Source organism: Enterobacter sp. Li2LvB3 (assembly GCF_056156645.1).
In genome coordinates this window covers 1-115,343 of the sequence record NZ_JBSICG010000012.1, presented here as the reverse complement: position 1 = coordinate 115,343, position 115,343 = coordinate 1, and the positions used below count along the sequence as shown (strand labels likewise).

General features: G+C 53.5%; 104 protein-coding genes and 2 pseudogenes (1 of these 106 running past the window's edge). 40 read left to right on the top strand and 66 right to left on the bottom strand.

All coding sequences use genetic code 11. The features are described 5' to 3' along the window. Nucleotides 1–1,052, bottom strand: the 5' portion of a protein-coding gene (locus ACS603_RS11980; RefSeq protein WP_182061227.1) for an NAD-dependent malic enzyme. It extends 634 nt beyond the left edge of the window; only the first 1,052 of its 1,686 coding nucleotides appear in the window; it begins with the start codon at nt 1,050–1,052; its stop codon lies beyond the left edge, outside the window. 34 nt (nt 1,053–1,086) lie between these two features. Beyond that, a complete protein-coding gene (locus ACS603_RS11975; RefSeq protein WP_182061226.1) occupies nt 1,087–2,034 on the bottom strand; it encodes an AEC family transporter in 948 nt (315 codons plus the stop codon). 452 nt (nt 2,035–2,486) lie between these two features. On the opposite strand from ACS603_RS11975, the gene ACS603_RS11970 reads away from it, so the two are divergent. Next, on the top strand, nt 2,487–3,812 hold the full coding sequence (locus ACS603_RS11970) for a 2-hydroxycarboxylate transporter family protein (RefSeq protein WP_182061225.1): 1,326 nt from the start codon (nt 2,487–2,489) through the stop codon (nt 3,810–3,812). 92 nt (nt 3,813–3,904) lie between these two features. Here the strand turns inward: ACS603_RS11970 and ACS603_RS11965 are convergent, their stop codons facing one another. The 7 genes from ACS603_RS11965 to ACS603_RS11935 form a co-directional block, all read right to left on the bottom strand. Continuing rightward, complete coding sequence (locus tag ACS603_RS11965; protein ID WP_474944340.1) at nt 3,905–4,147, bottom strand: hypothetical protein; 243 nt, start codon at nt 4,145–4,147, stop codon at nt 3,905–3,907. 49 nt (nt 4,148–4,196) lie between these two features. Further along, on the bottom strand, nt 4,197–4,475 hold the full coding sequence (locus tag ACS603_RS11960) for a hypothetical protein (RefSeq protein ID WP_474944339.1): 279 nt from the start codon (nt 4,473–4,475) through the stop codon (nt 4,197–4,199). Between the two features lie 614 nt (nt 4,476–5,089). Continuing rightward, nucleotides 5,090–6,094 (bottom strand): LacI family DNA-binding transcriptional regulator, encoded by a 1,005-nt coding sequence (locus ACS603_RS11955; RefSeq protein WP_474944338.1) that lies wholly within the window; start codon nt 6,092–6,094, stop codon nt 5,090–5,092. 30 nt (nt 6,095–6,124) lie between these two features. After that, a complete protein-coding gene (locus ACS603_RS11950; RefSeq protein WP_182061222.1) occupies nt 6,125–7,525 on the bottom strand; it encodes a sucrose-6-phosphate hydrolase in 1,401 nt (466 codons plus the stop codon). Then, the gene (locus tag ACS603_RS11945; RefSeq protein WP_474944337.1) at nt 7,525–8,895 is read right to left on the bottom strand and encodes a sucrose-specific PTS transporter subunit IIBC; all 1,371 of its coding nucleotides are present in this window, start codon (nt 8,893–8,895) and stop codon (nt 7,525–7,527) included. Before ACS603_RS11945 ends, ACS603_RS11950 begins: the two co-directional genes overlap by 1 nt. A 137-nt stretch (nt 8,896–9,032) precedes the next feature. Next, complete coding sequence (locus ACS603_RS11940; RefSeq protein ID WP_474944336.1) at nt 9,033–10,550, bottom strand: carbohydrate porin; 1,518 nt, start codon at nt 10,548–10,550, stop codon at nt 9,033–9,035. Between the two features lie 171 nt (nt 10,551–10,721). Next, a complete protein-coding gene (locus ACS603_RS11935; RefSeq protein WP_315685870.1) occupies nt 10,722–11,639 on the bottom strand; it encodes an aminoimidazole riboside kinase in 918 nt (305 codons plus the stop codon). Between the two features lie 250 nt (nt 11,640–11,889). Here ACS603_RS11935 and ACS603_RS11930 point away from each other — a divergent pair, with 250 nt between their 5' ends. Continuing rightward, nucleotides 11,890–12,471, top strand: a complete 582-nt coding sequence (locus ACS603_RS11930; RefSeq protein ID WP_182063583.1) for a cytochrome b/b6 domain-containing protein — start codon at nt 11,890–11,892, stop codon at nt 12,469–12,471. A 148-nt stretch (nt 12,472–12,619) separates the two neighbouring features. Here the strand turns inward: ACS603_RS11930 and ACS603_RS11925 are convergent, their stop codons facing one another. Beyond that, nucleotides 12,620–13,528, bottom strand: coding sequence for a cation diffusion facilitator family transporter (locus ACS603_RS11925; protein WP_315685869.1), 909 nt, complete (start codon nt 13,526–13,528; stop codon nt 12,620–12,622). Between the two features lie 157 nt (nt 13,529–13,685). Here ACS603_RS11925 and ACS603_RS11920 point away from each other — a divergent pair, with 157 nt between their 5' ends. Beyond that, nucleotides 13,686–14,375: a VIT1/CCC1 transporter family protein gene (locus tag ACS603_RS11920; RefSeq protein ID WP_182061217.1), complete on the top strand. Its 690-nt coding sequence runs from the start codon at nt 13,686–13,688 to the stop codon at nt 14,373–14,375. A 119-nt stretch (nt 14,376–14,494) separates the two neighbouring features. On the opposite strand, the gene ACS603_RS11915 is transcribed toward ACS603_RS11920, so the two are convergent. Next, nucleotides 14,495–14,704 (bottom strand): YdgH/BhsA/McbA-like domain containing protein, encoded by a 210-nt coding sequence (locus ACS603_RS11915; RefSeq protein WP_315685867.1) that lies wholly within the window; start codon nt 14,702–14,704, stop codon nt 14,495–14,497. A gap of 254 nt (nt 14,705–14,958) precedes the next feature. Between ACS603_RS11915 and ACS603_RS11910 the strand changes: the two genes are divergently transcribed. Then, entirely contained in the window at nt 14,959–15,852 is an 894-nt protein-coding gene (locus ACS603_RS11910; protein WP_474944335.1) for a PhzF family phenazine biosynthesis protein, read from the top strand. A gap of 10 nt (nt 15,853–15,862) precedes the next feature. On the opposite strand, the gene ACS603_RS11905 is transcribed toward ACS603_RS11910, so the two are convergent. After that, the gene (locus ACS603_RS11905; RefSeq protein ID WP_474944334.1) at nt 15,863–16,756 is read right to left on the bottom strand and encodes a dihydrodipicolinate synthase family protein; all 894 of its coding nucleotides are present in this window, start codon (nt 16,754–16,756) and stop codon (nt 15,863–15,865) included. A 27-nt stretch (nt 16,757–16,783) separates the two neighbouring features. Further along, nucleotides 16,784–17,470, bottom strand: a complete 687-nt coding sequence (locus ACS603_RS11900; protein ID WP_182061213.1) for a B3/B4 domain-containing protein — start codon at nt 17,468–17,470, stop codon at nt 16,784–16,786. Nucleotides 17,471–17,513: 43 nt separating this feature from the next. On the opposite strand from ACS603_RS11900, the gene ACS603_RS11895 reads away from it, so the two are divergent. Beyond that, nucleotides 17,514–18,116 carry a helix-turn-helix domain-containing protein gene (locus tag ACS603_RS11895; RefSeq protein WP_474944333.1) on the top strand — a complete coding sequence of 201 codons (603 nt, stop codon included), beginning with the start codon at nt 17,514–17,516 and terminating at the stop codon, nt 18,114–18,116. A gap of 13 nt (nt 18,117–18,129) precedes the next feature. Here ACS603_RS11895 and ACS603_RS11890 read toward each other — a convergent pair. Then, nucleotides 18,130–18,498 (bottom strand): annotated as a pseudogene (locus ACS603_RS11890) (GNAT family N-acetyltransferase); the annotation flags it as partial. Nucleotides 18,499–18,533: 35 nt separating this feature from the next. Beyond that, complete coding sequence (locus tag ACS603_RS11885; protein ID WP_014070388.1) at nt 18,534–18,833, bottom strand: ArsR/SmtB family transcription factor; 300 nt, start codon at nt 18,831–18,833, stop codon at nt 18,534–18,536. Nucleotides 18,834–18,994: 161 nt separating this feature from the next. Here ACS603_RS11885 and fusA point away from each other — a divergent pair, with 161 nt between their 5' ends. Continuing rightward, entirely contained in the window at nt 18,995–21,094 is a 2,100-nt protein-coding gene (fusA, locus tag ACS603_RS11880; protein ID WP_182061211.1) for an elongation factor G, read from the top strand. 44 nt (nt 21,095–21,138) lie between these two features. Here fusA and ACS603_RS11875 read toward each other — a convergent pair whose 3' ends face one another. Further along, nucleotides 21,139–21,711: a flavin reductase family protein gene (locus ACS603_RS11875; protein WP_474944332.1), complete on the bottom strand. Its 573-nt coding sequence runs from the start codon at nt 21,709–21,711 to the stop codon at nt 21,139–21,141. Between the two features lie 136 nt (nt 21,712–21,847). Here ACS603_RS11875 and ACS603_RS11870 point away from each other — a divergent pair, with 136 nt between their 5' ends. From ACS603_RS11870 to nhoA, 4 genes are all read left to right on the top strand, one after another. Beyond that, a complete protein-coding gene (locus tag ACS603_RS11870) occupies nt 21,848–22,540 on the top strand; it encodes an ABC transporter ATP-binding protein (RefSeq protein WP_474944331.1) in 693 nt (230 codons plus the stop codon). Next, a complete protein-coding gene (locus ACS603_RS11865; protein WP_182061206.1) occupies nt 22,537–23,505 on the top strand; it encodes an ABC transporter substrate-binding protein in 969 nt (322 codons plus the stop codon). Before ACS603_RS11870 ends, ACS603_RS11865 begins: the two co-directional genes overlap by 4 nt. A 39-nt stretch (nt 23,506–23,544) precedes the next feature. Next, nucleotides 23,545–25,200 carry an ABC transporter permease gene (locus ACS603_RS11860; protein WP_474944330.1) on the top strand — a complete coding sequence of 552 codons (1,656 nt, stop codon included), beginning with the start codon at nt 23,545–23,547 and terminating at the stop codon, nt 25,198–25,200. Between the two features lie 73 nt (nt 25,201–25,273). Continuing rightward, nucleotides 25,274–26,110: an N-hydroxyarylamine O-acetyltransferase gene (nhoA, locus tag ACS603_RS11855; RefSeq protein WP_315685860.1), complete on the top strand. Its 837-nt coding sequence runs from the start codon at nt 25,274–25,276 to the stop codon at nt 26,108–26,110. A gap of 24 nt (nt 26,111–26,134) precedes the next feature. On the opposite strand, the gene ACS603_RS11850 is transcribed toward nhoA, so the two are convergent. Next, nucleotides 26,135–27,064, bottom strand: coding sequence for a LysR family transcriptional regulator (locus ACS603_RS11850; protein ID WP_315685859.1), 930 nt, complete (start codon nt 27,062–27,064; stop codon nt 26,135–26,137). A gap of 157 nt (nt 27,065–27,221) precedes the next feature. On the opposite strand from ACS603_RS11850, the gene ACS603_RS11845 reads away from it, so the two are divergent. From ACS603_RS11845 to ACS603_RS11790, 12 genes are all read left to right on the top strand, one after another. Further along, nucleotides 27,222–28,310: a 4-oxalomesaconate tautomerase gene (locus ACS603_RS11845; RefSeq protein ID WP_474944329.1), complete on the top strand. Its 1,089-nt coding sequence runs from the start codon at nt 27,222–27,224 to the stop codon at nt 28,308–28,310. 75 nt (nt 28,311–28,385) lie between these two features. Continuing rightward, entirely contained in the window at nt 28,386–29,630 is a 1,245-nt protein-coding gene (locus tag ACS603_RS11840; protein ID WP_315685857.1) for an MFS transporter, read from the top strand. 71 nt (nt 29,631–29,701) lie between these two features. Then, entirely contained in the window at nt 29,702–30,565 is an 864-nt protein-coding gene (locus ACS603_RS11835) for a fumarylacetoacetate hydrolase family protein (RefSeq protein ID WP_474944328.1), read from the top strand. 23 nt (nt 30,566–30,588) lie between these two features. After that, complete coding sequence (gene citC / locus ACS603_RS11830) at nt 30,589–31,656, top strand: [citrate (pro-3S)-lyase] ligase (protein ID WP_315685855.1); 1,068 nt, start codon at nt 30,589–30,591, stop codon at nt 31,654–31,656. Nucleotides 31,657–31,680: 24 nt separating this feature from the next. Then, nucleotides 31,681–31,971, top strand: coding sequence for a citrate lyase acyl carrier protein (citD, locus tag ACS603_RS11825; RefSeq protein ID WP_315685854.1), 291 nt, complete (start codon nt 31,681–31,683; stop codon nt 31,969–31,971). After that, the gene (citE, locus tag ACS603_RS11820) at nt 31,971–32,846 is read left to right on the top strand and encodes a citrate (pro-3S)-lyase subunit beta (protein ID WP_315685853.1); all 876 of its coding nucleotides are present in this window, start codon (nt 31,971–31,973) and stop codon (nt 32,844–32,846) included. The genes citD and citE overlap by 1 nt, the downstream gene beginning before the upstream one ends. 21 nt (nt 32,847–32,867) lie before the next feature. Beyond that, nucleotides 32,868–34,388, top strand: a complete 1,521-nt coding sequence (citF, locus tag ACS603_RS11815; RefSeq protein ID WP_474944327.1) for a citrate lyase subunit alpha — start codon at nt 32,868–32,870, stop codon at nt 34,386–34,388. Between the two features lie 5 nt (nt 34,389–34,393). After that, nucleotides 34,394–34,936, top strand: coding sequence for a citrate lyase holo-[acyl-carrier protein] synthase (gene citX, locus ACS603_RS11810; protein ID WP_315685851.1), 543 nt, complete (start codon nt 34,394–34,396; stop codon nt 34,934–34,936). Continuing rightward, entirely contained in the window at nt 34,908–35,783 is an 876-nt protein-coding gene (gene citG / locus ACS603_RS11805; RefSeq protein ID WP_474944326.1) for a triphosphoribosyl-dephospho-CoA synthase CitG, read from the top strand. The genes citX and citG overlap by 29 nt, the downstream gene beginning before the upstream one ends. Nucleotides 35,784–35,804: 21 nt before the next feature. Continuing rightward, nucleotides 35,805–36,353 (top strand): RBBP9/YdeN family alpha/beta hydrolase, encoded by a 549-nt coding sequence (locus ACS603_RS11800; protein ID WP_474944325.1) that lies wholly within the window; start codon nt 35,805–35,807, stop codon nt 36,351–36,353. Between the two features lie 59 nt (nt 36,354–36,412). Beyond that, entirely contained in the window at nt 36,413–39,007 is a 2,595-nt protein-coding gene (gene acnB, locus ACS603_RS11795; protein ID WP_474944324.1) for a bifunctional aconitate hydratase 2/2-methylisocitrate dehydratase, read from the top strand. 95 nt (nt 39,008–39,102) lie between these two features. After that, entirely contained in the window at nt 39,103–40,536 is a 1,434-nt protein-coding gene (locus tag ACS603_RS11790; protein WP_315685847.1) for an anion permease, read from the top strand. 61 nt (nt 40,537–40,597) lie between these two features. Here ACS603_RS11790 and narI read toward each other — a convergent pair whose 3' ends face one another. The 6 genes from narI to ACS603_RS11760 all read right to left on the bottom strand — a co-directional run bounded on the left by narI (nt 40,598) and on the right by ACS603_RS11760 (nt 49,492). Next, a complete protein-coding gene (gene narI, locus ACS603_RS11785) occupies nt 40,598–41,278 on the bottom strand; it encodes a respiratory nitrate reductase subunit gamma (protein WP_259829394.1) in 681 nt (226 codons plus the stop codon). Further along, complete coding sequence (narW, locus tag ACS603_RS11780) at nt 41,275–41,970, bottom strand: nitrate reductase molybdenum cofactor assembly chaperone (RefSeq protein ID WP_474944323.1); 696 nt, start codon at nt 41,968–41,970, stop codon at nt 41,275–41,277. The genes narI and narW overlap by 4 nt, the downstream gene beginning before the upstream one ends. After that, a complete protein-coding gene (narH, locus tag ACS603_RS11775) occupies nt 41,970–43,514 on the bottom strand; it encodes a nitrate reductase subunit beta (protein WP_182061202.1) in 1,545 nt (514 codons plus the stop codon). Before narH ends, narW begins: the two co-directional genes overlap by 1 nt. Then, nucleotides 43,511–47,251, bottom strand: coding sequence for a nitrate reductase subunit alpha (locus ACS603_RS11770; protein ID WP_474944322.1), 3,741 nt, complete (start codon nt 47,249–47,251; stop codon nt 43,511–43,513). Before ACS603_RS11770 ends, narH begins: the two co-directional genes overlap by 4 nt. A gap of 67 nt (nt 47,252–47,318) precedes the next feature. Continuing rightward, nucleotides 47,319–48,704 (bottom strand): NarK family nitrate/nitrite MFS transporter, encoded by a 1,386-nt coding sequence (locus ACS603_RS11765; RefSeq protein WP_182061200.1) that lies wholly within the window; start codon nt 48,702–48,704, stop codon nt 47,319–47,321. Between the two features lie 212 nt (nt 48,705–48,916). Next, nucleotides 48,917–49,492 (bottom strand): TetR family transcriptional regulator, encoded by a 576-nt coding sequence (locus tag ACS603_RS11760; RefSeq protein ID WP_315685843.1) that lies wholly within the window; start codon nt 49,490–49,492, stop codon nt 48,917–48,919. A 117-nt stretch (nt 49,493–49,609) separates the two neighbouring features. Between ACS603_RS11760 and ACS603_RS11755 the strand changes: the two genes are divergently transcribed. Together ACS603_RS11755 and ACS603_RS11750 are read left to right on the top strand one after the other, a co-directional pair. Next, the gene (locus ACS603_RS11755; RefSeq protein WP_474944358.1) at nt 49,610–51,097 is read left to right on the top strand and encodes a SmvA family efflux MFS transporter; all 1,488 of its coding nucleotides are present in this window, start codon (nt 49,610–49,612) and stop codon (nt 51,095–51,097) included. Between the two features lie 70 nt (nt 51,098–51,167). After that, the gene (locus ACS603_RS11750) at nt 51,168–53,051 is read left to right on the top strand and encodes a potassium transporter Kup (RefSeq protein WP_446493190.1); all 1,884 of its coding nucleotides are present in this window, start codon (nt 51,168–51,170) and stop codon (nt 53,049–53,051) included. Nucleotides 53,052–53,090: 39 nt separating this feature from the next. Here the strand turns inward: ACS603_RS11750 and ACS603_RS11745 are convergent, their stop codons facing one another. Genes ACS603_RS11745 through ACS603_RS11715 form a run of 7 tightly spaced genes read right to left on the bottom strand, consistent with a single transcriptional unit; the run spans nt 53,091 to nt 59,540 of the window. Further along, nucleotides 53,091–54,317, bottom strand: coding sequence for a Zn-dependent hydrolase (locus ACS603_RS11745; protein ID WP_474944321.1), 1,227 nt, complete (start codon nt 54,315–54,317; stop codon nt 53,091–53,093). Then, entirely contained in the window at nt 54,314–54,796 is a 483-nt protein-coding gene (locus ACS603_RS11740; protein ID WP_182061195.1) for an L-2-amino-thiazoline-4-carboxylic acid hydrolase, read from the bottom strand. The genes ACS603_RS11745 and ACS603_RS11740 overlap by 4 nt, the downstream gene beginning before the upstream one ends. A 17-nt stretch (nt 54,797–54,813) precedes the next feature. After that, a complete protein-coding gene (locus ACS603_RS11735; protein WP_474944320.1) occupies nt 54,814–55,971 on the bottom strand; it encodes a branched-chain amino acid ABC transporter substrate-binding protein in 1,158 nt (385 codons plus the stop codon). Between the two features lie 27 nt (nt 55,972–55,998). Continuing rightward, the gene (locus ACS603_RS11730) at nt 55,999–56,718 is read right to left on the bottom strand and encodes an ABC transporter ATP-binding protein (RefSeq protein WP_474944319.1); all 720 of its coding nucleotides are present in this window, start codon (nt 56,716–56,718) and stop codon (nt 55,999–56,001) included. Further along, nucleotides 56,711–57,478: an ABC transporter ATP-binding protein gene (locus tag ACS603_RS11725; protein ID WP_474944318.1), complete on the bottom strand. Its 768-nt coding sequence runs from the start codon at nt 57,476–57,478 to the stop codon at nt 56,711–56,713. Before ACS603_RS11725 ends, ACS603_RS11730 begins: the two co-directional genes overlap by 8 nt. Further along, nucleotides 57,475–58,581, bottom strand: a complete 1,107-nt coding sequence (locus tag ACS603_RS11720; protein ID WP_315685839.1) for a branched-chain amino acid ABC transporter permease — start codon at nt 58,579–58,581, stop codon at nt 57,475–57,477. Before ACS603_RS11720 ends, ACS603_RS11725 begins: the two co-directional genes overlap by 4 nt. Nucleotides 58,582–58,589: 8 nt before the next feature. After that, the gene (locus ACS603_RS11715) at nt 58,590–59,540 is read right to left on the bottom strand and encodes a branched-chain amino acid ABC transporter permease (protein WP_182061190.1); all 951 of its coding nucleotides are present in this window, start codon (nt 59,538–59,540) and stop codon (nt 58,590–58,592) included. Nucleotides 59,541–59,711: 171 nt separating this feature from the next. On the opposite strand from ACS603_RS11715, the gene ACS603_RS11710 reads away from it, so the two are divergent. Next, nucleotides 59,712–60,656 carry a LysR substrate-binding domain-containing protein gene (locus ACS603_RS11710; protein WP_182061189.1) on the top strand — a complete coding sequence of 315 codons (945 nt, stop codon included), beginning with the start codon at nt 59,712–59,714 and terminating at the stop codon, nt 60,654–60,656. Here ACS603_RS11710 and ACS603_RS11705 read toward each other — a convergent pair. From ACS603_RS11705 to yddG, 3 genes are all read right to left on the bottom strand, one after another. Then, nucleotides 60,646–61,086, bottom strand: coding sequence for a GFA family protein (locus ACS603_RS11705; protein WP_182061188.1), 441 nt, complete (start codon nt 61,084–61,086; stop codon nt 60,646–60,648). The genes ACS603_RS11710 and ACS603_RS11705 overlap by 11 nt on opposite strands. Before the next feature lie 79 nt (nt 61,087–61,165). Further along, on the bottom strand, nt 61,166–62,248 hold the full coding sequence (gene ompC, locus ACS603_RS11700) for a porin OmpC (protein WP_182061187.1): 1,083 nt from the start codon (nt 62,246–62,248) through the stop codon (nt 61,166–61,168). A 627-nt stretch (nt 62,249–62,875) separates the two neighbouring features. Then, a complete protein-coding gene (gene yddG / locus ACS603_RS11695; RefSeq protein ID WP_474944317.1) occupies nt 62,876–63,760 on the bottom strand; it encodes an aromatic amino acid DMT transporter YddG in 885 nt (294 codons plus the stop codon). Nucleotides 63,761–64,004: 244 nt separating this feature from the next. Here yddG and fdnG point away from each other — a divergent pair, with 244 nt between their 5' ends. From fdnG to fdnI, 3 genes are read left to right on the top strand one after another with little or no spacing between them, the layout of a single operon-like run. Then, a complete protein-coding gene (gene fdnG, locus ACS603_RS11690; protein ID WP_315685837.1) occupies nt 64,005–67,052 on the top strand; it encodes a formate dehydrogenase-N subunit alpha in 3,048 nt (1,015 codons plus the stop codon). 11 nt (nt 67,053–67,063) lie between these two features. Further along, nucleotides 67,064–67,948 (top strand): formate dehydrogenase subunit beta, encoded by an 885-nt coding sequence (gene fdxH, locus ACS603_RS11685; RefSeq protein WP_474944316.1) that lies wholly within the window; start codon nt 67,064–67,066, stop codon nt 67,946–67,948. Next, nucleotides 67,941–68,597, top strand: a complete 657-nt coding sequence (gene fdnI, locus ACS603_RS11680; RefSeq protein ID WP_315685835.1) for a formate dehydrogenase-N subunit gamma — start codon at nt 67,941–67,943, stop codon at nt 68,595–68,597. Before fdxH ends, fdnI begins: the two co-directional genes overlap by 8 nt. Nucleotides 68,598–68,689: 92 nt before the next feature. Here the strand turns inward: fdnI and ACS603_RS11675 are convergent, their stop codons facing one another. The 3 genes from ACS603_RS11675 to ppk2 form a co-directional block, all read right to left on the bottom strand. Next, entirely contained in the window at nt 68,690–69,013 is a 324-nt protein-coding gene (locus ACS603_RS11675; protein WP_182061186.1) for a CcdB family protein, read from the bottom strand. Further along, nucleotides 69,013–69,201 (bottom strand): hypothetical protein, encoded by a 189-nt coding sequence (locus ACS603_RS11670; protein ID WP_474944315.1) that lies wholly within the window; start codon nt 69,199–69,201, stop codon nt 69,013–69,015. Before ACS603_RS11670 ends, ACS603_RS11675 begins: the two co-directional genes overlap by 1 nt. A gap of 149 nt (nt 69,202–69,350) precedes the next feature. After that, nucleotides 69,351–70,172: a polyphosphate kinase 2 gene (gene ppk2, locus ACS603_RS11665; RefSeq protein WP_182063582.1), complete on the bottom strand. Its 822-nt coding sequence runs from the start codon at nt 70,170–70,172 to the stop codon at nt 69,351–69,353. A 164-nt stretch (nt 70,173–70,336) separates the two neighbouring features. Between ppk2 and araJ the strand changes: the two genes are divergently transcribed. Next, nucleotides 70,337–71,512, top strand: coding sequence for an MFS transporter AraJ (gene araJ / locus ACS603_RS11660; protein ID WP_182061184.1), 1,176 nt, complete (start codon nt 70,337–70,339; stop codon nt 71,510–71,512). Between the two features lie 6 nt (nt 71,513–71,518). Here the strand turns inward: araJ and ACS603_RS11655 are convergent, their stop codons facing one another. The 7 genes and pseudogenes from ACS603_RS11655 to ACS603_RS11625 form a co-directional block, all read right to left on the bottom strand. Continuing rightward, complete coding sequence (locus ACS603_RS11655) at nt 71,519–72,610, bottom strand: alkylhydroperoxidase domain protein (RefSeq protein ID WP_474944314.1); 1,092 nt, start codon at nt 72,608–72,610, stop codon at nt 71,519–71,521. 10 nt (nt 72,611–72,620) lie between these two features. Next, complete coding sequence (locus tag ACS603_RS11650; RefSeq protein WP_474944313.1) at nt 72,621–73,610, bottom strand: putative FMN-dependent luciferase-like monooxygenase; 990 nt, start codon at nt 73,608–73,610, stop codon at nt 72,621–72,623. After that, the gene (locus tag ACS603_RS11645; RefSeq protein ID WP_474944312.1) at nt 73,607–75,214 is read right to left on the bottom strand and encodes a dipeptide ABC transporter ATP-binding protein; all 1,608 of its coding nucleotides are present in this window, start codon (nt 75,212–75,214) and stop codon (nt 73,607–73,609) included. Before ACS603_RS11645 ends, ACS603_RS11650 begins: the two co-directional genes overlap by 4 nt. Continuing rightward, nucleotides 75,211–76,062 (bottom strand): ABC transporter permease, encoded by an 852-nt coding sequence (locus tag ACS603_RS11640; protein WP_474944311.1) that lies wholly within the window; start codon nt 76,060–76,062, stop codon nt 75,211–75,213. Before ACS603_RS11640 ends, ACS603_RS11645 begins: the two co-directional genes overlap by 4 nt. Beyond that, on the bottom strand, nt 76,059–77,003 hold the full coding sequence (locus ACS603_RS11635) for an ABC transporter permease (protein WP_182061179.1): 945 nt from the start codon (nt 77,001–77,003) through the stop codon (nt 76,059–76,061). Before ACS603_RS11635 ends, ACS603_RS11640 begins: the two co-directional genes overlap by 4 nt. Nucleotides 77,004–77,013: 10 nt before the next feature. Further along, nucleotides 77,014–78,633 carry a TIGR04028 family ABC transporter substrate-binding protein gene (locus ACS603_RS11630; RefSeq protein WP_474944310.1) on the bottom strand — a complete coding sequence of 540 codons (1,620 nt, stop codon included), beginning with the start codon at nt 78,631–78,633 and terminating at the stop codon, nt 77,014–77,016. A gap of 192 nt (nt 78,634–78,825) precedes the next feature. Beyond that, a pseudogene (locus ACS603_RS11625) lies at nt 78,826–79,311 on the bottom strand (zinc-binding dehydrogenase); the annotation flags it as partial. A 222-nt stretch (nt 79,312–79,533) separates the two neighbouring features. Here ACS603_RS11625 and ACS603_RS11620 point away from each other — a divergent pair. Next, nucleotides 79,534–80,133: an inorganic diphosphatase gene (locus ACS603_RS11620; RefSeq protein WP_182061176.1), complete on the top strand. Its 600-nt coding sequence runs from the start codon at nt 79,534–79,536 to the stop codon at nt 80,131–80,133. 37 nt (nt 80,134–80,170) lie between these two features. Here the strand turns inward: ACS603_RS11620 and ACS603_RS11615 are convergent, their stop codons facing one another. Next, a complete protein-coding gene (locus tag ACS603_RS11615) occupies nt 80,171–81,880 on the bottom strand; it encodes an ABC-F family ATP-binding cassette domain-containing protein (RefSeq protein ID WP_474944309.1) in 1,710 nt (569 codons plus the stop codon). Between the two features lie 331 nt (nt 81,881–82,211). On the opposite strand from ACS603_RS11615, the gene ACS603_RS11610 reads away from it, so the two are divergent. Then, nucleotides 82,212–83,039: an HNH endonuclease gene (locus tag ACS603_RS11610; RefSeq protein WP_474944308.1), complete on the top strand. Its 828-nt coding sequence runs from the start codon at nt 82,212–82,214 to the stop codon at nt 83,037–83,039. 25 nt (nt 83,040–83,064) lie between these two features. Here the strand turns inward: ACS603_RS11610 and ACS603_RS11605 are convergent, their stop codons facing one another. The 3 genes from ACS603_RS11605 to ACS603_RS11595 form a co-directional block, all read right to left on the bottom strand. Continuing rightward, on the bottom strand, nt 83,065–84,762 hold the full coding sequence (locus tag ACS603_RS11605) for an NAD-dependent malic enzyme (protein ID WP_315688672.1): 1,698 nt from the start codon (nt 84,760–84,762) through the stop codon (nt 83,065–83,067). 174 nt (nt 84,763–84,936) lie between these two features. Next, nucleotides 84,937–85,074: a stationary-phase-induced ribosome-associated protein gene (gene sra / locus ACS603_RS11600; protein ID WP_315688671.1), complete on the bottom strand. Its 138-nt coding sequence runs from the start codon at nt 85,072–85,074 to the stop codon at nt 84,937–84,939. A 100-nt stretch (nt 85,075–85,174) separates the two neighbouring features. Continuing rightward, nucleotides 85,175–86,026, bottom strand: coding sequence for a Vmh family MBL fold metallo-hydrolase (locus ACS603_RS11595; RefSeq protein ID WP_315688703.1), 852 nt, complete (start codon nt 86,024–86,026; stop codon nt 85,175–85,177). A gap of 111 nt (nt 86,027–86,137) precedes the next feature. Between ACS603_RS11595 and ACS603_RS11590 the strand changes: the two genes are divergently transcribed. Continuing rightward, nucleotides 86,138–87,013, top strand: coding sequence for a LysR family transcriptional regulator (locus ACS603_RS11590; protein ID WP_474944307.1), 876 nt, complete (start codon nt 86,138–86,140; stop codon nt 87,011–87,013). Nucleotides 87,014–87,176: 163 nt separating this feature from the next. On the opposite strand, the gene ACS603_RS11585 is transcribed toward ACS603_RS11590, so the two are convergent. The 8 genes from ACS603_RS11585 to ACS603_RS11550 are packed head-to-tail and all read right to left on the bottom strand — an operon-like array spanning nt 87,177 to nt 94,988. Beyond that, a complete protein-coding gene (locus ACS603_RS11585) occupies nt 87,177–88,154 on the bottom strand; it encodes a mannuronate-specific alginate lyase (RefSeq protein WP_474944306.1) in 978 nt (325 codons plus the stop codon). Further along, the gene (locus ACS603_RS11580; protein ID WP_474944305.1) at nt 88,154–89,083 is read right to left on the bottom strand and encodes an oligopeptide/dipeptide ABC transporter ATP-binding protein; all 930 of its coding nucleotides are present in this window, start codon (nt 89,081–89,083) and stop codon (nt 88,154–88,156) included. Before ACS603_RS11580 ends, ACS603_RS11585 begins: the two co-directional genes overlap by 1 nt. Then, nucleotides 89,076–90,062 (bottom strand): ABC transporter ATP-binding protein, encoded by a 987-nt coding sequence (locus ACS603_RS11575; protein ID WP_014070331.1) that lies wholly within the window; start codon nt 90,060–90,062, stop codon nt 89,076–89,078. The genes ACS603_RS11580 and ACS603_RS11575 overlap by 8 nt, the downstream gene beginning before the upstream one ends. Continuing rightward, the gene (gene ddpC, locus ACS603_RS11570) at nt 90,062–90,955 is read right to left on the bottom strand and encodes a D,D-dipeptide ABC transporter permease (protein WP_182061163.1); all 894 of its coding nucleotides are present in this window, start codon (nt 90,953–90,955) and stop codon (nt 90,062–90,064) included. The genes ACS603_RS11575 and ddpC overlap by 1 nt, the downstream gene beginning before the upstream one ends. Then, entirely contained in the window at nt 90,952–91,974 is a 1,023-nt protein-coding gene (locus tag ACS603_RS11565) for an ABC transporter permease (RefSeq protein ID WP_474944304.1), read from the bottom strand. Before ACS603_RS11565 ends, ddpC begins: the two co-directional genes overlap by 4 nt. A 23-nt stretch (nt 91,975–91,997) precedes the next feature. Beyond that, the gene (locus ACS603_RS11560; RefSeq protein WP_474944303.1) at nt 91,998–93,530 is read right to left on the bottom strand and encodes an ABC transporter substrate-binding protein; all 1,533 of its coding nucleotides are present in this window, start codon (nt 93,528–93,530) and stop codon (nt 91,998–92,000) included. Nucleotides 93,531–93,545: 15 nt separating this feature from the next. Continuing rightward, on the bottom strand, nt 93,546–94,121 hold the full coding sequence (ddpX, locus tag ACS603_RS11555) for a D-alanyl-D-alanine dipeptidase (RefSeq protein ID WP_182061160.1): 576 nt from the start codon (nt 94,119–94,121) through the stop codon (nt 93,546–93,548). 12 nt (nt 94,122–94,133) lie between these two features. After that, nucleotides 94,134–94,988 carry a MurR/RpiR family transcriptional regulator gene (locus tag ACS603_RS11550; protein ID WP_182061159.1) on the bottom strand — a complete coding sequence of 285 codons (855 nt, stop codon included), beginning with the start codon at nt 94,986–94,988 and terminating at the stop codon, nt 94,134–94,136. A 267-nt stretch (nt 94,989–95,255) separates the two neighbouring features. Here ACS603_RS11550 and ACS603_RS11545 point away from each other — a divergent pair, with 267 nt between their 5' ends. The 7 genes from ACS603_RS11545 to dsbG all read left to right on the top strand — a co-directional run bounded on the left by ACS603_RS11545 (nt 95,256) and on the right by dsbG (nt 102,613). Further along, nucleotides 95,256–96,740, top strand: coding sequence for an alpha/beta hydrolase (locus ACS603_RS11545; protein WP_474944302.1), 1,485 nt, complete (start codon nt 95,256–95,258; stop codon nt 96,738–96,740). Between the two features lie 166 nt (nt 96,741–96,906). Continuing rightward, complete coding sequence (locus tag ACS603_RS11540; RefSeq protein ID WP_182061157.1) at nt 96,907–98,121, top strand: diguanylate phosphodiesterase; 1,215 nt, start codon at nt 96,907–96,909, stop codon at nt 98,119–98,121. A 194-nt stretch (nt 98,122–98,315) separates the two neighbouring features. Continuing rightward, nucleotides 98,316–99,866 (top strand): methyl-accepting chemotaxis protein, encoded by a 1,551-nt coding sequence (locus tag ACS603_RS11535; RefSeq protein WP_182061156.1) that lies wholly within the window; start codon nt 98,316–98,318, stop codon nt 99,864–99,866. A gap of 132 nt (nt 99,867–99,998) precedes the next feature. Next, the gene (locus tag ACS603_RS11530) at nt 99,999–100,412 is read left to right on the top strand and encodes a hypothetical protein (RefSeq protein WP_182061155.1); all 414 of its coding nucleotides are present in this window, start codon (nt 99,999–100,001) and stop codon (nt 100,410–100,412) included. 5 nt (nt 100,413–100,417) lie between these two features. Beyond that, nucleotides 100,418–100,978 carry an RNA polymerase sigma factor gene (locus ACS603_RS11525; protein ID WP_315688702.1) on the top strand — a complete coding sequence of 187 codons (561 nt, stop codon included), beginning with the start codon at nt 100,418–100,420 and terminating at the stop codon, nt 100,976–100,978. A 146-nt stretch (nt 100,979–101,124) separates the two neighbouring features. Continuing rightward, nucleotides 101,125–101,706: a cytochrome b/b6 domain-containing protein gene (locus tag ACS603_RS11520; RefSeq protein ID WP_315688701.1), complete on the top strand. Its 582-nt coding sequence runs from the start codon at nt 101,125–101,127 to the stop codon at nt 101,704–101,706. Nucleotides 101,707–101,851: 145 nt separating this feature from the next. Then, complete coding sequence (dsbG, locus tag ACS603_RS11515) at nt 101,852–102,613, top strand: thiol:disulfide interchange protein DsbG (protein WP_182061154.1); 762 nt, start codon at nt 101,852–101,854, stop codon at nt 102,611–102,613. A gap of 90 nt (nt 102,614–102,703) precedes the next feature. On the opposite strand, the gene ACS603_RS11510 is transcribed toward dsbG, so the two are convergent. Both ACS603_RS11510 and ACS603_RS11505 read right to left on the bottom strand, forming a co-directional pair. Further along, a complete protein-coding gene (locus tag ACS603_RS11510) occupies nt 102,704–103,996 on the bottom strand; it encodes a glycoside hydrolase family 10-like protein (RefSeq protein WP_182061153.1) in 1,293 nt (430 codons plus the stop codon). A 7-nt stretch (nt 103,997–104,003) separates the two neighbouring features. After that, complete coding sequence (locus ACS603_RS11505; protein WP_474944301.1) at nt 104,004–104,291, bottom strand: VF530 family protein; 288 nt, start codon at nt 104,289–104,291, stop codon at nt 104,004–104,006. 374 nt (nt 104,292–104,665) lie between these two features. Between ACS603_RS11505 and ACS603_RS11500 the strand changes: the two genes are divergently transcribed. Next, a complete protein-coding gene (locus ACS603_RS11500; RefSeq protein ID WP_474944300.1) occupies nt 104,666–105,187 on the top strand; it encodes an OmpH/Skp family outer membrane protein in 522 nt (173 codons plus the stop codon). 51 nt (nt 105,188–105,238) lie between these two features. Here the strand turns inward: ACS603_RS11500 and ACS603_RS11495 are convergent, their stop codons facing one another. The 9 genes from ACS603_RS11495 to ACS603_RS11455 all read right to left on the bottom strand — a co-directional run bounded on the left by ACS603_RS11495 (nt 105,239) and on the right by ACS603_RS11455 (nt 115,054). Beyond that, the gene (locus ACS603_RS11495; protein ID WP_474944299.1) at nt 105,239–106,240 is read right to left on the bottom strand and encodes an HAD family hydrolase; all 1,002 of its coding nucleotides are present in this window, start codon (nt 106,238–106,240) and stop codon (nt 105,239–105,241) included. A gap of 2 nt (nt 106,241–106,242) precedes the next feature. Further along, entirely contained in the window at nt 106,243–107,250 is a 1,008-nt protein-coding gene (locus ACS603_RS11490; protein ID WP_474944298.1) for an oxygen tolerance domain protein, read from the bottom strand. Further along, a complete protein-coding gene (locus ACS603_RS11485; RefSeq protein WP_474944297.1) occupies nt 107,247–108,761 on the bottom strand; it encodes a tetratricopeptide repeat protein in 1,515 nt (504 codons plus the stop codon). The genes ACS603_RS11490 and ACS603_RS11485 overlap by 4 nt, the downstream gene beginning before the upstream one ends. Next, nucleotides 108,758–109,735, bottom strand: a complete 978-nt coding sequence (locus ACS603_RS11480) for a VWA domain-containing protein (RefSeq protein ID WP_474944296.1) — start codon at nt 109,733–109,735, stop codon at nt 108,758–108,760. The genes ACS603_RS11485 and ACS603_RS11480 overlap by 4 nt, the downstream gene beginning before the upstream one ends. After that, nucleotides 109,728–110,168: a DUF4381 domain-containing protein gene (locus ACS603_RS11475; RefSeq protein WP_474944295.1), complete on the bottom strand. Its 441-nt coding sequence runs from the start codon at nt 110,166–110,168 to the stop codon at nt 109,728–109,730. Before ACS603_RS11475 ends, ACS603_RS11480 begins: the two co-directional genes overlap by 8 nt. After that, nucleotides 110,169–111,074 (bottom strand): DUF58 domain-containing protein, encoded by a 906-nt coding sequence (locus ACS603_RS11470; protein WP_474944294.1) that lies wholly within the window; start codon nt 111,072–111,074, stop codon nt 110,169–110,171. After that, nucleotides 111,074–112,078: an AAA family ATPase gene (locus ACS603_RS11465; protein WP_474944293.1), complete on the bottom strand. Its 1,005-nt coding sequence runs from the start codon at nt 112,076–112,078 to the stop codon at nt 111,074–111,076. The genes ACS603_RS11470 and ACS603_RS11465 overlap by 1 nt, the downstream gene beginning before the upstream one ends. Continuing rightward, the gene (locus ACS603_RS11460) at nt 112,075–113,370 is read right to left on the bottom strand and encodes an anaerobic sulfatase maturase (protein WP_474944292.1); all 1,296 of its coding nucleotides are present in this window, start codon (nt 113,368–113,370) and stop codon (nt 112,075–112,077) included. The genes ACS603_RS11465 and ACS603_RS11460 overlap by 4 nt, the downstream gene beginning before the upstream one ends. A 91-nt stretch (nt 113,371–113,461) precedes the next feature. After that, nucleotides 113,462–115,054, bottom strand: a complete 1,593-nt coding sequence (locus tag ACS603_RS11455) for an arylsulfatase (RefSeq protein ID WP_474944291.1) — start codon at nt 115,052–115,054, stop codon at nt 113,462–113,464. Nucleotides 115,055–115,343: the final 289 nt, after the last annotated feature.

Below are 115,343 nucleotides of genomic sequence, written 5' to 3'. Positions count from 1 at the left end.
AGGTTTTTCTGGAAGTCGAGCAGGTTGGTCATGTCATCCGTCAACAGACCAAAGCGATCGACCATGAAGATCCTGCTGCGGGCTTCCGCCTCGGTCAGTCCGTCTTCCACCATCAGCGCCACGATTTTTTCCGCGATGCCACATCCCGCCGAGCCGCTGCCTAAAAAGACGACGCGCTGGTCGCGAATGCGAGTTCCCGCAGCGTGAGCGGCGGCAATCAGCGTGCCGGAGGTGACTGCCGCCGTGCCCTGAATGTCGTCATTGAAACAGCAAAGCTGGTCACGATAGCGCTGGAGCAGTTTGGTCGCGTTCTTTTGCGCAAAATCTTCGAACTGGAGCAGAACATCCGGCCAGCGCGCTTTAACGGTGTTGATAAACATGTCCATAAACTCGGCGTATTGGTCATCGCTGATACGCGGGTGACGCCAGCCCATATACATCGGGTCGTCCAGGTGCTGCTGATTGTTGGTACCAACATCCAGCATAATCGGCAACGTAGAGGCCGGGTGCACACCGCCACAGGCGGTATACAACGACAGCTTACCAATCGGGATCCCCATACCGCCGATCCCCTGATCCCCAAGCCCCAGGATACGTTCGCCATCGGTGACCACAATGACGCGGATATCATTGCGGGAAAAACTCTGGAGCATCTCGTCAATACGGTGGCGGTTAGGCCATGAAATAAATAAACCACGCGCACGGCGATAAATGGTAGAGAAGTGTTCGCACGCTTCACCTACGGTTGGCGTATAGATAATGGGTAAGGTTTCTTTAAGGTGCGAGCGTAACAGGTTGTAAAATAATGTCTCGTTAGTGTCCTGGATATTTCTCAGATACACGTGGCGGGAAATATCACTCTTGAAATGACAGAATTGCACCCAGGCGCGTTCGGTCTGTTCTTCGATAGTTTCTACATTGTGAGGTAATAAGCCGTGCAAATTAAAATTGTCACGTTCTTCTTTAATAAATGCCAGCCCCTTGTTTAACAGTGGGTTTTCCAGCAAAACAGCTCCGTTATACGGTGTATAAAGCACTTCTTTGCGAGACATGGGTAACTCCTGAGCGAATTTGAATTAAAACAGATTAAGAAATTAAATAAATCATAATGCCTTCAGTCAGCACACCCACGGCAGTACCAATCAAAATCGATGATGAGGCCGTATCAATATAGGTGTCGCTGCGCAGCGCAAACATTCCTGCGGCAATGGCGGAAGGGGTTGCGCCAATAATAACAACCTGCTGCAATAACGTATGGCTGAGCCCAAATGCCAGGCCGGCGGCTGCCATCATTGCTGGCTGAATAAGATTTTTAATGCTGATGTTGGTAAATGTCTGCACGTTAAGTCTTGGACGTTCACCGTAGAAAAGCAGCCCAAGGGCAAACAGAGAAAGCCCGCCAGACACTTTGCCAACCATTTCAATCGGCATACTGAGAATATGCGGAATTTGCACACCGGCCAGGCTTAACAACACGCCCGAAACTGGGATCCAGACGATGGGGTTGCGGGCTGCTTTGATCAGGTTTTGCAGCACCATCGCACCCGGATGCAGCGCGTTGAGGCTCTCATCACCACTCTTATCTCCCATGCGAATCAATACGATAGTCAATGGAATCATAATGACGCTGGTAATGATGTTACCGATCAGGACGCCGATAAATCCTTCCGGGCCAATCAATACCGCCAGAACTGGGGCACCAAAATAGGCCATATCCGGGAAGGCGCACACCAGTGACTGAATGGCGCTGGTTTTAATATCATGACGGAAAACAAAGCGTGAAATAAATAGCGTCAGTAAATAAGATCCCATCAGGCCAACAACCAGTACGGCCATAAATGTCAGGTTCTTAATTTTATTGGGGTCAGTATTTAATGCACCAATAAAAAGATGAAAAGGAAGGGCGAAGCGGATGACTACCGTTGCCAGAACGTTTGCATCTTCACGCCGGGTATAACCGAGTTTTCCGCTTAACCACCCTAATAGCATAATAAAGACGAGTGGAAACAGGGACTGTAATAATAATGAGGGCATAAGATATCCTGTCGAGTACATTTTATGGGTTTTGTTGATGCGCTAATCTAGCGGTTAGCAAACAGGGCAGGAGTGATAACGGTCACACTCTATCTGGTTTTATTAATTTCAAAATGGTTGTTTTAGTTTGATAAGGCTTCATGTATTCATATATTGATGAATGACAAGAAAAATGCAGTAATTTATAAAAAACAGAATTGCCAGTAACTTTAGTTACATAATGATGATTTAAGTTATTTAAAATGGAATTATCGTGCTGCTCACATTTCCATCAACCATGTTGATGAGTGGTCTGTCTTACTGAATTTGACCATGATATTTTCACCCTAAGCCAGTTTTACAAATGGCCTTATTGAATTTTATTTTTCTTTTTAGAACGTTTTAAATCTCATGAATAACACCAAGTTATTCTTTTTTCTCTGTTTACCCGAACTGACTAATCAGGTGATTATATGAAAGATAATCCTGTACATCCTTCTCCAGCGGCATCACCCCGTTTTACCTTCAGCCTGAACAATGCCGAGGTTGGGGCTGTGCCGTTGATCTTGTTTGTGGGCATTGCCTCTATCGTGGCCATTTCCGCGTGGGCGGGTCTGCTGCCGAAAAATATGATTGGCGGGCTGGCGGTGATCATGACGCTCGGTTTTGCGTTTGCCAAAATTGGCCGACAAATCCCGGTGCTGAAAGATATCGGTGGCCCGGCGATCCTGTGCCTGATGGTGCCATCGATACTGGTTTATTTCGGGGTGTTCCAGAAACATACGCTTGATACCGTTCACCTGCTGATGAAAGAGGCGAACCTGCTCTATTTTGTTATCGCCTGTCTGGTGGTGGGTAGCATTCTGGGGATGAACCGCATTCTGCTGATCCAGGGGATGATCCGCATGTTTGTTCCGCTGGTGGTCGGCACGCTGATGGCCGTGCTGAGCGGGTTAATCGTCGGTTCACTGTTCGGCTTTACGCCGTATCACACGTTCTTTTTCATTATCGTTCCGATTATCGGGGGCGGGATTGGCGAGGGGATTTTACCGCTGTCGCTGGCGTATTCAGCAATACTGGGGCAAACACCGGACGTCTATGTGGCGCAGCTGGCACCGGCCGCGGTGGTGGGGAATATCTTCGCGATTATCTGCGCTGGCGTCTTTGCGCGCCTGGGGGCGAAACGGCCCTCACTTTCAGGGAATGGCATGTTAACCCGTGGCAAAAGCGAGGATAACCTGTTCGCTGGCGCACAGCATGTGCAGCCGACCGATTTTCACCTGATGGGCGGCGGCCTGCTGATGGTGTGCGCGTTCTTTATTGTGGGGGGATTGTTTGAAAAGCTGGTGCATATCCCAGGCCCGGTGCTGATGATCCTGATTGCCGTGCTGTGCAAGTACTTCCGGCTGATCCCGGACTCAATGGAGCAGGGGGCGCACAGTTGCTATAAGTTTGTGTCCGCAGCGCTGGTGTGGCCGCTGATGATTGGCCTGGGCATGTTGTATGTACCACTGGAAAGTGTGGTGTCGGTCTTTTCTGTGGGATACGTGGTCGTTTGCGGCTCGATTGTGATTACGATGGCGTTAAGCGGGTATTTTATTGCTTCGCGGCTGAACATGTACCCGGTTGAGGCGGCAATTGTGACCTGCTGCCACAGCGGCCTGGGCGGAACAGGGGATGTGGCGATTTTGTCCGCCTCTAACCGTATGTCGCTTATGCCGTTCGCGCAGATTGCCACCCGTATTGGCGGCGCATCGACGGTGATTTTCGCCACACTGCTGCTGGGATGGATAATGTAGTGCTGACGAAGGTAAGCCGGGTATACGCCCGGCTTGCTGAATGGCAATCAACGCTTTCGAATAGACTGGAGACTGTGAAATAAGCAGACATGCTATCGCTTGCACAGAATATGCAACTCTTTACGGTTAAATCCGCCGTCTTTAGATAAGTCCTGGTATCCGCCAGGGCAAACCTCATTGGCTTTTGAGTAGCAAATATCCCAGCCGGTTGCCGCTCCGCACTGAATATCGTATTCACTGGAGCCGTCAGGACGTTTGATTTCCTGCGAAGTTGAACAGGCCGCAAGCAGCAGTGTACCTGCTAGTGCCAGCAGTTTATTTGGTGCATTCATCATTAATTTCTCAGACAGTTTTGTTGGTATCGTTATTCAAGCGTGACTTGCTTTATTCGCTCTCTTTGTTGAGGGCGTTGAACGCATATTTCACACCCAGATACGAAACAACGCCCAGACCGCCGACAACGGCTACTCCAGCCAGCATCGAGCCACAACCCAGGGCGGCGAGTCCAGTAGTCATCCCCACAGCAGATACGCCCGTTTCACCCGCGAGGGCTACCGCCGCTACAGGTACCCCAGCACTGGCTGCGCCTGCCATAACGTCTTCTGCCAGCTCTGCGGCTGTTTCGGTGGTTTTGTTCCAAATCTCTTCAATGCAATACATCATCACTTTATCTCGCGGTTGAGCACTTTCGGTTAAATGAGTAAGACCGGGCTATTACCCGTTCAGGAGTCGAAACATCGTAGGCTTTCTGGTCTGCATTTGCAGTTTGTATACATTTAAAATGGGGAGGATCTGCCTGGATATTGTTCTGTGTCAATTTCGTCAGTTCAGCAAGAGAGGAGTAAAGCTAATTAATTACATTATAATCACTATTATAAGACTATTGGTTAGCATCAATTTAAACTTGAGCACCACTCCGCGGAATCGAAGGAGACTTCTGAAATTACCATGGAGATCAGTGCCAGCTTACTCTGCTTGCCGGGCCGCTTTCTGAATAGTTGATTTCATTGCGGTTAAAATCGGCGACTAGCCCTATATCCCTGCTTGATAACTTTGTATACGCAGGAAAACTGAAGGCAGGTGACCAAAGCCAAAATGACTCTGAGGTGTCTGTTAAACCCGTGGCGATTCAGAGCCTTTAATGGGCAATTGGTAAATGCCTGACTCGAGATAACCTTTGAATAACGACTGCTTCACCCGCCAGGGTTACCGCTTGACTGGCCGCATTTTTATTTTATGAATCTCAACAGAACCCTTGATTTAAAAACGTTTGGCAATCACCGATGGCGGATTTGCAGTGTCGCAGGCAGGTAGCGCTGAAGCGGCTCGGGCGTATTGCCATCAATCAGCTGGCTTATCAGGTCGTAGCAGTGCCAGGCCAACTGACGGTTGTCCTGCTGCACGGTATCAATACGCAGCGACAGCGAATCGTAGAGATAGTGATCGTCAAAGCTCGCCAGATGGATATCGGAATCGAGCAAATTGTGCTGACTCATATAGCGCAGCACCCCTTCCAGTAGTCCGCAGGCAGCGGTAAACAGCGCCTTTGGCGGCCGACCGAGACGGGCGCAAAGAGCGGCGAACATCTCGTAGCCGGAGCTGGGATGATAGTTGCCGTTGATCACCCATTCCGGGCGCAGTTCGATACCCGCCTGGGCCAGACCCTGCGTAAAGCCCGCCAGTCGGTCGCGTGACGGCGATAGCCGCGGCTGGCCGCCTAAAAACCAGAATTCATCACTATGCTGAGGTGCGATACGGGAAATTAGATCTGCTGTCGGGGTAATCGAATCGGTCATGATCAGTGGCAGGGCGCTTTCATTGGGGCAGCGGTCAAACAGAACCACCGGCAGCTGGTTGCTGAGCTTCAGATAATCGGCGTCATTATGCATGCAGGAGGCGACGATCAGCCCGTCAACCTGACGGGCAATCATATTGTTCACCACCATGCTCTCCTGAGCGGGATTTTCATCAGTACAGGAGATAAGCAGCTGAACGCCTGCCTCGCGGCACAGCGTCTCAAGCTCGTGGGAAAAGACCGCAAAACCGTAGTTGGTGATCTCCGGTACCACCAGCCCGATGGTGTGGCTGCGGTTATCACGTAAGGAGCGGGCATGAATGCTCGGCTGATAATGATGCTCGCGGGCAATCGCCTGCACACGCTCGCGAGTTTCCTGCGCCACGCGCAGCTCCTTGCCACGCCCGCTCATCACCAGGCTGGCGGTTGCTTTGGAAACGCCAGCCAGTTCGGCGATATCTTTAATGGTTACGCGTTTGGTTTTCATTACGACGCCATGAGCCTGAAAGCAAAACGCTTATTCTACCATGCATCGTCGCAGCGGCCAGTAGCAGAATGCTTCAGGTGTGATGCCGGAGAACATTAGCTGCGCCGGATAGTCCGGGAAATACCGGCTGCTCATGACGCCTTCACCGTCGTTGATGAAGATTTCTACGCTCGACTGGTCGATAAAAATCCGCAGCGAGCGAACTTCACCGCGCCAGTAGCGATAGTGGGTTTCATCACTGGCGAGGCTGCGTCGCGCCAGACGGATACCGCTGGCATCGCGCTCGAGGGTTAACGCACCACCAAAATCGATGTGTAACGCATCGTCACGGGCGGTTTCCAGGGATATTTCCATCGGCTCCAGCGGCAGGGCGCTGTCCTGCCAGCCGCGTGCTTCGCCACGCAGGGCAGTGAGTTCGCGCAGCGGGCGCTGACAGAGCTGACCGTCGATAAACTCCAGCTCGCGCAGGCAGGTCATCTGATGGATCCAACCGTTAGCCAGCGTCGGCTGAAGCATTTCTTCGCCGTCGGGGACACCCATCCAGCCGACTAACAGACGGCGGCCATCGCTGGCCTGCATGGTTTGTGGGGCGTAGAACTCGAACCCGGCGTCCAGCTCGTGCAGTTCGCCGTGTTTGAAAGCAGCGCGGTCGTAGTCGAAATCGCCGCTCATCCACACTGCCGGGTAGGTGTTGAGATAGCGCTCTTTCTCGCGGGTAATCCCTTGCGGGCAGCAAATCAGGACATGCTGGTCGCCAAGCGCAAACAGGTCCGGGCACTCCCACATATAGCCTGCGTCGTCCAGGCCATTGATAGCGTAACCGGCGATTTCGCCTTCATTATTCCACTGATGCAGGTTCGCGGAGCTGAACAACAGCACCTTGCCGCGCTTTTGCAGATCCTGTGCGCCCAGCACCATGTACCAGCGACCTTCATGCTGCCAGACTTTTGGGTCGCGCACATGGCCGGTATAGCCCTCCGGTAGCGGTAATGCCGGGCCGAGCTTAGTAAACGTGCCGTTGGCATTTTCCGTCGCCAGACACTGCCACGCGGTTCGGCTGCCGTCGTCAAATTTGACGTTGCCGGTATAGCACAGGGTGAGGGTACCCAGGTTTACCACTGCGCTGCCGGAGTAGCAGCCGTTACGGTCATACTCTTCATCGGGCATTAGTGCGATTGGCTCATGTTGCCAGTGCAGCAGATCGGCAGAGCTCCAGTGCCCCCAGCACTTGAACTTATGATCGCAGGCGAGCGGGTTCCACTGATAGAACAGGTGATAACGTCCGGCAAATTCAACAAAGCCGTTGGGATCGTTCATCAGCCCGGTCACCGGCGCATGGTGCCAGCGGGGATAGTGGCTGTCGGCCAGCGCGCGCGGCTGGCCCTGCATAACAGCCTGCAAAATCGCAGGCTGGCGTGATGGAAGTGACATTATTCAGCGTCCGTTTTGTATTTCAGTACCAGGGAGACGACAAAGGCGACGCCAAAGGCGATAACCATCCCGATAATGTAGTTCAGCAGTGAGCTGGCCTGCACGATAGCCATGCCAGGGATAGCCGTCAGGCCTACCGCGGTCATGTAAACATGCATGGATACCACCCACGCGCCGCCCACCGCGCCGCCGATCAGGGCTGCGATAAACGGTTTTACAAAGCGTAAGTTAATACCAAAAATCGCCGCTTCGGTGATGCCGAGCATGGCAGAAAACGCCGAGGGCAGGGTAATGGCTTTGATTTTTGCATCTTTAGTTTTAAACCATACCGCCAGACAAGCTCCGCCCTGAGCGACGTTGGCCATCGCCCAAATCGGCAGCAGGAAGTTGACGCCAATGGACGGGTTGCCCAGCAGCCCGGCTTCGATGGCATGGAAGCTGTGGTGAATACCGGTAATAACAATAACCGAATAGAGACCGCCAAACAGCAGTCCGGCCAGCCACCCTGCATGGATAATCAGGGTGCTGAGGACTAACGAAATACCGTCGCCGAGCGCGCGACCGGCCGGGCCAATAATCAGCAGAGCGATAAAACCGGAAATGATCACCGTCAGGAACGGCGTCAGGATCAGATCCAGTGCATCCGGGATAACGCGACGCAGCTGTTTCTCAACCATGCTCATAAACCACACTGCCAGCAGCACCGGGAACACCGTTCCCTGATAGCCAATCATGGCAATCTCAAGGCCGAAGAAGTTCATGGTGTGGAAACCCGCGGCCACACCCCAGGCGTTGGTGAGCGCCGGGTGAGTCAGAATGCCGCCAAGCGTCGCACCAAGATAGGGGTTACCGCCGAATTCGCGGGCGGCGGTGAAGCCAATCAGGATCGGCAGAATAATAAACGCCGCCGAGCTGCACATATCCAGCATGATGTAGATGGCGTTGCCCGGGTCGACCCAGCCGTAAGTTTTGACCATCCCCAGAAGGCCCATCAACAGACCGGAGGCGACGATAGCCGGGATGATCGGCACAAAGATATTCGACAGCAGGCGGGCGATGCGCTGGAAAGGATTCAGTTTTTTCGCCGCAATGTCAGCTGCTTCCGATTTGCTGGACTCGCCAATCCCTGCCGCCTGGATAAAGGCGGCGTAGACTTTATTCACCACCCCGGTGCCGAAGATAATCTGCATCTGTCCGGCGTTACGGAAACAGCCCTTAACACCATCAATTTTGCCAATGGCCTGCTGATCTGCCAGTGAATCATCGGCCAGCACCAGGCGCAGGCGTGTGGCGCAGTGCGCGGCGCTGGCAATATTGTCCTTGCCTCCCAGAAGCGGAAGCAGCGAGTGGGAAATCTGTTCAAAATCCATAGTACCCTCTGAATGCGTATTGATTTTCGAGTTGTCGCCTCGTGATAGCCGGGGCGCATTCTCTTCGTTGTTATTGTGTCCGGGGCGACGAAACATACTTTGTCGCCCCGGCGGTTACTGTTATCAGGTGTTAACCGTTAAAACCAGGTTTCCATCTGCATCCCGAACGACCATTCGCCGCCCGATTTAAAACCACTGCTGCCCAGTGCGTCATCGCTGGCGTAATTATTGAGTTTTTTGCTCCAGTCCATCCATGAGGTGTAAAGGCGGATTTCAGGACGACTGAAGAAATCACCGATGTCGCCAACCTTAAAGGTCGGGGCGAAGGTGAGCTTGTAGAAGCTACCGTTTACCGCATGGCGATCGTTATAACCTTCAGGCTTGAGGTCCATATACTGGTAGCTGCCTTCATAAGCGAGGGCGAAGTTCTGATTGATCTCCTGGATCAGGCGCATGTTGAGGGTTGCCCACTGGTAGCTGTCGCCATCGACATAACGATCTTTACTGGTTTGTGCCAGTATCGCCGGGGCGATAAACCAGTTCTTGCTAATTGGCGTGGTGCCGTAGCTGGCGAAGCGCCAGGTGTTGGCCCCCGAGCGTAACGCACCATCGGAGCCGACACCTTTAACTTCTGCACCCAGGCCGTGACCGTAGAGCAGGGCGGTTTTGCTGGCGCCTTCACGCAGGCCGTAAAAACTGTCGTTGTGCAACCCGAGCAGCGTATGTACCCCGGTATTTGCCGCATCGCCTTTGACCGGATTACCGTTGGTATCCTGGCGTTCGTCGTTGTCTTTGGCCCGCATCCCGCTGACCATCACCTGCACAGGACCAATGAAATTGTTCATGCTGACGATGTAGTTCTGCACACTGTTGCTCGAATCAGCAATATCACCGAAGTTACGTCCGTACAGAGAGAAGTTGCTTCGAATGCTGTCGTTCCACCTGACATCGTAAATACCGCCGCCGGTACCGGCGAGGAACACGACATCCGAGTCGATCCAGTGAATATCAAAGTTGTCGCGGTCAAAGCGTTTCCCGGCCCACAGGGTGGAGCCTTTAAACGGCCCGTCGAAGGTCGGTAAGTTACCCAGCTCGACAAAGGCCTGACGAACGTTCAAATCACTGGTGCTCGCCGTCCAGTCGTTATAAGTAGTTTGACCGTCCGCGACCATGACTTTGAAGCGGGTCGTCGCCCCATTATCCAGGGTCTGCTTATGTTCAAGATTCATTTCGACATAGGTATCGGCCTGGTTTCCCAGACGACCGATAGCCCCGCCGGTTTCCCCTGCTGGCGTCATGTAGGCCCCGGATTTGGTGCTGGCACCGGAGTCATTCATTATCACGCCAGAGCGGGCGTAGCCGTGGAACTCAAACCCGCTTTTCTCATCGGCTTTTTTCTCCAGTTTGGCAGTACGCTGAGCCACTTCCTGAGTACTGTCCTGGGTTTTTTGCTGCTGAGTGGTGAGCTGCTGAACTTTTTTCTCTGCAGAATCGGCGCGGGTTTCTGCCGTTTGCGCTCTGTTTTCTGCATCCTGCAGGCGTTTTTCCAGCGCAATTAAACGGGCTTCGATACTGCTGAGATCCGTTTGTGCATGGGCTGAGGCTGCGCCGGTTAGCAAAGCGATGAGAACCGCGAGTGTGCTTTTTCTGAACATATAGATTGCATCCCAAAAGAAAAATTTAAAATTGTGTGTTTTTGCTAAACCGGTTTAGTTGCTATGTTAAGCATGACATTTAACATTTTGAAATTGATTTTGCTAAACCGGTTTAATAAGTGTGATGGATGCAACAAAGTGGACCGCGCGTGGCGGCCTTTAGGATCAAAACTAGCGATGTAGATCGCGCTGGTATGGCAGGGCAGTCATCGCGCCTTTCGCCATTGTTGCCAGGGCGCCGCAGGTTTGCGCGAGAGTAAGTGTTGGTTCCAGCGCATTGATATTCGTCGGCATTCCGTTGGCAGCAAGGCTTGCGAGCAGGCCGGCTACAAAAGCATCGCCCGCGCCGGTGGTATCCACGCTGACAACCGGCTTAGCGCTGAGATGGGTAAACTGTTGCTGGAATGCGGCGATGACGCCCGCTTTGCCCTGGGTCACCAGCAGTAATTCAGGCTGATAGCGCTCGGTAATGCTGGCGATCCCCAGTGCGATATCATCACTGCCACTGATGAATATCAGCTCTTCTTCAGACAGTTTCACCACGTTTGCCAGACGCAGTGCGCGATCGAGACAGCTGTGCAGCAGGTCCTGATCCTGCCAGAGATCCAGGCGGATATTAGGGTCAAAACTCACCCGGCCACCGGCACGTTTGATTTTTTCCATCGCGGTAAAAGTGGTGCTGCGGCTGGGTTCTGCGCTAAGGGCAATAGAGCAGACGTGCAGCCACTGGTTGGCGCTAAACTCCGGCAGGTCTTCTTCTGCCAGGAACAGATCCGCGCTGGGACGCACCATAAAGGTAAAATTTCGTTCTCCCTGTTCGTCAAGGTCGACAACCACAGTGGAGGTGCGATGCTGACCGTCAAGGCGCATATGGCTGACATCAACCTGCTCCTGTTGCAGGGTGTTGCGCATAAAACGACCAAACGGATCGTCGCCCACGCGTCCGATAAACCCGCTGTTACCGCCAAGGCGAGCAACGCCTACCGCTACGTTAGCCGGTGCACCGCCGGGACACTGTAGCAGGCGGCCCTCACTTTCCGGCAACAGGTCTACCACCGCGTCGCCCAGAACCCAGATTTTTGCATTCATGTTGGTATTTCCCCTCTCATTGCTAAACTAAATTAAACCGGTTTAGCTTATTAAAGCACAGGGATAAAGTAAGTGAAATGCCATGAGCCGAAAAGTGCGAGTCAGGGCAAAAGAGGGAACTGACAGGGAGACGCTGTTGGCGATTGTTCCAATGTTTAAAGCAGAATACATCTCTGTGAGACGTTAAGGTTTCGTTAATTAATAGACATGATACTAATAAGGTCAAATCCACTAACCGAATGGTCAAATGATGAACGAACAATTACGAAATGCACTTCCTCACAAAGACACTCCCTTTCTCCGTGTGCTGCATATTATCGTAGCTGTACTGGTTTTATTGCAGATCATCAATTCTAATCTTACAGAAAGCGAGGCGCTTAGCGATTTATCACTGACCGGTTTCGTCACCTGGTTCCATGTTATCTCCGGATTAGCACTGATTGTTCTTGGTCTTGTCATGCTTGGATGGATGCTGAAGCAACGAGGATTTCGTTACTATTTTGCCTGGCTGACCCTTGATTTTCGGGGGGTGATTGAAGACGTTAAAATGCTATTTTCATTCCGTCTACCTGAAGCCCATGCTGGTGGAATAGCGGCATTGATCCAGGGGCTTGGCGTGCTGGCATTGTTGGGCGTTGCAGCGTGCGGTGGGGCGTGGTTCGCACTAAATACCCTTTACGGGCCATCATCTGCGCTGGCAGAAAGTGTGCTGCATTTACATAAGTTTCTGACGGTATTTATTGAGACTTATTTCTGGGCTCATGGGGCGATGGGTTTGCTTCATATATTCCTCACCGCCCGCAGCCAAAGGAAAAATCCCGTTACCGAGTAAAGCGGTTGAGATGATTATGGAAAAGGTACGCTGTAGTGGCGGGCTAAACTGACTTCTACAGCGTTATTATTGGGTGCCAGAATGTATCAATCGGCCGCGTTGTTCCAACGGAGGGAAGAATAACCCTCCATTAACTACGGCCAGTATCCTAAATACCAAAATCCGGTTCTTTTACGGAAAATGGATCGATATGCACCATAACATTCAGGACATCGTTATTTTTTAACACCCGTTCCCGTGCAGCAATCGCAATATCATGTCCATCCCTGACGGATAAGTTTTCCGGAACTTCCAGATGAACGTCGACCAGGATCAGATCTCCCGCCTTACGCGTTTTAAGGTCATGGAGCCCGGCAACACCAGGCGTTGAGAGAAGAATAGCTTTTATTTCATGCTCTTTTTCCTGATCGGCAGAGCGGTCCATCAGGTCGTGCAATGCATCAGAAGCAAATGAGTAACCCATACGTAATATCAGGACTCCGACCACAAACGCAGCAACAGGATCAAACCAGGGATATCCAGCCAGAGTCCCGATAATGCCAATCGCTACAACGACCGATGATGCTGCGTCAGAACGGGCATGCCATGCATTTGCCACAAGGAGTGAGGACTGAACACGGTTGGCAACACTGAGCATGTACCTGAAAAGCGATTCTTTTACGATGAGCGCTGTTAGTGCCACCCAGAGCGCGGCCGAATGAACTTCAGAAAGCTGCTCAGGATGCATCAATTTCCCGATTGCAGACCACAACATTCCGGCACCCACGGCCACCAGCAGCATTCCCAGAATCATCGACGCGCCGTTTTCGTAGCGCCAGTGCCCATAATGGTGATCATTGTCTGAAGGTTTACGGCTTTTTTTATTGGCAAACAATACAACAAAATCAGCTATTAAATCGGAAAGAGAATGAATCCCATCAGCAATTAACCCTTGTGAACCTGAAAATAAACCCGTCAGGATCTGTGTAAAGGATAAGAAGAAATTTACAACGACGCTAATTAACGTGCTTTTTTTCGCAGCAACTGAACGTTCATGATATTTATTATCATTTCGCATAAAATATTCCAAATAAACAAAAAGCCAAATTATGGGCTAAACTTATTCAATATTAATGCAATGGAAAGAACAAATAAATACAATATCTGTTAATGCAGTTTTTATATATCCGCAATGCCAGTGATATTCATTATCTAATTCACAGGAAAACAGAAACATGCATCTTGAACGACACAGTATTGAAAGCGTTGGATGGCTAAGGGCCGCCGTGCTGGGGGCAAATGACGGTATTGTGTCGACAGCAAGCCTTGTCCTTGGCGTCGCGTCGGCAAATACAGGTCCCTCTGGCGTTTTACTGGCGGGGGTTGCTGGCCTGGTTGCGGGAGCGATGTCGATGGCGACAGGGGAGTATGTTTCTGTTTCATCACAGGCGGATACAGAAAACGCCGCTCTGGCGCAGGAACAAAAGGAACTGGAAACAGATTATCAGGGCGAGGTGCGGGAGCTTACGACACTGTATATACAACGTGGGGTAGAGCCGGCACTCGCTCACCAGGTTGCAGAGCAATTAATGGTGAAGGATGCACTGGATGCTCATGCCCGGGAAGAGCTCGGGCTAACAGGCACGAATTCTGCGCGGCCGCTACAGGCAGCCCTCTTTTCAGCACTGAGTTTTTCTGCCGGTGCGGTGTTACCTTTATTGGTTGCCTGGCTAGCACCCGCAACGCGGGTTTCTGTGTTTATTATCCTGTCTACCCTTTGTTCGCTGGCTGCGCTGGGGTATATCTCTTCGGTTGTCAGCAAAGCGTCTCCTGTCAGGGCGATCATCAGAATTACTTTCTGGAGCACTATGGCAATGGTTTTGTCGATGGGGGTTGGGCATCTCGCCGGACGCGCGTTGCTTTAAAAACCCGTTTAATTCTCAGGAGAGAACCTGATAATAAACGCAAAAAAGCCCCCGAGGGGGCTAAAGGGTTTTGCTACAAAGAGATGAAAGGGGCGATATTTCGGCAACCCCTGATCCTCTTATTTGGTCAGTTCAGCTGTCATATGAACGCGGTTATTAAACTGAGCGCTGGTAATTTTGTATGACGCACCCTGTTCAGCTGCTTGTGCGGCAATTTTGGCTTCTGCACGATCCAGGGTGGATGCATTGGCGCTGATGCTCTGCGCGAAAGCACCGAAAGACATCAGAGAAAGAGCGGTAACTACAACTAAAGTTTTGATGGTTTTCATGGTCGTATTCCTAAGTTATTTTGTTCTGTATGGGGCTGTATTGCCCTGATGTGATAAATAATAGGACGAACATGAAGTGATTAAAATCGAAACAATTTGCTTACATCGTTCAAAAAAATAGAATGATTTTAATGATTCGTAAATCCACCACATATCGGAATTCCGTAACTGCCTGCTTTGAGTAAAAAATACCTTTCTGGGGTTTGACTGTGTAATGATGAAGTGGCGCTGCCTCATTGACTTCAGGACCAATAATGAAAAGACGTTATGCCATTGCTGATGTTTTTACCGATACCCCTTTTCTCGGCAATCCCGTTGCCGTTGTTTTAGATGCTGAAGGTATGAGCACCGAACAGATGCAACGGATTGCGGTTGAGTTCGGCTACAGCGAAACAACGTTCGTTCTGCCTCCTGATAAGGAGGTAAACACTGCGCGAGTCAGGATTTTTACCCCCTCGCGTGAAATTCCTTTCGCCGGGCATCCCAATATAGGCACTGCCTATGTACTGGCGCAGTATGCCGCTCAGGGAGGTGACGTGGTGCCTGAAACCCTGCGGTTCGAAGAAATTGCCGGACTGGTCCCGATTACGATCCTGAAAGAAGACGGCAAGATTGCGGGTGCCCAACTGCTTGTACCCGAAGCATTATCCTGCCGCTCTGAGGTGAGTCCTGCAAAAGTCGCCGCCTGCCTGTCTCTGGGCGTAGAGGAGATCAGCACCAAAACGCATAAGCCGCTTGTCGCCTCGGTGGGGCTGCCATTCCTGGTGGTGGAGCTGGCATCACGCGATGCGTTGCGTAAGTGTGTGCCAAATTTACAGGGATTCCGGGATCTCCTGCCGCTTGATGGGGCGGTCTCTGTTTATGCCTGGGCCGCAGAAACCGATCCCGACGCGCCATGCGATCTTCACGCGCGGATGTTTACGCCGCGTATGACCGAAGACCCGGCAACGGGCAGCGCAACCGCCGCCGTTACGGCCCTGCTGGCAACGCTTTGGGATAAAACGACGCTTGCTCTGCACATCCGTCAGGGCGTGGATATGGGGCGCGCAAGCTCGCTATATACCCACTACGATGCGACGTCCGGTGAGCCGCTGGTCAGCGTGGGGGGCAAGAGCGTTATTACCATGGAAGGCACATTTAGCCTCTGACCCAAAAAGGTTATTTCAGATCTAACAACGTGATTACGCTGGCAATCTCTGCAATATCGCCCGCGGATAATGGCTGAAGCGGGTGAGGCAGGCAGTCAATGTCAGCCAGCCCCAGAACACCCGCCGCAGCGGCTACCACGCGGATACTGCCGCCATGTTTGCGATAAAGCGCCCACAAGGGCTCCAGGCGCGCAACCAGGGCGGTAACCCGGGCATGATCTTTCATCGCCGCCGCCTGGGTTATTTGTTTTGCGGTTTCCGGGAATAGTCCACCGCAGACGGAATACCAAATCTCACACCCCGCATTAAGCCCCAGGCCAGCAAAAGCATCACCACTGATTCCTATGGTCACACCAGGCTTGAGTTGATTACGTAAGTTCCTGACGCGTTCAGCGGCCGCTTGCGCCGTATCAGGTACGCCTGGAATTTTGACCGAACCAACGGCATCCAGCGATGACAAACGACCGTGCAGCTCATCAGAAAACGTAAAATGCGTTGTACCAGGATTGTCATACACGCATATCGGCAGTGACGTATGTCGGTTCACCGTTTCAAAGAGGCTGAACACTTCCTCATTTCTGAGCGACTGGTAGCTGACTGCGGGCAGGAGTAAGGCATCAGCACCTGCCTGCTGGGCATCTTCCGTAAGACGCAGAATGGCATCGGTACTGACGGCGCCGACACAGACCATCATCGGAATGTCCCCGGCCAGTTCGCGAGCAAGGAGAGCGACGCGTTTGCGTTGTTCCCGTGTCAGGTAGGCATAACTTCCTGTCGAGCCCAAAATCCCCAGGGAATCGACCCTCGCGTCAGTGAGACGCGACATGATCTTCATGAAGCTTGCTTCATCGACACCGTTGCGGGTGACTGGGGTTAACGGGAAAGCGCACAAACCAGTAAACATGTTGTTTCTCCTGTAAAATATCGGGTGTTATTCCGTAAGAAGCGCCACGTCAAACCACAGGCCGGGCATCATATTTTCAAGGCCATCCGTCAGCATTCTTCCGGCTTCATGAAGTTGTTCCAGTGGCATTTGTGGCAAGCTTTCCAGAATGAACCACATCTGCCGGGCTTGCACATCCAGACGCGTTCTTATTCCCTGTCTCCAGTTCCAGCGGCGACAGGTCACGCCAGTGTTGTCCCGCCAGATAATTTCTCCGGGGGAAGGGTACTCAATTGCAGTCTCGCCGTCTTTCACCGTATCAAAAGGTTCTGTGCCTTCTGAAATCGTCAGGCACGGGGCACCCTGGTAAGCCGCAATATTCTCGCCGCCAACGGGAATGGCGTACCGGAGGCTCACGGCGTTATACAGATCAACAACAGGATCGAGTGCCGGCATCATTCCATCACGCAGTACGCGCTTGCGCAATGCCTCAGCGGAACACGGGGTACGCTTGGGTTTGGCACCAAACTTCTGAAAAACATCGGCCCATGCCGCCAGATGAGATTCTGCCCACGCAGGCCCGCCTGCCAGAACGGCCTCGCAGGCTTCTCGTAGCGCTAGTTCTCCAGCACCAGGGTTTAATACCGGCGCGGCTTTTACGTGGATACTCAGTGCCCGAAAACCAGGCGCAATACGATAAATTTCAGGGGCAATTGACGGAGATACTGTTAGCACGGGATAATCCTGTAATGACCAATTTATTTCATGATAATGACCTATGACCAAAAAAGTCAATTTAGTGACCGATGCGAATTCCATTGCCAGCTCTGTGAATGAAGCCGTATCTCAGCGGATCAAGCTGTATCGCAAGCAAAAGAAAATGTCACTCGATGAGCTCTCCCGCAGGGCCGGGGTCAGCAAAGGCGCACTGGTTGAGATCGAAGGGTGTAAGGCAAACCCGAGTATTGCGCTGTTATGCCGCCTGGCTGCGGCGATGGGTGTTTCAGTGGTTGATTTTGTTGATGTCAGTTCAAAACCGACGGTGCATCTTATCGCGGAAGATGAAATCCCTGAGCTATGGAAAGGTGATAACGGTGGACGGGCGCGGCTTCTGGCGGGGTCCGGTGGCCCCGATATGACGGAACTCTGGATGTGGGAAATGCAGCCGGGAGAAAAGTTCGCCTCACCCGGGCACCCTGAAGGAACCCTCGAACTGTTCTACGTGCAAACCGGGGTGCTTACGCTTGGGGTACTGGATCATCTGTACACGGTGAATACCGGTTGTTCGGCAACCGCCAGGACCGATGTCCCTCATTTTTATGAGAACCGGGGCGAGCACCCATTGATATTCATCATGACGGTAAATGAAAAAGCATCCTGAGTGATGCGCGATAGAGCACGTCAAATCCGTATTTCAGCGCGCCTTCAGCAAATTCGGTGGCCAGCCCTTTTCCCCATGCTTCGGTGGCGAAACGGTATCCGAGATTATTAATCGTGATGCCGTCATAGCTAAGAATGCTCAGGCCACCGAAGCCGATAATGCTTGCAGGGGTATCGAGAAATGAAATGGCCCAGTTGCCAAATCCGTGCTGTTCACGGTGGCGTATCCAGCGTTCCAGCACCGTTTCTGCATAATGAAGATCAGGATAGGGGCCGGAAGGGCTAAAGGTGTTGGTGGCCGGATCGCCGTAAATGCGGAACAGGGCGTCTGCATCGGATGCCACAACGGGGCGAAGGTACAGGCGTTTCGTTTCAACGGGCAAACTGGGCTCCTTATCGACAAATGGCTACACGTGGTTCACTTCACCTGCAACAGTATTGCCATCAGCCCCGGAAAGCGGGCGTCAAGATCGTCTCTTCGCAGTGAAATCATGTTTTCTCGCCCCTGGGGGCGCTGCCAGATCACGCCGCTGTCGCGTAAAACGCGCCAGTGATGGGTCATGGTGGACTTCACCACGTCTTCTGGTCGCAGAGCATTACAGCTCAGCTCTTCGCCATCGGCAAGACGGCGGATTATCGATAAGCGTAGCGGGTTGCCGAGGGCAAACAACACATTTTCCAGCAGTATTTGTTCAGGTTCCGGGTGGTTTGGGATCATAGTTTTCCTGCGTCAGTCATCAGATTGAGCTATATCAACAATAGGTCAATTACGAAAAAATAGTTCGATAATACTCGTACAATAGGACTATTATAGCAAACGAATGAATAAGCGGCCATCCTGGCCTTCACAACACAGTCTTTGAGACTTAAGGAAATATCATGCCCCGACCCATCCCTCTCGAACGTTATCGCAACATCGGTATCTCCGCGCATATCGATGCCGGTAAAACGACCACCACTGAACGCATCCTGTTTTACACCGGGATGAGTCATAAACTGGGTGAAGTACACGATGGCGCGGCAACCACTGACTGGATGGCGCAGGAGCAAGAGCGCGGAATTACCATTACGTCCGCGGCCGTTAGCTGCTTCTGGCCGGGTATGGACAGAGGGTTTGAGCCGCACCGGATCAATATCATCGACACCCCCGGGCACGTGGATTTCACCATTGAAGTGGAACGATCCATGCGTGTGCTCGACGGTGCGGTGATGGTGTATGACTCCGTAGGTGGTGTACAGCCGCAGTCGGAAACTGTCTGGCGCCAGGCGAATAAATACCATGTGCCGCGCCTGGCGTTCGTCAACAAAATGGACCGCCCGGGGGCTGATTTCTTCCGCGTTGTGCAGATGATGCACGATCGCCTGAAAGCCAATCCGGTGCCGATTGTGATCCCGGTTGGCGCAGAAGATCATTTCAGCGGAGTGGTCGATCTCATCAAGATGCGCACTATCGTCTGGGACGACGCCACTCAGGGCATGGTGTTTACCTATGCACCAGTGCCTGAAGAGTTGCTGAGTACTGCACAGGAATGGCGGGAAAAAATGGTGTCGGCGGCGGCGGAAGCCAGCGATGAGCTGATGGATAAATACCTTGAAACAGGTGAGCTTGATGAGGCCGATATTATCCGTGGCCTGCGCAAACGCACCATTTCAGGGGAGATCCAGCCGATGCTATGTGGCAGCGCCTTTAAAAATAAAGGGGTGCAGCGAATGCTTGATGCCATTGTCGAGCTGATGCCGTCGCCGCTGGACGTTCCGGCCATTGATGGGGTGGATGAAAAAGGGCAACACGCAGAACGCCACCCAAGCGATGAAGAACCGTTCTCAGCGCTGGCGTTCAAACTGATGAGCGACCCGTATGTCGGGCAGTTGACCTTTATCCGCGTTTACTCTGGCGTGCTGAGGAAAGGCGATGCGGTCTACAACCCGGTGAAAGGCAAAAAAGAGCGCATCGGGCGTATTGTGTTGATGCACGCCAATGACCGGCACGAAGTGGATGAACTGCGAACGGGTGACATCGCAGCCTGTGTCGGCCTGAAAGATGTCACGACCGGCGACACGCTGACTGACCCGAATGCGGTGATCACGCTTGAACGTATGGAGTTCCCGGACCCGGTGATCTCCCTTGCGATCGAGCCGAAAACCAAAGCGGACCAGGAAAAAATGGGTATCGCGTTGCAGCGTCTGGCGGCGGAAGATCCGTCGTTCCGTCTGCACACAGACGAAGAGTCCGGGCAGACGATTATCTCCGGGATGGGTGAGTTGCATCTGGAAATTATCGTCGACCGTATGAAGCGTGAGTTTGGCGTAGAGGCGAACATCGGTCGGCCGCAGGTAACATACCGCGAAACCCTGCGCAAAGCGGTGAAAGATATCGAAGGCAAGTTTGTGCGCCAGTCTGGTGGTAAAGGTCAGTACGGCCATGTGGTGTTGAGCCTTGAACCATTAGCGCCGGGAAGTGGTTTCAAATTTGAAGATGCCACTAAAGGCGGCGTGGTGCCGCGCGAGTACATTCCTTCAGTGGAAAAAGGGCTGCGCGAAGCCATGAACACCGGCGTGCTGGCGGGTTATCCGGTGGTGGATGTGAAAGCGACCCTGACGTTTGGTTCGTATCACGATGTCGATTCCTCGGAGATGGCATTCCGTATGGCGGCAATCCTCGGTTTTAAAGATGGAGTGCGCAAAGCGGATCCGGTTATTCTTGAGCCGGTGATGCACGTCGAAGTGGAAACGCCGGAAGACTACGCCGGGAATATCATGGGGGATTTATCTTCCCGCCGCGGTATGGTGCAGGGCATGGAAGAACAGTACGGTAGCCAGATTATTCGAGCTGACGTGCCGCTCGCCGAGATGTTTGGCTATGCCACCACGCTGCGTTCGATGTCGCAGGGTCGCGCGACCTACACGATGGAGTTCCATCATTATGCGGAAGCACCGCGTAATGTGGCGGATGAAATCATAGCAGGGCGTACGAAGTAAGATTGACTGGGGTGAGGGGACAGGCTTGTTCACTCACCCTTTTTTTAATCCGGTGCCTTCACCATCTTCCCACTGGTCACAAACGTTCCGGCACCCAGGTGGTGCAGCGTATTCAGCTTATCTCCGTCAAACTGCCAGCGACCGGCCGCAAATGCGCGTTCATCCGCTGCAGCGGAAACCACTTCTCCAAACAAGGTGTCGTATTTTTCTGCGGCGGAGGTTACCGGCAATAACCGGCACTCCATCCACGCCAGACACTTCTCTTCAATTACCGGCAGACCAAGCACCGGGCCGTTGATCGTCGGGATGCCATAGCAGTTGAATTTATCTTCATCGCGCCCGCTTACGCTGCCGACCGCATAAGTCCAGTTTGCTGCCGCCACGCCCGGGATCACGATGCCAAATTTACCGCTGCGCTCAATTAATTCACGCGACCAGGCGCTTTTATCCACCACGATGGCAATGCGCGGCGGTTCGAACTCGACGGGCATCGACCAGGCCGCGGCCATCACGTTGCGGCGACCGATCGATTCATCACGGCTGGTGATCAACACCGTAGGGCCGTGATTCAGCAGACGGCTGGCGTGCTTTAACTCAACAGGGCGAAACGTGCTCATAGATATTCCTCTCAACGTGGCTATCGGCATTAAACGACTGAAGCGCATAAGAAATCAAGACGCAACATGATCGTCATGTTTTCGTCACACTCGCTCCCTACAGTGGCCGACAGTAAATCCCAAAGAGGATAACAATATGCTCACTTCCATAACGCTCAAAAGCGTGTCGTACGCTTTTGGCGCGAATACTGTATTGAATCAGATAGATCTGCACATTGAGGCTGGCAGTCTGGTTGCGCTGTTAGGGCCATCAGGGTGCGGCAAAAGTACATTGCTCCGTCTGCTCGCCGGGCTGACACAGCCTGCCTCGGGCGAACTCTGGTTTGGTGAACGCCTGGTCGCGAAAGCAGGGTGGTCATTACCGCCTGACGCGCGCGATATCGGTATGGTCTTTCAGGACTATGCCCTGTGGCCGCACATGACCGTGGCGCAGAATGTCGCCTTCCCGTTAAAGATGCGCAATATCCCTCGCCCGGAATGTGAATCCCGCGTAGCGAAGGCTTTGTCGCGCGTGGGGCTGGGGGATTTTGCCGGGCGTAAACCGGCCGGGTTATCTGGCGGCCAGCAGCAGCGCGTGGCGCTTGCTCGCGCCATTGTCGCCGAACCCCGTGTGCTGCTCTTTGATGAGCCGCTCTCCAACCTCGATAGCGAACTGCGTGAATCACTGTGTCAGGAGATGGCCGCACTGCTGCGCCAGCTCGGGACGACTGCCGTGTACGTTACCCACGACCGTCGGGAGGCTGAAATCCTGGCCGATCGCATCGTGCATTTATCTGCTGGCAGCGTTGCTGCCGATCGTTTGATTTCATCCTCAGGGGAGTTTGCATGAAAGCCACAATGTCCGTGAAAAAAGGAGTTCTGCTCGCAATGGCGTTATCGTCCGTCATGATGTCCAGCGCCCACGCGCTGACTGTCTATACCGCAGGCCCGGGATCGCTTGCTAAAAATCTGGCTACGGGATTTGAAAAGAAAACTGGCGTGAAAGTGGATATCTTCCAGGCCACGACCGGCAAGGTGATGGCACGTCTGGAAGCAGAACAAGCTAACCCGCAGGCGGATATTTTGATCTCCGCATCCTGGGATACCGCAGAAGATCTGCATACCCGTGGCTGGTTGCTGCCGTACCAGAGCACCAATGCGGAAAAAGTCCCGGCGGACCTCAAATCTACCGACTTCGTCGCGCAAGGGGTGTCGGCGCTCGGGATCGTCTGGAACACCAAAAGCGGGACGCCAGAGCCGAAAGAGTGGCAAGACCTGACGACCGACGCCTTTAAAGACAAAGTCACCACGCCAGACCCGGCGCTGTCCGGTGCATCGCTGGATTTGCTGATCGGTCTGCAAAACGGGATGGGCGATAAAGCCTGGGCGCTGTTTGATGAGCTGAAAAAGAACGGCATGGTGGTAAGCGGCCCGAACGCACAGGCCGTCACGCCGGTGATGCAGGGCGCGAAGGCGGCCGTGTTCGGCGCAGTGGATTATGTCTCTTATGGCAACATCAACCAGGGGGAATCCCTGAAGGTCATCTTCCCGGCCAGCGGTACGGTGATTGCGCCGCGTCCGATGATGATCCTTAAATCGACGCAACATGCCGACGATGCGAAAGCCTTTGTGGATTACGTGCTGTCGCCAGAAGGTCAGGCGATGGTGGCCGACGCCTGGCTGATGCCTGCCCGCGATGATGTGAAAGCGAAACGTCCGCTGTTAGGCGAGCTGAAAGTGCTGCCAACCAAAAGCGATGGAACCCGCGCGCGTGGCGATATTCTCAAGCGTTTCAACGCCATTTTCGCCCTGTAATCCACCCGACGGGGGCAACCCCGTCTTCAGGAACCTCTTGTGAATCAACGACTCTTGTCTGCGATGACGCTGATGCTGCTGGTTATCCTGGTGGCGTTTCCGTTGTCGTTTATCGCCTTACAGGCGGTGTTCCCGCAATTTAACGCAGGTGACTTTGGTGGTGCCTTTAGCGGCGTTCGCACGCTACTGGCTGAGCCACAACTACCCGCGATGCTTGGTGGAACGCTTCAGATCGCCATCGGCGTTGCGCTGGTGAGTGCCTTAATCGGTTTTCCGCCTGGCGTTGCGAGAGGGCTGTTGAACCTGCCTGCACCGCGTCTGTGGGATTTGCTTTTCTTGATCCCGTTCCTGACGCCGCCCTATATTGCGGCGTTGTCGTGGATGCTGGTGTTGCAAACTAACGGCTATCTCCAGCAAATAACCGGCATCAATCTCAACGATGTGCTGTTCAGTAAAACCGGTATTGTGCTGGTGATGGCGCTAAATATTTTCCCGGTGGTCTATTTTGCTGTGTCGCGCAGCCTGCTGGCGAGTGGGCAGCGTCTGGCGCTGGTGGCCCGTGTCCACGGCGCGAGTGCAGCCAGGGCTTTCTGGCATATCACCTTGCCGATGTTGTCACCGGCGCTGGCGGCAGGAATGCTGCTTGCATTTACCCTGGCCATTGAGGAGTTTGGCGTGCCAGCGGCGCTTGGCACCCGTGCGGGCGTGCTGATGCTAACCACGGATATCGAAAAGAAACTGGCAGATTGGCCGGTGGATCTTTCCGGGGCGTCGATGCTTTCTGTCGTGCTGGTGGTTATCGCGCTGTCGGCGTGGGGTTTACAGAAAAAGCTGACCGGACATCATGATGTCACCAGCGTGACCGGCAAACCAACGGAAAATAGCGGGGCGAATGCGGGCGTATTTACACTGCCGATAGTGGTGTTGATGGCACTTGTGGGCGGTATTGCGGTGATCCTGCCGGGCGCGTCGATGGCGTTATCCGGGGTGTTAGGAACCTTATCCGGTGGGGTGACGTGGTCTAACGTGACGGTGTCACATTACGCGGCGTTGTTTAGCCAGCAGGGTGATGCTCTTTCTGCGCTCGGCACCAGTCTGTCGCTGGCGTTGGGTGCCGCGTGTATCACCGGGATGTTGGGGCTGCTGGCATCCTGGCTGGTGGTTGTGCAGAAGATAAAAGGGCGCGCGGCGCTGGATGCGCTGTCGCTGATGCCTGCCGCGCTGCCAGGAATTGTGGTGGGTGTGGGGCTGATCCTATTGTGGAATCAGCGCTTCTGGCCCGTTTCGCCCTATAACACCTGGGTCATTTTACTGCTGTCGTACTGTTGTTTGCTCCTGCCGTGGCCGGTGCGTTATGTGGGCAGTGCCTTACGCCAGCTTGGCGGTAATCTGGAGCCTGCCGCGCGGGTTCACGGGGCGTCGGCGTTTCAGGCGTTACGTTTTATTGTGATGCCGCTGGTGTCGCCTGCACTGCTGGCGGCGATGCTGATGGTGTTTGCTATCGCCTCGCGTGAGCTGGTGACATCGTTATTACTTGCGCCAGCGGGAACGCAGACCGTGTCGGTCTTTATCTGGCGGCAGTTCGAACAAGGCTCAGTCGGACAAGGGATGGCGATGGCAACCCTGACACTCATCACCGGGCTGATTTTGATGCTGGTTGCGCTTGGCATCATGCAGCGCAATACCCAAAGATAAAAAGCACTTTTGCACCAGTGGGCAGACAAAAATAGTTTATAAACAGGGAATCACTGAACAAGGAACCCCTGACATGTCTCCATTTCTGAGTGCGTATTTTGCGCGAACAGGCTGGCAACAGCCTGTATCGGTTGATATCGACACCCTCCGTGCGCTGCATTTGCAGCATAACTGCACCATCCCCTTTGAAAATATCGACGTCGTGTTGCCGCGCGAAATCCATCTTGAGGACCAGAGTCTGGTCGACAAACTGGTGACGGCGCGCCGCGGCGGTTATTGCTTTGAGCAAAATGGCCTGTTCGAACGCGTACTGCGTGAAATCGGCTTTACGGTACGCAGCGTGCTGGGGCGCGTGGTGTTATCTAATCCGCCACAAATGCCGCCGCGCACGCACCGCCTGCTGCTGGTTGAGCTGAACGGTGAGCGCTGGATTGCTGACGTAGGTTTTGGCGGGCAGACGCTGACGGCACCGATTCGCTTAATCGCCAATGAAGAGCAAGCCACGCCGCACGGGCTGTATCGCCTGCTTAGCGAAGGCAACGACTGGGTGCTCCAGTTCCGCCATCACGAACACTGGCAGTCGATGTACCATTTTGACCTGACGGCGCAGTATTTCAGTGATTACGTGATGGGGAATTTCTGGTCGGCGCACTGGCCGCAATCGCATTTCCGCCATCATTTGCTGATGTGTCGCCATCTGCCGGAGGGCGGCAAACTGACCCTGACCAACTTTAACTTTACCCACTGGCAGAACGGGCATGTGGAAGAGCAAGTCCATCTGGCGGATGCAGAAGCGCTGTATGCGTTGATGACAGAACGGTTTGGGCTGGGTGTGGACGACCCAAAACACGGTTTTTCGCTGGCAGAACTGACGGCGGTAATGGCCGGGTTTGAAACACATGGGAAATAAGCAATAACGATACAATAGAGCAGATTACATCTGAGTGAATTTGCTTATCCACGGGCTGCTATTATCACCAGACCACAATTTCAGTAGCAGCTCCCTGAATTTCTCCGCAGCCGGACTAAGTGGCGTTTCGCGACGCTGCACCAGCCCCAACGTCCGGCGTATGACGGGTTCAATCAGCGGGCGACTGACCAGCACATGGTGTTCATCGTTCGGCATTGCAAGGCTGGGAACAACGGAGACGCCCAGACCTGCTTCCACCATTCCCAGAGAAGTGGACAGGTGTCGAACCTCATAAAACCAGTTGGGTTTCCACGCCATTTTCTCGAAAGCCTGATCGATAAGCGAGCGGTTACCGCTGGAGCGTCTGACGCCAATCAGCCTCATTCCGGCCAAATCTTCCCATGTCACCAGCGCTTTTTGCGCCAGTTCATTGTCGCGGCGACACGCCAGAACAAAAGGTTCGTTGACCAGCGGCGCAAAATCGATATTAGGATGTGTGACGTTTATCATATTTATGCCGAAATCTGCGTCGCCATTTAAAACGGCTTCAAGACAATCGCTGGCACTGTGCTCAAGTATGCGAATACGGATGTTTGGGTGGTCATTGTTATAATCTCGTATCACAGATGGCAGAAAATAGAATGCGGCAGTCGGGATACAGGATACGGTAATCACCCCCGTCTGATGCGTAGCCATCTCTTTAATACTCAGGATTGAGCTTTCATAAAAATCTATTAAATTCTTTGCCTTAGGTAAAAACTCTCTTCCCACCGTCGTCAGTTTGACGCTTCGTGTCGAACGCTCAAACAGCGTAGCGCCCAGGCTTTCCTCCAGTTTTTGAATTCTTCGTGTTAATGCAGGTTGTGAAATGTGAAGAAGCTGAGATGCTTTTGTAAAGCATCCAATTTCTGCAATTTTTACAAAGGCTTGTATACCCTGTAGCTCATGTTGCATCTCTGAATCCTTTTCTTATTTCGATTTCTGTACGGTAACTCAGTCGTTATTAATGTGCAAAACGAATTAATCCTGCTTTTTTTGACATTAGAGTTATTAACCGGACTGTGAAAATCTTTATAGCGTTCCTGATCAAAAAACGAAATGAGAAAAACACATGCTAAAGATCCCTTGTGTATTAATGCGTGGCGGCACCTCAAAAGGTCCGGTGATTTTGGCCAGCGATCTGCCTGTGGATACTAAAGAACGCGACACAGTACTGCTCGGTTTAATGGGCGCAGGTCATGAGCTGGAGATAGACGGTATTGGTGGTGGGAGTCCGCAAACCAGTAAAGTGGCAATTGTCAGTGCTTCTGACAGCACGGACGCAGACGTGGACTACCTGTTTGCGCAGGTTATGGTTAACGAACGACGCGTTGATACCACTCCCAACTGCGGCAATATGCTCTGCGCCGTGGGGCCTTTTGCCATCGAGCAGGGGCTGGTTAAGGCGCAAAGTCCGGTAACGACAGTGCGGATCCGTAATCTCAACACCGGAACACTGGTCGATGCGGAAGTGCAAACGCCCGACTACCGGGTGGTTTACGAAGGCGATACGCAAATTGATGGCGTACCAGGTTCGGCGGCGCCCATTGGTTTAACCTTCCTCAATTCCGCGGGTTCGAAAACCGGGAAATTATTGCCAACGGGCAGCGTGACGAATGAATTTGATGGTATCGAAGTCACCTGTATCGATATGGCAATGCCTATGGTGCTGATTGATGCATCTCTGTTAGGGAAAACGGGCGCAGAGACACCAGCGGAGCTTGATGCGGATCAGATATTTAAAGAAAAGCTTGAGAACCTGCGTCGTAAAGCAGGGGCGGCAATGGGGCTTGGTGATGTCTCAAATAAAGTGATCCCAAAACCGGTTCTGCTCAGCCGTCCATCCCATGGTGGAACGATCCAGGTTCGCTATTTTATGCCGCACGTGTGTCATAAATCGCTGGCGATCACCGGTTCAATTGGTATCTCGACCGCCACACTGATTGAAGGCTCTGTCGCCCATAAAATTTTTGCCGACCAGCCAAAAGATTTATTTACCAATATCATCGATATTGAACACCCAAGTGGAAAGATTTCGGTTTCGTTATTAAAAGACGGAAATAAAATCGAAAATACCCGTGCAGCGGTCATTCGTACATCACGCAAATTATTTGAAGGCGTTGTATGCGTGCCAGAGCATGTTTTATCTGAAGTTGTTTAACTGAAATACACTGACTGAATTGGTCAGACTAAAACCTATTACACTCTGTACTCAAAATATAATCCTGAGGTTTTTATGGCGTTAACTAGTGCTAAAAATACCCTGAAAGAACCGGAGTCGGTAAAAACCAGTTGTCATATTCGTATCATTCTGGCATTGGCGTTATCCGGGCTTGCTGAACTTGCTTCTTTATTTTTTATTCAGCCACTGCTGCCCACTCTGGCCGTGGAATATGATGTCCCTGTCAGTCAGGTAAGTATTATTTTATCTGCTGAAACGGCTCTGCTGGCGATCGGTCTGTTGTTTACCGGTACCTTATCCGATCACTACGGTAGAAAACGGTTGATCATTGTTTCACTCCTGTTGGGCGGTGTTTTGACATTGCTTTGCCCACTGGTCGAATCCTGGGCAATGCTGGTGGCGTTGCGTGCGGTGATTGGCCTGGCGTTAAGCGGGATAGCGGCAGCGGCGACAGCCTACATCAGTGAAGAGGTCGCACCTGTCGCGGCAGGTATCGTAACGGGATATTTTGTTTTCGGAAACTCGATGGGGGGCATGTCAGGACGTATTATTGCTAGCCAGTTGATTGAGCATGTTTCGATAAATGTCATTTTCTACGGTTTTGCAGTGAGTTTAATTCTGGTTGCACTTTTGGTTCACTTCATACTTCCAGCGTCTAAAAACTTTACACCGACACATAATCTTAATGTTATGCGCATGGTGAAAGGTGCCGCATCGCATTTTAAAAATAAAAATCTGGCTTTGGCCTTTGTTATTAGTTTTATTATCTTTGGTGCCTTTACCTCTCTTTATAATTATCTTGCTTTCTTCCTCAAAGGCGAACCGTTCCATATTTCTCCGGCAAACGCAGGTCTGCTTTCGTTTAGCTTCGCGCTGAGTTTCTTTACGGCTCCGCAGGCAGGGCGTTTATCGGCAAAATTTGGTGCCATGAAAGTATTAAGAGTCCTGTTCCTGTTCATGGCATTAGGCATGTTGCTAACCCTGACATCGAACGTTATCACCTTTATTACTGGCGCCGTGATTTTCACAGGCTGCTTCTTCGGATGCCACTCAATTGGTCTGAGCTGGGTCAGTAAAAATGCCACCCATGCAAGGGGCCAGGCAGTAGCACTCTATTTATTCTTTTACTACATGGGCGGTTCAGTTATCGGTTTTATCAATGGTTTTGTCTTCCATTCAATGGGCTGGCAGGGAATGACCGGGCTTATCCTGGCGTTACTTGGGGTTGGGGTTGTGGTGGCGACCTACCTTGCGTCCGGTACTAAATCGGCACTGGTACCCGCGCAGTCTACAAAATAAAACGCATGGCAATTTGTTCACGCCTCAGGGCGTGGACAAAGAATGAGTACGTTTATCAATCAGGTATTATCATGAAATTAGCGAGTTATATTCATCAGGGTCGTAAAAGTTACGGAATTTATACCGAGTTCGGTGTTATTGATCTGGGTAATAAAATCGGCCATCAGTATGCAACGTTAAAGGATCTCCTTCAGTGGGATGTGGTTGATGTCGCCAGGCAATATGTCGATTACCCTGCGGATTTCATGCAGCAAGACATAAGCTTCTTGCCCGTTATCGAAGAGCCTGGAAAGATTTTCTGTGTGGGTATGAATTACGCTGATAAACGAAAAGAGTTCGCTGAAACGAATAATGCACCTACGTTATTCATCCGTTTCCCTGATTCACAAACCGGACATGCCCGACCGGTTCTTAAACCGGTTGTCTCAAGCGAATTTGATTACGAGGGAGAGCTGGCCGTTATTATCGGTAAATCAGGTTCCTGCATCAATGCAAACAACGCGCTCAGTCATGTCGCAGGCTATAGCTGTTATATGGATGGCTCAGTGCGCGACTGGCAGCACGCCTGGTTCACGGCGGGTAAAAACTGGAAACAAACCGGTGCCTTTGGCCCGTATATGACCACCGCAGATGAAATCCCCGATCCTCACGCGCTGACTATTCATACCTGGCTAAACGGGATGCTGGTTCAGGATGCCTCTACCAGCAGCATGATCCATAAAGTGGCCGATCTTATCGCCTATATCAGCACCTTCACTTCTCTTAGCGCCGGGGATGTCATTATTACCGGTTCGCCTGGCGGCGTCGGTAAAAAACGTAATCCACCACTCTTTATGCATGACGGCGATCGGGTTGAAGTGGAAATAGAAAACATTGGCCGCCTGACAAATACCATTGTTGAAGCTCAGGCGCAGCAAAAAGAGCTGGCTATTTAACCGCCGTTTTCAGGAGAAATAAGATGTACACCGCCAGAACGCCAGAAATTGAGGTTATTAATACTGGTAACGGTCACGCCAGAGAGGAGATTACCTGCTTCCTGGAAAAGAATGGCTTAGGTATCGATGATGATATTGCGCAATTTGTCATTGCCCGTTATCAACGCAAACTTATCGCTTGCGCTGGCATTGCCGGTAATACCTTAAAATGCATTGCTATCAACTCCGACTGGCGGGGTACATCATTAAGCCTGACCTTAATTCATGAGGCCGAGCTTCAGGCGGCGCAAAACGGTGAACATCAGCTTTTTCTGCTGACCAGCCCTGGTAACGTGAAATCTTTTCGCGGGTGTGGCTTTTATCCACTGGTCACAGTCGATAACTGTGCAGCGTTAATGGAAAACACGCCAGTCGGTATTCATCGCTATTGCTGTCAGTTGCGAAGCCAATATCTGGTCGAAGGGAATAATGTCGGCAGCATTGTGATGAATGCTAATCCATTCACTCTGGGTCACCAGTATTTGATTGAACATGCCGCGAGCAAGTGCGATTGGCTTCATGTTTTTGTGGTACAGGAAGATGTATCCGCCTTTCCGTTCAAAGAACGCTTTGCGATGGTGCGGGACGGTTCGCGGCATTTGCAAAATGTGACCGTTCATCCCGGCTCTGCGTATATTATCTCGCGTGGCACGTTCCCCGGTTATTTCCTGAAAGACAAACAGGTGATTGATAAAGTCTATGCGACCATTGATCTCATGCTGTTCAGGAACTACATCGCCCCTGCACTGAATATAACCCATCGTTTTGTCGGGACCGAACCTTTCTGCCAGTTAACCGCCGAATATAACCGTACGATGCATCACTGGTTGGAAATGGAGAACGGTCAGTCTGCCAGTATTCGGGTTCATGAAATAAATCGGAAAACGGATGATAGTAACGTTCCGGTCTCTGCATCAGCGGTTCGTCGTTTATTGAATGAAAATAATTTCTCTGCCGCCAGCGGCATGGTACCTGCAACGACACGTGTTTATCTTAAAAACGGAATGCAACATCAAACTTATTTGTCCGAACGGTTGCCGGCAGAAGTTTAATCGAATAATCACAGGAAATGTAATATGAAAATTGTGCAAGCCGCTATGGCGGGAACGCTGGAATCAAGCGACCTGCTAGTAAAGGTCAGTCCCACAGAGAGTGGGTTAGATGTGGTAATCCAAAGCGAAGTTTATAAACAATTTGGCGAGCAAATAACGCGGGTCGTTAATGAAGTGCTTTCAGCATTTAATATCGAGCAAGGACAGATCATTGTCGATGATAAAGGTGCGCTGGACTGCGTGATCCGTGCGCGAGTGCAGGTTGCTCTGCTTAGAGGTTTGGGTCGGGAAGACATTTTATGGGAAACGTTGTAATGAAAAAATTACGTCGCAGTATGTTATTTTTACCCGGTTCAAGCGCCGCCATGCTCTCCACGGCATTTATTTATAAACCTGACTCAATTATGTTTGATCTAGAGGATGCCGTCGCGTTGAAAGAAAAAGACAGTGCTCGTCTTCTGGTATTTCACGCGCTACAGCACCCTATGTATAACGATATTGAAACCGTTGTCCGAATTAATCCTCTTAATACACCTTTTGGTCTTAAGGATCTTGAAGCAGCGATTAGGGCTGGCGTTGACGTTATTCGCTTACCTAAAACTGACTCACCGGAAGATATTTATCAGCTTGAGCGCGAAATCATCAGGATTGAAGAGAGCTGCGGACGCCCGGTTGGGTCAACAAAATTAATGGCGGCAATTGAATCTGCGGTCGGCGTAATTAATGCCGTCGCGATTGCGAAATCCTCCGTGCGGTTAATGGGTATTGCGCTGGCAGCATTTGATTATGTGATGGACATGCAAACCGAGCGTGGCGATGGAACTGAGTTGTTCTATGCCCGTTGCGCGGTATTACACGCGGCACGTGGCGCGGGGATTGATGCGTTTGATGTGGTGTATGCCGATGTGAACGATGAGGTCGGTTTCCTGAAAGAAGTGGATCTCATTCGCCGGATGGGGTTCAACGGAAAGTCCCTGATTAACCCACGACAGATTGAGATCCTTCATAACGCCTACGCCCCGACTCAGGAAGAGGTGGATTATGCTGAGCGCGTGATTGCAGCCGCCGAGGAAGGTGAACGTAACGGACTGGGGGTGATTTCGCTGAACGGCAAAATGATCGATGCGCCAATAATCAACCATGCCCGTGTTGTCATCGAGCGCAAAAATGCGTCAGGCATTCGTCAGTAATTAAAAGCGACAGGATGAATAATGAGAAACCTAACTGAAACCCTGCATCACATTCCTGGCGTGCGTCGTGAGTACGTCGCGTTTAGCGGTGCGAATGCGACTACGCCTTATCTATCTGACAATCAGCAAAAATATCAGCGCAAACTGTTCGACAGCGTCGATGAAGTACTGGAACGCTGTGACCTTCATGACGGTATGACAGTTTCCTTCCACCACGCTTTCCGTGAAGGGGACAAGGTCATTAACTATGTGATGGATAAACTGGCTGAACGCGGTCTCAAAGGACTCACGCTCGCCTCAAGTTCATTGATGTCCTGCAATACGCCGCTGATTGAACACATCCGAAATGGTGTCATCAGAAAAATCTACACCTCCGGGATGCGCGGTGAGCTGGCGGACGCAATCTCGCACGGGCTAATGGACGAGCCGGTACAAATCCACTCGCACGGCGGGCGTGTGAATTTGATTCAACAGGGTGAGATTGCCATCGATGTCGCGTTTCTGTCGGTATCCTGCTGCGATGAATACGGCAACGCTAGCGGCAATGGCGGCGCGTCTCAGTGTGGCTCGCTCGGGTATGCAATGGTCGACGCGAAATATGCCAAAAAAGTGGTTCTGTTGACCGAAACTCTGAAGCCGTTCCCTAACATGCCCGCCAGCATTGTGCAGGATCAGGTTGATTATATTGTCCAGATTGAGAGCGTGGGGGACCCGGCAAAAATCAGCGTGGGTGCCGCCAGGGTTACCAGCAATCCTCGTGAACTTATGATTGCGCGCTCAGCCGCTGACGTCATTGAACACTCAGGGTATTTCCGCAATGGTTTTTCCATCCAAACCGGCTCAGGCGCGGCGTCAACGGCTTGTACGCGCTTTATGGAAACGCGGATGCGGAAACACAATATTGTCGCCCGGTTTGCGTTGGGAGGGATCACCGGCAGTATTGTCGATCTGCACCAGAAAGGCTTAATTGAAAAGATCCTCGATACGCAAAGTTTTGACGGTGCCGCTGCTGCGTCAATGGCTGCCAACCCGGATCATGTCGAAATATCGACCAACGTCTATGCAAACCCCGCGGCAAAAGCGGCCTGCTGCGACAGGGTGGACGTGGTTATCCTCAGTGCGCTGGAAGTGGATACCCAGTTCAACGTCAATGTGCTGACCGGTTCCGATGGCGTGATGCGCGGTGCGTCGGGCGGTCATTGTGACGTGGCAGCTGCGGCAAATCTCACCATCGTGGTGGCACCGTTGATCCGCAGCCGAATTCCTACTGTTGTCAGACATGTTACCACCCTGGTCACACCAGGCGAGAGTATTGACGTCCTGGTTACCGATCACGGTATTGCCGTTAACCCGGCACGCCCGGAGATCCGCGATCGTCTGATGGCTGCAGGTCTGACCGTCGTGGATATCGAGGCGTTGTACCAAAGAGCGTTGCTCATTTCGGGCGAACCTAAACCTATCGAATTTACCTCGCGCATCGTTGGCGTGGTGCGCTATCGCGACGGCAGCGTGATTGATGTCGTTCGCCAGGTTAAGGAGTAATACATATGACGAATAAAGCATCGAACGCAAAGGTTTCCCTGGAACAGATCCTCGCATCCAGAGAACAGCGGGCGAACCGACAGCAGGCGTGGTTGTTTCAGTCTGAACAGACCGTGGTTTCTGTCACGCTGGTCTGGCCTGGTGAACGTAAGGATAACGAACTCGCCAGACAGGTTATGGCCGTGGCGAATGAAACGCTCGGTGCTTTGTTCCGGGCGCATCACTGGACAGTTTCCCGGCATCAATCGTTACAGCCAGTGACAGGACCTGAAGCCCTCTGGTCAGTGGCGGCACCGGCCTGGATGATCAAACACGTAACCGCGCATCTCGAAGATACCCACGCGTTGGGGCGTCTGTGGGATATCGACGTGCTGTGTCCGAAGACGGGGCTGTTGAAACGTGATGCCATTCAGCAACCGATGCGCAGGTGCTTTATCTGTAGTGAACCCGCACATGCCTGCTCCCGCGCACAGCGCCATTCTCAGGTTGAGCTTTCGCACGTTATTGAGGAGTTAACCCGTGACTACTTCGCTTGCCAGGCATCCTGAGAACGTCGTCCAGCGTTCTGTCGCTGAGCTGGCGGCTGAAGCCATGTACCGGGAAATCGCCTTAACCCCGAAACCTGGCCTTGTGGATCGTGCTAATAACGGCGCACATCAGGACATGACCTTTACGCTGTTTATGGACAGTATCGCGGTTATTACACCCTGGTATTCACTGTTTTTTAAGGCTGGCCGGGAGACTGCCAGCCTTGGGGGGGAGCAAACACTGCGAGCACTAAGACCGATAGGGCTGGCGTGTGAACAGGCCATGTTTGTAGCGACCGGTGGCGTGAATACCCATAAAGGCGGGATCTTCTCTCTGGGGCTGCTGTGCGCCGCAGCCGGACGGTTAACGCAGCGGAATGTAGAGCTCACTCAGCGCAGCCTGTGCGAAGAAACCCGCGTTATATGCAGAGGTATTGTTGAGCAGGAGTTGAAAAAGTCAGGTGTCGCAAAAACGAAGGGCGAGCAGCTATTCCAGACCTTTGGATTCACCGGGGCGAGAGGGGAAGCCGCCAGTGGCTTTATTACCGTCCGCACGTTTGGTCTTCCACTGCTGGAAAGCTCGTTCCAACAGGGCGCGTCTGAACGTGAGGGCCTGTTAAGAATGTTACTCGGACTGATGGCGGAAAATCCCGACACTAACGTTATTTCGCGGGGTGGGGTAACTGGGCTGAATTACGTGCGACGCTATGCCAGGCGATTATTAAAAATTAAAAATCTGAATTCAAAAATATTAGAAAATGCATTAACCAGAATGGACGCGGAATTGATCCGCAGAAATTTAAGCCCTGGAGGAAGTGCTGATCTTCTTGCCGTCGGATGGTTATTGTCTCAATTCCCGCAGGAATAATAGCTAAACAAGGAAAACGTCATGATTGAACAACGACTTCAGCAACTCAGTGACCGTTACACCATTATTCTGGTGCCGGGGTTAAGAGACAGCGATGAATATCACTGGCAGAGTTGCTGGGGGCGGCGTTTTCCTTTCTGGAAACGTATACAGCAAAAAGACTGGTTAGAGCCCGATCTTGAAAAATGGGTGTCGGCCATCAGACGAGAATTGGCAATCTCTCTGCTGCCTGCGATCCTGGTCGGACACAGCTTTGGCGCTCTGGCATCTTGCAGGCTGTTGCAATCCCGGCAAGAGAATGTAGCCGGAATAGTGATGGTTGCGCCAGCGGAACCAGCTTACTTTGGGCTGGAAGAGGCCATCCAGACAAGTGCGTTACCCGTTCCCTGCATTCTGTTTGCCAGCAGAAACGATCCTCTGATGCCTTTCGCACGGGCCCAATTCTGGGCTACGTACTGGGGGGGGCTTTTAATCGATATCGGTGAGGCCGGACATATTAATTCAGAGTCGGGTCATGGTGAATGGCATTACGGTCTGGAACGACTGACTGAATTCTGTGAACAGATTTAAGCGTATTTAAATATCCACGATTAACGCTCAGGGAATAATTATCCCTAACAGGAGAGCATATGTTAGATGATTACAATCTGCACATGAAGTCGCGTGCAGAAGAGGGTATTCCTGCAAAACCGTTAACCGCCGAACAAACGCTCGCGGTGGTTAACGGCTTAATGTGCGGTAGGTCAGAACAACAGATTGCGTTAATAGATTTATTAACAAACAGTGTGCCTCCTGGGGTTGATCCGGCGGCCAGGGTTAAAGCCGATTTTCTGTTTAAGGTTGCTCTTGGGGAATGCAACGTCAGCGGTCTTTCACCTGAAAAAGCCACTACGTTGCTCGGTTCAATGCAGGGGGGCTACAACGTCCAGCCGCTGATAGATCTTCTGGATCATCCTGTGCTAGGCGCCATTGCCGCTAAACAGCTTTCAGCAACTATCCTTATCTTCGAAAAATTCACCCTGGTGGAAACTAAAGCGGCGAACGGTAATGTCCGTGCCAAAGAGGTGCTTAATGCCTGGGCAAACGCCGAGTGGTTTACCCATCGACCAGCAATGCCTGAAAAAATCACCCTCAAGGTCTTCAAAGTACCCGGTGAGACCAACACTGACGATCTCTCTCCCGCGCCTGTGGCCTGGTCGCGCCCGGATATTCCGCAGCACGCGCTGTCGATGCTCAGCAACGCTCGTGAAGGGGTAAAGCCTGATGAACCTGGCGTACGTGGGCCATTGCGCCAACTGGCGGAATTAAAAGAGGCGGGCTGGCCACTGGTCTATGTTGGCGATGTCGTGGGAACAGGGTCATCACGTAAATCCGCCACCAACTCTATCTTGTGGCATATCGGTAACGATATTCCATTTGTTCCGAACAAGCGGAACGGCGGATTTGTATTTGGCGGCAAGATCGCCCCCATTTTCTTTAATACGCTGGAAGATTCGGGTGCCTTGCCGGTAGAGATGGATGTCTCCGCACTGACAACCGGGATGCTTATCGATCTCTATCCTTACCAGGGCGAAATTCGTGAAACGGAAACCCAGCGGCTGGTCACGACGTTCACCCTTAAAACCGACGTTCTGCTGGATGAAGTACGGGCAGGCGGGCGCATCCCGCTGATTATCGGGCGTAGCCTGACGGCTAAAGCGCGGGAGTCTCTGAATCTTCCGTCATCAGAGATCTTCCGCCAGCCTGCCGCGCCTGTGGCCTCCAGCGCAGGTTTTACCCTGGCGCAAAAGATGGTGGGCAAAGCCTGTGGAGTGGTGGGGATCCGTCCGGGGCAGTATTGCGAACCGAAAATCAGCACCGTGGGATCTCAGGACACTACCGGTGGTATGACCCGCGATGAACTTACGGATCTTGCCTGTCTGACATTTTCGGCGGATCTGGTGATGCAGTCTTTCTGCCACACCTCCGCGTATCCGAAGTCTGTTGACATTCAACTGCATGAAACCCTGCCGCAGTTCATCACCAGCCGCAAAGGGGTCGCGCTCAAACCTGGCGACGGTATTATCCATTCCTGGCTGAACCGTATGCTACTCCCGGACACGGTGGGAACCGGAGCGGATTCGCATACCCGTTTCCCGCTGGGGATTTCGTTCCCGGGTGGTTCCGGGTTGGTGGCTTTCGCGGCTGCAACGGGCATTATGCCGCTAGATATGCCGGAATCTGTGCTGGTGCGTTTCAAGGGCGAGATGCAAAAAGGGATCACACTGCGCGATCTGGTTCATGCCATTCCGCTCTATGCCAGAAAACAGGGGCTGTTGACGGTTGAGAAAAAAAACAAGCGTAACGTTTTCTCTGGCCGGATCCTCGAAATAGAGGGGCTGGATACGTTAAGTGCAGAGCAAGCGTTTGAACTTGCTGATGCCTCTGCTGAGCGCTCTGCCGCCGCGTGCGTCATGCGTCTGTCGGAAGACAAAGTCGCGCAGTACCTTCGCTCCAATGTGGCACTGCTGCGCTGGATGATTAAGCAGGGTTATGAGGACGCCACCACACTTGAACGGCGCATCACGGAAATCGAGTCATGGCTGGCTAATCCGTATCTGCTGTCCGCCGATTCTGACGCTGAGTATGCGGCAATTATTGACATTGACCTCAATGAAATCGCCGAGCCAGTGGTGTGCGCACCAGACGATCCGGATGACGCGCGTTTTCTTTCAGAGGTTGCCAGTATGCCAATCGAAGAGGTGTTTATTGGCTCCTGCATGACCAATATTGGTCACTTCCGCGCGGCAGGGAAAATTATGTCCGATGCCAAAGAAAACAAGGCGCGCCTGTGGCTGGCCCCACCGACTAAAATGGATGCCCAGCAACTCGCCCGGGAGGGGTATTTTAATCAGTTTATAAAATCCGGCGCGAGAATTGAGCCTGCGGGCTGTTCCCTGTGCATGGGGAACCAGGCGAGGGTAAGGGAGGGGAGTAACGTGGTATCGACCTCCACCCGAAATTTTCCAAACCGTCTGGGAACGAATGCGAAAGTTTACCTGGCGTCGGCTGAGTTAAGTACCGTTGCCGCTATTATCGGGAAAATGCCAACTGTAGAAGAATATTTAAGTTATATCGATAAACTTCACGATTCGAATGAAAAAATCTACCTCGATCTCAGTTTTGATACTCTCCCTGAATATCAAAGTGCGGAGGGTGATAATATCACGGTGATCAATCTGTAGCCGTTTACTCTTTTTTGATAAAACATTTAAAGTCAGCGGAGATTTCTCCGAGGGGAGACCTCCGCTATTCAGGGAACATTTCTCATGGGTGAGACATGATTAAATCAAACATTTTGAAAACAATCTTACTTGCCGGAATAATATTGTTATCGATATTTATTCCTCCGCCTGATGGATTAACCCGAGAGGCATGGATTCTGGCAGGTATTTATTTTTCCGCCATCGTTGGGCTGGTCATTAAACCTTATCCTGAACCCGTTATTATGTTGGTTGCGGTGGCATTAACCTGTTTTACTATCACGAAATTCGCCGATTCTCCGGTGAAATCAACGGATGTCCTGAGTGGATATGCTTCAGGAACAACCTGGCTTGTTTTTAGCGCCTTTACGCTTAGCGCGGCGTTTGTCACCACCGGGCTGGGAAAGCGGCTCGCCTACTGGTTTATCCTTAAATTTGGCAGTACGACACTCAGGTTAGGATACGTAACCGCATTACTGGATCTGGTACTTGCACCCGCCACGCCGTCAAATACGGCGCGTGCGGGTGGTGTCGTTTTTCCTATTATCAACAGTATTGCGATGGTATTAGGTTCGACGCCAAAAGAATCACCGTGTAAGGCTGGCCGTTATCTGATGGTCAATGTGTATATGGTAACCAAAACGACCAGCTATATGTTCTTAACCGGATTCGCAGGGAATGCCTTAGCGCTACAGTTAATTTCCGATATTTTCCATATTCATATTAGCTGGACTGGCTGGATGCTGGCGGGGGCTCCTCTTGGGTTATTGATGTTGAGTGTCATTCCCTATATATGCTACCGGGTATCCGCTCCAGAAATAAAACAAATCAATAATATTGATATTGCAACTAATGGGCTTAATGAAATTGGCCCGATGAATGTTAAAGAGAAGGGATTAGTTGTTGTTTTTATCACTGCATTAATGGGCTGGATTTTCTCACATCACCTTGGGCTAAATGAATCCTCGGTCGCCATCATCGCAATGGGTGGCGCATTGTTGTTTAATATCATCAGCTGGGGTGACGTTCTGCAAAATAAAGGGGGCTGGAATACGCTTATCTGGTATGGCGGCATCATTGGCCTTAGCTCGACGCTCAGCAAAGAGGGCTTTTTCCATTGGCTGGCTGCGTTCCTGTCTGAACATCTGGACTTCCTCAGTGCCGGTAATATGACCATCTTCATCATCGTATTTTTGAGTGTGCTGGTACGTTATTTCTTTGCTTCTGGCGGGGCATATGTGGCAGCTATGGTTCCGGTCTTTGCCACTGTGGGACTGGTCACCGGAACAGCACCCGTGCTACTGGCGCTGGCGATTCTGTTTTCCAATTCATATGGTGGCTGTATTACGCATTATGGTGGTGCTGCGGGGCCTATTATCTTCGCTTCGGGGTATAACGACATTAAATCGTGGTGGGTTATTGGCACTATCGTGGCGTTATGTACGTTTTTGATCCACATGCTTTTCGGCATTCCCTGGTGGGGTTTCCTGCTGCAACACGGGATGCTGTAATTTGAATTGCCCGGTAGCGGCTTCGCGACCGGGCTTATTGTAACGTGAAGGACGCAGCCGACTAGCGGCGTGAACGTACTACCTGATACCGGCGCGTCAGATACTCCACCGGCGCGCTCCACACGTGCACCAGACGCGTGAACGGGAACAGCAGGAAGATGGTCATCCCCAGTACCAGGTGAACGCGGAAGATAAACGCCACACCGTCCAGATGCGCTGACGCACCACCGCGGAAGGTGACGACCGCCTGCGCCCAGTCCACCAGTTTCAGCATTTCACTGCCGTCCGGGTGTTGAGCTGAAAACGGGATCGTGGTCAGACCGAGAATACACTGTACCAGCAGCACGCAGAGGATCAGGATATCGGCAGTTGATGAGGTCGCCCGGATACGCGGGTTGGTCAGCCGGCGCACCAGCAGACCCGCACCGCCCACCAGCGTCAGCACACCGCATACGCCGCCAGCAATCATTGCCAGCAATTGCTTTTGCGACATCGGCAGGAACCACGAATAAACCCAGTGTGGCGTCAGCATCCCGAACAGGTGGCCGAAGAAGATCCCCAGAATGCCGATATGGAACAAGTTCGACCACAGCACCATCCCGCGTTTATCCAGCATCTGGCTCGATGACGCTCGCCAGGTGTACTGCCCGTAGTCGTAGCGCAGCCAGCTTCCCACCAGAAAAACCGTGCCGCACAGGTAAGGGTAGATATCGTAGAAAAAGACGTTCAGATACTGGATCATTTTGGGCCTCCGGCGCTGACGTCGACATACTGCGGGGCGACGTCCTGGCTAAAGCGTCGTTGATATTGCTGCATCGGCGAGCTGTCGCACGATGTGGCGTTGTCCTCAATAAACTTAACCTGTTCCTCTTCCCAGATGGCATCCAGCGCCTGACGGGTATCATCCCGTTTTTCGCCGGAAACCTGTTTTGCCACGCTGTCGCTGGTAAGGCGGCTGCCAGCAAGCGACAACAGGGCGTCAAACAGCTGATAATGCGCCACACCGCGTTGTTTCAGGCGTCCGCCAATCAGCGCCAGGATCGGCGCAACGTTTTGCAGCCCTTCGCGTGCTTCGTCATCGGTGACGATACTGAGGTATTCCAGATACAGCGGCAGATAGTCCGGCAGTTCGCGGCAGTCCAGCTGAAGCCCGGCTTTCTCATACTGACTCATCAGATCGACCATTGCCTGTCCGCGATCGCGGGATTCCGCATGAACATGTTCGAACAGCAGCAGCGAGGTTGCGCGGCCACGCTCAAACACTTCACACCACTCAGCCTGTTTATCCAGCAGGTTTGCGCCCAGGTGCTGCCGGGCAAACGGCAGCAGCACGGGCGCATCCTGCGCAATAAGCGAAAGCGCTTCGTCGCGGCTTTCCCACAGTGTTTCATCGGGATACTCAATCAGCAGCGCGATGATTTTAAGGATTTGCATTATTCTCCCTCCCCGTGTTCGCGCACCTCGGAGATGTTGATGGCATCAATGCGATGGCTGTTGAAGAGGTTAAATTTGGTGTCGGAGCCGTGGCAGCCGTCGCCAAAGGTAAAGCCGCAGCCGTTTTTCTCCGGGAAGGCGTCCTGCGCCATTTCGCGGTGGCTGGTTGGGATCACAAAGCGGTCTTCATAGTTGGCAATCGCCAGATAACGGTACATCTCCTCAACCTGTTCCACGCTCAGGCCCACTTCCTCGATGGCGCGGGTATCGGTCACGCCCTCAACGGTCTGGGAGCGTTTGTAATGGCGCATCGCCATCATGCGTTTCAGGGCGCGCAACACCGGCCCGGTATCGCCTGCGCTGAGCATGTTCGCCAGGTACTGCACCGGAATACGCAGGTTTTCTACGGCAGGGAGCACGCCGTCGTTCATCGGCAGGCCACCCGCGTCAGCGTAAGACTGAATCGGCGACAGCGGCGGCACATACCAGACCATCGGCAGGGTGCGGTATTCCGGATGCAGCGGCAGGGCCAGCTTCCAGTCCATCGCCATTTTATAAACCGGTGAACGCTGGGCGGCATCAATCACGTTCTGCGGAATGCCTTGTTTCACCGCTTCTTCAATCACTGCGGGATCGTGCGGGTCGAGGAACACATCGCACTGACGCTCGTAGAGATCGGTTTCATGCTCGGTGCTCGCCGCTTCTTCGATGCGGTCTGCGTCATACAGCAGTACGCCGAGGTAACGAATACGCCCGACGCAGGTTTCCGAGCAGACGGTCGGCTGGCCTGATTCAATGCGCGGATAGCAGAAGATGCATTTTTCTGACTTGCCGCTCTTCCAGTTGAAGTAGATTTTTTTGTACGGGCAGCCGCTGATGCACATGCGCCAGCCGCGGCACTTGTCCTGGTCTATCAGCACAATGCCGTCTTCTTCACGCTTGTAGATAGCGCCGCTCGGGCAGGTGGCGACACAGCTCGGGTTGAGGCAGTGTTCACACAGGCGCGGCAGGTACATCATGAAGGTGTTTTCAAACTGGCCGTACATCTCTTTCTGGATCTTCTGGAAGTTGCGGTCGCGGGCGCGTTTTTCGAACTCACCGCCCAGCAGCTCTTCCCAGTTCGGGCCGCCGACGATTTTGTCCATCCGTTTGCCGCTAATCAGCGAGCGCGGGCGGGCGGTGGGCAGGTGGTCTCCCTCCGGTGCGCGGTGCAGATCCTGGTAGTCGAAAGTGAAGGGTTCGTAGTAATCGTCAATGCCCGGCAGGGACGGGTTGGCGAAGATTTTCGACAGAACGCCCACGCGGCTGCCGAGGCGTGGCGTCAGTTTGCCGGTAATACCGCGTACCCAGCCGCCTTGCCACTCCTCCTGATCTTCCCAGTTTTTCGGGTAGCCGATACCTGGCTTGGTTTCGACGTTGTTGAACCACGCATATTCCATGCCTTCACGCCCGGTCCAGACGTTTTTACAGGTGACCGAGCAGGTGTGGCAGCCAATGCATTTATCGAGATTCAGTACCATTCCAACCTGTGAGCGTATTTTCATTTTTTCGCCTCCTGAACCTGATCCCGACCTTCGCCGTCCAGCCAGTTAATGTTTTTCATTTTGCGGATCATGATGAATTCGTCGCGGTTGGAGCCGACGGTACCGTAGTAGTTGAAGCTGTACGCCAGCTGCGCGTAACCGCCGATCATGTGCGTCGGTTTCGGGCAAACGCGCGTCACTGAGTTGTGAATACCGCCACGACGGCCGGTCACTTCTGAACCCGGAATGTTCAGAATGCGCTCCTGAGCGTGGTACATCATGGTCATGCCCGGCGGCACGCGCTGGCTGACCACCGCGCGGGCGGTGAGGGCGCCGTTGGCGTTGAAGGCTTCGATCCAGTCGTTATCCTCAATGCCTAACTCTTTGGCGTCCATCTCGCTTATCCAGACAATCGGCCCGCCGCGAGACAGGGTCTGCATCAGCAGGTTTTCGCTGTAGGTGGAGTGAATGCCCCATTTCTGGTGCGGTGTCAGGAAGTTCAGCGCTTTCTCCGGGAAGCCGTTCGGTGGGATCTCGCGCATGTGGGTGACGCTGCGGGTATCAATTGGCGGACGATAGGCCACCAGGCTCTCCCCGAATGCACGCATCCAGGTGTGATCCTGATACAGCTGCTGACGCCCGGAAATCGTCCGCCACGGGATCAGTTCGTGTACGTTGGTGTACCCGGCGTTATAAGAAACATGCTCGCTCTCAAGACCAGACCATGTCGGGCTGGAGATGATTTTGCGCGGCTGGGCCTGGATATCGCGGAAGCGGATTTTCTCGTCTTCTTTGTTGATTGCCAGGTGCGTGTGATCGCGTCCGGTCAGTTGCCCGAGCGCTTCCCAGGCTTTTACCGCCACCTGGCCGTTGGTTTCTGGTGCCAGGGCGAGGATCACCTCAGAGGCATCAATCGCTGTTTCAATCAGTGGGCGACCTTTTGCCGGGCCGTCGAGCTTGACGTAGTTCAGCTTGCCGAGGAAATCGACCTCGGTTTGCGTGTTCCACGAAATGCCTTTCCCGCCGTTGCCAAGCTTATCCAGCAGTGGGCCGAGGGAAGTGAAGCGTTCATAGGTATCCGGGTAGTTACGTTCCACCACCGCAATACTCGGAGCAGTTTTACCGGGGATAAGGTCACATTCCCCTTTGCGCCAGTCCTGGATATCAAACGGCTGCGACAGCTCCGCCGGGGAGTCATGCTGTAGCGGTTGTAGCACCACGTCCGTTTCGCTGCCCAGATGGCCGACACATACTTCAGAGAAAACTTTGGCGATGCCTTTGTAGATCTCCCAGTCGCTACGGGATTCCCACGCCGGGTCAACGGCGGCTGAAAGTGGGTGAATAAAAGGATGCATATCCGAGGTATTCATGTCGTCTTTTTCATACCAGGTGGCGGTTGGCAGGACGATATCCGAGAACAGGCAGGTACTCGACATACGGAAATCAAGCGTCACCAGCAGGTCGAGCTTGCCTTCTATGGCTTTAGTCTGCCATTCCACCTCTTCGGGTTTGACATCATCCGTTGAGCCTAAATCCTCGCCCTGAATTCCGCTTTCGGTACCGAGCAAATATTTGAGCATGTACTCGTGGCCTTTACCGGACGAGCCAAGCAGGTTAGAGCGCCAGACAAACAGGTTACGCGGATGGTTTTTGCCGTTGTCTGGTTGTTCACAGGCAAAGCGGATATCACCCGATTTTAACGCCTGGACGGTGTACTCCTGCGGTGTCATTCCGGCAGCATCCGAGCGGGCCTCGATGTGCAGCGGGTTGAGGTTAAGCTGCGGTGCAGACGGCAGCCAGCCCATGCGTTCAGCGCGCACGTTAAAGTCGATCAGATGCCCGGTGAATTTAGAGGCATCCGCCAGCGGAGAGAGCAGTTCCTGCGCGGTCAGTTTTTCGTAGCGCCACTGGCTCGCATGGTTGTAGAAATATGAGGTGCTGTTCATCTGACGCGGCGGACGGTTCCAGTCCAGCGCGAAGGCCAGCGGCAGCCAGCCGGTTTGTGGGCGCAGCTTTTCCTGGCCGACATAGTGCGACCAGCCGCCGCCGCTTTGCCCGACACAGCCGCAGAAGACCAGCATGTTGATCATCCCACGGTAATTCATGTCCATGTGATACCAGTGGTTCACCCCAGCCCCGAGAATAATCATGGAGCGGCCATGGGTTTTATTCGCGGTATCGGCAAACTCGCGGGCAATTTTTTCAATCAGATACGCCGGTACGCCGGTAATCTGCGCGCCCCAGGCAGGGGTGTAGGCTTTGATTTCAGCGTATTCTTTCGCGGCATTGGTATCTTCCAGACCGCGATCAAGACCGTAGTTTGCCAGCACCAGATCATACACGCTGACCACGCGTTTCTGGCTGCCATCGGCCAGCGTCAGGGTTTTGCTGGGCACGCGGCGAACCAGGACCGGCTCTTGTTTCACGCTGCGGAAATGCGGGTTCTCGTTGCCACCGAAGTAGGGGAAGGCGACATCGGCGATACTGTCGTGGGTGATCAGCAAAGAGAGCGTAAGCTCCGTTTCATGACCGGCCGCCAGCGGCTCGAGGTTCCATTTGCCTTTTTCGCCCCAGCGAAAACCAATTGAGCCATTCGGTGCGACCAGGTTACCGGCGATATCAAAGGCGATGGTTTTCCATTCCGGGTTATTGGCTTCACCAAGCCCGTCAGCCAGGTCTGATGCGCGCAACATTCGGCCAGGAACCACATAGCCATCGTCCCGCTCATCCAGCATAACCAGCATCGGCATGTCCGTGTAACGGCGGCAGTAGTTCAGAAAATAGTCGCTTGGGTTATTCAGGTGGAATTCTTTGAGGATCACATGCCCCATCGCCATGGCCAGGGCGCTGTCGGTGCCTTGTTTTGGCGCCAGCCACTGGTCACTGAGTTTCGCAACTTCGGAGAAATCCGGGGTAATGGCAACGGTTTTGGTGCCTTTGTAGCGGACTTCGGTAAAGAAGTGGGCATCGGGCGTGCGGGTCTGCGGCACGTTAGAGCCCCAGGCGATGATATAGCTGGAGTTGTACCAGTCGGCAGATTCCGGTACGTCGGTCTGCTCGCCCCAGGTCATCGGCGATGCGGGCGGTAAATCGCAGTACCAGTCATAGAAGCTCAGGCAGGTTCCGCCTAACAGCGAGAGATAGCGTGTCCCGGCAGCGTAAGAAACCATCGACATCGCCGGAATAGGTGAGAAACCGGCCACGCGATCCGGGCCAAAATTCTTGATAGTCCAGACGTTGGCGGCGGCGATCAGCTGGTTCAGCTCTTTCCAGTTCGAGCGGATAAACCCGCCGCGCCCGCGCGCCTGTTTATAGCTTTGGCTCTTTTGCGGGTCACGCTGGATGGCATCCCATGCCAGCACCGGATCGTTATGCTGTGCCAGCGCGTCGCGCCACAGTTCAATCAGCTTACGGCGCACCAGCGGGTATTTCAGGCGGTTGGCGCTGTACAGATACCAGGAGTAGCTTGCGCCACGTGGGCAGCCGCGTGGTTCGTGGTTCGGTAAATCCGGGCGGGTGCGGGGGTAGTCGGTTTGCTGCGTTTCCCAGGTCACTAACCCGTTTTTGACATAGATTTTCCAGCTACAGGAGCCGGTACAGTTCACGCCGTGGGTGGATCGCACAATTTTGTCGAACTGCCAGCGCTGGCGATAGCTGTCCTCCCAGTCACGGTTGGTGTTGTACACCTGCCCGTGTCCATCGGCGAACGTATCGCCTTTTTGTTTGAAATAACGAAAGCGATCCAACAGTTTACTCATGACATTTCTCCTGCTCCGATAACATTGCCGGAAAGCACTGCACCGCTCGCCGGCGAAAGGCTATTAGTTATTTTTGTGAGGATTTACGGCCATAAACCAGCCAGGTGACGAATACGCAGACGATGTAAAACACGAGGAAAACTTTCATGGCGCCAACCGGCGAGCCGGTCATGGCAAGCGAAGTGCCAAAGGCTTTAGGGATAAAGAACCCGCCCACCGCACCAATGGCCGAAATAAAGCCCAGCGCGGCCGCCGTTTCGGTGACGGCTTCATGCTGGGCCTGTTCGTCAGTGCCACCTTGTTGCTTCACGCGGGTAATGGTTATCTGGCGAAAGATGACGGCAATCATCTGGAAGGTTGAGCCACTGCCCAGTCCGGCGGTCAGGAACAGGCCCATAAACACCAGATAGAACGCGACAAAGCTGCCGGAACCTGAACCGGGCAGCGTCAGGAACAGCAGGGCGCTGAAAATCGCCATAAACACGAAGTTAATCAGCGTAACGCGCACGCCGCCAAGCCGGTCAGATATCATCCCGCCCGCAGAACGGGCCAGCGCACCAATTAAGGGGCCAAAGAAGGCGAGGTGCAGGATGTTCACATCCGGGAACTGAGTTTTCGACAGCATGGCAAAGCCTGCGGAGAAACCGATAAACGATCCGAACGTTGCCAGGTAAAGCAGGCTTAACAGCCAGAGGTGAAAGCGTTTCAGCACCGGAAGCTGGCTGGCGATAGAGGCCTTAGAACTGGCGATATCGTTCATACCAAAGAAGGCGGCGATGGTAGCCAGCAGCAGAAGCGGCGCCCATATCCAGGCGGCATTGGCCAGCCACAGAGTCGAGCCATCATCCTGAGGCACGCCATCCACGCCGAGAAATGTGTACATTGGCAGGAAAATGACCAGCGGTGCGACCAGTTGCATCACGCTGACGCCCAGATTCCCCAGCCCGCCGTTGATACCCAGCGCGCTGCCCTGTTTTGCTTTCGGAAAGAAGAAGCTGATGTTACCCATGCTGGAAGCAAAGTTTGCTCCGGCAAAGCCGCACAGCAGGGCGATTACAATAAAGATCCAGTAGGGGGTGGCCGTATTCTGCACGGCGATGCCCAGCCAGACGCAGGGAACAATCAAAATTACGGTGCTTAATATCGTCCAGTAACGGCCGCCAAATATCGGCACCATAAAGGAGTAGGGAACGCGTAATATGGCACCCGAAAGCGAAGGTAATGCGGTTAACATGAACAACTGGTCGGTGGTGAAATTAAATCCGACTTTATTAAGATTCACCGTAATGGCGCTAAATAACATCCATACGCAAAAAGCTAAAAGCAGACAAGCGACAGATATAACAAGGTTTCTTCGGGCAATCCCTTTTCCTTTGTTCTCCCAAAAATCGCTGTTTTCTGGTTTCCAGTTACTAAGTAGATAATGATTATTTTTCTCACTTTGTTGTGACATATCGCCCTCTTGCTTACGCACAATGAATGGAAAAGTGAATTGAAAACAAACAGATATCTTGTGTCGCGTTGTGCGGGGTTATTGGAATTATTGGGATGCAGTTGAAAGGATAGATAAAAAAAGCGAACCCACGACCCGGGAATGGAATAGTGGATTCGCTTTATGTGTTACTAATTGTAACCTTTGCTGGATTTAATACTCCATAGTGGGTATTAAAACAATTCCAGAGTGATTAATTTATCAAGATGTTTATTAAATGCGGCATTGTCCATTTCAGGCATATTTAAAACGTATATACCGTCCAGGCCGCAGACCAGCCCAATCAAACGCCAGGCAATATTTTCTGCCCGGTCTGTCAGGGTAAATTCTTTTGATTCTGCGCCGCCCCGGATAATGGCCACCGTTTCCTGGTGCCACATTTCCATCGTCATGATGTACGCACTTTTGATTTCCGGGTCACGGCTTGCGAGGATTTGCGCTTCCCGCCATAGCCTGATGTAGGGTTCAAATCCGCCGTCATCGCTGCCCAGCATCCCGTGCAGGCGCTCCCGCCAGCTGGCGTTTTCAGCGACCACATCGGCATCCAGCAAGGCGCGGATAAGCCGGACAAAGGCTAATGATTTTAATTCGCCGCCAGAGGCAAAATGGTGGTGAACCTGCCCGGTGGCAACGCCCGCTTCGGCGGCGATGCGCCTTACCGTCATTGCGGCCAGCCCTTCGGTTAACGCCACGCGCATGGCCGCCTGAAGAATATCTTCCCGCCGTTCATCCTTGCTCAGATAACGCATTTTTACTCACTCTTAATGGAGATGAAACGAGTGTAACAAAAAAGCTGGACATGCGTTCAACTTTACGTAGGATCGCATCCTGGACATGTGTCCAGGTTTGAAATGAAAAGGACATTTATGTTTCGTCAGTGGTTAGCGTTAGTGATTATCGTGCTGGTCTATATTCCGGTGGCGATTGACGCAACGGTGCTGCACGTGGCGGCGCCGACATTGAGCATGACGCTTGGCGCAAGCGGCAATGAATTGCTGTGGATTATTGATATTTACTCGCTGGTGATGGCGGGGATGGTGCTGCCGATGGGCGCGCTGGGTGACCGCATTGGCTTTAAGCGCTTGCTGATGATTGGCAGTACGCTGTTTGGTCTCTCATCGCTGGCTGCGGCGTTTGCACCTTCTGCGGGCTGGCTGATTGCCGCGCGGGCATCTCTGGCGATTGGGGCGGCGATGATCATTCCGGCTACCCTTGCCGGGATCCGCACGCTGTTTATCGATGCCCGGCATCGCAATATCGCGCTTGGGGTATGGGCCGCAGTCGGTTCAGGTGGTGCCGCGTTTGGGCCGCTTATCGGCGGAATGCTGCTTGAGCATTTTTACTGGGGCTCGGTTTTTTTGATCAACGTACCGATCGTGGTGGTGGTGGTTTCACTGGCGGCGCGATTTGTCCCTGCACAGCAAGGCCGCCCGGAGCAGCCGCTGAATATCAGCCACGCCATCATGCTGATCGTCGCCATCTTACTGCTGGTGTATAGCGCAAAAACGGCGCTGAAAGGCGCGCTTGCCCCGTGGATGGTGGCGTGTACGCTGCTTACCGGCGCGGTGATGTTGTTTGTTTTTGTGCGCATTCAGTTGCGCGCCCATGTACCGATGATTGACATGCGCCTGTTCTGCCATCGCATCATCTTAAGCGGTGTGGTGATGGCAATGACCGCTATGATTGCGCTGGTGGGATTCGAGTTGCTGATGGCTCAGGAGCTCCAGTTCGTTCACGGTTTTACGCCGTTTGAGGCCGGGATGTTTATGCTGCCGCTGATGGTTGCCAGCGGGTTCAGCGGCCCTATTGCCGGGGTGCTGGTCGGGCGTCTGGGGCTACGGATTGTGGCCGCCGGGGGCATGGGGTTGAGCGCGATAAGTTTCATTGGGCTGTCGTTGCTTGATTTCAGCACCCAGCAGTGGCAGGCGTGGAGCCTGATGGTGTTGCTGGGGTTTAGCGCCGCCAGTGCGCTGCTGGCGTCTACATCCGCCATTATGGCTGCCGCGCCGAAAGAGAAAGCCGCTGCCGCAGGGGCCATCGAAACCATGTCCTATGAACTGGGGGCCGGGCTGGGGATTGCCATTTTTGGCCTGCTGTTAACCCGCAGTTTTTCGGCATCGATAACTCTGCCGGAAGGGTTAACCCCGGCGCTGACCGACAAAGCCTCATCGTCAATTGGTGAAGCGGTGAAAGTCGCCCAGGAGTTGACGCCAGCGTTGGGAGATTCCGTGATCGCCGCGGCGAAAACGGCTTTTATTACGTCACACAGCGTGGCGCTGGGCAGTGCTGGCGGCATGTTGCTGCTGCTTGCCATCGGGATCTGGTTCAGCCTCTCAAAGGTGAATCAAAGCTAGCAGCGTGTTGGCGTGAAAAAGGGATGTGGGCTATGATTTTTAAAGGATTATTAGACTCAAGCTGGATTTTATGAACCTGCTCAACAGCAGTGAAACATCGTCCGCATCCCCCCGGGCAGTCTTGCTGGCGGGCAGTGCGCTTGGTGTGGTGTTCGGTGATATCGGCACCAGCCCGCTCTATACCTTCAAAACGGTGCTGTCGTTGTCCGGGCATGACCCGACACCCGCGGTCATTTTAGGCCTGCTCTCGCTGATTACCTGGACGCTTATCCTGGTCACTTCAGTTAAATATGCCGCGTTCGCCATGCGCATTGATAACCACGGCGAGGGCGGCATCATGGCATTAATGTCATTGCTGGTTGAAAAGGGGAAAGGCGGGCGCTGGGTGATATTTGCGGCGCTGGTTGGCGCGGCGTTAATTTACGGTGACGGGGCGATCACCCCGGCCATCTCCGTGCTCTCAGCGTTAGAAGGCCTGGAAATTGTTATCCCGGCGTCTAAACCCTTCATCCTGCCTGCAACGGTTGCCATTTTGCTGGCACTCTTTTTTATTCAGCCTTTTGGCACCGCCAGAATTGGCAAAATTTTTGGCCCGATCATGGCGTTGTGGTTTTTCACCATCGCCGCGCTGGGGGTATGGGGTATAACGCAGCACCCGGCGGTACTGCTGGCCCTGAATCCGTACTACGGCATCACTTTTTTGCTCTCAAATGGTTTTACCAGTTTTCTGGTGTTAGGCGGGGTTTTCCTTTGCGTCACCGGCGCGGAAGCCCTGTACGCGGATATGGGCCATTTTGGTAAAAAACCTATCTGGCTGGCCTGGTATGGGGTGGTCTTTCCCGCGCTGCTGCTCAATTACGCCGGGCAATCGGCGTTGATACTGGCGGGTGCAGACAGCACTAAAAACGTCTTCTTTATGCTGTGTCCCGGCGTGCTCCAGGTTCCGCTGATTGTTCTTGCCGCACTGGCGACCATTATTGCCAGCCAGGCGATTATCACCGGCGCTTTCTCGATGACCCGACAGGCGATCCAACTTGGCTGGCTGCCGCGCTTGCGGATCAAGCAGACTGCCGCCGAAAGCTACGGGCAGATTTATATCGGTGCGATCAACTGGCTGCTGATGGTGGTAACCATCGGGCTGGTCGTGTTCTTTAAATCGTCTGATAAACTTGCTGCCGCCTATGGCATCGCCGTGTCGTTAACCATGCTGATGACAACCGGCTTGCTGTTTGTCGCCATGCGTGAAATATGGCGCTGGAGCTTGTTCAGCAGTGCATTGATAGCCATGCTGTTTTTCATCATCGATACCAGTTTCTTATTCGCCAATATGATTAAAGTCCTTGAAGGGGGGTACATCCCGCTGTTGCTGGCCGCTGCCATCTGCACCGTTATGCTGATCTGGAATCGCGGGATTAAGGCGGTAGCAAAGGCGATTGGCGAGAAAGGGATCAGTGTCGATGGTTTCTTTTCGGCACTTTCGCAAAAAGAGGTGCCCAGAGTGGCGGGCTCGGCCATCTTTTTGACGCGCACCCGGGATAACATCCCGCCCGTGATGCGCTGGCATGTGGCACGAAACCGCGCCTTACAGCGCGAAGTGCTCTCCCTGACGATTGATATTCTCAACGTGCCTTACGTGGATGATGAACAGCGAATCGAAGTGATGCAACGCGCCCCGGGATACTGGCATGGCATCGCGCAATACGGTTTTATGGAGCACCCGGACATCCCGCATTTGCTGCAAGGGGTAAGTGAAATCAACGCGATATTTGCGACCGATGATGCAACCTGGTACGTCGGGCATGAAACCATTGTCGCGGGTGAAGGCACTGCGGGGATGGCGGTCTGGCAGCGCCACATCTTTGCCTTTATGAAGCGCAACTGTACGCATGTTATCAATCACTACCATCTGCCGAGCGACAGGGTGGTCGAAATCAGCCGACGCGTTGCGATATAGGTTCTGGCGAAAGCAGAGCGCATCTGCTTTCGCACAGTGTTATTGCTCCTGAGCCGCCGCCAGCACGCTGTGCAGCAGCACATTCGCCCCTTTCTCTGACCATTCCGGCAGGATCTTTTCTGCTTCGTTATGGCTGATGCCTTTCACGCACGGAATGAAAATCATGCTCGCCGGGGCAATTTTGCTGACATAACAGGTGTCATGCCCCGCGCCGGATACCATCGGTTTTGATGAATAACCCAGTGCCGCCACGGCCTGCTCGGTACGGGCCAGACACTGCGGGTTAAATGCGATCGGCGCGTAGTCAAAAATGCGCTCAACAATGGCGGTGACGCCGCGTGCAACGAGTGATTCCGCCGCCTGATGCAGTGCCGACTCCATCGCTTCAAGCGCATCCTGCGCCGGGTGGCGAAACTCCACACTGCACACCACGCGAGACGGCACCACGTTGCGCGAGTTCGGCGTGACCTGCGCCATGCCGATAGTGGCGCGGCCATCCGGCTGATGCTGATAGCCAATCTCTTCCACCTTTAATGCCAGTTCGGCAAAGGCGGTTAATGCATCGCGTCGGCTGTGCATTGGGGTCGTACCTGCATGAGCGGCAAAGCCGTCAAGGGTTATCGTAAACCAGCGCTGGCCCATTGCGGCCCGCACCAGCCCGATATCAATGGCTTCATCTTCCAGAATCGGCCCCTGTTCGATGTGCAGCTCGTAACAGGCGTGAACCGGAAATGCCTGTGCCGGTTGTTCACCGCGATAGCCGATAGCGTCAAGCGCTTCACCAACGGTAACCCCCGCGTTATCGCCCCTGGCGTGGGCGTATGCTTCGCTAAACTGCCCGGTCCAGACCCCGGAAGAGAGCATCGCCGGCGCAAAGCGCGCGCCTTCTTCGTTGGTCCAGTTCACCAGCACGATATCGCGTTCGGTTTCCACCTGGTTATCGTTCAGGGTACGCAACAATTCAAGCCCTGCCAGCACACCGTAAATCCCGTCGTAGTTTCCGCCAAGCGGCTGGGAATCAACGTGCGATCCGGTCATCACCGGAGCCAGAGCCCGGTTTTTCCCGGCGCGGCGGATAAACATGTTGCCCATGGTGTCCACATCACAGGTAAAACCGGCGTCAAGCGCCCAGTCGCGCAGCAGGTTGCGTGCTATCCGGTCTTCTTCGCTTAACGCCAGACGGGTAACGCCACCGGCGGGCGTGCCGCCGATTTGTGCCATCATTTCCAGCGTAGCCCACAGGCGCTGTGCGTTTACGCGCATCATGCTTTGTCCTTTGTGCTGCGATAGCGGAAGTCGCAGCATGAACCACCCTGCATGATGGTGGATGTGCGGGTCAGCTCCACATCCGGTGCATAACCGACAATGAATTTTTCATCGCGGGCGCAGGAGAGCAGATGCCCGATTTCGCCAAGCCCCATCTCGTGGTACATCTCGGCGTAGCGGCAGCGGGTCACGTTGTAGTTGTACTGCTGCTCGTCGGCGTCGATCACTTTGACGTCCAGTGCGTTGTCTTTCTCCCACAGATATTGCAGGGCGATAAAGCTCTTCACATCCGCGCCGTTGGGCTCTTTGCTGGCAAATTCTTTGCCCGCATCGATAGCGGCCTGTTCAATGGCCTCGCCAATCACCGCCTGGGCGCGGGTTTTCCCTATCTCGCGCACCAGGATTTCATAAATTGGCTTAATAATTTCTGCTTCAATTTTGCGGCGGGCGAGAATGCCCAGCTCATTATTATCACTCATCACATTGCCTCACTGCGTTACTTCGCTTTGGTGCCGCCCAGTATGGTCTGCGGCTGCCATTTGCCATCCACCACTTTGTACACGGTGAAGGACGGCTCTTTCAGGTTGCCTTCTTTATCAAACGCAATCTGTCCGGTGACGCCAGAGTAGTTAATGGCGCGCAGGGCGGGCAGGTATTCAGACGGGTCAACGGAGTTGGCTTTTTCCATCGCGGCAACCAGTACACGGGCGGCGTCATAAGCGAACGGCGCGTGTAATTCGATATGGGTGTGATAACGGGACTGATACGCCTGCTCGAAGGCTTTACCGCCCGGCATCTGATCAACCGGCAGACCCGGCTCCAGCGCCACAACACCTTCGCCTTCTTTCTGCGCCAGTTGCAGGAAGGTCTGGCTGACGAATCCGCCTGCGCCCATCAGTGTGGCGTTCATGCCGAGCTGTTTGATACGGCGCGCCAGCGGTGCGGCCTGGCTGTCTACGCCGCCGAAGAAGATCAGGTCAGCATTTTTGCTGCGGATGGCCGTCAGAACGGCGCTGAAATCCACGGTTTTGTCATCAACGTACTGGCGATCAACAATCTTAACGCCCTGGGCTTCCAGCGATTTGATAAATTCGTCGGCCAGACCCTGACCAAATGCGGTACGGTCGTCGATCACCGCAATGCGTTTTGCTTTCAGGGTGTTTACCGCGTACTGCCCGGCAAACTGGCCACCGTCATCGTCATGGCCCATCACGCGGAAGCTGGTGTCGAAGCCCTGTTTGGTATAGGCGTGACCGGTGGCGACAGGGGCAACCTGAGCGATACCGGCATCGTGATACACGCGCGCGGCCGGAATACTGGTGCCGGTGTTCCAGTGGCCCACCACACCAGCCACGCCGCTGTCGACCAGACGCTGCGCAACCGCTACAGCGGTGCGTGGGTCAGACTGATCGTCTTCGGATTGCAGTTTGAAGGTAACGGCTTTGCCGCCGATGGTCGGATGCTGTTTGTTGATATCGTCGATGGCCAGTTGAGCGCCATTTTCCAGATCCTTACCGATACGGGCAGACGGGCCGGTTAACGGGCCCGCCAGGCCGATAACAACGGTTTCGCTATCTGCTGACCATGCGCCCGTTGAGGCAAAACCACTGAGCAGAATGGCGGCGCTGAGCGCACTGATTTTTACTGTTTTCATTGTTTTCCCTGATGTTGGTTGGTGTGGTTAAAGGGGCATTTCGCCCAAATAAATCTGTGCTATCTGGTCGTCGTCCAGCATGGCTTTCGACGCGCCGTGATGAACGATGCTGCCGCTGTCCATCACCCACGCGTTGTCGGTCACTTCTAGCGCCAGGCGCGCGTTTTGTTCAATCAGCAGCAGGGCCACGCCGCGTTCACGCAGCCCGGAAATGACGGCAAAAATGTTCTCTACCATTTTCGGTGCCAGCCCCATCGACGGTTCATCGAGGATCAGCAAACGCGGGCGGCTGAGTAGAGCGCGGTTAAGCGCCAGCAGCTGTTGTTCACCACCGGAAAGCAGCCCCGCCAGCTGGTGCTGGCGCTCGCCGAGGCGCGGGAAGCGTTCAAATATCGCATTCATTTCATGTTTTACTGTGACAGTGTCACGTCTTGGCCAGGCTCCCATCTGTAAGTTTTCCAGTACCGTCATGCGGGCAAAGATGCCACGACCTTCGGGCACCATCACCAGCCCGTCACGCAGCAGGGCTTCCGGCTTGTGTTTACGCACATTTTTGCCGCTGAAGGTGATGCTGCCGCTGAAACTTTCCAGCCCGGTAATGGCCCGCACGGTGGAGCTTTTCCCTGCGCCGTTGGCGCCGATCAGCGTGGCTTGTTCGCCTTCATGCAGGGTAAAGGAGACATCGCGCACGGCCTGAATGCCGCCGTAATGCACGTCAAGACGCTCAACCTTTAATAACTCAGACATGCGCATTGCCTCCTAACCAGGCGGCAATCACGGCCGGGTCGCGGCGTACGCTGTCCGGCGTGCCGCTGGCGAGCGTTTTGCCATAATCAAGAACCGTCAGACGGTCGCAGATGCCCATCACCAGCTTGACGTCATGCTCGATCATCAGCAGGGTTTTACCGTCGTCACGAATGCGGGTAAGCAGTTCACCAAGTGCCACTTTCTCTGCCGCGTTCATACCGGCGGCCGGTTCGTCGAGCGCCAGTAGCAGCGGATCGGTTGCCAGCGCGCGGGCAATCTCCAGCCGACGCTGGTGGCCGTAAGCCAGATCGCAGGCGCGGTAGTGGGCGAATTTTGCAATGCCGGTATATTCCAGCCAGTGCCAGGCTTGTTCGCGGGTGTCGGTTTCTTCTGCCCGTGCGCGCTTGTGGCGACTGAGTGCAGCCCACAGCCCGTTGCGGGTGCGTACATGGCGGCCGACCATCACGTTTTCCAGCACCGACATCTGGTTAAACAGGCGCACGTTCTGGAAGGTGCGCGCGATCCCGGCGGCAGTGACTTTCTCAATCTGCTTCGGGTAATAGGGTTTATCGGCAATCAGAAATTCGCCGCTGTCGGCCGGGTATAACCCGGTTATCAGGTTAAAACAGGTGGTTTTACCCGCGCCGTTAGGGCCAATCAGGCCGTAGATTTCACCCTTGTTGATTGAGAGTGAAACATCGTCCACGGCGGTCAGGCCGCCGAAGCGTTTGGACATCTTGCGAACGGTGAGCAGACTCATGCTTGTACCTCCTTGTGACGCACCGGCCAGATCCCGGATGGACGAAGGAGCATCACCAGCACCAGCGCCAGGCCGTAAAACAGCTGACGGAGAATTTCCGGGTCAATCAGCACCGTTCCGAACAGCGCCTGCTGTACAGGGGCAGCCTGGCTGCGCAACAGCTCCGGTAGTGCGGTCAGTAGAACAGCGCCGAGGATAACGCCGGGGATGTGCCCCATACCACCCAGCACCACCATCGCCAGTACGGCGATAGACTCCTGCAACGTGAAGGATTCTGGCGAGACAAAGCCCTGAAACGCACCAAACAGCGCGCCCGCCACGCCGCCAAAAGAGGCGCCCATGGCAAAGGCCAGCAGCTTATAGTTGCGCACGTTGATCCCCATCGCGCGGGCCACGTCTTCATCTTCACGGATGGCGTGCCAGGCGCGGCCAATACGTGAGTGTTGCAGGCGCACGCAGACAAAAATGATCGCCACAATTACCAGCATCAGCAGGTAGTACCACAGCCAGAGCGCAGGTACTTTAACGCCGAACCAGTGGTACACGCCGCTGAACTTCAGGCCGAAAAGGTTCAGCGTATCCACGCCGGTAATGCCTTTCGCGCCGTTGGTGATATTGACCGGGCGGTCGAGGTTACGCATCAGGATGCGGATAATCTCGCCAAAGCCCAGCGTTACGATCGCCAGATAATCCCCGCGCAGCTTAAGCGTCGGTGCGCCGAGCACGATGCCGCACACCGCGGCGACGAGGGCCGCGACCGGAATAATCAGCAGATAGGATGTATGCAGTCCGTCGGGGAACCACACGGCGAGGATCGGGAAAACCTCAAGCAGATGCGGTGAGGCCAGCAGGGCGGCCAGATACGCCCCCACGGCGTAAAAGGCGATAAAGCCCATATCCAGCAGCCCGGTGTAGCCGACCACGATGTTCAGTCCCAGCGCCAGCATGATGTAGAGCAGAGCGAAGTCGATTACCCGCACCCAGTAGTTGCCGCCAAGCTGGCTGGCAATAATAGGTGCAAGCAACAGGGCGAGGCAAAACAGGGTCATTCCTGACCAGAATTTACGGGTGGCGACAGGAGTCTGTAATTGTACGGTTGTCATAGTGTTCCTTACGCCCTGTGTGCCACACGTTCGCCGAGCAGGCCCGCCGGACGGAAGACCAGCACCAGGATCAGCACCATGAACGCAAACACGTCCTGGTAGTTACTGCCGAATACGCCATTGGTGAGTTCACCGAGATAGCCCGCGCCCAGTGCTTCGATGATGCCGAGTAAAATCCCGCCTACCATCGCGCCACGGATATTGCCGATACCGCCCAGAACAGCCGCCGTGAAGGCTTTGATCCCCGGTAAAAAGCCCATCGAGAAACTGGCGTTGCCGTAGTTGCTGGCCATCATCACGCCCGCCAGCGCGGCAAACACACCGCCGATAGCGAAGGTCAGGGTGATAATGGCGTTAGGGTTAACGCCCATCAACGTGGCGACACGGGGATTTTCGGCAACCGCACGCATTCCTCTTCCAAGGCGGGTGTATTCAACCAGCAGCCACAGCGCGGTCATGACGACCAGCGCCAGCACCACGGTCACAATACCGGTGACGGTGACAATGGCTGGAGGATGGGCTTCACTGCCTGCGGTGACGGCAATCGGGTCCATTGGCAAGATCTGCGGGAACATCAGCGGATTTCGTGTCCAGACGATCATCGCCACGGTCTGCAGCAATACCGAAACGCCAATCCCGGAGATCAGCGGCGCCAGACGTGGCGCGTTGCGCAGGCGGCGATACGCAAAGCGTTCAACCGCCATTGCCAGCAGGGCGCAGACGCCCATTGCAATCACCAGCGCGCAGCCCAGCTGAAGCAGCAGCGGCAGATGCGGAAAGGTATTATTCAGGACATTAATGGCAGAAAGCGTGGTAAGCGCGCCAACCATCAGAATATCGCCGTGGGCAAAGTTAATAATGCGCAAGATGCCATACACCATGGTATAGCCCAGCGCGATCAGCGCGTAGATGCTTCCCAGCATCACACCGTTGATCAGTTGTTGTATGAGTGTATCCAACGTTTGTACCCGACAAATTGCTCTTTCAGCGGCTACCATCTAATAATTGAATTAAATTGTAAAATACACATATATTATTTCTTATGAAAAACCGGCATCGTTTTATCTTTATGATTTATATAGTTTTAATAAACTTACCTGATCGGGTGAATGGTCTAAAGAAGTCAACATATGAATAAAACAGAACAATTGAAAGGCCAGCCTCTCTTTGCTGAAACCCGTCTTGCTAACGATCCACCCCTGCGGGCCGTACGCGCGTTTGAAGCCATTGCCAGGCTCGGCAGCGTGACTCTGGCCGCGCAGGAGCTGGCGATTTCACCATCCGCCGTGAGTCACCAGCTCCGGGTACTGGAAGGGTATCTGCAAATGCCGCTTACAGAGCGCCAGGGACGCAGGCTGGTGCTGAGCCAGCAAGGGCGCGATTACTACCGCTCGATCCGGGCAGCATTTAACGTGCTGCGCCAGGCCACGGAACATCTGGTAGAACAATCACAAACTCGGCAGGTCACCATCAGCCTGATCCCGCTGTTTGGCATGGGCTGGTTTATCCCGCGTCTGCCTGCTTTTATGCGGGCTAACCCACAGACTGAAATCAATGTGGTGTATGCCAACCACCGCAACTACCTGAGTGATGCCTCAGATATGTCGATTCGTTTTGGCAATGGGCAGTGGGCGGGCTATCAGAGTGAAAAACTGATTTCCGGGCAGATGGTGCCGGTATGCAGCCGGGCTTTTTTGCGCATCCACGGGCACATCGACACGCCGGAACAGCTGCTGCAAATGCCGCTGTTGCATGATGAGGAACGCAGTACCTGGCAGCAGTGGTTTATGCTACAGGGGGTAAAGCGCCCGCCACGACAAAGCGGCCCGATGTTTGAAGATGGCCTGCTGACGCTGGCGGGTGTTCAGGCCGGGCTGGGCTGTGCGCTGATGCGCGAACCGCTTATCGCGCCGTATCTTGAAAGTGGGGAACTGGTCAAAATTTTCGATTTGCCTATTGATGATGGTCGCGACTATTACCTGTGCGTGCGTTCAGATACAGAAATGACCGAGGACGGTAAGCTCCTGCAAAACTGGCTGCGCCGTGCTGCGGGCAGTGAACAGCCTACGGCGTGAGCAGACAGCTTTTATCCTGCGCTTCGATTTCCGTCCCGCTATAGCGTGCGTATTGCCCGGTCAGCCCCCAGAAAGCGGGCTGGGTTTCGGTATAAATTTCGGCGGCCAGCACCAGGCGACGACGTTCGTCTTCACTCATCTCCAGCAGCGTCCAGGGAATTAAGTAGCGTGCTGATGAGGTTAACTCAAACCATAGTGGGCAGCCGCAACCCGGGCAGAACCAGCGTTCACCACGCGGGGAGGACGAAAAATGAGAAGGGGCGATGGAATCGTCCTCGACCAGAGGATGACCTTGCGCTTCCAGATACATGGCGATACCGCCGGACCATTTCTGGCACAGCGTACAATGGCAGGCATACACGTCGAAATTGGTGAGACTCACACTGAACTGACTCATCCCACACAAACAGCGTCCTTTGAATATGTGCATGGCGTACTCCTTTATCACGCCAGTAAAACCGGATAAAAAAAGCCAGCCACAAGGGCTGGCCTTTTTATACTGACAAATCTTAGAACTGGTAGGTCAGACCCAGTGCAACGATGTTGTCGGTAGAAACACCAGCAGCTTTGGTGAAGCTGTTGTCGTCAACCAGGTTGATTTTGTAATCAACATAGGTAGACATGTTTTTGTTGAAGTAGTAGGTCGCACCCAGGTCTACGTATTCAACCAGATCCTGGTCGCCGTAAGAACCGATGTCTTTACCTTTGGATTTCAGGTAAGCGATGGATGGACGCAGACCGAAATCGAACTGGTACTGAGCAACAACTTCGAAGTTCTGTGCTTTGTTCGCGATATAACCGTCACCGAAGTTGGTCATGTTGCGAGTTTCGGAGTAGGTGGTTGCCAGGTAGATGTTGTTCGCATCGTATTTCAGGCCAGTTGCCCACACTTCTGCGTTCTCGCCGCCCGCATTGATGGTGCCCGCTACACGGCCAGCACGAACCTGGTCGTCAGTACGGTCAGATTTCGCATAGGTCGCACCCACGCCGAAACCGTTCATTTCGTAGGTAGAAGACAGACCCCAGCCGTCACCGTTCGCTTCGGTGATGTCGCGGTTGTCGTTTTTACCCTGGTACTGAGCAGCGAAGTTCAGACCGTCAACCAGACCGAAGAAGTCGGTGTTACGGTAGGTTGCAACGCCAGTGGTACGGCCAGTCATAAAGCCATCAGTCTGGGTCCAGGTATCGCCACCGAACTCTGGCAGAACGTCAGTCCATGCGCCGATGTCGTAAGCAACACCGTAGTTACGACCGTAGTCGAATGAACCGAATTCGTTGAATTTCAGACCTGCGAATGCCAGACGGGTTTTGTTGCCGTCAGAACCCTGAGATTCAGAGCGGTTGCCCTTGAACTCATATTCCCACTGGCCGTAACCGCTCATCTGGTCGTTGATCTGAGTTTCACCTTTGAAGCCCAGACGAACGTAGGTTTTGTCACCGTCGTTGCTGGAATCATCAGAGAAATAGTGCAGACCTGTTACTTTACCGTACAGATCCAGTTTGTTACCGTCTTTGTTATAAACTTCAGCCGCGTTTACAACGCCCGCTGCCAACATGGAAGTCACTGCCACTGCAACTAATTTAAGTTTCATCTCAAATAATCCTTATAATTTTCTTTAGGTATATCCTGAGCCAAATTGAACGATTTCTAAACGAGGCTGTTCGTCAATGGCACGTTATTTTTAAAAATCTTGTAGCTTCGTTTCAATAATAAGTTTCAAAATATTAGAGATAATTTCAATTAGTGTGATCCTGATCTGAAAAATTGCCGTTAAAAGCGCAGTTTTGACTAATTAATGCACAGGTAAACACTATTTACAGCCGCAAATAATTGTCATGGGTATAGTTTTTTTGGGGTTCTATTTTTCACTGAAATTAATGAAGATGACGCGATAGATATTAGATACACTGCGTAAATGATGGCGGTAAAACAGTGGGTTATGAGATTGTTCGCATAATCATTGCGCAAAACCCCATGAAACATCCAGAAATAAACTATTGCAATAAGTGCTATATACAATGTGAATATTCGCAGGGAATTAGTTACATTCCGTTGTCAATTTGTGTCAATAAGTGCGAAGAGGAATTTACGAAGGGAGATAAATATAAACAGAATCTAAACCTCTTAACTACGAGTCGTGTAAATATTCTGAGGTGCGATCACGTTTTATTTTCACAGGTATTTTGCCGGGCAGGGAGTTTGCCCGGCAGAAGGGGCATCAGGCTCTATTTCGCGTGGCATACCAGCACAGCAGAGAACCGGCGCAAACCATCAGAGCGCCTTGCCAGAAGGCGAAAGAGAGTGGTGCGTTGAGTAGCGCGGCGGCCAGCGCGGCGGATAATACGGGGGTAAAATAGGATACCGCAGCAAGTACCGTGACATTTCCGTGCAAAATGCCGATATTCCACGAAGCATAGCCAAACCCAAGCGCAACACCGCACATTAATAGCTTCACTACCACCGGAACGCTGAACACCATTTCCGGCTGGCTGCTCAGGGCGTATTTCACCCACAGGCTCAGGGCGGTGAGCAATACAAAGAGGGTGATACCATTTTGCCCTTTCGCAAATTTGCTGGTGACGGTGCAGTAGGCCGCCCAGATAAATGCCCCGGCAAAGGCCAGAGAATAGCTAAGCGGGCTGGAGACAACATTGCTGATGATTTCATCAATATGCAGGCCATGTTCACCCCCTAATACCCAGCACACACCCAGCAGCGAGATGGCTAATCCAGGGATCACCCACAGGTTTGTTTTTTGACCATTAAACAAAATCGCAAACACAATGGTCAGGCTGGGCCAGAGATAATTGACCATGCCAACTTCAATCGCCTGCGGCCGTGTTGCCGCATAGCCTAACGATAACGCGAGGCAAATTTCATAACTGACAAACAGGACGCTGCCTGCAATAAGATATCGGGTTGAGAAACGCCTAATATCAGGAAACCCAACTGTCGCCAGACAAAGTAATCCGCTGGTGGTATAAATCATTGCCGCGCCGCCCACCGGTCCCAGCCCTTCACTGACACTGCGAATAAGCCCGACCATCGTGCTCCATAACAGGATCGCAGCCAGCCCAATGAGCGTTGCTCTTTTTCTGTCCATTACCTTGCCATTGCCATCAAATATAAAGGAAAAATTTATAGCATTAATCCACGGTTCACCGCGAATAATTCTGTTAAGCGCTTAACCCAAAAGGATTATTCATTTTCGTCAGTCGCAACTATTAAGGGGGCGATGCCGTTCGACATTGATTTGACGCAAAAAAAACAGGGGCTGTAATGTTAGTTTGCGGCGCGAAGTCTTAGCGCCTATCCCATTAGGCTCTTATTCGAAAACGAGGACAATAATGGACGTCAGCCGCAGACAATTTTTCAAAATCTGCGCGGGCGGTATGGCCGGAACAACAGCTGCGATGTTGGGATTTGCTCCTAAAATGGCACTGGCTCAGGCACGCAACTATAAACTGCTGCGCGCCAAAGAGATCCGTAACACCTGCACATACTGCTCCGTGGGATGCGGGCTATTAATGTTTAGCCTGGGCGATGGCGCGAAGAACGCCAAAGAAGCGATTTATCATATTGAAGGTGACCCGGACCATCCGGTAAGCCGTGGGGCGCTGTGTCCAAAAGGGGCCGGGCTGCTGGATTATGTTCACAGTGAAAACCGTCTGCGTTATCCAGAGTACCGTGCGCCAGGTTCAGATAAATGGCAGCGTATCTCGTGGGATGAGGCCTTCTCCCGAATTGCAAAACACATGAAAGCCGACCGCGACGCCAATTTCATTGAAAAAAACGCGCAGGGCGTCACTGTTAACCGCTGGCTTTCCACCGGCATGTTGTGTGCCTCTGCGGCAAGTAATGAAACAGGGATGCTGACGCAAAAATTTGTGCGTTCGCTCGGGATGCTGGCGGTAGATAACCAGGCGCGCGTCTGACACGGACCAACGGTAGCAAGTCTTGCTCCAACATTTGGTCGCGGTGCGATGACCAACCACTGGGTTGATATCAAAAACGCTAACGTCGTGATGGTGATGGGCGGTAATGCCGCTGAAGCACATCCGGTGGGATTCCGCTGGGCGATGGAAGCGAAAAATAACAATGATGCGACGCTTATCGTCGTCGATCCGCGCTTTACGCGTACGGCATCGGTGGCAGATATCTATGCGCCTATTCGTTCCGGTACGGACATTACGTTCCTGTCTGGCGTGCTGTTGTACCTGATTGAAAACAACAAAATTAATGCTGAGTACGTCAAACACTACACCAACGCTAACCTGCTGGTGCGGGATGACTTTGCCTTTGATGACGGGCTGTTCAGCGGTTATGACGCGGAAAAACGGCAATACGATAAGTCGTCCTGGCACTACCAGTTCGATGAAAACGGCTATGCGAAGCGCGATGAGACGCTGTCCGATCCACGCTGTGTGTGGAACCTGCTGAAACAGCACGTTTCCCGCTATACGCCGGACGTGGTCGAGAACATCTGTGGAACGCCAAAAGCAGACTTCCTGAAAGTGTGTGAAGTACTGGCGTCTACCAGTGCGGCCGACAGAACCACCACGTTCCTGTATGCGCTGGGCTGGACGCAACACACCGTAGGTGCGCAGAACATCCGCACCATGGCGATGATCCAGCTGCTGCTCGGCAATATGGGGATGGCCGGTGGCGGGGTGAACGCACTTCGTGGTCACTCGAACATTCAGGGATTAACCGATCTTGGACTGCTCTCCACCAGCCTGACGGGTTATCTGACGCTGCCGTCGGATAAACAACCAGACCTGCAAACCTATCTGGCTGCCAGCACGCCAAAAGCCATGCTGCCCGGCCAGGTCAACTACTGGAGCAACTATCCGAAGTTCTTCGTTAGCCTGATGAAATCCTTCTACGGCGATGCGGCGCAGAAAGAGAACGACTGGGGCTTTGAGTGGTTGCCGAAATGGGACCAGGCCTACGATGTCATCAAGTATTTCAACATGATGGATAAGGGCAACGTCACGGGTTATATCTGCCAGGGCTTTAACCCGGTGGCCTCTTTCCCGGACAAAAACAAAGTCGTTCGCAGCCTGAGCAAGCTGAAGTACATGGTGGTTATCGATCCGCTGGTGACTGAAACCTCGAACTTCTGGCAAAACCACGGCGAGATGAATGACGTGGATACCGCGTCGATTCAGACCGAGGTGTTCCGTCTGCCGTCGACCTGCTTTGCCGAAGAGGATGGCTCCATTGCCAACTCTGGCCGCTGGTTGCAGTGGCACTGGAAAGGGCAGGATGCGCCGGGCGAAGCGCGGAATGACGGCGAGATCCTGGCCGGGATTTATCATCGCCTGCGTGAGATGTACCGCACCGAGGGCGGTAAGGGCGTTGAGCCACTGCTGAGGATGAGCTGGGACTACAAGCAGCCCGATCATCCTGAATCTGAAGAGGTGGCAAAAGAGAACAACGGCGTTGCGCTGGCGGATCTCTACGACACAACCGGCAACCTGGTGGCGAAGAAGGGGCAACTGTTGAGCAGTTTCGCGCTGCTGCGTGACGACGGCACCACGGCGTCTTCCTGCTGGATTTATGCCGGTAGCTGGACGGAGCAGGGTAACCAGATGGCCAACCGCGATAACGCCGACCCTTCAGGGTTAGGCAATACGCTGGGCTGGGCCTGGGCGTGGCCGCTGAACCGCCGCGTGCTGTACAACCGCGCCTCGGCGGATATCAACGGTAAACCCTGGGATCCGAAACGGATGCTCATCCAGTGGAACGGGGCGAAGTGGACGGGTAACGACATCCCTGACTTCAACACTGCGCCGCCGGGTAGCGCAACGGGACCGTTCATCATGCAGCAGGAGGGCTTAGGCCGACTCTTTGCGCTCGATAAGCTGGCAGAAGGTCCGTTCCCGGAACACTACGAGCCAATGGAAACGCCACTCGGCACGAACCCGCTGCACCCGAACGTGGTTTCAAGCCCGGTTGTGCGTATCTACGAAGAGGATGTGCTGCGTTTAGGTAAGAAGGACAAATTCCCTTACGTGGGGACAACCTATCGTCTGACCGAGCATTTCCACACCTGGACCAAGCACGCACGGCTTAACGCCATCGCCCAGCCTGAACAGTTTGTCGAAATCAGCGAAACCCTGGCGAAAGCGAAAGGGATTGCCAATGGCGATCGCGTAACGGTAAGCAGCAAACGCGGTTTTATTCGCGCCGTGGCCGTGGTGACACGCCGCCTGCAATCGTTAAACGTGCATGGTCAGCAGGTGGAAACCGTCGGTATTCCTCTGCACTGGGGCTTTGAAGGTGTGGCGCAGAAAGGTTATATCGCCAACACCCTGACGCCGAACGTTGGCGATTCCAACTCGCAAACGCCGGAGTACAAAGCGTTTCTGGTCAACATCGAGAAAGCGTAAGGAGCGAATAAATGGCGATGGAAACACAAGACATTATTAAACGCTCCGCGACTAACCCTATTACCCCCGCGCCGCGCGCGCGGGATTACAAGGCAGAAGTCGCAAAGCTTATCGATGTCTCTTCCTGTGTGGGCTGTAAAGCCTGCCAGGTGGCCTGTTCAGAATGGAACGACATCCGCGATGAAGTAGGGCACTGCGTTGGGGTCTACGATAATCCTGCCGATCTGAGCGCCAAATCCTGGACGGTGATGCGCTTTAGCGAAACCGACCAGAACGGCAAGCTGGAGTGGCTTATCCGCAAAGATGGCTGTATGCACTGCGAAGATCCGGGCTGCCTCAAGGCATGTCCGTCAGCCGGGGCAATCATCCAGTACGCCAACGGTATTGTCGACTTCCAGCAGGACAACTGTATCGGCTGCGGTTACTGCATTGCAGGCTGTCCGTTTACTATTCCGCGTCTCAACAAAGAGGATAACCGGGTCTACAAATGCACTCTGTGCGTGGATCGCGTCAGCGTCGGGCAGGAGCCTGCCTGTGTTAAGACGTGCCCGACCGGGGCTATCCACTTTGGCACCAAAAAAGAGATGCTGGAAGTGGGGCAGCAACGCGTGGACAAGCTGAAAGCGCGCGGCTATGAAAACGCGGGGATTTATAACCCGCAGGGCGTGGGCGGTACGCACGTGATGTATGTGCTGCACCATAACGACCAGCCGGAGTTGTACCACAATCTGCCGAAAGATCCGGCGATCGATACCGCGATCAACCTGTGGAAAGGGGCGCTTAAACCGCTTTCGGCGGCGGGCTTTATCGCCACCTTTGCCGGGTTGATTTATCACTACATTGGTATCGGGCCAAACAAAGAGGTGGATGACGACGAGGAGGATCACCATGAGTAAGTCAAAGATGATTGTGCGCACGAAGTTTGTTGACCGCGCCTGTCACTGGACGGTGGTGATCTGCTTCTTCCTGGTGGCGGTATCGGGGATTTCGTTCTTTTTCCCGACGCTACAGTGGCTGACCGAAACCTTCGGCACACCGCAGATGGGGCGCATTTTGCACCCGTTTTTTGGGGTGCTGATTTTCATCGTGTTGATGTTTATGTTCGTGCGCTTTGTTCACCACAACATCCCGGATAAGCAAGATATTCCGTGGGTGAAGGGAATAGTCGAAGTCCTGAAAGGAAATGAACATAAAGTCGCGAGAGTGGGGAAATACAACGCCGGGCAGAAAATGATGTTCTGGACCATCATGAGCATGATTTTTGTGCTGCTGGTGACTGGAGTGATCATCTGGCGTCCGTATTTTGCGCACTACTTCCCGATTCAGGTCGTGCGATATGCGCTGTTGATCCATGCGACGTCGGCCATCATTCTGATCCACGCCATCCTGATCCATATGTATATGGCATTCTGGGTAAAAGGGTCGATTAAAGGGATGATTGAAGGCAAAGTGAGCCGCCGCTGGGCGCAAAAGCACCATCCGCGATGGTATCGGGATGTTGAACGCCTGGAAGCGAAGAAAGAGAGTACTGAAGGGATGAAGTAAGCGTTAGCGCCGTCGGCGTGGGTCGGCGGCGTTTAACAATTGCCAGTGCGTTAGAAAATGCAGGCCAGGTATACTGAAAGTCTCAGTCCTGGTCAGGTATTGGTTAACAGCCTGTCAATGGCTGAAATAACATCATGACGTGAATCGCGTAAATTACAGATAAAGTCTTTTCGGTTAATTTTATTAGTGTTGATGTTGGTGATCATGGGCGCATAAATAAGGAATGATTCGAATTCTATATTTATGCCTGGCGCAAGAGGGCTATGCCATAAGGGTAACTGATGATTTCGCATTAAGGGCAAAATTACACGTGTAGCCAGATCCTCATAGCAATCATCCTGAATAAGCATGTAATAAGGAAGTTTATCCCGGGTCATCGTAGAGGGGTTACGATAAACGTTAAATTGTTTAAGCATTAAAGCACCCTGAAAAATTCATCATCGGTAATCGTCCCGTTCTTTTCGACAAAATCATTCATTGCTTGAAAAAACTGCCGGTCATGCTCTGATAGCTTATGCTGAGAGCTTGATCGCCTGTGAGTAAGGGCTACATGGCTTTGGGACGGACTGGATTGATGTTCATGTACTGCTGCTGAATCTTTCATTTTTCACCTCCTGTGTGGGTGCGCTCATTATCAACCTCTGCCGCACAAAAACAATACTGTTTCCCCTGGCAATATTAATATTGCGAGCAGCATTCCAGACAACAGTGAATGAAATGGCCTCTTTGCATTCAACAAAGAGGCCGGGAATATCAGAAGCGTTCCGCGACATATCTGAAGGGGTATTTTGTCGGTTTGACTTTGCCGATTTTACGTTTCGGCAATTCAACAGACTCAACGTGCAGTTCTTTATACGGGATCTGGGTAAGCAGGTGAGAAATAATATTCAGGCGAACACGTTTCTTATCTTCAGAGCGGGCGACAAACCAGGGCGCCCAGGCGGTGTCGGTAGCGGCAAACATGGCATCGCGTGCGACGGTATAATCATCCCACATAGTGAAGGATTTAATGTCCATTGGGGATAATTTCCAGATCTTACGCCCGTCGTTAATGCGATCGCGCAGACGGCGTTCCTGCTCTTTTGGCGTCACCTCCAGCCAGTATTTCACCAGGATGATCCCGGCATCCACCATCGCTTTTTCCATCACTGGTGTGCCATCCAGAAACTTTTCTACCTGTTCCGGGGTGCAAAAGCCCATCACCCGTTCAACGCCTGCCCGGTTGTACCAACTGCGATCGAAGATAACTATTTCACCCGCTGCAGGCAGGTGGGGCACATAACGCTGGAAGTAGAGCTGACTTTTTTCTTTCTCGGTCGGGGCTGGTAAAGCAATCACCCGGAACACTCGCGGGCTGACGCGCTCGGTGATCGCTTTAATCGTACCGCCTTTACCTGCGCCGTCACGTCCTTCAAAGACAATGCACACTTTCAAGCCTTTACTGACGACCCATTGCTGGAGCTTAACCAGCTCAACATGGAGACGGCGCAGCTCTTTTTCATACTCTTTGGTTTTGAGAGGTGCATCTTTAACGACATCAACAACGACACTGGCTTTCTTTTTTTTACTGACCATCATTGTCATCCTCTTATTGTCCGGTCGCGGAATAAAGGGCCGTGCTTTGAAGTGTAATCTACCTGAATTAATGGATTAACCTGTCAGCGAGCCGTTTTGAACTGGCTCACCATACAAGATTATTTAATAATAGCTGTTGCAAATTTTTAACAAGTGGTTGCGGTATGAAAAAGACTATTTTTTCGTTAGCACTTGGCACATTCGGCCTTGGCATGGCTGAATTTGGCATTATGGGTGTGTTAACCGAGCTGGCGAAAGATACGGGGATTTCAATTCCTTCCGCCGGCAATATGATTTCGTTTTATGCCTTCGGTGTAGTGATCGGTGCGCCGATTGTGGCGCTGTTTTCCGGTAAGTTCTCGCTGAAATCAACGCTGCTGTTTTTAGTGGCGATGTGCGCGGTCGGGAATGCCATCTTTACCTTTTCGACCTCCTATACCGGGCTGGCGATAGGGCGCCTGATTTCCGGTTTTCCGCACGGGGCCATTTTTGGCGTGGGTGCCATCATCCTCTCGAAAATTGCCCCTCCGGGTAAGGTGACGCTTGCGGTCGCAGGCATGATTGCCGGGATGACGGTCGCCAATCTGGTGGGTGTCCCGCTCGGGACGTGGCTTGGGCATGAATACAACTGGCGCTACACCTTCTTACTGATTGCCGTGTTCGATGCGCTGGTGATCCTGTCCGTCATTTTCTGGGTGCCAACACTCTACGATAAAACGGAAACCCGGCTCAGCGAGCAGTTTCATTTTCTGAAAAAACCGGAACCCTGGCTTATTTTTGCCGCCACCATGTTTGGCAACGCCGGGGTGTTTGCCTGGTTCAGCTTTGTTAAGCCGTTTATGGTAAATGTCTCTGGTTTTTCAGAAGGGCTGATGACCGTGATCATGATGCTGATGGGGCTGGGCATGGTGTTGGGTAATATGCTGAGCGGTAAATTATCCGGGCGTTATAGCCCGCTGCGCATCGCGGCAACGACCGATATGGTGATTGTCGCCTCATTGTTACTGCTCTTTGCGTTTGGGGAGCACCAGACAGCTTCTCTGGTGATGGGCTTTATTTGCTGCGCTGGGCTGTTTGCCCTCTCGGCACCACTGCAAATACTGCTGCTGCAAAATGCAAAAGGTGGGGAACTGCTGGGTGCTGCGGGTGGTCAGGTGGCATTTAATCTGGGCAGTGCAATTGGTGCCTATTTTGGCGGGATGATGATAACGCTTGGCTTTAGCTGGAGCTACGTCACCTTGCCCGCGGCCATTCTTTCGTTCTCCGCCATGACGTCTCTGCTGATGTATGGCTACCTGAAAGCCAAACGAAATCAGGCTAACACACACGCGTTAGCCTGATACCCATCAGGACAGCCAGGGTTCGCCCAGGGTCAACATCAACCGGTTGGCCCAGGCGAAGAAGGCGGCAGACTGAATCAAATCGAGTTGTTCCAGCGTATCCAGCGACTGTTTTTCCAGTGCCGCAAGGTGATGTGGCGTCACAGCCGGTGGCGTGACGGACAGCGCCGCCGCAAATTCAATTTCCGCCTGCCAGCGCGCAGACTGCCCTTCACTCAGCACCTGCCCGGGGCGGATGGCCAGCAGCGCTTCAACGGCGCTGTCATCCTTTGATAACTGACTGGCTTTACGCGCATGGACAGATGCGCAGTAAATGCAGCCGTTAACCTTGCTGGTGACCGTTGCCGCAAGCTCGCGTTCGGCGCGGGGAAGGCCGCCCGACGTATAAAAAATCCCTTTATCCGTGAGTGTGCGTTGTTCCAGTACCGGCAAATTGCGCCCCAGCAGGCGGAAATAGTCAGAGTCGGTGTGGCCAAATTTCGCGAGGATTGCCGCCTCATCGTCGGTAAAATCGGCCAGCGGTTTTGCCGCAATCCACGGTTCCCAGCCGAGTTCCGCCTGGGTGAAGGCTACTGGCGCGGCTTTGCCCGTTGCGGTGGTGTTTGTTGTGTGCCAGATGCCCGCCACAGCCGGTGTATCACTGGCTGTTACCGGTTTATCGTTCAGCAAACGTAGCCCGGTAATAAGCCGGCTCTGGAAGCTGACAAACGCGATAAGCTGCGCCAGCGTCACAATGCTTTCTTTGCTCCAGCCTGCCTGAGTGAGTGTTTTCAGGGTCGACGGGGTGGCTTCTACCGGAGAAAAGGTCAACAAACGGGCGAAATTAAGGGCCGGAGTCAGACGCGCAGAGGTCGGGTCAGCCAGCCCAAATCCGGCGTAGTGCGCCGCAAGTGCGTCTGCGTTATGCCATTTCGCGACTTTTGCCGCCACGGCAAAACGTTCATCCAGCGGAAATGCCGTGTCCTGCTGGCTGAACAACGTTTCGTAACTCCCCTGGGCATGACGCGTTGCGGCATCACGCGTGGCGCGGGCCTGCGCCAGAGCGGAACCTGGGGCGATCTCTGCCAGTTCGGCGAGAATATCCTGACTTAATGCCATCTGTGACTCCTCAAAGAATGTGGGGGGCGATATGTGCTGCAATCAATTCAATCGAACGCAGGGTATCCGGGTGCGAGGGTTCCACCGAATGCACCTGGAATGAAATATCCGTCGCGCGCGCCAGGACGGAATCGGCTTGCAGCGAGGCGAGAACGGTTTCAGGCGCGCCAATATGGGCGTCAAACTGACGGCGATAATCCGCCACGCTATCGCCTGTTACCTGATACCCGGTCGCGCGATGCTGCTGAGCCTGTTTTGTCAGCCCGGGGGTTGCCACCGCTAGCGCATAGTCATCGCTGTCGGCGACGAATGCCGTACGCGAGGCCAGAATACGTGGCGCGACGCCCGCAGGCAGGGCATCCAGATAGGCATCAATAATAGGGTTCTGGATTTCATCCAGCGTTAAATCCAGCCTGTCTGCCGGGCGGGGTTGCGTGCGTGAGAGCATCAGACCGTGCCCGGCCTGTGCTGCGCGTATGGCTCCTTCCACCGAAAAGGTCGCAATCCATACCCGCCGGTTGAGCTGTGGGGAGGGTGGATAAAGATGGTTGTCGGGATGGGTGAGCGAATCCCCGCCCCAGGCGCTCTGGATAACATGCAGATGTTCAGCAAACACGGCGGAGCGTTCCTCGAACGTCAGGCCAAACGGCAGGAATGAGGTGGGTGTACCCCCGGAGCCAAAGCCCACTTCCAGGCGGCCATTCGCCAGCAGATCCAGCACGGCGGCATCTTCCGCTACCCGCAGCGGGTTTTCCATCGGCAGCGTGATGATGGCGGTTCCCAGACGAATGTTGCGCGTATGCGCAGCCACATGTGCCAGGAATAACAGCGGAGAGGGCAGCCCGCCTTCGTGCTCATGAAAGTGGTGCTGCGCAATCCAGGCGCTGTCGAAACCGTGGCGCTCCGCGTGCTGTATTTGTTCTGTTGCCAGGCGGTAACGTTCTTTCGGCGTGGCGTCATCCAGCAGGCGGGTGAAAAATCCCAGGCGTTTTCGCGTCATGCGAACTCCTCCGTAACGGGTGAAAAATGGGGAATGGCGTCAATCAGTTCGCGGGTGTAGCTATTCTGCGGTGTGGCAAACAGCGCTTCTACCGCGCCATGCTCTACAACCTGGCCGCTACGCAGCACCGTCACGCTGTGCGCAATGCGGCGAACGGTCGACAGATCGTGAGTGATAAAGAGATAGGTCAGCCCCAGCTGTTGCTGTAACTGCTGAAGCAGGGCCAGGATCTGCGCCTGTACCGTGACATCCAGCGCCGAGGTGGCTTCGTCCAGCACCAGGATGGTCGGTTCAAGGATTAGTGCCCGCGCAATGGCTACGCGCTGACGCTGCCCGCCGGACAGTTCGCGTGCCGTCCGGCTCAGAAGCTCTGCGGGCAACGCGACACGCCGGGCAACGTTCTCGACGCGCGTCTTGCGTTCCGTTTTGCTGATGCGGGCAAAGTTTTTCAGTGGTTCTTCGATTATCTCAAAAAGGGTTTGCCGCGGATCCAGTGAAGCAAACGGATTCTGGTACACAAACTGGATTTTCTGTCGCAGTTGGCGGCGCGCCTCATTGCTTAAGGTGGTGGCGTCGATATCGTCAATCACCACGCGACCGCTGTCGGCTTGTTCGAATCCCAGTAAAATGCGGGCGAGGGTGGTTTTCCCGGAACCCGATTCGCCCACCAGGGCGTGCGTACTGCCGCGCGTCACGTCGAAACTAACCTGATCCAGGGCCTGAAGCTGATGACCTTTACCCAGCGAAAATTGTTTGCTGATCCCCTGCGCGCGTATGGCTGGTGACGCCAGCGGTAAACCTGACACCGGGGCAATGGTCAGCCGTTGTCCCAGGAGATCGCTTAACAGCTGGCGAGTGTAGGCGTGCTGCGGTGCACGCACGATATCTGCTGTGGCACCGTGCTCCTGCACCTCTCCGTGACGGAACACCAGCAGTCTGTCGGCGCGCTGTGCGGCAAGCGCCAGGTCGTGCGTGACAAACAGCACCGCCGTACCGGACTCGCGACGCAGCACATCCAGTAAATCAAGAATGCGCTTTTGTACCGTGACGTCCAGCGCACTGGTCGGTTCATCGGCGATGATCACATCGGGGCGCAGGGCAATGGCGATGGCAATCAGAACGCGTTGCTTCATTCCCCCGGAAAGTTGATGCGGGTACTGTTTCATGCGCTGTTGCGGGTGGCTTAACCCCACTTTGGTTAACAGGGCTAACACCTGTTCATCCCGCTGGGCGGCAGTGATTTTTTGATGGATCTGAATAATTTCCCCCACCTGCGCGCCGATAGTCTGAACCGGGTTCAGTGAGTTACCGGGGTCTTGCGGGACAAGGCTAATCCGCGTGCCGCGCAGGGCATCGAGCCGTTTAGCAGACCAGAGGCTGATCTCTTCACCATTAAGCAGAATGCTACCGCCATCGCGGCGGGCGTTGTCTGCCAACAGGCCAATAATCGCCTGTGCGGTCGTGGTTTTGCCCGACCCCGACTCGCCTACAAACGCCAGCATTTCTCCCCGTTTTAAGCTAAAGCTGACGTTATGGACCACTTCCCGCCACTGGCGGCCGGTGCGGTAGCTGAGGCTGAGGTTTTCCACGCTGAGAACGGTCATATACGGCCTCCGCTGAACTGCTGGCTAATACGGTTGGTGGCAAGCACTACCGCGATGACGACAATGCCCGGGAAGGTGGTTAACCACCAGGCGGTGGAGAGATAGTTACGTCCCTCAGCGATCAATAATCCCCACTCCGGGACGGGCGGCGGCGTGCCATAGCCGAGAAAACTCAGCGTAGAGAGCGCCAGAATCGCCTGGCCAAACTGTAAGGTGGCAAATGCCAGTACCGCAGTGAGTGAATTGGGAAGAATATGTCGCCACAGCACGGCCAGGAATGTGCCGCCGCTGCCAAACGCCGCTTCGACGTAATCCGTATGGCGAATACGGACCACTTCACCGCGCGCCAGCCGGGCGAAGCTGGCGATGGAGGCCACCCCGACGGCAATGGCGGCGTTTACGGTGCCAAAACCGAGCAGAATAATGACCGTCAGCGAGAGCAGCAGAGACGGAATAGACAGCAGGACATCGACAAAGCGCATCAGCAACGACTCAACACGCCCGGCAAACGCGCCGGCAATGACGCCAAGCCCTGTTCCGGCGACTAATCCCATGGTAACGGCAGCCAGCGCAGCGCTCAGGGAGTGTGAAGCGCCGTAAATAATGCGCGTATACACATCCCGGCCAAGCTGGTCGGTACCGAGCCAGTGGCCCGACTGCGGCGCCAGACGTTGCGCACCCGCGATGCCTTCAATCGGGCTGTAGTGGCTGAGCAGGCCCGGCGCGAAGGCAGCAAATGCGGCAAGCACAATTACGGCCCATGCCAGCCATAATCCGGGTTGCCACGAAATACCGGGCAACCGGGGCACGCGTTTTCGTGCGGCCGCGGCGTAATCAACAAGACTCATTGGGCACCTCCGGTGACGGTTTGCAGGCGAGGATCGAACAGCGGCATCAGCAGATCCACCAGCAGGTTAATCAGGACAAACCCCAGGGCTGAAATCATCACCACCGCCTGGAGCACGGCAATATCCTGGTTATTCACCGCCTGCTGGGTCAGCTGGCCCAGGCCGCTGCGCCCGAAGACGGTTTCAGTGATAAGCGCCCCGGCAATCAGTTCGCCCAGCAGTAAACCGGCAATATTCAGCACCGGTAGCAGGGCGTTACCCGTGACGTGGCGCCACAGAACGGCGGTTTCGCTCAGGCCTTTGGCACGCGCTACGGCCACAAAAGGCTGGGATGCCACCTGGTCCAGGCTGCGCATTAAAATCTGTGCCAGTGGGGCGGAGATCGGAATGGCGACGGTCACGATCGGCAGGATCAGGCCTTGCAGGGGCGTTGGGTTAATGACCGGTATCCACTTCAGCTGGAACGAAAAGAGCTGGATTAAGGCGATACCCAGCCAGAATGTCGGCAGAGAGATAAACAGCACCGGCAAAGACTGAATGGTATTGCTGAGCCAGCGCAAACCCGGCAGGCGCGAAGCAAAAGCCAGTGCGAAAGCCAGCAACACCGCTAGCGCAAACGCCGGGAGCGCCAGGCTCAGGGTATCCGGCAGATTGCTGGTAATCAGCTCGCTGACCGGGACACCCGCCTGGAGCGAGTAGCCGAAATCTCCGCGTAACATGGCAAACAGCGTATGGCCATACTGCTGCCACAGCGGGCTGTCTGCCCCGTAAGCCACGCGCATCTCCTGAATTTGCGCCGGGCTTAAACCAAGATCAGGGTTCTGAAATTTGATCAGCACCGCATCACCCGGCAGCACCTGAAGCAGCACGAACGACAGGGTAAAGGCGGCCCATAACACCAGCAGCCCATGGCCTGAACGTCGAAGCAGTGCGTGGCTCATGTTCGACTCCTTAATGTTTCTCAATCCATGTGCCGTAGAACGACGGGCGGCCAACGGCTTCAAAGTTCACCCCTTTAAGCCAGGGCGCACCGGCAAAGACCTGCGGCTCTTCGAAGATCGGGATCACATAGGCGTTGTCCAGCAGGTAGCGCTGTGCATCCCCTGTCAGCTGACGTCGTTTTTGCGGGTCCACTTCTGCGGAAATATTTACCAGCAGTTCGTTCAGCTTGTCGTCGCGGAAACTTTTGACCTTGTCGCTGGAACCGCCTTTTTGCAGCAGTGCATCGCGGTTAGCGGGATAGAACATGCTTTTCACCACGTCCGGGTCGGCGCGACCCACTTCAGATACCGTCAGCGGTGTTTTTAACGGGTCGAGGTTATCCAGCGTGCGGCTTCCTGCGTCACCGGCTTTGACGTTCAGCACCACGCCAACCTGACGCCATTGCTGGGCTACCAGCTGTAACACCTCTTTGTTTTGCGGCTGAGGCAGAGATTCATAAATGGTCAGCGCCAGGCGTTGCCCGTCTTTGGCGCGGATCCCGTCGCTGCCCGTTTTCCAGCCAGCATCATCGAGTAATGCGTTGGCTTTGGCCGCATCGAAGGTCAGTTTGTCGCTCAGATCAACAAAGCCTGCGGCGGAACCTGCAATAACGGATTTTGCCTGCGGGTAATTGGGTGAGAAGAGGGTGTCGACGACCTGTTTCGCGTTTGTGGCATGGAGCAGCGCCTGGCGGACCCGAACATCGGCAACCAGCGGGTTATCCGGGCGGAAACTGATACTGTCGTTCACACCTCGAGTCGGTGCGGCGTAGATGTGATAACCCTGATCCGTGGTCTGTTTTTCGTCATACGCCTGCACCTGGCGAATCAAATCTGCCTGGCCTGCCAGCAAGGCGCCAATGCGAACGCTGTCTTCCTGGGTGACAATAAACTTGATGCCATCGAGGTTGGCCGGGCCTTGTTGGGCCAGGTTTTTTGGCCCCCATTGATAGTCTTTACGCGCCTCGAGCGTCACTTCGCGCCCCAGCTTTTCGTCTTTCACCACGAACGGCCCGGAACCAATAATATGGCGGGCATCACCCAGTTCTTCGAAATTACGCTTCAGCGTACTGAGCGACACCAGGCCCGAGCCGATGGTGGCCGTACCCTGTAAGAATCCCGGTGACGACTTTTTAAAGAAGAACTTCACGGTGAGCGGGTCGACCACTTCGCTGTGATCGTAGTTGTTGATTACCTCAGAAACCGGCAGGCGTTGTGCCTTATTCCCCAGACCATAGGTGTCGAAGTTTTTCGCCACGGCGTTAGCGTCAAGCGGTGTGCCGTCCGAGAACGTGATCCCCGGGCGGATCTTAAAGGTGTATTCGGTTTTATCGGCGTTTGTGCTCCAGCTTTCCGCTACCCAGGGTTCAACCTCCAGCGTCTGCGGGTTCTGCCAGGTCAGTTTGTCTGTTATCTGATTCAGAATGCCGCCGTTAGGGTAAAATCCCCCGGCGGGCGGATAAAGGTTGGTATGCGCCTGTTGTTCCAGGTAGATAAGCGTGCCGCCTTTAACTGGCGTATCAGCCGCGTAAGTCGCCGTGGTAGCCAGAATCAGCGCTGTCAGCAGCGGCAGGCGAAATGGAGTTTGCATGGTGAATTCCTTTGTTATCTTCTTGTTAGCGTCGGATTCATCATCGGGTGCGGGGGAAAACAAGGGAACAAAGGAATTGAGATAAGGTTTGCCGGAAACTGAAAATGAAAACGCCCCATCAGCGGGGCGTTGAAAGCGTGCTACACAAATTTTGCCTTCCCTCTCCCCAGTGAGGAGAGGGAAGCATATACATTACGAACGTAAATCAATCACCATACGGCCACGAATTTGCCCTTGTTCCATCTCTTTGAAGATAGCGTTGATATCTTCCAGCGGACGCATCGTCACCTTCGGGACAACCTTACCTTCAGCGGCGAACTGGAACGCTTCCAGCAGATCCTGACGGGTACCCACAAGCGATCCCACAACCTGAATGCCGTCCAGCACCAGGCGCGGAATATCCAGGCTCATCGCTTCAGGCGGCAGACCGACGGCGACCACGCGGCCACCCGCGCGAACCGCATCCACTGCAGAGTTGAACGCCGCTTTTGCCACTGCGGTCACCACTGCCGCATGTGCGCCACCGGTTTTCGCCTGGATAACCTTTGCTGCATCAACGCTTCGCGAGTTCACGGTCAAATCAGCACCCATGCTGGCGGCTAATTTCAGCTGTTCATCATTAACGTCGATGGCGATGACTTTGGCGTTGAACACATTTTGGGCGTATTGCAGTGCAAGAATACATCTTACTTCTTAAGAATTAGAGTTTTGTCGGTGTTATGCAAGGCCGCAGCAACATAATGTCATCATTTTATTAGGTTTTTGTTCATTAATGCGGCAAGGCAGCATCATTCCCCTCAATTCAGGGGGGTGGTAAAAAACTGACAAAAAACTGTCATGGTTCTGACATGAACCAAACGTAACGTGTTGTCTTCCTAATAACCGAAGAGTTAAAAGACAATGCATCTGGTGAAAAAACTTATCGCAATCAGCGTTCTCCTGTCCGCTTCCGTTCAGGCGCAAAACATTCTTGAATTCCCTCAGCCGGAGAACAACCCGGAAGAGTTCTATGCCGTTACGGAAATCCCCGCAGGCGGCATTATCAAATATGAAACCGACGCCAGGACCGGTTTTATCGTTGCTGACCGTTTCCAGTCCATGCCTGTGGCTTATCCGGCTAACTATGGTTCCCTGACACAATCTCTGGCCGGTGATGGTGATCCGCTGGATGTGATTTTCTATACCCGTGCGCCAATGGCACCGGGTACGCTCATTAAGCTGCGTGCGATTGGCGTGCTGAAGATGGTGGATGGTGGTGAGAAGGACGATAAAATCGTCGCGGTTCCGGCGAGTAAAATCGACCCAACTTACGACGATATTAAAGAACTGAAAGACCTGCCGAAAATCGAAGTGCAGCGCCTGGAGTCGTTCTTCCGCGTCTACAAACAGCTGCCAGAAGGGCGCAAAAAAGTTGAGCTGAGCGGCTTTAACGATGCGGCGACCGCGAAGCAGGAAATTAAACAGGCATGGGATGCCTGGAAAGAGAAAAACCCGCAGTAATACTCTGGCCCGGCGGGGTTAACCGCCGGGAGCAGACTTACAGTTGTGCTTCCAGCTCCTCAATTTCTTTACGCCATTGCGCCTGCAACTGCGGCTTTTGATGCTTCGGCTTGCGCGCTAAGTCATCTGCAAGCAGTGTCTCCAGCGCCACCAGTTTTTCCAGCACATCGTCATACGGCGACGGGGCTTCGTCCCGTGGTAGCACGGTATCGACCGGTTGCGTCAGCCCCGAGCTTTCACGCAGACGTTCGAACACGGCGTCGGCATCGTGCCATTCACTGAGCTTACCGTCTTCAATCAGCCAGAAACGATTGCAGCTCTGGCTAATCAGCTGTCGGTCGTGGCTAACCAGTAGTACACCGCCTTCAAACTGTTGCAGAGTGTCAGCCAGCGCCTCTTTGCCCTCCATGTCCAGATGGTTGGTCGGTTCATCGAGCATCAGAAGGCTATAGCGGGCGAGCGTCAGCCCGACAAACAGCAGGCGAGAGCGCTCGCCTCCGCTGAGTGTGCTGACCTGCTGCCCATGACGCGCCCACGGGAAACCCGCACTTATCAGCGCCATTTTGCGATCCTGTGGGTTTGGCGCAAAGGGCTCCAGCGCGTCCAGCAGAGGGGCATCGTCCGGTAGCTGGTGTAGCGTCTGGTCGTAATAACCCGGCGCAACACGTGGGTGGAGTTTCAGCGTATCCGTTGATTGCTCAGCACTAAATTGCTGCCAGATAAGCTTCATCAGGGATGATTTTCCGCAGCCGTTACGCCCGGTTATGGCAACCCGATCACCACTTTTCAGCCGTGCGATGTCCACCCTGAACAGGGCAGGTAAACCCGGCGCCGGTGGAACGTCGAGGTTATCCAACTCCAGCAGACGGTCGGCACGTAGTGCATCACCCCGCAGAGTTAACGTCCACTGACTACCGGCTGTGACTTCCGTCTGGCTCTCTTTGAGCCGTTCGACCTGTTTTTCCATTTGCTTGGCTTTGCGGGCGAGATCTTCGTTATCGTAAACCTTGCCCCAGGTCGCCAGCCGTTTAGCACTGGCCGCGACGCGGTCGATCTCCTTTTGCTCTGCCTTGTGGCGCAGGGAATCGCTTTCATCCTTTGCGACCAGCGCTTTGCGTGCCGCAGTACAGGGGAGCGCAAAGTAGTGCAGCGTTTTGTCTCGCAGGATCCAGCTTCCGTTGGTGACGGTATCCAGCAATTGTCGGTCGTGGGATACCAGCACAAAGCTACCGGACCAGTTTTGTAAAAACTGCTCCAGCCAGAGCATCGTCGGCAGATCAAGGTGGTTACTGGGTTCATCCAGCAGCAGCAGATCCGGCTCGCTGATTAGCGCGCGTGCCAGCAGCAGGCGGGTATGTTGCCCACCGCTAAGGGTAGCCGATTGCAGGGCGGTGTCCTGCGGTGTAAAGCCCATGCCGGCCAGCAGCGTTTCCGCTTTCCAGCGAAGACTGTCACGTTCAGCCGCGGGCAACTGCGCCAGTACGGCATCCAGCATGGTTAGCGGATAAATTGCTTCCGGCAGATGTTGTTCTACACGCGCCATCATACAGTGTCCGGCCAGCGCGACGTTGCCCGCAGCGGGGGAGTCTGTGCCGTCCAGCACCTTCAGCAGCGTACTTTTACCGCAGCCGTTATCGCCCAGCAGGCCGATGCGGTCGCCTTTTTTCAGCGTAAAGGAGAGTGAGTCGAAGAGCGTGCCAAACGCCGTATCAACACGTAAAGATTGTGCAGTGAGTAAAGTGCTCATTTGTTGCTTACCCAAGAGTTACAGGCATGTTTATGCCTCGTCAAACATCGCTGACGATAACTCAGTAAGCCCGAGAGAAGGGATTTCAGGAATTGGTGTCTTCGCTCAAGCCGAAGTTATCGCAGCACGATATCGATAACGCTTGAGCTGGTGCGATCACCAAATGTATGTGAAACATTGAAAATTTCACAGTACAGCATAATTGGCCTCCTTATATATTCAGTGGGTCAATGAGTGTCGAAAGTATAATCGAATGCTGCACTATTGAACATTAAGATTTTTGTCGTTATGCCGATACCATTCCATATGAAAACAAAAGGAGATTGAGTGTATGGCTTATTTTTACGCCTATCATAGTGCATCTAATACCACCGATTTTGATTACACAAAGGGGTATGGTGTTAGTGCGGAAAGTGAGAAAAAGCTGACTCATGTGAATACAGGTGACTTTGTCTTTGTCATCCAGAATGTGCATAAATCCGTGGGTTACCAGCTATGCGGTCTTTACCGTATTGAAAGCATCAATTTCGAGCAGGATAGCGTCTATCCCCATCGAGTGCAGTTAAGCGATGTTTCTGAACTGAATGATTTTATTACTCTTAACCGCCACGAACTGAGCAAAGTGCTGCCTCCTGCGGGTAAAGAGGGTCACTGGGATCGTTTTATGAACCACTTTGCACAGACAGGGCGGACATTCCAGAAGCCTCTGGATGTGTCGGTCATTGCCATCCTTAAGGAACAACTTAACCTGCAACATGAGGAGAGTGAAGATATTCCGGGTAGCGACGAAATAGACTTTTACGACAAAGTCAGCAGGGCGTTAAAACTAAAATCTGCGGAAAGAAAAAAGCGCCTGAAAAATGCGTCTGTTCATCCGGCGAAAAAACAGGTTTCCGTCTGGCGTTACGATCGTAATCCCGATGTGGTGGCCGAAGTACTTCTCAGGGCTCAAAATAATTGCGAATGTTGTCATTCCCTGGCACCGTTTCAGCGTATGAAGGATGGGGCTTATTATTTAGAAGTTCATCACATTATTCCACTATCAGAAAATGGGGAAGACAGCGTAGATAATGCCATTGCCCTTTGCCCAAACTGTCATCGGCAGGAGCATTACGGTGAACAGAAAATAGATAAAAACTGGCGACCTGCCAAAAAATAAGTGGGCCAGCGGCCCACTTACAGTTTTAGATGGAGGTACGGCGATAACTCCGGTATTCCGGCATCCAGAAGTTATCGTCGATGGCTTGTTGCAGCGCATCGGCAGAGGTTTTGATCGCCACGCCTTGCTGCTGCGCCATTTTGCCCACCGCAAAGGCGATAGCGCGGGACACCTTGTGAATGTCTTTCAGCTCTGGCAACACCAGGCCTTCACCGTTATTGACCAGCGGCGAGTGCTTCGCCAGCGTTTCACTGGCAGACATCAGCATTTCGTCGGTAATGCGCGATGCACCGGAAGCAATAACCCCCAGACCAATTCCCGGGAAGATGTAGGAGTTGTTGCACTGGGCGATTGGGTAGGTTTTATCCTTCCACACCACCGGATCAAACGGGCTGCCGGTGGCAACCAGCGCATTACCTTCGGTCCAGGCGATGATGTCCTGTGGAGTCGCTTCCACACGTGAGGTCGGGTTAGACAGCGGCATCACGATAGGGCGTTCACAGTGTTTGTGCATCTCACGAATAATTTCTTCGGTGAAGAGACCCGTTTGCCCGGAAACGCCAATCAGAATATCCGGCTTCATGTTGCGCACCACATCCAGCAGGGACAACACTTCGTTATCGGTATCCCAGTTTTTCAGGTTATCGCGTTTCTGCACCAGCTTGGTCTGGAACGGCAGCAGGTTTGGCATCGCGTCGGTCAGCAGGCCGAAACGGTCAACCATAAAGACGCGGGAGCGAGCAAGCTCTTCGCTTAAGCCTTCGCGCTGGGTCTGGGCGATAATCTGTTCGGCGATACCGCAACCCGCCGAGCCTGCGCCCAGGAAGACGATTTTCTGATAACTGAGTTGGCTGCCTGCCGCACGGCTGGCGGCGATCAACGTGCCAACGGTCACGGACGCAGTACCCTGAATATCGTCGTTGAAAGAGCAAATCTCATCGCGATAGCGGTTCAGCAGCGGCATGGCGTTTTTCTGCGCAAAATCTTCAAATTGCAGCAGCACATCCGGCCAGCGGTGCTTCACGGCCTGGATAAAATCATCGACAAACTGATAGTACTCGTCGTCGGTAATGCGCGGATGACGCCAGCCCATGTACAGCGGATCGTTCAGCAGTTGCTGGTTGTTGGTCCCGACATCGAGCACTACTGGCAGGGTATACGCCGGGCTGATACCGCCGCACGCGGTGTACAACGACAGCTTACCGATTGGAATGCCCATCCCGCCGATGCCCTGGTCACCCAGGCCCAGAATACGTTCGCCGTCAGTTACCACGATCACTTTGATATTGTGGTTTGACACGTTTTGCAGAATGTCATCCATGTTGTGACGGTTCTGGTAAGAGATAAACACGCCGCGGGAACGACGGTAAATTTCAGAAAAACGTTCACACGCCGCGCCCACCGTTGGGGTGTAGATAACCGGCATCATCTCTTCGAGATGGTTTTGCACCAGACGATAGAACAGGGTTTCGTTAGTATCCTGGATGTTACGCAGATAGATGTGCTTATCTATTTCGGTTTTGAAGCCTTGATACTGGATCCAGGCGCGTTCAGCTTGTTCCTCGATAGTTTCAACCACTTCTGGTAACAGGCCGAGCAGGTTGAAGCTGCCGCGCTCTTCCATGCTGAAGGCGCTGCCTTTGTTAAGCAGGGGGAATTCAAGCAGAACGGGGCCGGCATAGGGAATATATAGGGAACGATGTTTTTTCAGTTTGTTGTCCATGTCACTCACTCTTTTTTGAAGATCCGTCCCCGACACTGCGGTTGTCATCTTTCTGGCCTGTGCTGCGGGTTTCGGTCGGGCAGTATTATAGAGGAGCTGAATGTTAATTACCGCAACACATAAACAAAAACACCATCGGTTTTGCCGATGGTGTTGTGCGTCATAAGCGGAAACTTACTTGTCAGCGTGGCGTTTTCTGCCCGTTGCATGAGCGATAACCGTTTCATGGCTATCTTCGATAACCACTTTTTTGTGGTTAGAAATCTTGTAGTTCAGTCCCAGAATATGGCGTGCCTTACGGTTCGATTTCATGCGTACTCCTCAATCCTGTTGATAGTTTTAAGGACAACTCCGCGTGTGCGGAAGAAATGTAACCCCTTAGGTTGCCAATCCAGCTTAGCAGATATTCACATTACCACTTCATTTCGCCGGTATTCACTTTGGCGCTCAGCTCCAGGGAACTGGCTTCGGCCAGGTTTGGCCACTGGGTTTTCATTGCATTAATCACGCCTGCGGAATCTTTATGTTGCGCCAGTGCTTGCTCAAACTGCGCCAGATACTGACGGGTAAAGACAATGGCCTCGCTTCCGGCAGGCGGTGTGCCAAGATAATGCCCAGGGATCACGCGCTCAGGTTTATGTGCAGCCATGCTGTCCAGCGTCTGTTGCCACTGCTGACGGCTTTCTTTGCTCTGGGTATCGGCAGTCCAGACGTGAATTCCCCATGAAACCCCAGTGCCGCCCAGTATGGTTTTTGCTGACGGGATCCACACATATGCTGCATAGCTGTCGGGTTGCTCAATATCGATTTTTTCGCCATCAACCATAAAGGTTGTCGAGGCGATAACCTGCGGCACCACCAGCGTGGTTGGCGCGCCGTCTTTCATCTGCGGACCCCAGAACGCAAGTTTGGCGTCTTTGGTGGCCTTAATGTGATCAACCACTTTTTGCGTCGCCACTACTTTGGCGTCAGGGAAGGCTTTCACCAGCGGTTGCAGGCCAAAATAGAAATCAGGATCACCGGAGGTGATCACAATCTTATTGAGCGTTTTGCCGCTGCGACGAATTTTGTCGACCAGTTGCTCGCCGTCTTTCACGCTGAACTGGGCATCAAACAACACCGCTTCAGTTGGCCCGGACACCAGAGTGGAAGAGACGGCAAAAATGCCTTTTTCCTGCGGGTTGTAGCTATCAATGGTTAACGGCGCGGCGAAAACAGCCGGCGTAAAAAGGGTGCACAGTACAGCAAGGCGGGTGAGCTTCATCATCATGTCTCTGTTATTCAGGAAAGTCACTATTGTATGGATTTCTGTATTTGCCAGAATTCCTGAAACAAGACATGCTTAGTTTCATAAATCGAGCAGATGGAGTACTACATGGATCGCGTTATCGCCGCCCAGGTCTATAACCGGATATGCGAACTGGGAAGTCTGAGCGCCGCCTCGCGCTCGCTTGGGATCTCACGTCCGATGGTCAGCCGTTATCTGGAACAGATGGAAAAGTGGGCCGGAACACGGCTGGTAAACCGTTCCACGCGCAAACTGACGCTGACGGCGGCGGGGGAAAAAGTGTTGCTGAAAACGCGCTCGCTCTCGCAAATTTCCCAGGAAATAGAAGATCAGTCCGCCAAAGATTTACCGTCGGGCACGCTACGGGTCGCCTGCGCGCATTTTACCGCAATGCATATGATTGCCCCTGTGTTGCCTGAACTGCTGGCACGCTACCCGCAACTGCGAGTCGAGCTGGATGTGAATAACCACCCGGTGAGCCTGGTGGGTGAGCGTATTGATGTGGCTATCCGCATAACCGATAACCCCGAGCCCGGAATGATTGCCCGGCGTCTGGGGGAGTGTCGCTCGGTGCTCTGTGCTTCACCGCAATATCTGGCCGCGCGGGGCACGCCGCAGTGTCTGGAGGATCTGGCGGAGCATAACTGCCTGCATTACAGCTTCTTTGCCGGGCAATCCTGGCTCTTTGTCACTGACGAGGGTGAACCGGTGAGCGTGGCTGTTAGCGGGAATATTAGCGCAAGTATCTCGTCGCTGTTGATGGAGTCGGCGATTCAGCATTGTGGCATCGCCATGCTGCCGGAACGAGAAGCCCAGGCCGCGCTGGCATCGGGGCGGTTAGTGCCAGTGCTTACGTCCTTCACGCCTAAGTCGCTCGCTATTTACGGTATATATCAGTCACGTGAGTATCAGCCTGCGGCATTACGGGTGTTTCTTGATGAGCTTACCCGCAACCTGCGCTAATTCATGAGCTACGCTCATTACGCTATGCCACTTTTCTCCATAGTCAGCGCGCCGGGGGTGCAGTAGCGTTGTACGGTTCCTTCTGCGCATTCGTGCCGGGCCTCTGACGCCGCCAGCTTTACAATGCCACTGAACTGTTTGTCGACGGCGGTATGGCCCAGATTTAAGGCTGGTAAAGCACTGTTAAATCGCCGCCCATGCGGCGATTTTTTTGTGTATGACTGGCATCGCGCAGTGAAAGCGTGACGCTGTCACATTTTGTCAGGGTGCAGTAAGGCGCAAGCCAGACCACATTGCGGTTATCATGCTGCAAAACCCAGTTTGCCAGGCGTTGCAGGGCGTATTGGTTTTCCGGTAACAGGTCAACACCGTTGGCCTGCGCAAAGCTTGCGATCATGACCAGCGGTTGCAGGGCGTAATTGTGGTACGCCGCCGCCCGCTCGCGGCGTTTACGTTCGTTGGGTAAGGTGCCATCCGCTTCAATCTGCCCGGCGGCGATGCGGTACTCTTTTACCGACCAGTTAAATAAATCCCGCCTGTTTAACGCCACTGACGCGGCCATCACTGACCAGGCGGCCCAGTAGCTGTGGTTATTGGTTTTGGCCAACGGCAGCCCGTCCCAGTCCTGCACAACCTTGTCGGCCAGCAAGGCTAACCAGCGTTCAATATCTGCATTCTCTTTTAACGGCGAACCGGGCATAAATTTCAGTTCAACCCAGCCGGTGGCAAGGGTTGCCAGCGCCCATTTACGCATCGACCGCCCGGTATGGTTGGTGTGGGCAGAGGTCAGGGCGTTGGCGTCAGCCCACTGTTTAAAGCCGCTCAGGATACAGTCCCGCGTTTTCGCATCACCGGTGTATTTATAGCGCCAGATCATCTGCGAAATGCCGCGTTCAAAATCGGTTATCGGTTTGGTTTCGTCACGAAAGGCTTTTTCAGCTTCAGGATTGAGCGTGGCGCGGGCACTGTCAGATCCTTCGTATTTGCTACGAAACACCAGATCTGCGGTGTAAGGCGCAGGGAGCGTGACACAGTTACCGTGCCCGGTGTGGGGTAACGGTTTGGCAAAACCCGGCGGCGGCACAAGCTGTGCCGCACAGGCATAAACGGGTAAACAGGCCAGAAAAAGAACAATTCGCATCAGGTGACTTTACGCCAGCAACGCACGTCGCGTCCATCGGCGGCGGGTTGCAACGACTGCGGCACCTGGCAACCTTCGGTCGCCAGTGGACAGCGATCGCGAAAATAACAGCCTGCGGGAAGATGCCGGTTACCTGGCAGGTCCGTTTTTCGCAGTGCGAGACTGTCATCCAGCGGTTCGCCGGTTCTGGGGACGGAATCGAGCAACAGCTGGGTGTACGGGTGGCGCGGCTGACTCAGCACCTGCCGGGCAGGGCCTAACTCGACAATTTGCCCCAGATACATCACTGCTACCCGGTCGCTCATATGCCGCACGACGGAGACGTTATGTGAGATCAGCACATAGGTGAGATTACGCTGCTGTTGCAACCTGACCAGCAGATTCAGGATCTGCGCCTGGACGGAAATATCCAGCGCGCTGGTGGGTTCATCCAGCACGATGATATCCGGATCGGATGAGAGCGCACGGGCAATGGCGATGCGCTGACGCTGCCCGCCGGAAAACGCATGTGGCAGCCTGTCGAGATATTCCGCGCGAATGCCCACCTGTTGGGCCAGGTTTTCCGCAAGCTGACGGCGTTCGCGCTCGCTGCTGCGTTTTTGTACCCAAACGGGCTCGGTAATAATGCGCCAGACCGGCAGGCGCGGGTCGAGAGACGAGAGCGGATCCTGAAACACCATCTGCATCCCGCTGGCGCTGTTGGTCCGGTGACAATCTCCTGTGCTTGGTCTGAGCATCCCCATCAGTAACTGTGCCAGAGTGCTTTTCCCGCAGCCGGACTCCCCGACAATGCCCAGCGTTTCGCCTTTGTGGATTTGCAGATCCATCCCGTTGAGAGCGTGAACCTGTTCCGTTACACGGCCCAACCAGTTTTTTCGGGCCGGGAAATTCACGTGCACATGGGCCAGTTCGAGCAAAATGTCAGACATGGCGTTCCTCCAGTTGTGGATACCAGCACGCTGCCAGCTGGCCCTGCGCGCCATTTGGCGTTAAACGTGGCGTGTCGGTGCATTTTGCTCCCGCGGCAAAACAGCGTTCACGGAAAGCACAGCCCTGCGGTAAACGGGTCAGATTCGGCACCGTACCGGGAATGGCAGGCAGCATGTCGCGCGGTTCACCGTTTTCCGGCGCACACTGCAACAGCCCAATGGAATACGGATGAACCGGGTGGTGGATAATCGTCTGGGTGGTTCCGCTCTCAATGACGCTGCCGGCGTACATCACATACAGACGATCGCAGAGCTGCGACACCACCGCCATATCATGGCTGATAAACAGCACCGACGTGCCGCTGGCGCGGGCTTTATGCTTAAGCAACCGCAACACCTGCAATTGTACGGTTACGTCCAGCGCGGTAGTGGGTTCATCGGCAATAATCAGCTCTGGCTCGCAGGAAAAGGCAAGGGCAATCATCACCCTCTGGCGCATCCCGCCGGAAAGCTCGAACGGATAACGATCCATCACTTCGCCTGCATCCGGGATTTGCATCTCTTCCAGCAGCGAAATGGCTTTCTTCTGCGCGTCGCGGCGCGACAGAGGCTGGTGCTGACGGATAACCTCCACCATCTGCTTGCCAATGCGCCGTGTAGGGTTGAGCGCCGTCATCGGCTCCTGGAATATCATCGCTACTTTTGCCCCGCGCCACTGGCGCAGCTGCTTTTCCGAAGCGTTCAGCACATCTTCACCCAGCAGTGTCACCTGCCCGTGGTGAACGTGATAGCTCCCCTCCGGCAATAGCCGCATGGCCAGCATCGCCGTCACTGATTTCCCGGAACCGGACTCGCCCACCACGCCGACAATTTCGCCGCGTTTAATCTCAAGCGACACATGGTTTAACGCGTGGACTTCACCGCGAAACACCGGGAAGCTGAGGTGTAAATCGTCAATGGATAAAACTGATTCGCTCATCACTGTTTCCCTCCTGATTTCGGGTCAAGCAGATCGCGGATACCGTCGCCAAACAGGTTGAAGCCCACGGCGGTGATCAGAATGGCCGCCCCGGGAAACGCGCAGTACCACCACTGGTCGAGGACATAGTTACGGCCCACAGCCACCATCGCCCCCCATTCCGCCGTGGGTTGCTGGGCACCTAAACCAATGAACCCCAGCGTGGCCGCCATCAGGATCGCGCTGCCGATATCCAGCGAGGCCTGGACAATCAGCGGCGGCAGGGCGTTACGCAGGATATGCCAGCTGATCAGATGCCAGCGCGATGCGCCAAACGTCCGCGCAGCCTGCACATAGGTAAACTGGCGCACCACCAGCGTCTGCCCGCGTGCCAGGCGCACGTAAAACGGAATGCGCACAATCGCAATGGCCAGCATGGCATTAAACAGGCTGGGGCCAAGTGCCGCTGCCAGCGCCATGGTCAGGACCAGGGAAGGGATCGACAGCATGATATCCATCACCCGCATGATGATGGCGTCTCCTCGCCCACCCAGCACCCCGGATAAACAGCCCAGCAGCGAACCAATCCCGCCGGCAATCACCACCACGGCAAGCCCGGCAGTGATTGACTGCTGGCTTCCCACCAGCACGCGGCTGAACAGATCGCGGCCCACTTCATCGGTGCCAAACCAGTGTAGTGCCGAAGGTGCCTGTAACCGTGCGGTCAGATCCAGGGCATTAGGATCGTGAGGCACAAGCCACGGCGAGGTGAGCATTAACGCCAGCATCAGGAACATAATCATTCCGCCAATCATCGTTAGCGGGCTTTTACGCAGCAACCAGAACAGTTTTGCCCAGTCGATGCGCGGTTTGTTGCTTTTAACGGGGACGGGCGTTTCCTGGGTTAACATCATTCGGCACCTCCGCGCCCGATGCGGGGATCAATCCACAGATAGAGAAGATCAACCACCAGATTCACGAAAACGTAAGCCAGCGACACCACTACGGCAAAGCCCATCACGGCGGGGAAGTCGAGCGCCTGGATAGAGGTCACTACCCATGCGCCCATACCCGGCCAGGCAAAGACGGTTTCGGTTAATACTGCGCCGTAGAGCAGGTCGCCAAGGGCCAGACCAAGCACGGTGATGGATGGGATCATCGCGTTGGGTAAGGCGTAACGTAAAACGATGTACCATCCCGGTAACCCGCTTGCGCGGGCGGTACGAATGTAATCCTCACTCAGCTGTTCCAGCATGGCGGAACGCACCTGGCGCGCCACGATTCCCAGATGCACGAATGCCAGGGTCAGCGAGGGTAAAATCAGGTGTTGCAGGGCATTAAAAAAGACCTCGCCGTTGCCTTCGAGCAGCGCGTCCACCAGATAAAACCCGGTTACGTGTGCGGGCGGGTCGAGCCAGTCGTCCAGCCTGCCACCACCGGGCAGGATTTGCAGATGCCCGTAGAACAGCACGATGACGCCAAGCCCGAGCCAGAATGCCGGGGTGGAGATCCCGGTCATCGCCATCAGGCGCACCAGATGGTCGAGCCAGCGGTTACGGTAAACCGCCGATAAAATGCCCAGTGGGACACCGATAACCAGCGCCAGCAGTAAGGAACAAAATGCCAGCTCAAGGGTAGCCGGGAAGAAGGCTTTTAAATCTTCCGCTACCGGGCGACCAGTGCGGATAGACGTCCCCAAATCGCCGTGTACAAGGGCATCCACATAGCGACCGAACTGGATATAGAGCGGTTGATCCAGCCCAAGCTGCTGACGAATATTCTGCACAATTTCGTCGCTGGCGCGGTCACCGGCCAGCAGGCGAGCCGGATCGCCGGGGATCAGGTGCGAAATGATAAAAGTGATGATACAGACACCTGCCACTACCAGGAGTAATCCCCAGCAGCGCTGGCGCACAATGCTCCAGAACGTCATATGCTTCTCCCCGGCCCGGACAGTTACTTGCTCATGGTGTCGATGTTGAACACCTGCTCAAGCATCGGGTTAAAGGTGAAGCCTTTCACCTCTTTGTTCATCGCCAGCTGGTAGTTCTTCTGGAACAGATACACATAGGCGGCCTCGTCGATCACAATCTTTTGCGCCTGCTGGTAATCTTTGGTGCGTTCCGCCTGGTCGGTGGTTTTCAGCGCTGCCTGCAACAAGGAATCGACCTCTTTGTTCTCATAGAACGAGCGGTTACCTGGCAGCCCTTTTTTGTCCGACTCAAACCAGTAGTTCATGAACATGTACGGGTCGGCGAAGTCAGGGCTCCAGTTGCCGATAGCAATGTCGTAATCGCCTTTTCCGACGCGGTCGCGCATGGTGGCATTAGCCAGTTTTTCCAGTTTGACGTTAATCCCGAGCTTACCGAGGCTGGCCTGGGTGGACAGGGCGATAGGCTCCCAGTTCGGATCGTTATCGGAATAGAGGAAGGTCAGGCTGGCCGGTTTGTCTTTAACCTTCTCCAGCGCGTCTTTGGCTTTGGCTTCATCAAAGCTGTACTGCATGGCAGTTGCGTCAAAGCCCCACATGCCGTCCGGGATTGGGCCGCGCATCTGCTTACCATTCCCGCTAAGGATGCCTTTCACCATGCCCTGATAATCCGTCGCCCAGGAGACAGCACGACGCAGATCCACCTGGTTCAGCGGCGCTTTGCTGTTATTGAGATACAGATAGGTCACGCGCAGAGAGGGGTATTCCGCGACAGCCACTTTGCCTTCCTGCTTCAGGGCGGAAAGCTGATCTACCGGCAGGGAATCGGCGATATCCAGATCGCCGCGAGAAAGTTGCAGGCGACGCGATGCGCTCTCACCGATAATCTTCACTGAGACTCGCTTAAAGTGCGGTTTATTTCCCGGCCAGTGCGGGTTCGGCACCAGCACCAGCTGCTGACCTTTTTGCCAGCTTTTCAGCATAAATGGCCCGGAGCCTGCGGTGTTTTGCGCCAGGAAGCCGCGCGCATCATCGGCGGCATTGGCTTTGAGTACGGCAGGGTTAATGATCGACGCCCCGTCGTTCGCCAGAGTATACAGGAATGGCGCAAACGGCTGACTTAAGGTGAATTTCACGGTGTGCTCATCCACCACATCCACTTTTAAATCTTTCGGGAAGGCTTCAGACGGCCCCTGGCTTAACTTCAGCAGACGCTCAAAGGAGAGCTTGACCGCTTCGGCAGTGACTGGTGTTCCGTCGGAAAATTTTGCGTTATCCGCCAGGGTGAAAGTCCACTCTTTCTGGTCGTCGGAGGCTTTCCAGCCGGTCGACAGATCGCCTTCAACCTCGGTGGTTCCGGGTTTATATTTTACCAGACGCTGATATGACGGATAGGTCACGGTCCAGTCGTTGTTATCAATGGTTACTGCAGGATCGAGCGTTTGCGGGTCGGCAGCTTTACCGATCACCAGCATATCTTTTGGCACTGCAGCCAGCACTGCGGGGGCGCTCATGGCCAGTGTAGCGGCGATCAAAGTGGTCAGAATCGTTGTTTTCATAGCAAAGCTCCAGATTTAAAGGGATGTGTGCGTCAACGGAAAACAGTCAAAACGATCGTCAAGAAGGGGGTAGCTGGCGGCGTTCGGTAGCTCAAAGTGCCACCATTCGCTGCTGATCCCCACAAAGCCGCCGCCAAACATAATGGCGTTGAGCAGCAGTCGGTTACGCTGTGCCTGCGGTGGCACTGAGGGGTGATAGGGGTGTGAGCGGTCGTGCATTTCGTCAAAACCGGCCCCCATATCCAGTACGTTGTCGCGCTCGTCCATCAGGGTGACATCGATGGCGGTACCACGACTGTGATTAGAGCCAATGGCCACATCAACCACATATTCCGGGTCCGGGCATGCGTCCCAGAGTTGCGCCTGAGCCTGCTGTGGCCGGTAGGCGTCGTACACCACCAGTTTCAGCCCGGCGAGCGTGGCGATGCTGATCGCCTTCGCCAGCGCGGTAGTGGCATCGGGATGTAGCAGGCACAAGGCTTCCCGATAGATAGGGTGGCCGGTAATGTTGTCGGCCGTCGCGTATTTGAGATCGATATGCAGCGTGGGGAAGGTTTTCGCCACATCAACCAGTTGACACTCTTCGGGCATAGCTCCGCTCCTTTAGCGTTCGAATTGACCAAACTCTTGTTGTAATTGTCGGTTGACTGCCAGACGCGCCGGGAGCGCATCACCCAGCGCTTCCACCACGCCCGACAGCAGCAGGTTGAACAAACAGCTCACCGGTGCCAGCGAATCCCAGAAATGACCGGTATCGGTTTTCACCTGGAGCAGATCGACAGGATAATCCCGCGCCCACGGGCACCAGATGTCGGTGATAAGCGCCATGGGAATGTTCTTTTCACTCGCCACGCGGCAGTACTGACGGGCGATGGCAGAATAGGCGCGGGTATCGGTGAGCACGATATAGGGGTGCGCAAACCCGGAGTTCAGTGACTCAACCCAGCTGCCGGATAACCCTTCCGAATAGCTGACGCGCGGGCGCAGATATTCCAGATGGCTGAAGAAAGCGTTGGCTATCCCGCGCGTAGACTGGATCCCCAGCACGAATACGGCATCAGCATGGGTTAAACGGTGAACGACCTGTTTAAAGGTGTCACTTTGCGCCAGCTGATAAACCTGGGTAATGGCGTCCACTTCGAGCGATAACGAATGCTGAACGCGGTCAGAGAGCGGGCGCTGCTGTTGCCAGGAGTCGAGGCGATCGTTCATTCCCCAGGGCTGATAAGGATCGCGCAGACTTTTTTTGGCGTCTTCCAGATTGCGATAGCCGAGCTTACGCAGGAAGCGGCCCACGGTGATCCCGCTGGTACCGGTCGCCAGGGCAACGCTTTCCGCTGTTTCGAACGGGATTTGCGCACCATGCGCCAGCATCCAGCTCGCCACGCGTTTTTCACTTGGCGTGAGCTGGCTGAAGGTCGCTTCAATGCGGCTCATCATCTCTGGTTTTATCGTCATGCCGCCTCGCTGTTAACAGGCTGTCAAACGCCGGGTTGTTGTTATCTGATTAACAATGCACGGCGCGTGCCATGTTCGCATGGCGTGATTTTCTGCCTGCGCTGCAAAGTTAATGCAATATTTGCTTAACCAATGATCAACATTTGTGCAGCGTAGTTCACTTTTGGTGCAGCGAGCGGAGGGCAGGGTATGATTTTGGTGAATACGTCAGTGCCTTCACATTTTTGTTAAGATAAAAGGAATTGTGAAAAGGAAAAGGATATCGGCATGGCTAACCTGCCGTGGCGCATCAGTATGCGTCTGATGGTTCTTGCAAAGAAAATTGCGCTGGTGATCGGCGTGGTGCTGATTGTACTGCTCGCGATCCGCATTTATGCTTCGCAAAAAGGGCCGGCACTGCACGTATGGCATACCTGGACTGCAGATGAGATGTCGGTCGCAGAGATTGACCACGCCAGCTTTGCGCAATACCTCACCCGGGAAAACGCCATATTTAGTGACCTGCGCAGTCAGGTGACGGACAAAACCGAGGTGAGCGAACGTACGCCGCTTAACCGTTTTTACCGTCACAGCCTGGTGTGGCCCGGTCAGTTCTCGCCTGACGCTAACCGTTCGTTTGTATTGATGCCCACCGGCAAGCCGCGCGGGGCCGTGGTGCTGCTGCATGGGCTGACGGATTCACCCTATAGCGTCCGGCATCTCGCGGTTGATTACCAGCAGCGGGGATTTGTGGCGGTCGCCCCACGCCTGCCAGGGCACGGAACTGCGCCGGGCGCGCTCACCGATGTGGAGTGGGAAACCTGGCTTGCCGTGGCGCGTCTTGCGGTGAGGGAGGCGACACGTCTGGCGGGTGATAATGTGCCGCTGCATCTGGTGGGATATTCCAACGGCGGGGCGCTGGCCATGAAATATGCACTCGATAGCCTGGATTCCCCGCAGCTTCGTAAGCCGCAGCAGCTGGTATTACTTTCCCCGATGATAGGCGTCACGGCGTTTGCGCGTTTTGCCGGGCTTGCCGGTTTACCCGCGATGCTCCCGGCATTTGCTAAAGCAGCGTGGCTGAATATCGCCCCGGAGTATAACCCCTATAAATACAATTCATTCCCGGTTAATGCTGCCCGTCAGTCCTGGTTACTTACCCAGGCGCTGCAACAACAGCTCAGCCGCGACGCAAGAGAGAACAGGCTGACCGCATTACCACCTGTCATGGCATTTCAGTCAGTGATGGATTCAACGGTCAGTACCCGGGCTGTGGTCACCGAGCTATTCGACCAGCTCCCTGCAAACGGCAGCGAACTGGTGATGTTTGATATTAACCAGGCCGCCATTTTCCGTCCGCTGTTCAGGGCGTCGTCGTGGACGGCGGTCTCTGAGCTGCTGCCCGCTGCCGCAAGACGTTACAGTGTCACAATTATTACAAACGCCAGCGCCCACTCGTTCGACACCATTGCCAGAACCACACCAGCCGGAAGCCTGGAAGCACAGGTTGCGCCCTTGACCACACCTTATCCGCAGGATGTGTACTCACTGTCGCATATCGCGGTGCCATTCCCGCCCGATGACTCGCTGTACGGCAGCCGTCCGAAGGTGAAAAACCAGTATGGTATCAGTCTGGGAACCGTTTCGCTGTGGGGGGAGACATCGGTGCTGAGCGTTGGCAAAGATACGCTGATGCGGGTCACATCGAATCCTTTTTATGACTATATGCAGGAGCGGATCGACAGGCTTATTGGTGGGGAAGATACAAAGTAACCAGGCCATAACAGACGACGAAATAAGCAAAGATTTAATCAATTTCACTTATACTTAACCGGGAAAATCTTAAAACAATTTATAGAAGCAATATAATTAGTCGACATTTAGAATTTATGCTAAACAAGAGGTTACAGGCGTAAAAATTACATCGGGAACAGTTTCTGTGCTTACTACACTCATTTACCGAAGCCAGTTAAATTCATCCTGTAAATCTACTCAACTTAGCGCTCTGGTAAAGAAAGCCAGACATCGCAATGCGTTGCTGAACATCACCGGGATTTTGCTGTTCAATGGACAGAATATTCTGCAAATTCTGGAAGGCGCGGAAGAGGATGTCGTTAAGCTATTTCATCGGATCCGTGACGATAAACGGCACAATGATGTGGTTGAGTTGATGCGGGACTACGGTCCGCGCAGACGCTTCGAAAATGTCGGTATGTTGCTTTTTGATTTGCGCATTGAATCCCCCAGTGCGGTGCTGGAATCCGTCCTGTATTACAGCAAACTGGAAAACTATCTGGCATCTGATGATCGAGTGTTTAAATTTATCCAGTCGTTTATTACCAGGAAAAAATCCGCACATTCAGGCACAGCGTTAAATGCCGATAAATGGACGCTCGCAAAAGAAAATACCCGTTTTGGCGGGAGTGTTGGCGTGCCGATTGCCAATCAAGTTTGCCAGTTTGCGTTGCAACCCATTGTCGAACCTGGCGAAGGTAAAATCTCCTCACTTGAAGCCCTGATCCGCAGTAATGACGGCGGAAGTCCGGAGCATTTCTTTAAGGCTCTCGATCAGGATAAAGTCTACGAAGTGGACCTACAGACCAAGGCGTATGCGTTCGCGCTGGCCGAAAAAATTGGCATTGGCGGCCATAAAATAGCAGTTAACCTTCTGCCCATGTCGCTGGTGAATGTGCCAGGTGCGGTGGAATTTTTGGTGGATCAAATCAAGCTTCACGGACTCCAGCCCGAGCAGGTGGTTATCGAGGTCACAGAAAACGAGATGATCTCCGGCTTTAATCAGTTTAACAGCGCCATTAAACAGCTGCGTGCCGAAGGTATTGGCCTGGCGATTGATGATTTTGGCTCCGGCTATGCCGGGCTTTCTCTGTTGACCCGGTTCCAGCCGGATAAGATCAAGATCGACCGGGAAATTGTCAGCAATATCCATTTAAGTGGCCCGAAGCAGGCGATTGTGAAATCGATTGTCAGCTGCTGTACCGACATGGAAATTTCGCTGGTGGCGGAAGGGATCGAGAAGATAGAAGAGTGGTGCTGGCTAGAGTCTGCCGGTATCCGACGTTTCCAGGGATTCTTGTTTGCGCGGCCTCAGCTTAATGGTGTCGGTGATATCCACTGGCCGCAGATTGCCTGCTAATTCATTAGCCGACAAACAGATTAATTTTGGATACTAAAATAAATGCTTTTCTTGCACGTTTTTATAGATAACTGATTGATATTAAACAGAGTGATGGTCTGGTGACTTTACTTAATAATACAATAATTTTAATTAAATAATGTTATGAATAAGCCGATAACCATAGGTAATGTCTATCCCTAAGGTATCTGCCCATGTCGTTGAAAAAATCATCCCTCTTTATACTGTTCTCCCTGCTGTTTTTCTTTGTAGCCAGCACGTTCACAAGCGTCGGCCTTATCATTAAAAGTAATAACTCGCTGGATGATGTGAACAAAGAAATCCATGTCGTGTTGTCCATTATTGACCCTATCAACCATAGCCGTACTTTGCGTGTAAGGGTTATGGAGTATGTGAAAATGGTGGAAGCAGGGGATTCAGCCGATCAGGCTGAGAAGCTGTCGTCTGTTAAAGCGGCACTGAGCAAAGCCGATAACGCCTTTGCCGCCTTTATGGACGCACCGCGTCTGCAAGATGAAGCCCCACTGGTGAGCGCGTATCAGGAAGCCTGGCAAAACTACCGTAATCAGGGGCTGGAGCCGCTGATTAACGCCGCGCAAGCGCATGATGTGACGAAATTCAACGCACTCATCACCACGGTTTCTCAACTCGACCGTAAATACGAAATCGTGCTTGATCAGGTGCTGTCGGTTCACCAGAAATACGCCAAAAGCCTGAATGAAGATGCGAGCAGTAATTTTGTTTCTGGTCTCTGGCTTATCGCTACATTCGCGATCCTGTTTGTGGCGGTGGTTATTGCGGTCAGCCTGCTGATGAAACGCTTCATTTTTGCGCCAGTAAACCTGGCCCGTGAACACTGTAGTCAGATTGCCGCCGGTGAGCTGACTCACCCTGTCCCGGTGAAAGCCAACTCCAGCAATGAAATTGACAACCTGATGGGCTCGATGGAGCAGATGCGCCTCGCGCTGCTTGATACCATCTCTCAGGTTCGCGACGCCAGCCATACGGTAACTCATGCCGCGCAGGAAATTGCTTCCGGGAATATTGATCTTGCTTCACGTACCGAGCAACAAGCTTCCGCCCTGACACAGACCGCCGCCAGTATGGAAGAGCTGAGTGCGACCGTGGCCAATAACACTGAAAACGTGAATCAGGCGGGTAAGCTGGTGCAGGACGCAGTGAAAAACGCCCATACCGGTGAAGCCGTAACGCGTGAAGTTATCGAGACGATGAACACCATTGCGGCCAACTCGAAACGTATTGAAGATATTACCAGCGTCATTAACAGCATCGCATTCCAGACCAACATCCTGGCGCTGAATGCGGCGGTTGAAGCGGCGCGCGCCGGAACGCAGGGGCGCGGATTTGCGGTTGTCGCCAGTGAAGTCCGCACACTTGCCCAGAAGAGTGCGGTTGCTGCGAAAGATATCGAAAGCCTGATCGCCCAGTCGGTCGCCAGCGTTAAGAATGGCGCAGAGCTGGTGCATCGCTCAGGTGACGTGATTGACTCGATTATCACGTCGGTTAATAAAGTAAATACGCTGATGGAGCAGATTTCAGTTGCTTCTGAAGAGCAGAGCCGGGGTATTGGCCAGGTGGGCCAGGCGGTGACCGAGATGGATGGCGTCACGCAGCAAAACGCCGCGCTGGTGCAGGAGTCTGCAGCCGCTGCCGCGTCTCTGGAAGAGCAGGCGCAACATCTGTCGCATAGCATTTCAAGCTTTAGCCTGCCTGCGCGGGCGTAACTCTCCTGTCGGGGGGAGCGATCCCCCTGAACACACCCTCAGATATTTTTTCATTTTTTTAGCAATATTCTTCTCGCTCATTCGTCTACCTCATCACAAGCCATAATCAGTTACTGTAATGAGGTAAAAACAATGAGAGATTTTGATATGCACGCAAGAGGCCATGGGCGCGGTTTTGGTCGTCATCGTATGGGTAAAGCCCTGGTGATTGGCGCGGTGTTGTTTGTGGTGCTTGGCCTGCTGGTGATGTCTCTGTGGAACGCGCTTCTGCCTGCCATTCTGGGCGTTAAAGCCATTGGATTCTGGCAGGCGCTGGGATTACTGGTTCTGTGCCGTATTCTGTTTGGTGGCCTTGGTTTCCGCCCCGGGATGTTTGGTGCGCATCGCCGGATGCACGAGCGCTGGATGAACATGACGCCTGAGCAGCGTGAAGCCTTTATCCAGCAACGGCGCGAAGGTTTTGGACGCCACGGTCATTGCGGCTGGCGCGGGCATCGTGAAGATAAACGGGATGACAGTGCGGCAAAAACGCCGGACGCCGAGTGAGTGAGATGAAAACCGGGATGGCAGGCGAATCATTGCTGGTGTCGGCACTCAATGCCTGTCGTGCACGGTTGAAAGCCTTTATTCGCGGGCGGAGTAGCGTACGCGAGGATGCCGACGATATTGTGCAGGAAGTGACTTACCAGCTGATAAACGTTGAGCAGCCGGTCGAGAATGTCGCCGCGTGGCTGTTTCGCGCGGCGCGTAATGAAATGACCGACCGGGCGCGCAAGAAACGGGAATCACCGCTTTCAGGCTATTTTACGGCAGATGATGATGGGGAATTCGCTGAGGATGAGATTGCAGAAACACTCTTTGGTGTGCCGAACACCCCGGAAGAGGAGTACCTGAAAACGCTGTTGTGGGAAGAACTCGGGCAGGCATTGTCTGAACTGCCGCCGCTTCAGCGAGAGGTATTTGAGAAAACGGAACTTCAGGGCTATAGCATGAAAGCGCTGGCGGATGAGTCGGGTGTCAGTGTGCAGACGCTTTTATCCCGCAAGCATAAAGCCGTGCTGTATCTACGTACCCGTTTGCGGGATATTTATGATGCCCTGACAGGGGAGTGAGGTCGTGGGAAGAAGGGGCTGTCGGGTATGACGATGCCGGTGTTTTCAGGATCATTATTCGTTGTTTAATCCGTTCAGAGGTTAAGGTTTCGTTAATTAACAGGCGCAATACTGATAAGGTTAATCCCTGACAGAAGGGCTGAATGATGAACGAACAATTACGAAATGCACTTCCGCATCAGGACACTCCCTTTTTCCGCATGCTGCATATTATTGTGGCCGTATTGGTCCTGTTGCAGATAGTTAACTCGAACCTTACAGAGCGCGAGGCACTGAGCAGTTTATCGCTGACTGGCATCGTCACATGGTTCCATATTATATCTGGCCTGGCACTGATTGTTCTTGGCGTCATCATGCTTGGCTGGATGTTGAAACAGCGAGGATTTCGTTACTATTTTGCCTGGCTTGCCCTTGATTTTAAGGGGGTAATTGAAGACATCAACGTGCTTTTCTCATTCCGTCTTCCTGACGCTCATGCCGGCGGAATTGCGGCATTAATTCAGGGGCTTGGCGTGCTGTCACTGCTGGGCGTTGCCATGTGTGGTGGGCTCTGGTTTGTACTTAATACCCTTTACGGGCCGTCATCAGCGCTGACAGAAAGCATGCTGCATTTTCATAAATTTTTGACGGTATTTATTGAGGCTTATTTCTGGGCGCATGGTGCGATGGGGCTGATTCATATATTCCTTATCGTTCGTAGCCAAAGGAAAAATTCCGTTAACGGGTAAAGCCCATCATTAAATTCCGTTCAATTTCAATCTCACACTTCCATTACGGCGGGTTGATTCTGCCGCGCTTTTGCGGAACAGTACGCGCTGGATAACCCTAAGCTAAAGGGGTCTACGGCGGCCCCCGATAATGCCGGAGATGAGAATGAAGAAATTACTGTTACTTTCAGTGCTGGCGGTGTCCGGGCTGGCACACGCAACAGAAGCCGTTCCTGACGTGGTGAAGAACTTCAGTGAGCAGCAGGGTATTAAAATCATAAAGAAAATTGATGCCCCTGGTGGGGCATCTGGCTGGCTGGGGCAATATCAGGACATGGGCGTCACGCTTTTTTTGACCCCAGACGGCAAGCATGTGATATCTGGTTATCTTTATGATGATAAAGGTAAAAACCTGAGCGAAGAGTACTTCCAGAAGGAAATCTACATTCCGCTGGGCAAAGAGATGTGGAAAACGCTCAATGCGGCGCATCCGCTGAAAGAGGGTGCGGATACGGCCCCGCGTAAGGTTTTCGTCTTTGCCGATCCATTCTGTCCGTATTGCAAGACATTCTGGTCTGAGGCTCAGCCCTGGGTGAAAGCGGGCAAGGTCCAGCTGAATACGCTGCTGGTGGCGTTTCTCAATCCGAACAGTGGGCGTAATGCCTCCGCCATTTTGAATGCGAAAGATCCGGTCAGCGCGTGGCGGGACTATGAGCTTTCAGGTGGTAAAACACTGCCGCAAACTCACGGCGATACCTCGCACGCAACCTTTAACATCCTGCAACAGCATCAGAAGATCATGGATTCGCTGGGGGCCAATGCCACGCCAGCTATTTATTATCTGAATGCTAAAAACGAACTTCAGCAGGTGGTCGGCATGCCAGACGAAAAACAGCTGCTGGAGATGTTTGGACCAAAACCCCAGTAACGGCCTTAATCCAGAAACCCGTCTTGTCTGTACAGATATTCGGGTGAGCGCAGGTAAACAGGCAGAAACACCCGGTTTCTGCCTGATGGATTAACTTCCCCATCGGGTTCTGAGGTAGCTGACCGCGTCCTGGGTTTGAGGCTGATTAAGGTAATCTTCCCGGAAAAGGATCGTGCCGCTGACGTTAGGCAGCGATTCGTTCAAATCGAGCTGTTTTTTCAGCTCCGGAACCCCGCCATTTACCGTCCAGTCCGGCTCATTTTTAGACGGCTCGCCCACTTTATAGAACGCGATACCAATATACAGGCGCGTATGGGTGGGTTTTACCACCTCTGCCCACCACTTCGTCAGCACGTCATAACGAGCCGCACTGCGGGAGAACGGCCAGTATATCTGTGGTGCGATGTAATCCAGCAAACCTTGCTGTACCCAAAGACGGGTATCAGCGTAAGACTCATCATAAGCGGCGGCTCCACGGGTGTCTGAACCCGCAGGATCGAACGAACGGTTACGCCACACCCCGGCAGGGCTAACGCCAAACGCAACATCCGGTTTCTGCTGCTTGATCGCTTTAGACACCTGCGCAATCAACTGCTGCGTATTGTGCCTGCGCCAGTCTGCCCTGGAAGCAAAACCCTGGCCGTATTGCCGGAAGGTCTGGCTGTCATTCAGGGCGGAACCTGGTGTTTCGGTGTAGAAATAGTCATCGAATTGCACCCCGTCTATCGCGTAGTTGGCGACAACTTCAGTCACCACCGCAGTTATCCAGTCGCGCACTGCCGGGATGCCCGGGTCGAGCACAAAGCGATCGCCGGCTGTCCGGATCCAGTCAGGATGCTGTACAAACACGCTGGCGGGGCTTTGCGATGCGGTTCTGTTAAGCGCAGCGACGGTAGACGGTTTTGTGTTGGTGGATACCCGATACGGGTTAAACCAGGCGTGGACTTTCATCCCGCGTTTATGCGCTTCATCGAGCATAAATTGCAGCGGATCGTATCCTGGGTATTCGCCAATATTGCCGGTCATCATATCGGACCAGGGGAGGATTTTAGATGACCAAAGCGCGGTGCTGTCGGGTTTAACCTGGAAAAACACGGTGTTGATCCCGAGGCTTTTCAGCTTATCCAGCTTGTCTTTAAGCGCCTGCTTTTGCATATCAATGCGTCGGTCTGCGCTGCTGACATTAACCGATGCTACCGGCGGCCAGTCCAGGCGCGAAACGGTGGCCAGCCAGATGCCGCGCATCGGTTCGTTTGCCTGCTGACCCGGTTTACTCACCGGAGGAAGGGGAGTAACGAGTGATTTTGGTGGTTTAGAGGAGCAACTAACAAGTAAAAGTGCGCAGCCAACAAGCGCACCTATCCGTTTTACGTGTAGCGACATTTACGTTTTAGCTCTTAGTAATCCGATTATTTGCCCAAGGGTTAAAGGCGAGAACATCCGGTTCTTCGGTGGCATCATCACTGAGAGAATCGAGATACAGGGCTTCAACTTCTGCGCGCGCCCAGGGCGTTCTGCGCAGAAATTTTAAACTCGATTTGACACTTGGATCGTTTTTAAAACAGTTGATGTTGATGATTTTGCCCAACTCACTCCAGCCATAGCGTGCAACCAGCGCATTGACTTGCATTTCCAGCGTTATGCCGTGCAAAGGATCTTTCGAAGTGTGCTCTGTCATGTTGTCTCATATATACGGGGAGGGGTGAACAATAAAAGGGTACAAGAAAGCAGAGAAAGCGGCAATGAAATGGCGTATTTCGCTGACAGAAACCCGGTCAGGCAGACCCAGACCCGGTTCGACATTATGGCCATAGATGATACGGGCAAGGAGACGAAAAAATACTGGTCGCCTGCACAACATCGCTCAGCGCCGTTGGTAACGGCCCTTGATCAGCGGTTCGCAGAAGTGGCTTTCACATGAGGGCTTGTGTAATGCGTAAACAGGGACACTTGTTATACTCAATTTGTTATTCCTGATGGTGAAAAATCTCAGGTGATCTTCAGTGGACAATATATTCTTTCCAGATGAAACACTAAATTTCGGATCCAATAATGAAGACGAAAACATTCTCGATGCGCCTTTTTGTTTTTCTGTTAATTGCACTCTGTCTGGTCGTTTATTTTATCTTCCTCAATAACGTTAAAGAAAGTGACAAAAGGCGAGGCGTTGCTTACGTCAGCTATACACGGGTACTGAATGAATCATCAATAATGCAGCAAGAGAAAATCAGGGCTGAAAAGGTAGCTTTGCTGGCCCAGGAAGCAGAGAGAAACGCGCAACTGAAAAATTCGGCCCTGCCTGAACACCAGCGTCGTGAAATCGGGATGCTCGAAAAAGCCAGTCTCAGCAATAAACTCCGCATCGAAGCGGGTCGCGTTCGTATGATTAGCCAGAATGCGATTACCCGTGTTGTTGAGTCGTATCGCATCAAAAATCATTATTCAGTGATCTTTAATAAAGACCAGGGGGTGACTTCAGACAGCGGTCAGGATATTAGTGAGGCGATCATTGATGAATTGCAGGGGATAAAAATCGATTATGGTGAACTCCCCAGTTTTAAAGAGAGTGAATAAGTCAGAAATACCCTTCTGGCCATTAATTCAGACCAGAAGGGGCAGACAGAACTAAGGCATTGGTTTCGCGGCACATTGTGATGGATCAAACACCGTTTTCCAGTCCTGCTGCATATTCACTACCGTCCAGCCTTTTTCTTTTGCTACTTTTAACCCTGCTATGAGTTTACCACTGGCTGGTGGATGGCTATCGTACGCATATTCACGCGCGGCGTCGGTATGATGCACCAGTAAAGCAAAGGTCTTATAGCCAGGATTGGCCGATGTGTATTGCATCATCGCCAGATCGCCGTCGCTGTTACCAAAGGCGGCAACGGGGCGATGCCCCATAAACAAGTGAATAGCGACTGGCTTATTGGCGGCGTCATCGTTGAAGGCCCCCTTAAGCGTTTTACGGATCTGGGTTTGATCATCCGTAATTGAAAACTCTCCTAAAGAGAATGAACCAACAACCTGTTCAGGTGGGATGCCATACATCTTTTCAGAAAGCACCCGCATAAAATCAATGCCACCGCCGGAAATAATCCACGTTTTAAAGCCATTCTCGCGTAAATAATCGAGTAACTGGCGCATTGGCTGATATCCCATCTGATCATATTGACAGCCGAAACGACGGTCTTTATGTGTTGAGACCCAGTCCGCCACTCGTTTATCAAACTCATCGGTGGTCATATCGCTATGGGTTAACGACAGGAGTTTCATTAACCCTTTTTCACCACCCACAGCAACGGTTTTCAGATCGTCATTAAGCACCGCTTTAATCAGCGGATCCTTTGACCATTCAGGATGTTGAGGTGCGAGTCGTTTTATTTCATCCAGAGCAAACTGGATCTGAAACGTTAAGGGGGCTTCTGGCCAGAGCGTACCGTCATTATCAAAGACAACATACCGCTTTTCGGGGGGGATAAACGCCGGGCTCCCGGCCTGAGTGGCATTTTGTACCCAATCGATGATAGCTCGTTTCGCCGCAGTTTCATTCCAGGCCGACAGCGGTTCGGCGGCGGCCGTCCCACAAAGGCTGAATAATATAAGACTGACTAAAGTACGTTTCATTGCTAACTCCTTTTTTCAGGAACCTGTCCAGGAAGGCCGCAGGGGTGCCAAAAGCGTCGCCACTGGTGACGCAGAAAACGGCCAGTTCGAAGCAGGGCATAGCGGAAGTAAAAGAGCAGGCCAATGCCCACAATGATGCCAGCAACGACTCGCGCAATCCGGCCTGCCGATGAGTCTTTTTTCCCTTTTAATGCGGATTCCGCACCGGCTGATATTGCTGCAGCTACGTGATACTGGCTCCCCGGGAGCTCAGCGGTTTGCCATTGTTGGTGTGTTGTATCCCACCAACGAAGTTTTACCGGGGGAAGGGTGATCGTACTGGCATCAACGGGTAAATAACGAAGCGTCTCAATGCGCTGTGTGCCATCAACTTCTCCCCGGCCTGACGTAACCGGACGCGTGACCGGTGTCAGACGTTGGGTGTGGGTTCCTGGAATGGCGTAAAGCAACGTCGGGATTTGCGTTGGTGTCGCCTCAGTAACCTGAACGGTGACTACGCGTTCAACGACATCTCCGGCACGCAATGTCTTATCTTTGCCGCTGTAGTAAATATTGATCTTCTGACTGAGAGATAAACGTCCCGCTGGAAGGAAACGGTCCGGTTGTTTCACACCATCAGGCCAACTGACCGCTTTATCCAGCGCGGGAAGTTGCACCGTAACAGGAGCCTGGCCCGAAGGGGTTAAGGTCAGTTCAAATTCGGGTAAGCGCAGACTGCCTTGATCCCACGCGGAAATCTGCCGTTCCATGCGCACACCGCTCCAGCTGGTCCCTCCTTCCTGTCGGGTTAACAGCTGATTGGGCTGAGTCACCGTGAGCAAATCACCATTTTCAACAGGAAAGTCGGGCCACTCTGGCGGTGGGTTAAACCAGGTGTCAGTCCAGAATGTTATGGCAACCTGAACGGGTTGCCCCGGAACAACATGCTCCGGGGCGATCAATTCGCGCGTTACCGTCATTGCAGCCTGACAGGGCATGAAAGCAACCAGCAATAACCAGACCAGCTTCATTTTTCAACTCCTGGTTGGGCGCGGTAGAGGTTTTCAAGGAGCCCTGCTGGCGAAACGGTCAGATTTTCATACCATTGATTAACCTGCGGATTATTACCTGCGACAGGCTGAATATCTTTCTGGGCTACCCCCTGGCCAGGCTTCAGGTCATGCTTGATTTCATCGGGGGTGTAATCTTGCTCTTCACTTTGAGCCGACAGGCGGTCGCGTTCTTTTTGTCGCAACTGCATGATGATGGCAGCAATTTTCGCCCGATTTCCCAGTGCAAGCTGCCAGTCTGGACGTAGGCTCAATGCCCGGTCATAACTGTTTAACGCTTGCTGCCAGTGCTTTTGCTGAGCGTAACTGTTGCCTGTCCAGACCAACGCCTCAGGCGTTTGAGGTGCCTGACGAAAGGCTCCCGTAGCGGCAGTGTAGTTTCCTGCACGATACCATGCGATCCCTCGCCGGAGCGGGTCGGTGAAATGACTGGCTGCGGCGTCATAGTCACCGCGCGAAAAGGCTCGCTGGCCCTGAATATCAGGGCTAATCCAGGCATCGAGCCAGGCGGCCTGACCGGCTGGTGGCCAGAACAGTAATGGCGCGATAACAAGCCAGCAAAATAGCTGTTTTCGCCATAGCAACAGCAGTGCCAGCATTGGGATTGCCAGCATCCACCCGTCATTACGCCAGTGCAGATCGCTGCGTGCGTTATTTTGAGCAGTGACAGATTGCTGGATATGGTCAAGCACGACCGGCAGGTCACTATCGTCCGCAGTGACCAGCGTGACGGGGATCCCGCTGTTACGCACCGCCTCAAAGCGAGACACATTTAGCCGGGTATCGGTCCCGCTGGCGGTGAATTTATCGGGAAGCGTACCGCCTGCTGCGGTTCCAGGAACCCAGATTTGCAGGCTGGACGTTTGCCTGGCAAGCCAGCGGATATCTCCCGGGTTCAGCGTGTCGGCCACCAGGATAATGTTGCGCGGTGACTCCGGCATATTGTGCTGTGCGATGGCTATCGCAGCCTGTAGCCCCGAGCCCTCACCCTCGGGAAGGATTTCAGGCGACTGGGCATGTAAAAAGAGGGAGTAGAACGCCGTGTCGATGGTCAGGGGGGTGGTCAGCCATGCTCCTGCGTTATAAACCACAAGACCAAAACGTGTGCCCGGCATCTGTTCCATCAACGCCATAATTTTACTCTGCATTCGTTGATGACGACTGGGGGCAAGGTCGCTTGCAAGCATTGCAGTATCCTGTTGCATCACCACCATGACATTGCTTTCTGGCGTCAGCGCGGCGGGAAGCTGGCGCTGCCAGCCAGGCCCTGCCAGTGCAATAACCCCGGCAATAAATAGCCAGGGTAATACACGGGTAAAGGTTCGCTGGCGTCCGACAATCAGCGCATTCGCCAGGGGGTTATCCATGATGCGTGACCATGCACTGTGCCCGGCAGAAGGCAACCACCATAGCGCCACGCACAGGATCAACAGAAGCAAACGCCAGGGATATAAAAAGTGGAAATCACTCATGACATTTTCTCCCTGAACACACGATACAGATTAAACGCCAGCAGCAGGATCAGCGCGGCGGACATTGGCCACATAAATAGCGGCACGCGCCACGACCAGCCGATGCGCTTTACCTGTACGGGAGTGATGGCATCAATTTCCTGCCAGACGGCATCCAGCGATGCACCACTGTTTTCGGCAGTCCAGGCCCGTCCTCCTGTCACGCGGGCAATATCCTGTAGAAGCGGCAGGTCGACTTTGTCGGTGCCCTGGCTTTTTACATCACCAAAAGCAATGGTATGAACCTGCACATGGTGGCTTGCAGCAAGCTGTGCCGCGAGTCGAGGAGTGAGCTGCGATGCCGTGTCGTTTCCATCCGTCAGGATAATAGCCAGTTTACTGGCTTCACTATTGCCACTGGCATCCAGTAATTTTACGGTAACGCCAAGCGCATCTCCGATGGCTGTCTGTTGTCCGGCCATACCGGGTGAAAGCTGGTTAATACGTGTCTTTAACGCTTGTTTGTCTTCACTCACCGGCGCAAACGGCCAGGCACCGTTGGCAAAAATAACAAGACCTATGCGATCGGATTTGCGGGCAGCTATAAATTTCTTAACGGATGCCTGAACCGCCTGGAGCCGTGTTTGTCCGCCAGCAATGTCATTTTTTCCCATAGAGCCCGACACATCCAGAATCAGCATAATGTCGCGCATCGGCTTCTCAATATGCTGAGGTCGGGTAAGAAACTCCGGCCGGGCAAGGCCGCAAACCAGAAGTGTCCACGTCAGCCAGAATACCGTGACCGCCGTTCTGCTGCTGCGCTCGGGTCTGCTGTTTAGCTGGAGCTCATCAATCAGTGCAGGCAGGAAGGGCACACGGACGTACTCTCGAAGTGCGCGTTCTTTCATCATAAAGAAGCGACTCATCAGGGGCAGTAACATGAGTAGCCAGGCCCAGGGCCACGCAAACGCCACGCGCACAAGATAGTCAGACATGAGGCAGCCCCTCTATCCAGACGCGCAACTGGGTGTGTAAACGTTCGGTATCGTTTTTGCTCAGCTGATTATCCGACTGGCAGTAGCGCTGGCTGAGCTGCTGACGCAGGGCATCGTCAAGCGGGACATTCTTCAGCCAGAGTGCAGGATCCAGCGCGGCACTGATCTGTTCCCGCGGGTGATGAACCAGCAAGACACGTTTTATCAGTAACAGCCAGCTGTCCGCCGTTTGCGGTTGCAACAGGGCATTCAGCGCTTGTCTGCGCCACAGGTTTCGTCGCCACCGGGCGTAGCGAATGATGATAACCACGCCCAGCAGGAGCAGCATCACGCCACCGAGGACAAACCATCCCGGCGGGAGCGGAAACCATGAAGGCGAGGCGGGAAGTAACGGTTCCGCCAGATCGGGTACTGAAAATCCTTTCTCCAGCATCTAGACTCCTTGTTGTAGCTGTCGTATCAGATCCCCGGCGACGACGATCTGATTCACCTTGATACCCAGCCGTGTAAGGCGTGATTCCTGCATCGAAAGTCTGGCGGTCACGCTTTGTTTAATCTCGTCTTGCAGGGTGGGCGTCAGTGAAAAGGTTGTCTCATTACCTTCGTAACGGGCAGCCAGACTTCCTCGCGAGGGTAAGCGCAGGTGCAGGTCATCGAGCATAACGAACGCGCTAACTTCACCACGGCGACGTAGTGCGGCAAGAAGGGCGTCGCACTCGTTATCCATATCGTGAAAATCGCTGATTAATGCCACCCAACAACCCGCTGGTACCGTATGCAGGCTGTGGCGCAACATTTCAGCCAACGATAACGAGCCTGGCGACTCATGAGGATAAGCGTCAGCGACGCTGTGGTTGTACCGCACAAGATCGTCCAGAAACGACGGAAGTGAGCTGACCGGTGCCCGGCATTTTCGTAGTGAATAGTCGCGGTCGCCAAATACCACACCGCCGAGCCGGTCACCGTCGTGCCAGCTGCGCCAGGCCAGAAGGGCGGCAATTTTAGCCGCCGCAACGGATTTGGTTTGTACTCGCGTCGAAAAAAACATGTCGCGGCGTTGATCAACTAACAAATAAACCGGGCGCTCTTTCTCTTCGTTGTAAAGCCGGATCCACGGGGAGCGCATTCGGGCGGTCGCCTGCCAGTCAATCAACCGGACATCGTCGCCGGGCTGATAACGTCGCAGACTGTCAAAGTTCATACCACGCCCTTGCTGGCGCGAGACACGCTCTCCCGCCAGTGCCCCTGGAGGGATTTGTCCGGGAGGATTGGCTATCGCCCGCGCGGCGGTGGCAAGTTTAAGCAACTCATCACGTTCAATACGCACAGCTCCGCTCATTACGCCACCACTGCATCAAGCAACATCCGTACGGCGTCATCAGGCGTGCAGTTATCTGCATTGGCCTGATAGCTCAACATCAAGCGGTGGCGTAATACTGCGGGCGCAATCTTCTTGATATCTTCCGGTAACACCGCATCCCGGCCTTCAAGCCACGCCTGCGCACGGCCACAGCGTTCGAGTGCCAGCGTGCCACGCGGACTGATACCAAAGGTAATATAGCCGGCCAGCGTATCGCTGACGGCCTGAGGATGACGGCTTAAATCCACCAGATTAACTATGTAGTGTTCAACCGTTGGCGCTACGTGAATGGCAGAAATAGCCTGCCAGCATTCAGTAATCTCTTTCCGGGAAAGCTGTAATGTTTCTGCTTGCGTGGCGTCAGGTGAAGAGGAGTCCGCCTGCTGTTGATATTTTTGCTGCTGTTCAGCACGGACGAGTTGCATGACTTTGCGTTCATTTTCTTTCGACGGATAATTCACCAGTACTTTCATCAGGAAGCGATCCAACTGGGCCTCGGGCAACGGCCATGTCCCTTCCTGGTCGACGGGGTTTTGCGTGGCAAGAACCATAAAGACGCCGGGAAGGGGCCATGTTTTTCCTGCAACGGTGACGTGACGTTCTTCCATGGCTTCAAGCAGGGCAGACTGCACTCGCGCTGAGGCACGGTTGATTTCATCGGCCAGAATGATATTGCCGAAAACAGGCCCGGGGCGGAACCGGAACTGGTCTTCTTCGCGGGTGGCATTTTGCTGATAAATCTCGCTGCCGGTAATGTCGGAAGGAAGCAGGTCCGGCGTAAACTGGATCCGGCGATAATCGCCTTCAACGTGACGCGCCAGTTCGCGTACGGCACGTGTTTTTGCAAGGCCAGGAAGACCTTCAAGTAGCACATGACCGTCGCAAAGCAGGGCGATGATCAACATGCGTACCAGCTCTTCCTGTCCCAGAACCTGCTCGTTCATCCGTTGCTCAAGTTGCAATAACTTTTCTCGGTTTATCATCGGCGTAATCCTGAAAAATCACGTTTCAGTAAGGTCGATATGCCCACAAGAATGGGTTCGGCGTAGTTAAAGAAGGCTTTTATTCCGGGGCACAGATAGTTCAAACCCAGTTCGCCATCCGGTGAGCGAACAATGCGGTTTTTGGGGCATTCACCCCAGCACAGATTCAGGTAAGGGCACTCTTTACAGTAGGATGGCAATGTATCGCGTTTGCCCATCCCAAAGGCTTTTTGCCGCTCGGAGAAGGCCAGATGCGAAAGCTGAGCATGTTCAATATTGCCAATCTGGTATTCCGGGTAGACGTAGTGATCGCAGGAATAGATATCACCATTTTTTTCGACAGCCAGTCCCTTACCGCAGAACTCAGAGTGAGTACAGATTTGCGCAGGCATCCCCATCGTCTGGGCGACGGCGGTTTCAAACAGGTTGACCTGAACGCGGCCCAGGTCGTTATTGACCCATTCTTCAAACACGGCAATCAGGAAACGGCCCCAGTCGTCAGGGTCGACCGACCAGTCAGTAACAATGGAATCAAGATCGCCTGGGCGGGCACGACGGCTACCGGTGACCGGAATGGAATCATCCTGCCAGAACTGCGGTGCAGTTTGTTTGAAATCTACAGGCTCCACGCAGGGGTTAAACTGTACGTAAGTGGCGCCCAGTTCGCGCGTAACAAAGCGATAGACTTCAAGTGGGAAACGCGCATTGGTGCGGTTTACCGTGACCAATGCGTTAAACGGCACGCCGTGATTTTTCAGGGCTTCTGCACCTTTCATCACCTTATCAAAGGTCGGTTTTCCGCTTCGCGTCACGCGATAGCAGTCATGCAGTTCCCGCGGGCCATCAATGGAAAGTCCCACAAGAAATTTATGTTCTTTTAGAAATTCAGCCCATTTGTCATTCAGTAACACGCCATTGGTTTGTAGATCGTTTTCGACGCGCTGACCAGGCTTTTGATACTGCTTCTGGAATTTAACTACCTTCTCAAAAAATTCGAGCCCCATCAGGGTGGGTTCGCCACCTTGCCAGGAAAAGACCACCTGATCGCCATCCTGTCCATCAATGTACTGACGAATAAAGTTTTCGAGCACCTCATCGCTCATCCCGGTATGTCTATCCTGGTGCAGTAACTCTTCTTTGTGCAGATAGAAGCAGTATGAGCAGTCGAGGTTGCAGGTTGAACCTGTTGGTTTCGCCATAACATGAAAACGGCGCTTGTATTCCGGGCCTTTACCGTCATATTTTTCCGCCGACGGAAGCGCTTTAACAGGTAACGTAGTGCTGTACTTCATGGCAGACCCCTGGAAAGAAATGGCAGAAAATGCATGTATTCATCGTGTTGAAAAGGGCAGATTGCCTACGCAACCTGCCCTAAATCCGTCATCATTTATTGATGTTAGATCCTTGCTCAAGCATGGCTGATGCATCAGAGATAGTGAATGAACCTGGTTTCTGACGCGGCGGGAAGTCCTTAAAGGTCGCCAGCATCTCTTTTGCATATTTCTGCGCACCGCCCATCAGGAAGAGGCGGTCGTAGAACCAGGCGTTGTAGCCCATACCATCACTGCCTTTTTCCAGTGGATCCGCTTCCAGATCGAAGATCAACGGCGTACGCAGTTTGGTGAATGGATACTTCCACAGATCAAGTCCAGTATGTTCCTGAATCATAAAGTGAACTTTCCAGCGGTCATAGCGCATAGCCAGCAGATCGCCGTCATCGCTCCAGTAGAAGAACTCTTTACGCTGATTCGGACCACTGCCCTGGAGGTAATCGAGCTGGTTGTAGCCGTCCAGATGAACCTTGTAGGTAATCGATGGTGTCTTATAGCCTTTTAACAGCTCTGTTTTAATGTTCGGATCGCCGGCCGCAGCAACGAGGGTAGGGAACCAGTCATTACTGCCAAAAATACCATCTATAATCGTGCCGGGTTTCACATGCCCAGGCCAACGGATCATAGCCGGCACGCGGAAACCACCTTCCCAGCCAGTGTTTTTCTCACCACGGAATGGCGTTTCACCGGCATCCGGCCAGGTTGCCGTCATCGGGCCGTTGTCGGTGGTATAGACAAGAATGGTATTGTCCTCGATGCCAAGATCTTTAATCTTCTGCAGCACTTCACCGATCATCTTGTCATGTTCAACCATGCCGTCTGCATAGGTTCCCAACCCCGTAGCACCAATGCTCCCGTCCTTAAGGTGGGTTTTATTGTGCATACGCGTGGTGTTAAACCAGGTGAAGAACGGTTTACCTGCTTTAACCTGACGCTCCATAAAGTCGTTGTTGGCCGCGAGAGTCTCTTCGTCCACGGTTTTCATACGCTGGACGGTTAACGGGCCGGTATCTTCAATCTTGCCGTCAGCAGTACTCTTAATGACGCCGCGAGGACCAAACTCTTTACGGAAGGCCGGATCTTTCGGATAGTCCGGGTTTTCTGGCTCTTCTTCTGCGTTCAGGTGGTAAAGATTCCCCATGAACTCATCAAAGCCATGTGCGGTTGGCAGAAACTCGTCACGATCGCCGAGGTGGTTTTTACCAAACTGACCGGTTGCATAGCCCAGCTGCTTCAGGACATTTGCAATGGTTGGGTCTTCTTTCTGCAACCCTTGCGGTGCACCTGGCATCCCAACTTTACTCATCCCGGTGCGGAACGGCATTTGCCCGGTAATGAATGAAGAACGTCCCGCAGTGGAGCTTTGTTCAGCGTAGTAAGAGGTAAATTTGGCACCTTCAGCCGCAATGCTATCGATATTCGGGGTTTTATATCCCATGGTGCCCTGGTTATAAGTACTCAGGTTCCAGTAACCGATATCATCACCGAAAATAACAACGATATTTGGCTTTGATGAGTCTTGTTTTGGCGCATTTTCCGGTGCGGTAGATGTCGCCGGTGCAGCATGAACAGTGGACACAGCACCAGCAGCTAACGAAAGCACACTGGCAATCATTGTCCTTTTAAAGGGAACACTTTTGTGCATAACAGGAACTCCGTTCATAAGGAAGGCCATTTGAGTATAGTTAGTTAATAAATATTCCTGGTTTTTTCTAAGGAAAAAGAAATGCTTCATTAAAAATTACATGGGTAATTTCTTTCAAATTTAGTGAACGATGCAGGATATATTCTTTGCGGGAGCATAATTATCTGAGCGTGTCTGTTCCATTACACATGATTTATCTTTCATGTGTTTTACGTCGGGTTGTCAAAAAAGTCTTTAGAGACAACGCATTTGTCTTCCAAATACGTTATGGATTAGACTCAACTAGACG

Excerpts from the sequence above, each read along its gene's own strand:
- ACS603_RS11975 (WP_182061226.1), bottom strand. The coding sequence starts at position 2,034 with ATGCCCTCATTATTATTACAGTCCCTGTTTCCACTCGTCTTTATTATG.
- ACS603_RS11970 (WP_182061225.1), top strand. The coding sequence starts at position 2,487 with ATGAAAGATAATCCTGTACATCCTTCTCCAGCGGCATCACCCCGTTTT.
- ACS603_RS11965 (WP_474944340.1), bottom strand. The coding sequence starts at position 4,147 with ATGATGAATGCACCAAATAAACTGCTGGCACTAGCAGGTACACTGCTG.
- ACS603_RS11960 (WP_474944339.1), bottom strand. The coding sequence starts at position 4,475 with ATGATGTATTGCATTGAAGAGATTTGGAACAAAACCACCGAAACAGCC.
- ACS603_RS11955 (WP_474944338.1), bottom strand. The coding sequence starts at position 6,094 with ATGAAAACCAAACGCGTAACCATTAAAGATATCGCCGAACTGGCTGGC.
- ACS603_RS11950 (WP_182061222.1), bottom strand. The coding sequence starts at position 7,525 with ATGTCACTTCCATCACGCCAGCCTGCGATTTTGCAGGCTGTTATGCAG.
- ACS603_RS11945 (WP_474944337.1), bottom strand. The coding sequence starts at position 8,895 with ATGGATTTTGAACAGATTTCCCACTCGCTGCTTCCGCTTCTGGGAGGC.
- ACS603_RS11940 (WP_474944336.1), bottom strand. The coding sequence starts at position 10,550 with ATGTTCAGAAAAAGCACACTCGCGGTTCTCATCGCTTTGCTAACCGGC.
- ACS603_RS11935 (WP_315685870.1), bottom strand. The coding sequence starts at position 11,639 with ATGAATGCAAAAATCTGGGTTCTGGGCGACGCGGTGGTAGACCTGTTG.
- ACS603_RS11930 (WP_182063583.1), top strand. The coding sequence starts at position 11,890 with ATGAACGAACAATTACGAAATGCACTTCCTCACAAAGACACTCCCTTT.
- ACS603_RS11925 (WP_315685869.1), bottom strand. The coding sequence starts at position 13,528 with ATGCGAAATGATAATAAATATCATGAACGTTCAGTTGCTGCGAAAAAA.
- ACS603_RS11920 (WP_182061217.1), top strand. The coding sequence starts at position 13,686 with ATGCATCTTGAACGACACAGTATTGAAAGCGTTGGATGGCTAAGGGCC.
- ACS603_RS11915 (WP_315685867.1), bottom strand. The coding sequence starts at position 14,704 with ATGAAAACCATCAAAACTTTAGTTGTAGTTACCGCTCTTTCTCTGATG.
- ACS603_RS11910 (WP_474944335.1), top strand. The coding sequence starts at position 14,959 with ATGAAAAGACGTTATGCCATTGCTGATGTTTTTACCGATACCCCTTTT.
- ACS603_RS11905 (WP_474944334.1), bottom strand. The coding sequence starts at position 16,756 with ATGTTTACTGGTTTGTGCGCTTTCCCGTTAACCCCAGTCACCCGCAAC.
- ACS603_RS11895 (WP_474944333.1), top strand. The coding sequence starts at position 17,514 with ATGACCAAAAAAGTCAATTTAGTGACCGATGCGAATTCCATTGCCAGC.
- ACS603_RS11885 (WP_014070388.1), bottom strand. The coding sequence starts at position 18,833 with ATGATCCCAAACCACCCGGAACCTGAACAAATACTGCTGGAAAATGTG.
- fusA (WP_182061211.1), top strand. The coding sequence starts at position 18,995 with ATGCCCCGACCCATCCCTCTCGAACGTTATCGCAACATCGGTATCTCC.
- ACS603_RS11875 (WP_474944332.1), bottom strand. The coding sequence starts at position 21,711 with ATGAGCACGTTTCGCCCTGTTGAGTTAAAGCACGCCAGCCGTCTGCTG.
- ACS603_RS11870 (WP_474944331.1), top strand. The coding sequence starts at position 21,848 with ATGCTCACTTCCATAACGCTCAAAAGCGTGTCGTACGCTTTTGGCGCG.
- ACS603_RS11865 (WP_182061206.1), top strand. The coding sequence starts at position 22,537 with ATGAAAGCCACAATGTCCGTGAAAAAAGGAGTTCTGCTCGCAATGGCG.
- nhoA (WP_315685860.1), top strand. The coding sequence starts at position 25,274 with ATGTCTCCATTTCTGAGTGCGTATTTTGCGCGAACAGGCTGGCAACAG.
- ACS603_RS11850 (WP_315685859.1), bottom strand. The coding sequence starts at position 27,064 with ATGCAACATGAGCTACAGGGTATACAAGCCTTTGTAAAAATTGCAGAA.
- ACS603_RS11845 (WP_474944329.1), top strand. The coding sequence starts at position 27,222 with ATGCTAAAGATCCCTTGTGTATTAATGCGTGGCGGCACCTCAAAAGGT.
- ACS603_RS11840 (WP_315685857.1), top strand. The coding sequence starts at position 28,386 with ATGGCGTTAACTAGTGCTAAAAATACCCTGAAAGAACCGGAGTCGGTA.
- ACS603_RS11835 (WP_474944328.1), top strand. The coding sequence starts at position 29,702 with ATGAAATTAGCGAGTTATATTCATCAGGGTCGTAAAAGTTACGGAATT.
- citC (WP_315685855.1), top strand. The coding sequence starts at position 30,589 with ATGTACACCGCCAGAACGCCAGAAATTGAGGTTATTAATACTGGTAAC.
- citD (WP_315685854.1), top strand. The coding sequence starts at position 31,681 with ATGAAAATTGTGCAAGCCGCTATGGCGGGAACGCTGGAATCAAGCGAC.
- citE (WP_315685853.1), top strand. The coding sequence starts at position 31,971 with ATGAAAAAATTACGTCGCAGTATGTTATTTTTACCCGGTTCAAGCGCC.
- citF (WP_474944327.1), top strand. The coding sequence starts at position 32,868 with ATGAGAAACCTAACTGAAACCCTGCATCACATTCCTGGCGTGCGTCGT.
- citX (WP_315685851.1), top strand. The coding sequence starts at position 34,394 with ATGACGAATAAAGCATCGAACGCAAAGGTTTCCCTGGAACAGATCCTC.
- ACS603_RS11800 (WP_474944325.1), top strand. The coding sequence starts at position 35,805 with ATGATTGAACAACGACTTCAGCAACTCAGTGACCGTTACACCATTATT.
- acnB (WP_474944324.1), top strand. The coding sequence starts at position 36,413 with ATGTTAGATGATTACAATCTGCACATGAAGTCGCGTGCAGAAGAGGGT.
- ACS603_RS11790 (WP_315685847.1), top strand. The coding sequence starts at position 39,103 with ATGATTAAATCAAACATTTTGAAAACAATCTTACTTGCCGGAATAATA.
- narI (WP_259829394.1), bottom strand. The coding sequence starts at position 41,278 with ATGATCCAGTATCTGAACGTCTTTTTCTACGATATCTACCCTTACCTG.
- narW (WP_474944323.1), bottom strand. The coding sequence starts at position 41,970 with ATGCAAATCCTTAAAATCATCGCGCTGCTGATTGAGTATCCCGATGAA.
- narH (WP_182061202.1), bottom strand. The coding sequence starts at position 43,514 with ATGAAAATACGCTCACAGGTTGGAATGGTACTGAATCTCGATAAATGC.
- ACS603_RS11770 (WP_474944322.1), bottom strand. The coding sequence starts at position 47,251 with ATGAGTAAACTGTTGGATCGCTTTCGTTATTTCAAACAAAAAGGCGAT.
- ACS603_RS11765 (WP_182061200.1), bottom strand. The coding sequence starts at position 48,704 with ATGTCACAACAAAGTGAGAAAAATAATCATTATCTACTTAGTAACTGG.
- ACS603_RS11760 (WP_315685843.1), bottom strand. The coding sequence starts at position 49,492 with ATGCGTTATCTGAGCAAGGATGAACGGCGGGAAGATATTCTTCAGGCG.
- ACS603_RS11755 (WP_474944358.1), top strand. The coding sequence starts at position 49,610 with ATGTTTCGTCAGTGGTTAGCGTTAGTGATTATCGTGCTGGTCTATATT.
- ACS603_RS11750 (WP_446493190.1), top strand. The coding sequence starts at position 51,168 with ATGAACCTGCTCAACAGCAGTGAAACATCGTCCGCATCCCCCCGGGCA.
- ACS603_RS11745 (WP_474944321.1), bottom strand. The coding sequence starts at position 54,317 with ATGATGCGCGTAAACGCACAGCGCCTGTGGGCTACGCTGGAAATGATG.
- ACS603_RS11740 (WP_182061195.1), bottom strand. The coding sequence starts at position 54,796 with ATGAGTGATAATAATGAGCTGGGCATTCTCGCCCGCCGCAAAATTGAA.
- ACS603_RS11735 (WP_474944320.1), bottom strand. The coding sequence starts at position 55,971 with ATGAAAACAGTAAAAATCAGTGCGCTCAGCGCCGCCATTCTGCTCAGT.
- ACS603_RS11730 (WP_474944319.1), bottom strand. The coding sequence starts at position 56,718 with ATGTCTGAGTTATTAAAGGTTGAGCGTCTTGACGTGCATTACGGCGGC.
- ACS603_RS11725 (WP_474944318.1), bottom strand. The coding sequence starts at position 57,478 with ATGAGTCTGCTCACCGTTCGCAAGATGTCCAAACGCTTCGGCGGCCTG.
- ACS603_RS11720 (WP_315685839.1), bottom strand. The coding sequence starts at position 58,581 with ATGACAACCGTACAATTACAGACTCCTGTCGCCACCCGTAAATTCTGG.
- ACS603_RS11710 (WP_182061189.1), top strand. The coding sequence starts at position 59,712 with ATGAATAAAACAGAACAATTGAAAGGCCAGCCTCTCTTTGCTGAAACC.
- ACS603_RS11705 (WP_182061188.1), bottom strand. The coding sequence starts at position 61,086 with ATGCACATATTCAAAGGACGCTGTTTGTGTGGGATGAGTCAGTTCAGT.
- ompC (WP_182061187.1), bottom strand. The coding sequence starts at position 62,248 with ATGAAACTTAAATTAGTTGCAGTGGCAGTGACTTCCATGTTGGCAGCG.
- yddG (WP_474944317.1), bottom strand. The coding sequence starts at position 63,760 with ATGGACAGAAAAAGAGCAACGCTCATTGGGCTGGCTGCGATCCTGTTA.
- fdxH (WP_474944316.1), top strand. The coding sequence starts at position 67,064 with ATGGCGATGGAAACACAAGACATTATTAAACGCTCCGCGACTAACCCT.
- fdnI (WP_315685835.1), top strand. The coding sequence starts at position 67,941 with ATGAGTAAGTCAAAGATGATTGTGCGCACGAAGTTTGTTGACCGCGCC.
- ACS603_RS11675 (WP_182061186.1), bottom strand. The coding sequence starts at position 69,013 with ATGCTTAAACAATTTAACGTTTATCGTAACCCCTCTACGATGACCCGG.
- ACS603_RS11670 (WP_474944315.1), bottom strand. The coding sequence starts at position 69,201 with ATGAAAGATTCAGCAGCAGTACATGAACATCAATCCAGTCCGTCCCAA.
- ppk2 (WP_182063582.1), bottom strand. The coding sequence starts at position 70,172 with ATGGTCAGTAAAAAAAAGAAAGCCAGTGTCGTTGTTGATGTCGTTAAA.
- araJ (WP_182061184.1), top strand. The coding sequence starts at position 70,337 with ATGAAAAAGACTATTTTTTCGTTAGCACTTGGCACATTCGGCCTTGGC.
- ACS603_RS11655 (WP_474944314.1), bottom strand. The coding sequence starts at position 72,610 with ATGGCATTAAGTCAGGATATTCTCGCCGAACTGGCAGAGATCGCCCCA.
- ACS603_RS11650 (WP_474944313.1), bottom strand. The coding sequence starts at position 73,610 with ATGACGCGAAAACGCCTGGGATTTTTCACCCGCCTGCTGGATGACGCC.
- ACS603_RS11645 (WP_474944312.1), bottom strand. The coding sequence starts at position 75,214 with ATGACCGTTCTCAGCGTGGAAAACCTCAGCCTCAGCTACCGCACCGGC.
- ACS603_RS11640 (WP_474944311.1), bottom strand. The coding sequence starts at position 76,062 with ATGAGTCTTGTTGATTACGCCGCGGCCGCACGAAAACGCGTGCCCCGG.
- ACS603_RS11635 (WP_182061179.1), bottom strand. The coding sequence starts at position 77,003 with ATGAGCCACGCACTGCTTCGACGTTCAGGCCATGGGCTGCTGGTGTTA.
- ACS603_RS11630 (WP_474944310.1), bottom strand. The coding sequence starts at position 78,633 with ATGCAAACTCCATTTCGCCTGCCGCTGCTGACAGCGCTGATTCTGGCT.
- ACS603_RS11620 (WP_182061176.1), top strand. The coding sequence starts at position 79,534 with ATGCATCTGGTGAAAAAACTTATCGCAATCAGCGTTCTCCTGTCCGCT.
- ACS603_RS11615 (WP_474944309.1), bottom strand. The coding sequence starts at position 81,880 with ATGAGCACTTTACTCACTGCACAATCTTTACGTGTTGATACGGCGTTT.
- ACS603_RS11610 (WP_474944308.1), top strand. The coding sequence starts at position 82,212 with ATGGCTTATTTTTACGCCTATCATAGTGCATCTAATACCACCGATTTT.
- ACS603_RS11605 (WP_315688672.1), bottom strand. The coding sequence starts at position 84,762 with ATGGACAACAAACTGAAAAAACATCGTTCCCTATATATTCCCTATGCC.
- sra (WP_315688671.1), bottom strand. The coding sequence starts at position 85,074 with ATGAAATCGAACCGTAAGGCACGCCATATTCTGGGACTGAACTACAAG.
- ACS603_RS11595 (WP_315688703.1), bottom strand. The coding sequence starts at position 86,026 with ATGAAGCTCACCCGCCTTGCTGTACTGTGCACCCTTTTTACGCCGGCT.
- ACS603_RS11590 (WP_474944307.1), top strand. The coding sequence starts at position 86,138 with ATGGATCGCGTTATCGCCGCCCAGGTCTATAACCGGATATGCGAACTG.
- ACS603_RS11585 (WP_474944306.1), bottom strand. The coding sequence starts at position 88,154 with ATGCGAATTGTTCTTTTTCTGGCCTGTTTACCCGTTTATGCCTGTGCG.
- ACS603_RS11580 (WP_474944305.1), bottom strand. The coding sequence starts at position 89,083 with ATGTCTGACATTTTGCTCGAACTGGCCCATGTGCACGTGAATTTCCCG.
- ACS603_RS11575 (WP_014070331.1), bottom strand. The coding sequence starts at position 90,062 with ATGAGCGAATCAGTTTTATCCATTGACGATTTACACCTCAGCTTCCCG.
- ddpC (WP_182061163.1), bottom strand. The coding sequence starts at position 90,955 with ATGATGTTAACCCAGGAAACGCCCGTCCCCGTTAAAAGCAACAAACCG.
- ACS603_RS11565 (WP_474944304.1), bottom strand. The coding sequence starts at position 91,974 with ATGACGTTCTGGAGCATTGTGCGCCAGCGCTGCTGGGGATTACTCCTG.
- ACS603_RS11560 (WP_474944303.1), bottom strand. The coding sequence starts at position 93,530 with ATGAAAACAACGATTCTGACCACTTTGATCGCCGCTACACTGGCCATG.
- ddpX (WP_182061160.1), bottom strand. The coding sequence starts at position 94,121 with ATGCCCGAAGAGTGTCAACTGGTTGATGTGGCGAAAACCTTCCCCACG.
- ACS603_RS11550 (WP_182061159.1), bottom strand. The coding sequence starts at position 94,988 with ATGACGATAAAACCAGAGATGATGAGCCGCATTGAAGCGACCTTCAGC.
- ACS603_RS11545 (WP_474944302.1), top strand. The coding sequence starts at position 95,256 with ATGGCTAACCTGCCGTGGCGCATCAGTATGCGTCTGATGGTTCTTGCA.
- ACS603_RS11535 (WP_182061156.1), top strand. The coding sequence starts at position 98,316 with ATGTCGTTGAAAAAATCATCCCTCTTTATACTGTTCTCCCTGCTGTTT.
- ACS603_RS11530 (WP_182061155.1), top strand. The coding sequence starts at position 99,999 with ATGAGAGATTTTGATATGCACGCAAGAGGCCATGGGCGCGGTTTTGGT.
- ACS603_RS11525 (WP_315688702.1), top strand. The coding sequence starts at position 100,418 with ATGAAAACCGGGATGGCAGGCGAATCATTGCTGGTGTCGGCACTCAAT.
- ACS603_RS11520 (WP_315688701.1), top strand. The coding sequence starts at position 101,125 with ATGAACGAACAATTACGAAATGCACTTCCGCATCAGGACACTCCCTTT.
- dsbG (WP_182061154.1), top strand. The coding sequence starts at position 101,852 with ATGAAGAAATTACTGTTACTTTCAGTGCTGGCGGTGTCCGGGCTGGCA.
- ACS603_RS11510 (WP_182061153.1), bottom strand. The coding sequence starts at position 103,996 with ATGTCGCTACACGTAAAACGGATAGGTGCGCTTGTTGGCTGCGCACTT.
- ACS603_RS11505 (WP_474944301.1), bottom strand. The coding sequence starts at position 104,291 with ATGACAGAGCACACTTCGAAAGATCCTTTGCACGGCATAACGCTGGAA.
- ACS603_RS11500 (WP_474944300.1), top strand. The coding sequence starts at position 104,666 with ATGAAGACGAAAACATTCTCGATGCGCCTTTTTGTTTTTCTGTTAATT.
- ACS603_RS11495 (WP_474944299.1), bottom strand. The coding sequence starts at position 106,240 with ATGAAACGTACTTTAGTCAGTCTTATATTATTCAGCCTTTGTGGGACG.
- ACS603_RS11490 (WP_474944298.1), bottom strand. The coding sequence starts at position 107,250 with ATGAAGCTGGTCTGGTTATTGCTGGTTGCTTTCATGCCCTGTCAGGCT.
- ACS603_RS11485 (WP_474944297.1), bottom strand. The coding sequence starts at position 108,761 with ATGAGTGATTTCCACTTTTTATATCCCTGGCGTTTGCTTCTGTTGATC.
- ACS603_RS11480 (WP_474944296.1), bottom strand. The coding sequence starts at position 109,735 with ATGTCTGACTATCTTGTGCGCGTGGCGTTTGCGTGGCCCTGGGCCTGG.
- ACS603_RS11475 (WP_474944295.1), bottom strand. The coding sequence starts at position 110,168 with ATGCTGGAGAAAGGATTTTCAGTACCCGATCTGGCGGAACCGTTACTT.
- ACS603_RS11470 (WP_474944294.1), bottom strand. The coding sequence starts at position 111,074 with ATGAGCGGAGCTGTGCGTATTGAACGTGATGAGTTGCTTAAACTTGCC.
- ACS603_RS11465 (WP_474944293.1), bottom strand. The coding sequence starts at position 112,078 with ATGATAAACCGAGAAAAGTTATTGCAACTTGAGCAACGGATGAACGAG.
- ACS603_RS11460 (WP_474944292.1), bottom strand. The coding sequence starts at position 113,370 with ATGAAGTACAGCACTACGTTACCTGTTAAAGCGCTTCCGTCGGCGGAA.
- ACS603_RS11455 (WP_474944291.1), bottom strand. The coding sequence starts at position 115,054 with ATGCACAAAAGTGTTCCCTTTAAAAGGACAATGATTGCCAGTGTGCTT.